This window comes from Luteimonas sp. gir (genome assembly GCF_037198055.1).
Classification (GTDB): Bacteria; Pseudomonadota; Gammaproteobacteria; order Xanthomonadales; family Xanthomonadaceae; genus Luteimonas; species Luteimonas citri_A.
In genome coordinates this window covers 1-98840 of the sequence record NZ_JBBAXQ010000015.1, presented here as the reverse complement: position 1 = coordinate 98840, position 98840 = coordinate 1, and the positions used below count along the sequence as shown (strand labels likewise).

The following is a 98840-nucleotide window of genomic DNA, read 5'->3' as shown; positions in this document are numbered from 1 at the left end:
TCCAGCGAGCGTGCATCCTGACCCAGGGCCTTTTCGCGGGCACTGCGATCGTTGAACTTCGCATCCAGCCCTTTGACCGCGTCGGCGCGCTTGCTGCGATCGGCCTCGACCTGCGCCAGCCGTGCCCGCTGTTCGGCATGCGCGGCCTCGAGCGCGGCGCGGCGATCCTGGATCGCCGCCTCCATGCCGTCGAGCTCGGTCATTTCGGCCCGCAGCTCTGCGATGCGCTCGCTGCGCTGCTGCTGCAGGTAGCGGTGGTAGACCAGTAGGCGGCCGGCGTCGGCGACCCGGTCCTGCGCCAGCATCAGCTTGAGCGCGGCCTCGTCGCCGATGGTGTAGGCCGCCCGCAGCAACGTCGCCAACTCGGCGCGACGCTGCTCGACGGTGGCGATGAGGGTCTGGCGGCGCGCCTGCAGGCGCTCGAGCTCGGCCTGCTCGGCCGCGAGCTTGATCCGGGTTTCGCGCAGCGCGGTGGTCGACGCCGCAACCTGTTCGTCGGCCTGGCGCAGTTCGCGTGCGGCGGCGCCGCGCTGGCCCTCGAGGCGACGGCGCTCGGCGGCGACGTCACGCAGCTCCTTGCGCACCCGCTCCAGGCGGCGTTCGGTCTCGCGGCTGTTCTGGGCCGCGACCTCGAGCACCGGCAGCGCCGCGGCCAGCAGCGCGGTCAGCAGCAGCGCGGCGCCGGTCGCAGTCGCCCTGCCGGTCATGCTCAGCCGTCGGCCTGCAGCAGGCTGCGGCCGGTCATCTCGGCCGGCACCGGCAGGCCGAGCAGGTCGAGGATCGTCGGCGCCAGGTCGCGCAGCGCTCCACCCCGGCGCAGCGGGCCGGGCCGGCTGCCGACGTAGACCAGATCGACCGGGCCGACCGTGTGCGCGGTATGCGGCTCGCCGGTCTCGGGGTCGCGCATCATCTCGACGTTGCCGTGGTCGGCCGTGACCAGCAGCTCGCCACCCTTCGCACGCACGATCTCGACGATCTCGCCGACCGCGCGGTCGACGGTCTCCACCGCCTTGATCGCCGCCTCGAGCACGCCGGTGTGCCCGACCATGTCGGGGTTGGCGAAGTTGCAGATCACGACATCGAAGCGCTCGTCGCGCACCGCCTGCACCAGTTGCGCGCAGACCTCGGGCGCGCTCATCTCCGGCTGCAGATCGTAGGTCGCGACCTTGGGGCTGGGCACCAGGATGCGCTCCTCGCCCGGGAACGGCGCCTCGCGGCCGCCGCTGAGGAAGAACGTGACGTGCGCGTACTTCTCGGTCTCGGCGATGCGCAGCTGGGTCAGCGCTTGGGCGCCAAGCACTTCGCCCAGCGTGTTGGGCAGATCGTCGGGCGCGAAGGCCAGCGGTGCGGGCAGCCGCGCGTCGTACTCGGTCAGGCAGACGAAGCGCGACAACGCCGGACGCCGCGCCTGGAACCCGGCGAAGGCCGGGTCGACGAACGCCGCGGTGAGCTGGCGGGCGCGGTCGGCGCGGAAGTTCATGAACACCACGGCGTCGCCGTCGGCCATCGGCACCGCGCCGTCGATGACGGTCGGACGCACGAATTCGTCGTTCTCGTCGCGCGCATAGGCAGCCTGCAGGGCTGCGACTGCGTCGGGCGCGCGGTACGGCGAGGCGGCTTCGACGATCGCGTCCCAGGCCTGGCGCACGCGCTCCCAGCGCTGGTCGCGGTCCATCGCGTAGTAGCGGCCCGACACGCTGGCCACGTGCGCGTTGCCCAGCGCCGCGCAGCGGTCTTGCAGCGCGCGCAGGCTCGGTTCGGCCGAACGTGGCGGCATGTCGCGGCCATCGGTGAACGCGTGCACGGCCACGCGCGCCACGCCGCGGCGATGCGCCAGTTCGAGCATTGCGAACAGGTGCGCCTCGTGGCTGTGGACGCCGCCGGGCGAGAGCAGGCCCATCACGTGCAGCGTGCCGTCGTTGGCGCGCACCGCGTCGCAGGCCGCGCCCAACTCGGCGTTGGCGAAGAAGCTGCCGTCCTCGATCGCGGCATCGATGCGGGTCAGGTCCTGATAGACGACCCGGCCGGCGCCGATGTTCATGTGGCCGACCTCCGAGTTGCCCATCTGCCCGTCCGGCAGGCCGACGTGGCGACCCTCGGTATGGATCAGCGTGCTCGGATGCGCGGCGAGCAGACCGCGCCAGGTCGGAATGTTCGCGAGCGCGAGCGCGTTGTCGCGCGGGTCGTCGCGGTGTCCCCAGCCGTCGAGGATCAGCAGGACGACGGGGCGCGGACGGGAGGCGGGAGTGGCATGCGGCACGACGAACGGCCCAGTGACCAAAGACAGATGCGATTGTACCGACACGACGGCAAGCTACGGTCGACGGCGGGCTCCGCCCGCTCCGCCCTTCCTCGAGGTTCGCCATGTCCGCTGCCCGTCCGCACCGCCCCGTCCGCGCATTGCTCGCGTTCGCCCTCGCCCTGTCTGCCGGCGCCGTCTGCGCCCAGGCCGACGTCTCGAAGGTCAACGGCGGGATCACCGCCGAGGCCGGCCAGTCCTACGGCGACCTGTCGACAGTCAACGGCGGCATCCGCATCGGCGACGGCGTCCGCGCCAAGGACGTGGAGACCGTCAATGGCGGCATCCGCGGCGACGATGACATCCAGGCCGGCACCGTGGAGACCGTCAACGGTGGCATCACCCTGGGCGCGCGGGCGCGCACCCGCAGCCTGACCACCGTCAACGGCGGCGTTCGGCTGGGCCAGGACGCGCAGATCGCCGGCAGTATCGAGAGCGTCAGCGGCGGCGTGTTCGTCGATCGCGGCGGACGGGTCGACGGCAACGTGGTCACCGTCAACGGCGCGATCGGCCTGGTCGGCACCGAGGTAACCGGCGACGTGAAGACGGTCAATGGCGATGTCACCATCGGCGCCGCCTCGAAGGTGCGCGGCGGCCTGACGGTCGACAAGCCGTCCTCGAACTGGTTCCCGGTCACGATCAACCGCCGCAGCCCGCGGGTGATCATCGGCCCCAATGCGGTGATCGAAGGCCCGCTGACGTTCAAGCGCGAAGTCACGCTGTACGTCCACAGCAGTGCGCGCACCGGTCCGATCAGCGGCGCCACCGCGATCGCTTACGACGGCGCGCAGGCCCCGAAGGACTGAACGGGCCGGCGCGCATCGGCAGCTGAACGACCGTATAGTGCGGCGTCCACAGCTTGCAGGAGTGATCACCGGATGCGCAGACCCCACTTGATGCTGGCCCTGCCGGCCGCGCTCGTACTCGCGGCATGCGGCGCCCAGGACAAGGCGGCCGACACCGCAGCGACGTCCCCCACGCCCGACGCCGCGCACACGTTCTCGCCGGAGATCACCGGTGCGGACTTCGGCGAACTGGTCAAGACGCTGGCCTCCGATGAATTCGAGGGCCGCGCGCCGGGCACCGTCGGTGAAGACCGCACGGTCGAGTACATCAGCGCCCAGTTCCAGCGCATCGGCCTGCAGCCGGGCGGCGACAACGACAGCTGGTACCAGACCGTGCCGATGGTCGAGACCACGGCCGACGAGTCGACCGTGCTCAAGCTCACCACCGCCAAGGGCTCGCGCGACCTGGCGTTCGGCCGCGACATGGTGCTGGGCACGCGCACCGGCAAGCCGCAGATCGAAGTCGCCGACAGCGAACTGGTCTTTGTCGGCTACGGCGTCGACGCGCCCGAGCAGAACTGGAACGACTATGCCGGCCTCGACGTCAAGGGCAAGACTGTCGTCATCCTGGTCAACGATCCGGGCTTCCACGCCCAGGATGCGTCGCTGTTCGAAGGTGAGCGCATGACCTACTACGGCCGTTGGACCTACAAGTTCGAGGAAGCCGCGCGCAAGGGCGCGGCCGCGGCGCTGATCGTGCACGACACCGCCGGTGCGTCCTACGGCTGGGACGTGGTCAAGAACTCGTGGTCGGGCGCGCAGTTCGACCTGCGCCCGCAGGACGATCCCGAGCCGCGCCTGCCCGCGCAGGGCTGGATCACCGGCGACGTCGCCCGCGCCCTGTTCGCCGACGCCGGCCTCGACCTCGATGCGCAGATCCAGGCCGCCAACCAGCGCGGCTTCAAGCCGGTGCCGCTGAACGCCAAGGTGTCGTTCGACCTCAAGAGCACGGTGGCCGAAAAGAGCTCGCGCAACGTCGTGGGCATCCTGCCTGGCACGCAAGCGCCGGACGAGGCGATCCTCTACCTCGCCCACTGGGACCACCTGGGCAAGCATGAGGGCGGGCAATCCGATAACGGCGAGGACACGATCTACAACGGTGCGATCGACAACGCCACCGGCGTGGCCGGCATCATCGAGATCGCCGAGAAATTCGCCACTGCCGAGCCCAAGCCGAAGCGTTCGCTGGTGTTTCTGGCGGTCACGCTCGAGGAATCGGGCCTGCTGGGCAGCAAGTACTACGTCGCCCAGCCGAGCATCGACCTGGCGCAGACGGTCGGCGTGATCAACCTCGACGCAATGAGCGTCGCCGGCCCCTCGCGCGACTTCGTGGTCACCGGCAAGGGCAGCTCGGAGCTGGAGGACATCCTGCAGACCTACGCCGGCCAGCAGAACCGCACGCTGGTCGAGGAAGGCAACCCGGCCGGCGGCTACTACTTCCGCTCCGACCATTTCAACTTCGCCAAGGCCGGCGTGCCCGCGCTGTACGCCAAGGGCGGCAACGATCTGGTCGAGGGTGGCACCGCCGCGGGCAAGGCAGCGAGCGACGACTACGCCACGCGCTATCACCAGCCCGGCGATGAGTACAACCCCGACTGGAACCTGGATGGCGTGGTGCAGGATCTCGAGGCGCTGTACGGCGTCGGCCGCACGCTTGCCGATGGCGACCGCTGGCCGAACTGGTACGACGGCAATCCGTTCAAGGCCGCACGCGACGCGGCGCGCGGCCAGGCCGGCACGCCGTAACCATGGACGCCGGCCGGTCAGGCCGGCCGTCGCGACACCTTGCGAAGGGCGGCGGCGAGGCCGCCCTTCGTGTTGGCGAGGACCGCCCGATGCCCGCACCCATCGACCCGCACGCCGACCTGCCAACCGCCCGGATGGGGCCAGCGGACACGTCCGATCCCGCCGGTGATGCCGCTGCGCTGCCCGATCTCGCGCTGTTCGACTTCGACGGCACGATCACGACCCGCGATACCTTTCCTGACCTGCTCGTCGCCGCGACGCCGCGTTGGCGACTGATCGCCGGGCGCGTGCTGATGGCGCCGATCGTGATCGCCTACCGCCTGGGCCTGCTGTCGGGCATCCGTACACGCGCGGCACTCGTGCGCTACGCCTTCTCCGGATTGCCGGCCGCGCGTGTCGCCGCGGCGGGCGCGATGCTGGCGGCCACGCGATTGCCTGCGCTGGTGCGTCCGCAGATGCAGGCACGGATCGACTGGCATCGCGCGCGCGGCGACACCGTGGTCGTGGTCTCGGGCAATCTCGACGACCTGCTCGCACCCTGGTGCGCGGCGCAGGGCGTGGCCCTGCTGTGCTCGAGGCTCGAGCAGGCCGACGGCCGCCTCACCGGCCGCTACGCCGGCGCGCAATGCGCCGGCGACGAAAAGGCCCGGCGCGTCCGCGCCGCGTATCCGCGCGAGGCGTTCGCACAGGTGCACGCCTATGGCGACACCGACGAGGATCTCGCGCTGCTGCGCTTCGCCGACCATGCGACCTGGCGCGGCGCGCCTTGGCCGGCGGCGACCTAAAAGGCGGCAGGCATTGGAAAGGCCTGGGTGCCGGCCCTATAGTCCCGTTCGTAAACGCATTCCCCAGCCCGTTTCCGTTCAGGTCTCGGGCTTTGAGACTGTCGTCAGATAGCGTGCCTCCATCCCATTCGATCGCGAGCTTTCTTCATGGCCGGACATAACAAGCACAGGCGCATGGCGGAGTTCATTGCCAACTTCGAATCCTTTGCGGCGAAGGAGCTGAGCAGCCAACAATCCACCCAGAGCTTCGACGGCACGCTTCGGATCGATCTGGATCGCGTGTTCGTCAGCCGATCGGAAGGCGATCGCATCGTCGAGCGATTGCGTACGCTCGACCCCACTCGCTTGATGCAGGCCGGATAGCCTGATCGCACAGGGAGCGTGGTATGGCCATGGGAGGCGCCGCACTGATCCTTCTGCCGCTGCTGATCAGCGGATACCTGTTCAACCTGATCTTCTATCCGCTGCGCTACTTCAGCGGCAAGGCAGAAGGGCAGAAGCTCTTCTTCATGGCAGCGGGGTCTGGCCTGGCCCTGACCTTCATCGTGTTCGGGCTGTCGAGCCTGGGGGCGAGCGACATCGTCAGAGGACTTGCCGACAGCTTCCACCGTGCGATTCCCCTACCCCACTCCTTTCGCGCGGCATTGACGCTGGTCGCGTCGGTGGGCGCCGCTTTCTTCTTGAACGCGGTCCTGTGGGCCATCCACCAGGGAAAGCGCCAGTCCACAGCCAAGTGGGTCTATAGCTGGATGACCGAAAGCTTCGGCAGCAGCATCGCCCAGTTGCTGCGCCGCGCAGCGGAAGAACAACGCTTTGTGATGCTGACGCTCAAGTCGAGGAAGATCTATTGCGGGCGCATACGCGAGGCGCCCACAGACACCGAGCGCGACGACGTGTGCGTCGAGATCGTGCCCCTGTTCTCCAGCTATCGCGACAAGGACAGCTTGCGCATGGGCGAGCGGACCGAGTATCCGCTCATTGAGCTTTGGGCGGCAAAGCGGAATCTGGAATCACGTCGAGGCGAGCGCACGTTGTTCGAGGCAAGAATCAAGGAACTCGGCTTCGACATCGAAGACGCCATGCTCCAGAAGGAGCGGAGCAAGCTCGACGCTATGATCAGGGACGCGGAATGCGCATTGGCAAAATTCGGCAACGTGGGCGAGATCCATGCAGAGGACTGGATCAAGGTGATCCCGCTCAGGGAGATCGAATCCGCTTCGTTCTACGACGCCGATGCCTATCGCGCATGGTTTTCGGCGCGGACTGCCGAATCCCCGGCGGCGACCACACCTGCATCGGAAGCCACCGGTTCGGGACAATGACGAACCGACGCGTATGCGTCGCCTTCTCCTGACACGCGACCTGCCACGGATATCGCTTTCCAGGTCGTACAGGGCGCCAACCAGGCAGTGCCCCGCAAGACTGCGCGATCAGCCGACCAGCCGCACCCGCGCGAAGTTGCGCTTGCCGACCTGCAGCACGCCTTCGAATCCAGGCGAAAACACCAGACCGGCGTCTTCGACGACGGCGCCGTCGACCTTGACCGCGCGCTCCTTGAGCTTGCGGTTGGCCTCTGAATTGCTCGAGGTGATGCCGGCGGCGGTCAGCAGCGCGGCGATACGCAGGCCCTCAGTGGGCACCGCCACGTCCTGCAACGGCAGTGCGGTCACATCGCCCTCGCCGGTCACCGCGGCATGCCAGCCGGCGATCGCGGTCTGCGCCGCGTCGGCGTCGTGAAAGCGCGTCGCGAGCTCGCGGGCCAAGCGCAGCTTCACATCGCGCGGGTTCAGCGCGCCGGCCTCGACCTCGGCGCGGAGCCGCACGGCTTCGTCGATGCCGATCTCCAGGCTCAACAGCTCGATCCAGTTCCACATCAGCGCGTCGCCGATCTTCATCGTCTTGTTGACGATGTCGATCGCCGGGTCGGTCACACCGATGTAGTTGCCCAGCGACTTGGACATCTTGGCCACGCCGTCCAGACCGACGAGCAGTGGCATCGTCAACACGACCTGCGGCGCCTGACCATGATGTTCCTGCAGCGCGCGTCCCATCAGCAGGTTGAACTTCTGGTCGGTACCGCCGCATTCGACATCGGCGCGCAGCGCGACCGAGTCGTAACCCTGCACCAGCGGATAGAGAAACTCGTGGATCGCGATCGGCTGCTGGCCGGCGTAACGCTTGGCGAAGTCGTCGCGCTCGAGCATGCGCGCAACCGTATGGGTGGACGCCAGTCGGATCATGTCCGCCGCGCCCATTGCCCCGAACCATTCGGAGTTGAAGCGCACTTCGGTACGCTCGGCATCGAGCACCTTGAACACCTGCGCCTTGTAGGTCTCGGCATTCGCGAGCACGTCCTCGCGCGAGAGGGCCTTGCGTGTGGCGCTCTTGCCCGACGGATCACCGATCATTCCGGTGAAGTCGCCGATCAGGAAGATCACCGTATGGCCCAGGTCCTGGAACTGGCGCATCTTGTTGAGCAGCACCGTGTGACCCAGATGCAGGTCGGGCGCGGTCGGGTCGAAACCGGCCTTGATGCGCAACGGGCGACCGAGGGCGAGCCGGGCCTGCAGGTCATCGCGCTTGAGGATTTCGTCGCTGCCGCGTGCGATCAGGTCGAGGGCGGAAGTCTGGGACATCTGGGGAGGCGTCTCTGGGAAGACACGCCGCGTATTCACGATGTGAATACGCACGCTACAGGCGTTAACGTGTCGTTATCTGGTGAATGGAAGAAAAATTCCTGCGCCGTCAGTCATTTGACGCATGGAGCTCACATCTCTATGTTACCGCGCTGACACGTCTTTCACGCACCGGGATCCGCCACGATGACGACACCCGTCCCGCCGCAGGCCGACGCCCACCACCAGCGCGTGCTTCATGAGAACCTGCAGGCGGCAGCGCGGAATACGGCGCAGGAAGGCAATGCGCGCGGGATCCGGCTGTATCCGGGCCGCTGGACGCGACGCGATTGGGCGCATGCCAGTCTATTCGCGACGCTCGGCGCACTGGTCGTCGCGTTAGTCCCCGGGTTCTCGCACGCGATGCGCGACGGTGACGACGACGGCCATCAGCTGGTCACGATGTCGTTGGCACTGCCGCCACTGACCGCGCAGCAGCGCAGTGCGCAGCAACAGCACGACAATTGGCAGTTGGTCACTGTTGCCCAGGGCCAGACGCTCGGCTCGATCTTCTCCGATCTCGACCTGCCGGCGGCGACGATGCACCGCATCCTCGAGCTGCCCGATGCCAAGGCCAAGCTCACGCGCATGCGCCCAGGCACTGAATTGGGCTTCGACATCGCCGCCGACGGCAGTCTTCAGAAGCTGCGTTATGACCGCAGCGAAACCGAGCGCGTCGAACTGACGCTCGCCGGCGACGCGGTCCAGGAACAGGTCATCGAGCGCCCGGTCGAGATCCGCAACGTCGTCATCAGTGGCCAGGTCGGCCGCTCGCTGTTCCACTCGGCACGCCGGCTGGGCCTGTCGGGCGCGAACATCAACACGCTGACCGACGAAGTCTTCAAGTACGACATCGACTTCAACACCGACGTCACCCAGAACGATCGTTTCAGCGTGGTCGTCGAGCAGGTCTGGCGCGAGGGCGAGCTGATCCGCAGCGGCCCGGTGCAGGCGGCGGTGTTCACCGCCAAGGGCAAGCCGTTCTCGGCGTTCCGCTTCGAGCACGACGGCAAGGCCGAGTACTACAACGCCGAAGGCCGCCCGCTGAAGAAGAGCTTCATCCGCATGCCGATCCAGTACGCGCGGCTGAGCTCGCGCTTCGGCAGCCGGCGCCACCCGGTGCTGGGCACGATGCGCATGCACAAGGGCGTGGACTACGCCGCCGCCACGGGCACCCCGATCATGGCCGCCGGCGATGCCCGCGTGCAGTTCAAGGGCACCCAGCGCGGCTACGGCAACGTCGTGATCCTCGACCACGGCCGCGGCCACACCACGCTCTATGCCCACATGTCGCGCTTTGGCAATGTCCGCCAGGGCCAGCGCGTCTCGCAGGGCACGGTGATCGGCTATGTGGGCTCCACGGGCCTGGCGACCGGTCCGCACCTGCACTACGAGTTCCGCGTCAACGGCCAGCACCGCAACCCGCTGCAGCACACGATGCCCGAGCCCGACCCGCTGAGCGGCACGGCGCTGGCGCAGTTCCGCCAGCAGACCGGCCCGGCGCTCGCCCGCATCCGCGAAGTCGAGGACATCATCTACGCCGACGTGCCGGCGCGTCCCGCCCCCGAACGCGCCGACCGCCAGGTCGCCAGCGCCGACGCGGGTCGCACCACCCGCGGTTGATCCCACGCCCGGCTCCGGCCGGGCGTTTCGCATGTCCCGAGCCCTGCGCGCGCCCATGCCCGACCTGTTCCTCGGCCTGATCTCGGGCACCAGCGCCGACGGCATCGATGCGGCGATCGTGCGCTTCGAGGACGGCGCCGGCCGCTTGCGGGCCGACCTGCGCCTGGGCCGCACCTATCCCTGGCCCGAAGACCTGCGCACGCAGCTGGTGGCGCTGGGCCAGCAGGCCGCGCCGCTGACCCTCGACGACCTGGGCGAGCTCGACAGCCGGATCGCCGAGGGCTTCGCGCAGGCGGCCAACCGGGTGCTGGCCGAGGCCGGGCTGACGGCTGCGGACATCGCGGCGATCGGCTCGCACGGCCAGACCCTGCGCCACCGCCCGCAGGGGCGCCACGGCGACGGGCGGCACGGGTTCACGCTGCAGCTTGGCGATCCCTCCCGCATCGCCGAGCGCACCGGCATCCGCACCGTGGCCGATTTCCGCCGCCGCGATGTCGCCGCCGGCGGCCACGGCGCTCCGTTGCTGCCGGCACTGCACGCCGCGCTGCTGCACGCGCCCGGCGAGGACCGGGCGGTGCTCAACCTGGGCGGCATCGCCAATCTCACCCTGCTGCCGGCCGATGGCGCCGCGGTGCGCGGCTTCGACACCGGTCCGGCCAACGGGCTGATGGATGCCTGGTGCCTGCGCCACACCGGCCAGCCGTTCGATCGCGGCGGCGCGCTGGCGTCCAGTGGCCGGATCGACCCGACGTTGCTGGCGCGACTGCGTGCGGCGCCCTGGTTCGCGCTGCCGCCACCCAAGTCCTCGGGCCGCGATCAGTTCCATCTGGACTGGGTCGAGACCGCGCTGACCGGTCACGAGGCGCCGGCCGACGTGCAGGCGACGTTGCTGGCGCTGAGCGCGACGACGATCGCCGATGCGCTGCGCGCCACCCAGCCGAGCACCGTTCGCCTGATCGCCTGCGGCGGCGGTGTGCACAACCCCGCGCTGATGGCGGCGGTGGCCGATGCCCTGCCCGGCATCGCCGTGGTGTCGAGCGCGGCGCACGGGCTCGACCCCGATCATGTCGAGGCCATGGGCTTTGCGTGGCTGGCCCGACAGACCGTGCTCGGATTGCCGGGGAATCTACCGTCGGTGACCGGCGCCGCCGGTCCCCGGGTGCTCGGCGGCATCTACCCGGCCTGAGCGGCCGGGCGCGCGCCTCAGGCGGACACGTCGGGCGAGGCGCCCAGCACCGCGAACGCGGCCTGCCGCTCGGCCTCGGTCAGGTCGATGCGCTGCAGCCCGGCATCGAGCAGCAGGGCCGGCCCGCCGGACGCAGGACGCAGCGCCAGCGCCTGGGTCTCGCCGTCCGGGGTATCGACCAGCAACGGTGCCTCACGCTTGCCGAAGCGGACGTTCTGCTTGCCTGCGGCGCGGCCGGGGAGCTTGCCGTAGGCGTAGGTGACGACCGTGCCGCCGAACGAGGACTGCGCCGTCTTGACTTCGACCGGCTCGGGAACCCAGCGCTGCGGCTGCTGCGCGGCGCGGTTGAGGCGGCCATTGCGCACCCAGGTGACGATCGCCACGACGCCCAGGCCGGCGAAGATCCCGAACAGCACCAGGAAGAACGCCACGCGGTTCCAGATGCGCTCAAGGCCAATGCTCAGCGCCGCCTTCGACGGGTCGTCGGCCGCAACCACCAGGCTGGCCGCATAGTCGCCGCGCGAGAACGACAGGAACATCAGCGAGATGTGCTTCTCGTAGTCGACGCCATCGACGCGATAGGCGACATCGGCCTCGCAATCGGTGAACACCGCCTTGCGCGTCGTGCAACGGCCATCGCGCAGGTCGTAGTCCTCGAGCTCGTGCGGATTGGCGCGGATCTGCATGTCCTGCAGCAGGCCGGGCGCCTGCCACCACGCGATCGCACCGGCGACCAGGAACATCAACAGGGCAAGCAGCGGGCCGCCGCCCACGCCAACGGCCTTGCGGGTGAAGCGCAGATCGCGCTGCGGCAGCAGCGCCTGGAGATTCGACATGAGGGTGTCCTGGGGGGAGCAGGGAAGGGTGCGATCCGCGCGGCCGCAGGACTGGCGCCGGCCGGCACTGACGGACGGCCACAGGCAGGCGGCGGGTACACGCGCGCGGGCGGCGCTATGTTGCCGCATTCATGAAAACGTTTCCAGCGCCCTTTGGACAGGCGGATTTCGGGAAGGCCTCGTCAGCCCACGCGCTGCCAGTCCATACCGCCGCCGGTCAGTCCGCCCGCCCCCGGCAGCCACGGCAGCAGCCAGTGGTCGACCAGCAGGAACGCGAACAGCGCCATCAGGTACACCACCGAGTAATTGAACATCCGCATCGCGAAGAACTCGTCCGGCGGATCGAGCAGCCGCCAGGCGTACCAGAGGAACACCAGGCCGAGCACGACCGCCCCGCCCAGGTAGAACAGTCCGCTCATGCCGATCGCCACCGGCAGCAGTGTGACCACCACCAGCAGCACCGTGTAGATCAGGATCTGCCAGCGTGTGTAGGCCACGCCGTGGGTCACCGGCAGCATCGGCACCAGCGCGCGGGCGTAATCCTCGCGGCGGAAGATCGCCAGCGCCCAGAAGTGCGGCGGCGTCCACACGAACACGATCAGCACCAGCAGCAGCGCGTGCGCCCAGTCCCACTGTCCGGTCATGCCGGTCACCGCGGCCCAGCCCAGCAGCGGTGGTGCAGCGCCGGCGATGCCGCCGATCACGATGTTCTGCGGCGTCGCGCGCTTGAGCCAGCCGGTGTAAACGACCGCGTAGCCGATCAGCGAGGCGAAGGTCAGCACCGCGGTCAGCGTGTTGACCAGCAGAATCAGGATCGCCATCGACAGCGCGCCGAGCACCAGCGCGAATGCCAGCACCTGTCCCGGCCGCAGCGCCCCAGTCGCCAGCGGGCGATGCGCGGTGCGCGCCATGACCTTGTCGATGCGCTGGTCGATCAGGTGGTTGATCGCCGCCGCCGAGGCGGCCGCCAGCCAGATGCCGAGCAGGCCGAACACGCTCTCACGCGCCGGCGGCAGGCCCGGGACGGCAAGAAACATGCCCACCAGGGCAGTGAACACGATCAGCGCGACCACCCGCGGCTTGGTCAGCGTCCAGTATTCGCGTGCCTTGCTGCCGGCCATGTCAGTCGGGCCGCCGCAGCCGCGCCAGCAACGAGACCAGCACGAACAGCAGCAGCGCGGCGCCGCCGTTGTGCAGCACCGCGACCCACAGCGGCAGCGCGAGCTTGACGTTGAGGATGCCCAGCAGCACCTGCGCCAGCGTCAGCGTGCCCAGCGCCGCCGCCCAGCCACGCAGACCGGGCGTGCGCGACAGACGTACGACGAAGGCCAGCAGCGTGACGAACACGACCACCGCCATCGCGCGGTGCGCCAACTGGATCGCGATGCGCGCCGCGCCGTCGAGCACGCCGCCCTCGTAGTCGACGCCGACACCGCGCCACAGCACGAAGCCTTCGCCAAAATCGCCCTGCGGCCACCACTGGCCGACGCACTTGGGGAAATCCCCGTAGTGATGGACCGCGGTCGTCCACCCACCAGCGCCGCAGGCGAGCGCGGCATAGTTGGCGCTGACCCAGCCACCGAGTGCGATCTGCACGCCGACCACCGCGATCGCCACGAGCGTCCAGCGCCGCAACGTGTGCGCCTGCGCCAGCACGATCGGCTGCATCGTCGCCCGCCAGGCCATCCACAGCAGCAGCGAGAACGTCAGCATGCCGCCGAGCAGGTGGCCCATGACGATCACCGGCTTGAGCAGCAAGGTCACCGTCCACTTGCCCAGCAGCGCCTGGAAGATCACCACCGCCAGTGTCAGCACCGCCGCGCGCGCGAGGTCGACGTTTGACCAGCGCAGCGCCGCGAACAGCAGCAGCGCCTCGCCGAGCCCGGCGACCGCAAGCGCGGCCATCGTCTCGCCGCGCATGTACAGCGGGATCGCCAGCGCGACCAGCAGCGCCGCGCCGATCACCTGCACCAGCCCCAGACGCCGACGGCGCACCGCCAGCAACGCCAGGCCGAGCACGAACACGCCCAGCGTCGCCGCCAGGTGGCGGTGGACCTGCTCGCGCCAGGCCTTGTGGGTCTCGAACGGCCGGATCGCGCTCGCGGCGTGGTCGCTGACATCGGTGGCGGCCTGCGGCCAGGTCGCGCGCCCGTAGCAGGTCGGCCAATCCGGGCAGCTGAGCCCGGCATCGGACAGCCGCACGAATGCGCCGAACACGATCACGCACAGCGTCAGCGCCGCCGCGAACCAGGCGATGCGGTGGAAGTGGCGGTGGACGGCCGGGCGGTAGGGCGTGGCGTTCGAGGGCGGGCTGTGGGTCATCAGCGGAGTCTGAGCAGCTTGGCCATATCCGCACGCAGATGCCCCGGATCGAAGCCGGGAGCGTAGCGCAGGATCACGAACCCGTTGGGGTCCACGACATAGGCCGGGACGCCATTGTCCGCTTCGCCGGCGCCGCCGTCGACGCGGGGCAATGTCGCACGCAGGCCAGGGTCGGCCTGCAGCTCGCGCCACGCCGAGTTGCGCACCGCACCCTCAGGCACCGGGCCCAGCCACAGGATGTCGACATGATCGGCGTTGCGGCCGAACAGCTGCCACACCAGATCGAGCTCACGCGACAGCGCGACACAGGCCTCCCCGCAGTCCGCCGGCGGCGCGACCAGGATCCGCCAGCGGCGCTCCACTGGCTGCCAGGCATAGGCGCTGCCATCGACCAGCCGCGGGGTGCGTGCACGCAGATCGGCCGGCGGATCGAGCAATTCGCCATGATTCTGCATGCCAGCCGGTCGCCAGCCCGAGAAGCGCAGCGCGCCGGCGACGACCGCGCTGCCCAGAAACAGCACCACGATCAGCACCAGCAGCAGGCGATTGCGGTCGCGCTGCGCGCGCGGGACGGACGATGTCATCGGCGAGACTTCCGGAAGGTGAGCACCAGGGCGGTGACCAGCACAGTCAACGCCAGGCCGAACCATTGAACGGCGTAGCCCAGGTGTTTTTCGGGCGGCAAGGTGTTGGGCAGGATCTCCAGATCGCGACCATAGCCGACCGGCAGCGCAGGATCGAGCCGCAACACCCGCGGCGGCAGCGTCGGCAGACCGGCGGCCGAGGCGATCGCCTGGGCATCGAAGCGCGTCATCAGCCAGGCCGGGCCCGGCCCGATCGCAGGTCCCAGCGCCAGACCGGAAGACGGCGGCGGCGCCAGCAGGCCCTGCAGGTCCATCGACGGCCCGACCAGCCCGTCACCGGCCAGCACTTCGGCCGACGGCATCCGCGCCGTGCGGTCGGCGATCGGCACCCAACCCAGATCGACCAGCAGCGGCGGCGCGCCAGCGTCAGGGGCGAACAGGCGATAGACGCGCAAGCCAGGACGGCCCGCATGGATCTGATTGTCGAGCACGAATGCCGGCGTATCGAGGAAGCGCCCACGCCCGGCCGCCCAATCGTAGTCGCGCTGGCGATGCGGGTCCGCGGCCTGCGCCAACGGCACCGCCTGGCGTTCGGTCAAGGTCTGCTCGACGGCATCGAGCATCGCCCGCTTGTCGTGCATCCGGCCCAGCTGCCACTGACCGAGCCCGGCGAACGCCAGCGCCAATAGCACCGCCGCCGTCCATCCGACGATGCGTCCGCTACGCCGACTCACGCACCGCCGCCCGCGGACTGCAATAATCCGCTCATACCCCTGGTGCCACGGAGTCCGTGATGGTCATGAACGAGTCGCTCAAGCTGCTGCTGATCATCGGCTTCGTCCTGCTGATCCTGTGGAACCTCGGCGCCGGCCTGTACTACATGCTCAACGACAAGGGCCGCAGCAACCGGACCGTGAATGCCCTCACCCGCCGCATCGGACTGTCGGTGGCCCTGATCGCGCTGGTGCTGCTGGCGATCTGGATGGGGTGGATCAAGCCGCACGGCGTCTACGGCTGATACCGAGCGCGATCATCGGTCATTGCCGATGGCAGATGGGTGATCGGCCAACGGCGGACGGGCATGCCGCCCGCTCTCTCCGATCACGATTCGCCCATCTCCCTCGTCCGCGCCGTCCTCAGACGACGTAGACGAACAGGAACAGAATCAGCCACACCACGTCGACGAAGTGCCAGTACCAGGCCACCGCCTCGAAAGCGAAATGGTTCTCGCTGGTGAAGTGGCCGCGGAAGCAACGCAGCCAGATCACGATCAGCATGATCGTACCGAGCGTGACGTGGGCCCCGTGGAAGCCGGTGAGCATGAAGAACGTCGAGCCGTAGATCCCCGAGCCCAGCGTCAGGTTGAGGTCGCGGTAGGCGTGGACGTATTCCTCGATCTGGAAGAACAGAAACACGCAGCCCAGCGCAATCGTCGCGCCCAGGAACACCAGCAACCGGGTGCGGTGCGCGGCGCGCAGCGCGTGGTGGGCGATCGTGATCGTGACGCCCGAGGCCAGCAGGATCAGCGTGTTGATCAACGGCAGGCCCCAGGCCGGGATGGTCTGGAACACCCCGCCCACGCCGCCCGGGCCGGCAGTCGGCCACGCCGCGCTGTAGCCGTCCCACAGCACCGAGTTGGTCATCGCACCCGAGCCCTCGCCGCCCAGCCACGGCAACGCCAGCGTGCGGGCGTAGAACAGCGCGCCGAAGAACGCGGCGAAGAACATGATCTCCGAGAAGATGAACCACACCATCCCCATCCGGAACGACACGTCGACCTGCTTGTTGTAGTAGCCCGACACCGACTCGAGCACGACGTCGGCGAACCACTTGAACAGGATCAGCGCCAGGCCGGCGATGCCGACGAAGAACGTCGTGCGGCCCCAGCTGGCCTCGTTGAACCAGCTGGCCAGGCCCAGCATCGTCACGAACAGCGCCACCGACGCAAACAGCGGCCACTTGCTGTCGTGGGGCACGAAGTAGACGTTGGGATCCTGGTGTTCGGTCTTCACGTGGGCCATGGCGGTATCCGGGTGGCGGCGCGGTATCGAAAAGTGGAGCGGAACGCTTACGGCGATGCAGCCAGACGCGCGTCGCGCGGCGGAGCAGCATTGGCGACCAGCCGCGAGGTCAGCACATCGTTCTTGAAGAACGTGTACGACAGCGTGACCGTGTTGACGTCCCGCGGCAGCGAGGGATCGATGATGAAGCGGACCGGCATGTCGCGGGTTTCGCCGGCCTGGAGCGTCTGTGCGGTGAAGCAGAAGCATTCGGTTTTCTGGAAGAAACCCGAGGCCCGCGCCGGTGCGACCGATGGCGTCGCGCTGCCGACGATCGGATGCGTGCTGTCGTTGTGCGCGTAGTACGTGGTCTCGTACTGCTCGCCGACACGCACGCGCATGCGGGTCTGGTTGGGCCGGAACGACCAGGGCAGGTGCGAGTTGACGCTGGCGTCGAACTCCACCGTCACCCAGCGGTCTTCCACGCCCGCAGCCGACTGCGCGGGCGCTGCGACCGCGCTGTTCTCCAGGCGGATGCCGAACACCTTCTCGCAGGCGATACGGTAGAGCGGCACCAGCGAGAAGGTGAACGCGAACGCGGCGACCGAGACCGCCACCAGCTTGCCGATGCCCAGCGAACGGCGCGCGCTCATGCCAGCAACACGCCGCGCAGGATGAAGCCGGCATAGATGCACAGCGCGACCACCGCGATCGTCAGCGCCGTGCGACGCGCGCGGCGGCGGCGAGCGGCCAGGTCATCGTGGGCATCGGGCGTGGGCATTGCGGCGCGCAGCTCCATGGCCTCAGTGGCTGATGTCGTCGTGCGCCAGGTCGCCGGGCTTGAGCACCGGCGGCTTGGCGAAGGTGTGGTGCGGCGCCGGCGACGGCACGGTCCACTCCAGGCCCTTGGCGCCTTCCCACGACCGCGCGGCCGCGGGTGCGCCGCGCAGCTTGGAGTGCAGCAGGATCGCGAACATCAGGAACGGCGTGGCGAACATGCCGAACGCGCCGATCGAGCTGATCAGGTTCCAGTCCGCGAACACGACGTTGTAGTCGGGGATGCGGCGCGGCATGCCGGCCAGGCCCAGGAAGTGCTGCGGGAAGAACAGCAGATTCACGAACACGATGGTCCACCAGAAGTGCACCTTCGCCCAGAACTCGCTGTACATCCGCCCGGTCCACTTCGGCCACCAGTAATAGGTCGCCGCGATGATCGAGAACAACGCGCCGGTGACCAGCACGTAGTGGAAGTGCGCGACCACGAAATAGGTGTCGTGGTACTGGAAGTCGGCCGGCACGATCGCCAGCATCAGGCCCGAGAACCCGCCGATGGTGAACAGGATGACGAACGCGACCGCCCACAGCATCGGCGCCTCGAACGTCAGCGAGCCGCGCCACATCGTCGAGACCCAGTTGAACACCTTCACGCCGGTCGGGATCGAGATCAGCATCGTGGCGAACATGAAGTAGATCTCGCCGCCCAGCGGCATGCCCACGGTGAACATGTGGTGGGCCCAGACGATGAAGCTCAGGAACGCGATCGCGGCCGTGGCGTAGACCATCGCCTGGTAGCCGAACAGCGGCTTGCGGCTGAAGGTCGGGATGATCTCGCTGACGATGCCGAACGCCGGCAGGATCATGATGTAGACCTCGGGATGCCCGAAGAACCAGAAGATGTGCTGGTACATCACCGGGTCACCGCCACCGGCGGCGTTGAAGAACGAGGTCATGAAGAACTTGTCGGTCAACAGCATCGTGACCGCGCCGGCGAGCACCGGCATCACCGCGATCAGCAGGAACGCGGTGATCAGCCAGGCCCAGCAGAAGATCGGCATCTTCAGCAGATCCACGCCCGGCGCGCGCATGTTGAGGATCGTGGCGATGACGTTGATCGCGCCCATGATCGAGCTGATGCCCATCATGTGGATCGCGAAGATCGTCAGCGACACGCTGTTGCCACCCTGCAGCGACAGCGGCGGATAGAGCGTCCAGCCGCCGGCCGGGCCACCGCCGGGCATGAACAGCGTCATCAGCAGCAGGGTGAACGCGAACGGCAGGATCCAGAACGACCAGTTGTTCATGCGCGGCAGCGCCATGTCCGGCGCACCGATCTGCAGCGGGATCATCCAGTTCGCCAGGCCGACGAACGCGGGCATGACGCCACCGAAGATCATCACCAGCGCATGCATGGTGGTCATCTGGTTGAAGAACACCGGGCTGACGTGCTGCAGGCCCGGCGAGGCGAGCTCGGTGCGGATGATCACGCTCATGCCCGCGCCGATGATGAACATCACAAAGGAGAACAGCAGGTACAGCGTGCCGATGTCCTTGTGGTTGGTGGAGAAGAACCAGCGCTGGACGAAGCCCTGTCGATGGGCGTGATCGTCGTGGTGCGCGTCGGCAGTGGCGGTATGCGTCGTCGACATGGCATTGAACCTCGAGCGATCAGCCGGCCGCGGGTGCGGCGGGGGCGGAAGGGGTCTGCGCGGCGGCCGCGTCGACGGCCTCCGCATCGGCCTGGGCCGGCGCGGGCTCAGGATCGGCGGCGGGCGGCGCGTTGCGCGCCTTCTCGGCGGCCAGCCAGCTGTCGAACTCGGCGCGCGGCACTGCGCGCACGACGATCGGCATGAAGGCGTGGTCCTTGCCGCACAGTTCGGCGCACTGGCCGCGATAGATGCCCGGCTCGAGGATCTCGGTCCAGGCCTCGTTGACGATGCCCGGGATCGCGTCCTGCTTCCAGCCCAGCGCCGGCACCCACCACGAATGGATCACGTCGTCGGCAGTGACCACGAAGCGGACCTTGGTGTCGGTCGGCAGCACCAGCGCATTGTCGACGTCGAGCAGGTAATGGCCGTGGGCATCGAGCTCGGCGCGCGTGGTGTCGCGGTTCTGCCGCAGCCGGTCGCTCTCGCGGTCCAGGCGGCTGGTGAGGGTCACGTCCTCGCCCATGTACTCGTACTTCCACATCCACTGCACGCCGGTGACCTTGACCGTCATCTCGGCATCGCGGGTGTCGTACATGGCGATGAGCTTGCGCGTGGCCGGCACCGCCATGATGACCAGCAGCACGATCGGCACCACCGTCCAGATGATCTCGGCGGTGGTGTTGTGGGTGAACTGCGCCGCGACTGCGCCGCGCGACTTGCGGAAACGGAACATCGCGACCGCCATCGCGCCGAACACCAGCACGCCGATGCCCACGCAGATCCACAGCGCGAGCATGTGGGCGTCGTAGGCGTGCTGGGACGAGGCGGTGACGCCGCGCCCCATGTTCAGCTGCCACGGCTTGGGATCGGCGGACTGCGCCAATGCACTTGCGGACAGCGCCATCGTGGCGAGCCCGCACATCCACAGCTTGAAACGACCGGCTTGCTTCACATCGAACCCCAATGCCTGAGCTGGCGTTGTCTGGCGGGAACGCGTCCGTCCTCGCCCGGCCCAAGGGGCACCGGAACGACTGCGCAGGAGCGGCGGCGTACTGCGATAACGAATGAATGTTAGCTGTCCGCGCTCTGCTGCGGCAACCTGTCGCAGTCTGCGCGCTTCAGCCGCGCCGCAGCGCCGTTCTCGCGGCCGCTTCATGCTGCGACGCAGCATTCGCGTCCCCCGACACCGATGCCGACGGGCCGCACCTCGCAGGGCACCAAGCGTCGCGACCTGCACGCCGTCGGCATCGCATTATTATGAATACGCAAGGGCGCCACCTCCCCCGCCCGCGGGGGAGGTCGGCACGCGTAGCGGGCCGGGTGGGGGCATGGGCCGTCACGCAGCAGCGCCACCATCCCTGCCTTCCACCCGCGAAGGTGCAATGTCCCGTAAACGGAAAGGTGCGAAGCCCCCACCGCGCGCACTTACCTCCCCCCGCACGCGGAAGGATCGCGCTACCGATTACACGTGGATAACTGCTCCTGTCACCTCCCCGCGCGCGCGGGGAGGATCGGTAACGTCGCGCCCGACGAGGCCGAACGCGCCCTCACCTCCCCCGCCCGCGGGGGAGGTCGATGCCGCAGGCATCGGGTGGGGGCTTGGGCTTGCCGAGAGCAGCGCCCCCTCCCCAGCCCTCCCCCGCGATGCGGGGGAAGGAGACAAGCGTGCCTGCTGCATCATCTCTTCCGCAGCGCGGGGAGGTCGATGCCGCAAGCATCGGTGGGGGCTTGGGCTTGCCGAGAGCAGCGCCCCCTCCCCAGCCCTCCCCCGCGATGCGGGGGAGGGAGACAAGCGTGCGTGCTCCCCCACGATGCGGGGGAGGGAGACAAGCGTGCGTGGCGCATCACCTCCCCCGCCCGCGGGGGAGGTCGATGCCGCAGGCATCGGGTGGGGGCACGGCCGCCCCGGACGTTTCCCAACCGCCATCGCACTCCGCCCCACCCGGCCTATCATGCGACGGGCGCGCGCCCTAGAATTCAGCTTCTGTTCCCGCCGGTGCGCCTCTTGAACGCCAGCCCGTCCCCCGCCTTCGCGGCGGTTCCTCTCCCGCCGCTGCGCGCGGCGATCACCGACGCCTGGACGCGCGATGAGACCCTGCATGTGCGCGAACTGCTCGCGCAGGCGCGGCAGCCGGACGCCGACCGTGCCGCGATCCAGGCCACCGCCGCCGACCTGGTCCGCCGGGTGCGCCTGCGCGCCCAGGACCGCGGCGCGATCGAAGCCTTCATGCAGCAGTACGACCTCGGCAGCGAGGAAGGCGTGCTGCTGATGTGTGTGGCCGAGGCACTGCTGCGCATTCCCGACCAGGACACCGCCGACAAGCTGATCCGCGACAAGCTCGGCGAAGCGGACTGGAAGAAGCACATGGGCCAGTCGGACTCGGTGCTGGTCAACGCCTCGACCTGGGGGCTGATGCTGACCGGCCGGCTGGTCGACCTGGCCGACGAGACCAAGCGCAACGTCCACGGCGCGTTCAAGCGGCTGGTCGGGCGCGTCGGCGAGCCGGTGATCCGGCTGGCGGTGCGCCAGGCGATGCGGATCATGGGCCACCAGTTCGTCATGGGGCGCACCATCGGCGAAGCGCTGACGCGCTCGCGCAAGGGTGCTAACGCCGCCTACCGCTATTCGTTCGACATGCTCGGCGAGGCCGCACTGACCCAGCGCGATGCCGACCGTTATCTGAAGGCCTATCAGGACGCGATCGACGCGATCGGGAAGAGCCATGCCTCCAGCCATCGCCAAGGCGATGGCGCGGGCAGCGTCAGCGACGAGATCGCCGCGCCGTCGATCTCGGTCAAGCTCTCGGCCCTGCATCCGCGCTACGAGCACGCCAAACACGCGCGCGTGCTGGCCGAGCTGGCACCGCGGCTGGCTGAACTGGCCCAGCGCGCGAAGGGTTATCGCATCGGCCTGACCGTCGACGCGGAAGAAAGCGACCGCCTGGAGTTGTCGCTGGACGTCATCGAGGCCGCGCTGCGCACACCGTCGCTGGCCGGCTGGGAAGGCTTTGGCATCGTCGTGCAGGCCTACCAGAAGCGCGCGCCGTTCGTGATCGATTGGATCGCCGCGCTCGCCCGCGATCTGGGCCGGCGCATCCCGGTGCGCCTGGTCAAGGGCGCGTACTGGGACAGCGAGGTCAAGCGCGCCCAGGTCGAGGGCCATCCGGGCTACCCGGTGTTCACACGCAAGCCCAACACCGACGTCAGCTATCAGGCCAACGCACGCCGCCTGCTGTCGGCGACCGACGCGATCTACCCGATGTTCGCCACCCACAACGCGCAGACCATCGCCGCGGTGCACCGCTTGGCCGGCACACTACTGGGGCCGCGCACCGCCGGCACGCCGCACCGCTTCGAGTTCCAGAAGCTGCACGGCATGGGCGACGACCTCTACGCCGAGGTCATTCCGGCCGACCGCCTCGACGTGCCATGCCGGGTGTATGCACCGGTCGGCTCGCACGAGGACCTGCTGCCGTACCTGGTGCGCCGCCTGCTCGAGAACGGCGCCAACTCCAGCTTCGTCAACCGCATCAGCGACGAGGACGTCGCGATCGACGACCTGATCCGCGATCCGGTCGAGGTCGTCGCCGGCTTTTCGTCCATTCCCCATCCCCGCATTCCGCTGCCGGTCGACCTCTACCGCAGCCAGTCCTTCGACAGGAGCAACTCCATGGGCGTCAACCTCGCCAACGACGCGCAGCTCGCCACGCTCGCCGAGCAGATCCGCAGCGCGCCGACGACGTGGACGGCGACGCCGCTGGTGCCCGGCGCCACAGCGACGGGTGCCAAGACCGAGGTCACCAATCCCGCCGACCGCCGCGTACGCGTGGGCGAGTGGACCGCCGCCGACACCGCCACGGTCGAGCGCGCGCTGGCCAACGCGGTCGCCGCGCAACCGGGCTGGGATGCCACGCCGGTCGCCTCGCGCGCGGCGATCCTCGAGCATGCCGCCGACCTGCTCGAGCAGCGCATGCCGCAGTTCATCGCGCTGTGTACCCGCGAGGCCGGCAAGACGATCCCCGACGGCGTCGCCGAAGTCCGCGAAGCGGTCGACTTCCTGCGCTACTACGCCGGCCAGGCGCGCACGGCGTTCGTGCCCGAGGCGCTGCCCGGCCCGACCGGGGAGTCGAACGCGCTGCAGCTGTCGGGCCGCGGCGTGTTTGTGTGCATCAGCCCCTGGAACTTCCCGCTGGCGATCTTCGCCGGCCAGATCGCGGCGGCGCTTGCGGCCGGCAACAGCGTGATCGCCAAGCCCGCCGAACAGACCACGCTGGTCGGCTTCGAGGCGGTGAAGCTGCTGCACGAAGCCGGCATTCCGAAGGACGTGTTGCAATACCTGCCCGGCGACGGTGCGACGGTCGGCGCGGCGCTGACCTCCGACCCGCGCGTGGCCGGCGTCGCCTTCACCGGCTCGACCGACACCGCGCGCGCGATCAACCGCGCGCTGGCCGCGCGCGATGCCGCGATCGGCGTGCTGATCGCCGAGACCGGCGGCCAGAACGCGCTGATCGCCGACTCCTCGGCGCTGCCCGAGCAGTTGGTCAAGGACGCGCTGGCCTCGGCCTTCACCTCCGCTGGCCAGCGCTGCTCGGCCGCGCGCGTGCTGTACGTGCAGGACGACATCGCCGACAAGGTGATCGGCATGATCGCCGGCGCGATGAAGGAACTGACCGTCGGCGACCCGGCGCTGCTGTCGACCGACGTCGGCCCGGTGATCGATCCCGACGCGAAGGCGCTGCTCGACGAGCACGCTGCGCGGATGCAGGGCGCGGCCAAGCCGATCGCCGAGGCCCGACTCGGATCCGGCACCGAGCACGGCACGTTCTTCGCCCCGCGCGCCTGGGAACTGCAATCACTGTCGCAGCTCACGCGCGAGAACTTCGGCCCTGCGCTGCACGTGATCCGCTGGAAGGGCGACCAGCTCGACGCGGTCGTCGACGCGATCAACGCCACCGGCTTCGGCCTGACGCTGGGCATCCACTCGCGCATCGATGAAACCGTGGAGCGGATCATCCAGCGCGCGAAGGTCGGCAACATCTACGTCAACCGCAACCAGATCGGCGCCGTCGTCGGCGTGCAGCCGTTCGGCGGCCAGGGCCAGTCCGGCACCGGCCCCAAGGCCGGCGGCCCGCACTACCTGCCGCGCTTCGCGACCGAGAAGACCGTCACCATCAACACCACCGCCGCCGGCGGCAACGCCTCCCTGCTGACGTTGGGTGAGTAGCCGCGGCTTGCGCGGCATGCCGCGCGCGGCTGCGAACGCCCGCCATGCTTTGGCGGGCCGGAACGAGTGAGCGCGTTGACGAAGCATTGCTTCGTGCGCGAACGAACGCCCGCCGTGCTACAGCGGGCCGGATGAGTAGCCGCTGCTTGCGCGGCATGCCGCGCGCGGCGACGAACGCCCGCCATGCTTTGGCGGGCCGGAACGAGTAACTGCTAACCATCCCCGCGCAACTCACCTCCCCCGCCCGCGGGGGAGGTCGGCACGCATAGCGGGCCGGGTGGGGGCACGGGCCGTCACGCACAAGCGCCCCCATCCCAACCTTCCCCCGTAACACGGGGGAAGGAGCAAAAGCACAGCGCACGCATCACCTTCCCAATAACGCGGGAAAGGGCCCCAGCACCTTCACCACACAGCTCACCTCCCCCGCTCGCGGGGGAGGTCGGCACGCGTCGCGGGCCGGGTGGGGGCACGGGCCGTCGTGCAGAAGCGCCCCCATCCCAACCTTCCACCCGTAAAGGGCGCAATGCCCCGTAAACGGGGGAAGGAGCAAAGCAGCACAGCGCACGCGCCACCTTCCCCACCACGGAACGCACCAGGCATCCTCACCGCGCGAGGTCGTCGGCTCCTTCCGTCGGCGCAGTCGGCAGCACGGTCCGCAGCCCGCGGGCCTGCAACCGCGCGAGCACCCCGGCGACCATCTCGACGTTGCGGCCGTGGCGCGCGCCCTCGTGCAGCAACACGATCGCGCCCGGCGCCAGATCCGCGTCGATGCGCGCGACGACCTTCGCTGCGTCGCTCTCTACCGCGTCGAAGCCGCGCGCGCTCCAGCCCACGCGCGCCAGGCCGGCGTCGCGCAATGGCGCGTGCACAAACGGATTGCTGTGGCCGACCACCGACCGAAACCACACCGGCGCCCGCCCGGCGATCGTCGTCAACGTGCGCTGGCAATCCGCGATTTCGCGGCGCATCTGCCTCGGCCCGAGTGCCCAGAACATGGCCTGCGGATGCCGATGGCTGTGGTTGCCGATGTCGTGCCCACGCGCGACGATCTCGCGCACCAACGCCGGACGCGCGGCCGCGCGTTCGCCCACGAGGAAGAACGTCGCCCGCGCCGCGTGCGCATCGAGCAGGTCGAGCAGCGGCCGGGTGTCGTCCGATGGGCCATCGTCGATGGTCAGCCAGACCCCGGCCTCGCCTTCGGGCAGGCGCCGGAGCACCGGCCCGTACAGCCGCGAGCCGGGCGCCAGCACGCCCCACAGGCACAGCGCATGGCTGGCCAGCAGCAGCGGCAACCCGACCTGCCAGCCCCATTGCCACCATACCCACGCGATCACGGCCTGGGAGGCGAGCACCAGCGGCAGCCACAGGTGCGGGCAACGGGGCGGACGATGCGGCGACATGGCGCGCATCATGCCATCGCGCCCGCCGCGCACCGCAGCATTCCGCCGGCGCGACCACCGGTCGCGGGCTTGCGTGGGCGGCCCCGCGCTACCATGTCGGTCTTCCCGCCTGTTCCAGGATGTTCTGCCATGTCCCTCGATCCCGCCCTCCGCACCCGCATCGAGACCCTGCTGCAGGGCAACCGCGCCGTGCTGTTCATGAAGGGCTCGCCGATGGCGCCGCAGTGCGGCTTCTCGGCCAAGGCCGTGTCCGCGCTCGACGCGGTCGGCGTCGACTACGCCCATGTCAACGTGCTGGAAGACGGCGAGATCCGCGAAGGCATCAAGGTTTACGGCGAATGGCCGACCATCCCGCAGCTTTACGTCGACGGCGAACTGGTCGGCGGCAGCGACATCATCGAGCAGATGGCCGGCAGCGGCGAGCTGCACGGGCTATTCGGCGTCGAGGCCCCGGACCGCACGCCGCCGACGATCGCGATCACGCAGCCCGCGCGCGAGATGATCACCAAGGCATTGGCCGATGCCGGCGGCGACTACGCGCTGCAGATCGACATCGACCGCAATTTCCGGGCCCGCCTGCAGCTGGCGCCGCGCAACCCGTCGGCGATCGTCAGCGACGTCGCCGGCCTGCTGGTGCAGTTCGACCTGGCCAGCGCGCGCCGCGCCGAAGGCCTGACGATCGATTTCGCCGACGACATCCGCGGCCGCGGCCTGGTCATCGACAACCCGAATGCGCCCAAGACGGTCCAGGAGATCGCGCCGACCGAAGCGGATGACCGGATCGCCGCCGGCAAGCTCACGCTGGTCGATGTCCGGCCGCCGGAGGAGCGGGCTACCGCCTCGGTCTCGCGTCCGTTCGAAGTCCTCGACGGCGACGGTATCCAGCGCCTGCAGGCGCTCCCCAAGGACACCCCGCTGGCGTTCCTGTGCCACCACGGCGGTCGCAGCCTCCAGGCCGCCGAGCACTTCCGCAACCAGGGCTTCACCCACGTCTACAACGTCACCGGCGGCATCGACGCCTGGAGCGACAGCGTCGACGGCGGCGTGCCGAAGTACTGATCCTGCGGCACCGCGCGCGCAGCACCTCCTCCGCATCGCGGGGGAGGTCGGCGCGCATCGCGTGCCGGGTGGGGGGCATGGGCTGTCGCGCAGAAGCACCCCCATCCCAACCTTCCACCCGTAAAGGGCGCAATGCCCCGCGTTGCGGGGGAAGGAGCCAAACACACCGCGAGAGCTGGTACCTCCTCCGCGTTGCGGGGGAAGGCGCCAGGGCAGCCGGGCGTTACCTCCTCCGCATCGCGGGGGAGGTCGGCGCGCATTGCGCGCCGGGTGGGGGCATGGGCTGTCGCGCACAAGCGCCCCCATCCCAACCTTCCCCCGCGTTGCGGGGGAAGGAGCCAAACACACCGGAGAGCTGGTGCCTCCTCCGCATGGCGGGGGAAGGAGTCAAAGCTGGCATCTCCCCCACGTTGCAGGGGAAGGCGCAAGTCGCATCGCGTGGGGCACGCACTCAAGTTCGTCGCCGCACGGCCGATATCGCTTGCGATCAGTCGCAGTCCGCCGCGCCCTCGGGCGCGTGACGCCCCCGGTTGCCTTTCGATGACGTGGCCTCCATGCGGAAACCGTCCAATCCGTCCGATTCCCTCGTGCGTCCGACCGGCGCGCGCGGGCGTGAGGGCGCGATCGGCTCGGAGGCGCTGGTGGCGCTGTTCGCCCAGGCCCACGAGCCGCATGCGCTGCTGATCGCCTTCGCCGATGGCGTTGCCGGACTCCACGACGAACTCGGCAGCCTCGGCCAGTACCTGCAATCGGCCTGCGCCAATGGCGACTGGCCGGCCTATGGCCGCGCGATGCGGCAGCTGATCGACAAGTACATCCGCTTCGTCGATCTCGATACGCCGGCGCTGTCGGCCACCGACCCGTCGGTCCGCCTGCGCGACCTGCTGCGCCAGACGCTCGGGATCGCCCTCGCGGCGCTGCTGCGCAACGAACCGGCGCTGTCGGAAGAAGCACTCGCGCTGGCCAGGGCCTTCCGCGCCGCCGAAGCCGGCGCAGCCGATCTCGATCGCCTGTCGCTGCGGCTCACCGACCTGTGCCGCCGTATCGATGTGCATGCCGAGGCCGCCGAGGAACAGGTCGCGCTGCTGATCGGCCTGTTCGATCTGTTGCTCGAGAACATCGGCGAACTGCTCGACGAGAAGAGCTGGCTGCACGGACAGCTGGCGCAGATCCGCGGCCTGCTCGCCGGGCCGCTGGACCGCGGCGCGATCGAGGAGGCGCGCGCGGAACTGCGCGAGGTGATCTATCGGCAGGGCGTGCTCAAACAGGGCATCGAGGCGTCCAAGGTCGCGATGAAGACGATGATGTCGACCTTCGTCGAGCGCCTGGACGGCATGGCGATGCATACCGGCGAGTACCAGGACCGGCTGGCCGGGCACGCGCAACGGATCCGCGAGGCGCGCAGCATCGCCGGCCTCAACACGGTGCTCGACCAGGTGCTCGACGACACCGGCCGGATCCAAGCGCAGGCGCTGCGCGCACGCGACGACCTGATCGCCGCGCGGCGGGAGGTCGAGCAAAGTGAAAGACGCATCCACCAGTTGGAGCAGAAGCTGCGCGACGCCGCCGGCCTGGCGCGCGAGGACGAGCTCACCTCCTGCCTGAACCGGCGCGGCTTCGATGAGGCGTTCGAGCGCGAGGCGCTGCGCGCACGCGAAGACCGGCCGCTGTGCATGGCGCTGGTGGACCTGGATGACTTCCGCCGCCTCAACGCCACCCACGGGCATCTCGGTGGCGACGCCGCGCTGCGCCACTTCGTCGATGTCGCCCGCCTCACCCTGCGCGACAGCGACGTGCTCGGCCGCTTCGGCGGCGAAGAGTTCGTGATCCTGATGCCGGCCACGACACTCGCCCACGCCCTCGCCGCACTCGCGCGCCTGCGTACCGTGCTCGCGCACCGGCCGGTCGTCCACGACGAGACCCGCATCGTGATCACCTTCAGCGCCGGCGTCGCCCTGCGCCGCCCGGGCGAAACGCTGGAGTCGCTGCTCAAGCGCGCCGATCTGGCGATGTACAGCGCCAAGCGCGCCGGCAAGGACCGCGCGATGGCCGCACAGGCCTGAGCCGCGCCCGCCGCGACAGGCGGGGAGGCTACACTCCCGCGGTCGCGTCGAAGGATGTCGCATGCTGCCGGGCTGGATCCTGCTGCTGGTGTCGCTGGGCTACGCCGCGCTGCTGTTCGCGGTGGCGTGGTATGGCGACCGGCGGCCGCTGTATCCGCAGCGGCCCTGGCTGCGCCCGCTGGTCTACAGCCTGGCGCTGGCGGTGTACTGCTCGTCGTGGACCTTCTACGGCGCGGTCGGCACCGCCGCGCGTCAGGGCATCGGCTACCTGCCGATCTATCTCGGCCCGCTGCTCGTGCTGCTGTTCGGCTGGCGCATCCTCGAGCGCCTGGCGCTGATCGCGCAGTCGCAGAACACCGTCTCGATCGCCGACTTCATCGCCTCGCGCTACGGCCGCTCGCAGCGCCTGGCGGCGATGGTCGCGGGCATCGCGCTGGTGGCGGCGGTCCCGTACCTGGCCTTGCAGTACAAGGCCGTGGCGATCAGCCTGGGCGTGCTCGGTGGCCCGGATGAGGCGGTCACGCCGTTCGGCGACCCCGCGTTCTACGTCGCCGTGCTGATGGCGCTGTTCGCGATCCTGTTCGGCACCCGCAAGGTCGATGCCACCGAGCACCGGCCCGGCCTGATGCTGGCGGTGGCACTCGAATCGCTGATCAAGCTGCTGGCGCTGGTCGCAGTCGGTCTGTTCGCGACGCTGTGGCTGGGCGCACGCGACCTGCCCATGGTCGAGGCCACGCGTGCGCTGATCGACAACGCGCCACCTACCGGCTTCGTGGCCCAGAGCCTGCTCGCGTTCGCGGCGCTAATCTGCCTGCCGCGCCAGTTCCATGTGGCGGTGGTCGAATGCGGCGACGTGCGCGACATCCGCCGTGCCCGCTGGCTGTTCGGCGGCTATCTGGTGATCGTCTGCCTGATGGTGCTGCCCATCGCCAGCGCCGGCGTCGCGCTGTTCGGCCGCGACGGCCCGGTCGCGCCCGACAGCTTCGTGCTGGCGCTGCCGATGGCCGAGAACGCCGACGTGATCGCGCTGTTCGCCTACATCGGCGGGTTCTCGGCGGCGACCGGGATGGTGATCGTCTCCTCGGTCGCGCTGGCGACGATGCTCAGCAACGACTTGGTGATGCCGCTGCTGCTGCGCCGTGGCTACGCCGAACGCCACGGCGGCAATGTCGGCTCGACCGTGCTGTGGATCCGCCGGGTGGCGATCGTCGCGCTCGCCGCGCTGGCCTACGGCTACTACCGGGTCAGTGGCTCGGACACCACGCTGGCCGCCTACGGGCTGATGTCGTTCGCCGCGGTCGCGCAGTTCGCGCCGGCGCTGATCGGGGGACTGTACTGGCGCGGTGCCAGCCGCCGCGGGGTCGAGGCCGGGCTGCTGCTGGGCTTCGCGATCTGGAGCTACACGCTGATGCTGCCGGCGCTGACCGAGTCGGGCTGGATCCAGCCGCAATGGCTCGACGCTGGCCCGTTCGGCATCGCCTGGCTGCGGCCGCGTGCCTTGTTCGGGCTCGCCGGCTGGGACCCGCTGACCCATGGCACGTTCTGGTCGCTGCTGGGCAACGTCGGCGCGCTGCTGCTGGTGTCGGCGCGTTGGCGGCCCTCGCTCGACGAGCGCCTGCGCGCCGCGCCCTTCCTCGACCCGTATGCCGAGCGACGCGCACTGGCCTCGGAGGACTGGAGCGGCAACATCAGCGTCGGCGACCTGCTGACGCTGATCGGGCGCATCGTCGGCGACCGTACCGCGCGGCGCGCCTTCGACGAGCACGCGCAGACGCAGGCACGCCCATTGGTGCTCAACGCCTCGGCCGACCGGACCTGGCTGCAGTTCACCGAGCGCCAGCTCGCCGCCGCGGTCGGCGCTTCGTCGGCGCGCCTGCTGATGACCAGCGCGCTCAAGGGCTCGGGCATGGAGGTCGACGAAGTCGTCGCGATGCTCGACGAGGCCGGCCAGGAACTGCGCTTCAATCGGGAGGTGCTGTCCTCGACGCTGGAGAACATCGACCACGGCGTGAGCGTGGTCGACCGCACCATGCGCTTGGTGGCGTGGAACCGGAGCTACCAGCGCCTGTTCGGCTATCCCGACAACATGCTCTACGTCGGCCGCCCGGTCGCCGACCTGATCCGCTACAACGCCGAACGCGGCGAACTGGGTCCGCGCGACGCGATCGACATCCAGACCGAGGTCGACAAGCGCATCGCCTACATGCGCGCCGGCTCGCCGCACGTCTCCGAGCGCGTCCTCGGCAACGGCCAGGTCATCGAGTTGCGTGGCCAGCCACTGCCCGGCGGCGGCTATGCGACCAGCTACAGCGACGTCACCGACTACAAGCGCGCCGAACGTGAACTGCGTGAGATCAACGAGACGCTCGAACAGCGCGTGGCCGAGCGCACTCGCGAGGCCGAGGCTGCGCAGGAATCGCGCTCTCGCTTCCTGACCGCAGTCAGCCATGACGTGCTGCAACCGCTCAATGCCGCACGGCTGTTCACCTCCGCGCTGCGCGAGACGCCCGATCCCGGCGAGCAGCGCCACCTGGCCGAGCGCATCGACACCTCGCTGCGCGCGGCCGAGGAACTGCTCGACGGCCTGCTCGATGTCTCCCGGCTCGACGCCGGCGCGCTCAAGCCGGAGATCGTCGACTTCGACGTCGCCGAACTGCTGCGCCAACTCGCCGGCCAGTACGCACCGATGGCCAAGGCGCGCGGCCTGGACATCCGTCTGCACGCCCCGCCCACGCCGGTGCGCAGCGACCGCCGCCTGCTGCGCCGGGTGCTGCAGAACTTCCTGGCCAATGCGCTGCGCTACACACGCAGCGGCCGCATCGTGCTGGCGGCGCGGCGGCGCGGCGACGAGGTCGCGCTGCAGGTCTGGGACACGGGGCCGGGCATCCCCGAACACCACATGAGCCAGATCTACGACGAGTTCCACCGCTACGAGCACAGCTTCGACTGGGACGGCCGCGGGCTCGGCCTGGGTTTGTCGATCTGCCAGCGCATTTCGCGGCTGCTGGGTCACACGCTGGATGCGCGCGCGATGGTCGGCCGCGGCAGCATGTTCTCGATCACCGTCCCGCGCAGCGCATCGGCGGCGATTGTCGCAGCGCCGCCACCCACGCCACTGCGCGACGAATCGCTGCGCGGCCTGCGCGTGCTGTGCGTGGACAACGACGACGACATCCTCGCTGGCATGCGCGCCCTGCTGCGGCGCTGGGATGCGGTGCCGTTGTGCGCCAAGACCATCGACGAGGCGATCGCGGCGATGGACGAGGAGCCCGACGTGCTGCTCGTCGACTTCCACCTGCACGACCGGCTCGACGGCCTCGATACCCTCGACGCACTGCGCGGCATGGCACCCGAAACGCCCGGCGCCCTGCTGACCGCCGACGGCAGCGATGCGCTCAAACAAACCGCCCGCATCCGTGGCTACCGGGTACTCACCAAGCCGGTCAAGCCGGCGTCGATGCGCGCCTTCCTCGCCGCCCAGCGCAGCGCGATGACCGCCCGCCGCGCCCGCGCCGAAGGCCGGCTCGTGTAGGACAGCCGCGCACCTGCGCCGGGCCAGATCGCGCCGACTGGTCGATGCGTTGCGTGCCACCTGGACCGCCTGACGCCCGCTGCTCGGGCCCACTGCCGGCGGTCGTTGCCCGCCCTGTGCGGCGGAGACCCGCGCATGACGATTCCCTAACGCCCCCCGTTGCTAGGCTGCAGCCTTTCGCAACGCAGACGCCGCATGAGCACACGCTATCTGATCCGTATCCCCGACGCCGGCAAGGCCCGCGCCTCGGGCGCCTACGCCCTGCAGTCGCAAGGCCCCGAAGGCATCGCCGCCGAGCTCCAGGACGCCCTGCGCGGCGACGCCCTCTTCGCCCGCTGGCGCGCCGACCAGCCCGACCCCGACGAGGTCGACCCGTCGCTGGGCATCACCGACCCCACCGCGCGCGTGGTCGGCGAACAACGCGACCTGGACATCGACCTGACCGTCGACACCTCGATCTCGAGCACCGTCCTCAAGCACCGCCTGCGCCTGCTCGCGGGCAGCGCCTGGGAACTGCGCGACGTCCGCGCGGCCTGAAGCCTGCCCCCACCCGGCGCGCACACGCGCCGACCTCCCCCGCGGGCGGGGGAGGTGCCTCATGCGCAGTGTGCCTTGAACGCGAGGCACCTCTCTTCTTTCGCGCGCGGCACAGTGTCGGCAGCACGCCGTCACTTCAACTGCGCGCAGCTCGTCGATCAGTTCCAGTTCGCCTAGGACCGACTGACCCCTCAGGCGAGGTGGTGGCTAATCTCGCACTCGCGGGAGCGGGAGCGTGCCCCCTCCCCCGCCTGCGGGGGAGGGCTGGGGTGGGGCCGCCGCTCACACCGACGCATCCGTTCTGGAACCCGCTACACCTTCTCCCCGCCGTCACCGACGCCATTGGCCTGCCCGCCTCCTTCCTCACGCAGCGCCTTGCAGATCCGAAGCCACACACCTTCAGGGTTTCCAAGCACCTCGTGGTTCCAGAACCGCAGCACCCGGTACCCGTGCGTCCGCAGGAAGGCATCGCGCGCAGCATCGGACATCGAGTCGGCATGCTGCCCACCGTCGACCTCGATCACCAACCGATGGGCCAGGCAGACAAAATCGACGACGTACGGGCCGATCGGATGCTGCCGGCGAAAGCGTGCGTCGGCGATCTGACGCATGCGCAGATGACGCCACAGCGCACGCTCGGCATCGGTCATGGCCCGCCGAAGTCGACGCGCCAGTTCCCGTTTCGCCCCCTGCCGCATCGCTGCACTCCCAACTGCAGAAATGCGAGCTTGGCGGTTGTCACGGCCGTTGATGATCGGGACTGTCCGCAAGGGCGAGTCGGGTCATACCTCGTCGCCCCCACCCGGCGCGCTGTGCGCGCCGACCTCCCCCGCAAGCGGGGGAGGTGACCGGATCGAAGGCGCCTGCGCAATCACCTCATCCGTTCCGGCATGGCGCCTAGTGTTCGCTGCGCACGCCGTTGTCCACGCCCGGCACGCCTGGAGACAGCACCCACTTCCTGTCTTTTCAGCGCCGACTTTCAGCCCGCCAACCGGGTCAGCGGCGGCAGTGCGTAGTGCGCGGCGATGCCGATGAAGACCGTCATGCCGACCCAGTGGTTGTGCAGGAATGCGCGGAAGCACGGGGCACGCTCGCGACTGCGTGCGATCGAGAACTCCCACAGCACCAACGCCACCGCGACGACCAGCGCCAGCCAATAGTTCGGGCCAAGCCCTGCCAGGTGACCAGCGATTGCGAGTGCGGCGAACGTCGCCGTGTAGAGCAAGGCCTGCGCCAGCAGATCGAAGCGCCCGAACAGGATCGCGGTCGAACGCGCGCCCGCACGGATATCGTCCTCGCGATCGACCATCGCGTACCAGGTGTCGTACGCGGTCGCCCAGAAGATATTGGCGACGAACAGCACCCAGCCCAACACCGGCACCGTGCCTTGCACGGCTGCGAAGGCCATCGGGATCGCCCAGCCGAACGACAGGCCCAAGTACACCTGCGGCAGGTGCGTGTAACGCTTGAGGTAGGGGTAGCTGGCGGCGAGCACGACACCGACGAAGCTCATCATTACCGTCAGCCGGTTCATCGTCAGCACCAGCGCGAACGCGACCAGCATCAGCCCCGCGAACAGCCACAGCGCCTCGCGCCCTCGCACAGCGCCGCTCGCCAGCGGACGATCCTTGGTGCGCTCGACGTGGGGGTCGAGCCAGCGGTCGGCATAGTCGTTGATCACGCAGCCAGCCGAACGCGTCAGCCAGACCCCGGCGCTGAAGACAGCGAGCGTCCAGAGTGGCGGCACCCCCTCTGCAGCGATCCACAACGCCCACCAGGTCGGCCACAGCAACAGCAACCACCCGATCGGACGGTCGCCACGGACCAGCTTCCAGTACAGCGCCAGTCGCTGGCGCCAGGCAGGCGTGCTCGGAGAGGGGGAAAGCGATGCGGGCATGACGGGCGACAGATTAGCGGCGGGACACCAGCAGGGCCAAGTGTTTCGGCGCGTGTCGCGCTGCTGACACCGTGCGCCCCAATCCCACCCTTCCACCCGTGAAGGGCGCAATGCCCCGCGATGCGAGCAAAGCCGCAGCTCGCGCACGTCACCTCCCCCGCCTGCGGGGGAGGTCGATGCCGCAGGCATCGAGTGGAGGCACGGGGGCCTGGCGAACTTTACCCCCATCCCAGCCTTCCCCCGCACGCGGGGGAAGGAGCAAAAAACGGCAGTCCGTGAAGGGCGCAATGCCCTGCGATGCGAGAAAGGAGCGAAAGCGGCGCAGCGCACACGTCACCTCCCCCGCCTGCGGGGGAGGTCGATGCCGTCAGGCATCGGGTGGGGGCATGGGCCTGGCGCATTTTTGCCCCCATTCCAGCCTTCCACCCGTGAAGGGCGCAATGCCCCGCACGCGGGGGAAGGAGCAGAAAACGGCAGTCCGTGAAGGGCGCAATGCCCCGCGGTGCGGGGGAAGGAGCAGAAGCGGGGCAGCGCATAAGTCACCTCCCCCGCTCGCGGGGGAGGTCGATGCCGTCAGGCATCGGGTGGGGGCATGGCCTGGCGCATTTTTGCCCCCATCCCAGCCTTCCCCCGCACGCGGGGGAAGGAGCAGAAAACGGCAGTCCGTGAAGGGCGCAATGCCCCGCACGCGGGGGAAGGGGCAAAAGCGCGAGCGCCGCGCGAGATCAGGCCTTGTCAGCCTTGTACTCGTAGTAGCCGTAGCTGTAGTAGCCCGTGGCGCGCTTCTCGACTGCGTTGAAGATCACGCCCTTGACCTGCACACCGTTCTGTTCGAAGCGCTTCTTGGTCAGCAGGATCTCCTTGGGCTGGTTCACGCCGAAGCGCGTCACCAGCAGGCTCGAGCCGGCGTGACGGGCGATCAGGGCTGCGTCGGTGACGGCCAGGATCGGCGGGGTGTCGACGATCACCAGGTCGTACTGCTTCGACAACGCCTCGAGCAACTGGCCGAAGCGCGGGTGCATCAGCAGTTCCGACGGATTCGGCGGAATATCGCCGCGCACCATGTAGTGCATGTTCTCCACGCCATCGGTCGTGTGGATCGCATCGGCCGCTTCGAGCTTGCCGCCGAGGACGTCGGACAGACCGCCGGTTTGCGTCACGCCCAGCACCTTGTGCAGCGTGCCCTTGCGCATGTCCGCGTCGATCACCAGCACGCGCTGACCGGCCTGGGCGATCACCGCGGCCAGGTTCGCCGAGACGAAGGTCTTGCCCACTGCCGGGCGCGGACCCGAGATCGCCAGGATGTTGTTCTTGGCCTCGAGCATCGCGAAATGCAGGCTGGTGCGCAGGCTGCGGATCGCTTCGATCGCCAGGTCCGCGGGCGCGTTGACCGCGAGCAGGTGCTGGCGCTTGTCGAACCCCGGATCGCGGCGCACGCGTCCCTTGCGGTTGCGCAGTCGATCCATGATCAGCAGATCGCGCGACTCGCTGAGCGGGATGGAGGCGTAGACCGGCAGCCCGAGTTCCTCGATCTGCGCGGGATCCTCGATGCCGGCGTGCAGCGCACGCTGTAGGAACACCAGGCCCACGGCGAGGAAGCCGCCCAGGAACGTGCCGATCAGCACGATCAGCGGCTTGCGCGGCTTCACCGGCCGCTGCGTGTCGACAACCGCGGGATCCACGATCCGCACGTTGCCCACGGTGCCGGCACGCGCGACATCGAGCTGCTGCGCCTGATTGAGCAGGCCGGTATAGAGCTCGTTGCTGACCTGCAGGTCGCGCGTCAGCGTCAGCAGTTCCTGCTGGGTGTCGGGCAACTGGCCGACCTGACGGCGAAACTCTGCCTTGCGGCCTTCCAGTTCACCGATCTGCTTGAGCAGCGCACGGTAGGCAGGATGCTCCCGCGTAAAACTGCGATCCATTTCCGCCTGACGCAAGCGCAGTTGCTGAATGCTGGTCTCGACCGCGACCTCCTGATCCAGCAGGCCCTTGGTCTGCATCGTGATGTCGACCGAGTTGGCACGAGTTTGGTACGCGTTCATCGCGTTCTGCGCCGCTTCGACCTGCTGGCGCACCGTCGGCAGTTGTTCGCGGACGAAGGTCAGCTGTGCAGCGGCTTCGGCGGAATTGCGCTCGACGTTCTGACGCACGTACGCTGTCGCCACCTCCTGCAGGAACTCTTCTGCGAATTGCGGGTTCGAATGCTCAAACGCCAACTGGAGGATGCCGGATTCTCGCCCCTGCTCGCTGGCAAGGATGCCGTCCTGGTACCGCGAGACGATATCGAGCCGCCGGAGTTTGGTCAGGTGGAAGCGCGTGCCGGGATTGGCGTGGATCGAGGCGATCTGCAGTTTAACGCCGGCACCTTCGGCCTCGGTGCCGACGGAGCCTTGGAGAAGGACGGCACCATTGTCATCGAGCAGCGTGAAGCGAGACGCGTCGTCTCCAACGCGCAGCGTCAGCTGCTGGTTTTCCAGCGATGCAGGCACCTGCAGCCCCACAACCTCCAGGCGCTCGCCGCCCCATCCGTAACGCGACAACCCGAGCCAGGGCGGAGCGACCGCGTCAGCCGTTTCAGGCCGATACCGGCGAGCGAGGAAATCACCGATCACCGGGAACCTCGCCGGCTCGACGGCCAAGTCCGCTTGCGTCCGCTCGACCGCGTCGCCGATGACCGACCGTGATGTAATCAGCGCGACTTCGGTGGCCGCCACCGTGGACGTCACCGATCCGCCTCCCAGCGACGACAGGTCTGGCAACCCCGGGATCGAAGGCGCTTTCGATTCCACCTGCACCATCGAGCGCGCCTGGTAGATCGGCGTCGCCAGCAGCGCGTAAGCCGCACTGACCACGAAGAACGCCGCCGTGATACCGATGATCCACCACTTGCGGTCGATCAACAGGCCCACGAGTTCGCGCAGATCGATCTCGTCCTCGTCCTTTGGGGACACTCCGGTTTCCTTGCTCATGCAGTGGCTCTGATTTCTATAGATGGGGGCGCGATGCGCGGGATGCGGGTAGCCGGGAGGGCCAAGGCGCTAGCGGAGGTAGCGCTGCCAGGCGGCGACCGATTCGTCGACCAGGCGCAACACGTGTTCGAAGGCGGGGCGTTGCTGTCGATAGGGATCCGGAATCTCACGTTCGCCGATCCACTTGCCCAGCAGCATCACCTTGCCACTGGCCTGTGGCACCTCACGCGCGATGCGCGCCTGATGGGCTCGCTCCATCACCAGCACTAGGTCGGCGTCGGCAAGCAACGCGGGGGTCAGCTGACGGGCACGGTGTTGTTCGGTTTCAAGGCCCCGTTCCTGCAGCAACAGGCCCGCCGTCGGATCGATCGGACGCTCGACGAGCGCCTGCAACCCCGCGGACGAGACGGCGATGCCGGAGGTCCCGAGCACCGATCGCAACACGATCTCCGCGGTGGGGCTGCGGCAGATGTTGCCGATGCACACGAACAGGACCTTCCGAAACACCTGGACGTACTCCACTCCCGGACGCCGCCGGGGCGGACACAAGCGCTTAGTCTAGCAAGCTCACTCTTCGTGAGCTGTGATGGACCCATTCAGTATTGTCGAAACCGCGTCAGCACACTATCCAATGGTGAGAATTCGCCTTGACATGCACGGTTCTCGACCTATAGCCTCGCAACAGCCTGGACGCACGCCGTCCTTCAACACGCTTGGAGCTCCCCCATGAACACGACCCTTCGCCTGATCGGCACCATCGCTCTGGCCGGCCTGTCCGGCATCGCCTTTGCTGCACCGCAGGCCCAGGGCACGGCGGCCTCCAACAATGACGCTTCGCAGGAAAGCGGCATTCCCGGCGGCACCGGCGGCGCGGTCGGCACCGGCCTGAGCACCGGCGCCACCGTCGGCATCGTGGCCGGCGTGGTGGCTCTGGCCGCAGTGGCAATGGACAACAACGGCGACAGCGAAGGCGAATTCACCGGCGGTGACGGCGGTGGCGACGGCGGCGGCGGCACCGGCGGTACGGGTGGCACCGGCGGCACGGGCGGCACCGGCGGCTGATCGAGCTTCCGCACCTCGCGGTCATACCGATAGATCGACCCCGCCGGTGAACACCGGCGGGGTTTTTTATGGACGGCACCTCCCTGGCCGCCCACTGATGTCAGGAGAGTTTCGTCCATGCGCGTATCGCTGCGCCCGCTCATCGCCCTTGTCGCTGTCTCCGCCCTCTCGGGCTGCATCTGGAGTCCGGGTCAGCACCTGCGTCCGGGCAGCGCCAACGAGGAAGGCATCCGCACGGTCGGCAACGACCAGCTCGACCTGATTCCGATCACGCCCAAGCTGATTGCGATGGAGCGGGCGATGCAGCAGACCGCTGGTGGCCTACCGACCACGCTTGTGGAGTACAGGCCACCGGCCTACACCATCGGCGCTGGCGACGTGCTTTACATTACGGTGTGGGAACATCCGGAGCTGACGGTTCCCGCGGGCTCCCAACAGCAACTCAATGCGGCGGGCCGCGTGGTCCAAGCCGACGGAACGCTGTTCTATCCCTATATCGGAACGATCAAGGCCGCGGGGCAGACGCCCTCCCAGCTTCGCCAGGAAATCTCGACCAAGCTCGCACGTTACGTCGAATCACCCCAAGTCGATGTTTCGGTGATCAACCACGCTAGCCAACGCGCATGGGTCACGGGGGCGGCGGCGAACTCGACCGCCGTGCCGCTGACCATGGTGCCGATGACGCTCAACGACGCGATCAGCCAGGCCGGCATCAACCCGACGGTCGCCGACCTTTCGGGCGTGCGCCTGACGCGCGACGGCATCAGCTACACCATCGACCTGGATCGCCAGTCGGGCGACGCGATCTATCTCAAGGCGGGCGACCATCTGTACATCCCGTTCCTCGACGCGAAGGAAGTCTTCGTCGTCGGCGAGGTGACACAGCCCGGCGCGCAGAGCTTCCGCACTGGCAGCATCAGTCTCAGCCAGGCGCTGGGCCGTGCGCGCGGCCTGCTGCAGACCACGTCCAATGGCAACGCGGTCTATGTGATCCGTGGCGCACGCGGTCTTGAGGCCGACGCCCCGCCGTCGGTGGTCTATCAGCTCGAAGCCAAATCCCCGGCGGCATTCGCGGTGGCCAGCCAGTTCCAGTTGCAACCCGGCGACGTGGTCTTTGTGGGTGCCGCTGGCATCACCCGCTGGAACCGCTTCATCGCGCAGTTGCTGCCGTTCTCGGGTTTGATCCGCACGGCTGCCAGCGTCAACAACGACCTGGAGTGATGGCGTCGAAATGATCGCCCGACCCTATGCAGCGTCCGCCATGCGGGCGTTGGCTGCGCTTTGCCTCGTTCTGCTGCTGCCGGTACTGACTGGTTGCAGCGGCCTGAGCCGCGGCAGTTTGGACGCCGCCCGCCTTGCGGTCTTCGGCGCCAAGCTCGAGATCACGCCTGAGCAGGTGGCGGCCAATCCCTATGCCCAGATGCTGGTGCAGGGGGACGACTTCGAAGCGCTGATGGTGCTGGGCAACGACGATGCCGGCCGCAGCGCCTGGTACAGCCCCGACCGCAGAATCGTGTTCCTGCGCGACGGCTTGGTGGCCGGGACGGCCGGCCTGCCGCAGGATGCCCGCGACATCCGTCTGGTGGGCGACAGTCCGTTCTCCCGGCTGGCGACCTTGCAGAGCACCGCCCCCACATTGCGGCGCTACGACTGGATGCCGGGCTATCGCCATGGCGCGATGGTGGAGGGCGAACTGCGACGAATTGGCCTCGAGCAGGTGGAGATCCTCGGCTCCACGCACACGCTGGTGCGTTTCGATGAAGTGCTGCACGGCGCCGGCGTCGATGCGACAAATCGGTATTGGGTGGAGCCGCAGACGGGCTTCATCCGCAAGAGCCGGCAGCTCGTCGCGCCCGGCCACAGCGTGGACCTGGTGCAACTCAAGCCGTACAGGCCAGGAGGTACGCGATGAAGCGGCTACCGCTATGCCTGGCCTTGCTCGCGGCAAGCATCGCGCAGGCCGACTCAGGAACGTTGCACGTCCGCGTCGAGGGCGCCGTGCAACGGCCGGCCGAATACCAGGTCCCAGCAGGCACTCGTCTGGCGGACGTCCTGCTGACCGCGATGCCGACCGAGGCGGCCTACACCACCGGCGCCGCATTGCTGCGCCCGTCGGCGCTCGAAGCACAGACCCGGCTCAAGGCCGGTGTGCTACACGACCTGCAGGCCTTGCAAGCGGCCGCCAATGTGCAGCCGTCCGCGGCCGCCACGGCAGCGCGGCTGGAAGCCGAACTCGCTGAACTGCCGGTCACGGGGCGCGTCCGCAACGAACTCGACGCCCGCGTCGTTGAGGTTCGGCCTGAGGCCAATCTGGTCCTGCGGCCCGGCGACCGGATCACGTATCCAACGCGCCCCGCAGACGTGCGCGTCACAGGCGCCGTCGTCGCCTCTTGCACCCTGCCGCACGTGCCACTGCGCGATGCCGTCGACTATCTGCGCGATTGCCAGGTGGCAGATGCCGACCGCGACCTGCTGTTCGCCATACAGCCAGACGGCACGGTGCAGATGCTCGGCATCGCGGCCTGGAACCGCAGCCCCAGACAGGCGCTTGCACCGGGCGCGACGCTCTACGTGCCGCTGCCCGAGCGCGACGTGCGTCGCGCCGGGGCGCCAGACCTCAACCGCGAACTCGCGGCGTTCCTGGCCACGCAATCACTGCCCGCCTCGCCTGCCCACGCGCCGGACACTTCGAATACGGACCCCGCACCATGACCGCCCGCCATCGCCGCCGCCCCGTCCACCTGGCACCGGGGCTGCTGGCCCTGGCGATCGCCGGCAGCCTGCACGCGCAGGAATCCGCGCACGACTTGGTGACCCAGAGCGACTGGGGCGGCGCCGGCCTGCTGCAGACCCCCACCGCCCGCATGGAAGCCGAGGGCCAGCTGAGCCTGACGGGCAGCTACACCTCTCCGTATGCGCGCTATAACGTGTCGATGCAGCCGTTCCCTTGGTTCGAGGGGACGTTCCGCTACATGAACATCAACAACCGTCGTTATGGCCGGCAGGACCTAAGCGGCGACCAGAACTTCAAAGACAAGTCGATCGACATCAAGGTGCGGCTCTGGGAGGAAAGCCGCTACTGGCCCGAAATCGCCTTCGGCATGCGCGACGTCGGCGGCACCGGCCTGTTCTCGAGTGAGTATCTCGTTGCGAACAAGCGGTTCGGCCGCATCGATGCCAGCCTGGGCTTTGCGACCGGCTATATCGGCAATCGCGGGGACATAGCCAACCCCCTTCGACTGATCAACGATCGCTTCGAAACACGGCCGATCCCCGATCCAGATATCACGCGTGCCGGCCAGGCAGGCCGAGACCTTTTCCGCGGCCCGATCGGCGTGTTCGGCGGTATCACTTGGCAAACACCGCTCGATCAGTTGCTGCTCAAGGTCGAACTGGACGGCAACGACTATGAGCGCGAGCCGCAATCGAACAATCAACGTCAGAGCTCCCCGTTTAATGTCGGCTTGGTCTATCGTCCCAGCCCCAACCTACAGCTGACCGCGGGCCTGGAACGCGGCAACACGGCGGTGATCGGCCTGACGCTGACCACCAATCTCGCGACGGGCCGCAGCAACGCGCCGATCCTGGACCGGCCTGTCGTGCCGCTGCGGCGGCACGCCGATCCGGATGCCGGCGCACCCACGGCGACCATGCCGCGAGCGCTCAGCCCGGATGAAGCGACCAGTGCCGCCCCCGACTGGGCAGCGATCGCCGAAAACCTCAACCAGGAAGCCGGCATCCGCGTCTCGCGCATCACGCGCCGAGACCACGAGGTCATCATCCACGGCAGCCACAACCGCTATTTCTATCCGGCCCAAGGCATCGGCCGCGGCGCCCGTGTACTCGACAACGTACTTGGTGATGACGTCACCTGGTTCACCTTCGCGCACGAGCGTGCCGGCACGCCCATTGCCGAGACCAGCGTCGAACGGCAGGCGTTCTCCGACTATGTCGACCGGCGGATCGACCTGCCCGCATTCGCCCGCAAAGTGGAGCTGGCACCACCCGCGCAGCAACGTCGCGACGAGGTCTATGAAGCGCCGTTCCGACGCCTGCGCGGCAGCGTCGCCCCTGGCTACAAGCAGATCCTGGGCGGCCCCGACGGCTTCATCCTGTATCAACTCTCCGCCGACTTCAGCGGCAGCTACTGGTTTTCGCGCAATACGTGGCTATCGGGCATGGTCAGCGTGGACATCGCCAACAACTTCGACAAGTTTCGCTACGACGCCCCGACGCGCCTACCGCGCGTACGCACCTGGCAGCGGCAGTACATGACCACGTCTGACGTAACCGTGCCCAACCTGCAGCTGACAACGGTGCGCCAGCTGGGACGCGACTGGTACGGCATGGCCTACGCCGGCTACCTGGAGTCGATGTACGGCGGCGTCGGCGGCGAAGTGCTGTACCGCCCGTTCGGCGAGCAGTGGGCGATAGGCGCGGACGTCAACCAGGTGCGCCAGCGCGACTTCGACCAACACGCAGGTTTCCGCGACTACGAGATCACCACCGGCCACATCACGGGCTACTACACCTTTGGGCGCACACGTCGGCTGCAGGCCAATGTCAGCGTTGGCAAGTACCTGGCCGGCGATATCGGCACGACGGTCAACCTGACCCGTCGGTTCAATAATGGCGTGACCATGGGCGCGTACGCCACGAAGACCAACATCTCCTCGCGCACCTTCGGCGAGGGCAGCTTCGACAAGGGCATCTACTTCTCGATCCCGATGGACTTCGTGCTGCCCCGCCCAAGCCGCGCACGTGCCGAGATCATGTGGCAGCCGCTGTTCCGCGACGGCGGCGCCAAGCTGTTCCGAGCCTACGGCCTCCACCCAATGACGGGTGAGCGGAGCGGCGAGCTGCTGTTCGACAATCTGGAGTGGATCGACCGCTGATCCCGCGTTCTACCGACGAAACAGTTATCGTATTCAGCATTGTCTTCAGGGAGCAGAGTGGCGTCCTCACAAGACGCGAACCCGCAATGGCGTATTTTCGACGGCTGCCAAAAGGTCACTCCTGCCAAGAATTGTCACTTTTTGACGCAGGGCAGCAAATTTTCATTGCCGCGGGGCACCATCTATGAGAAATTTCTCACAGGTGGTGAGCCCGCGTGAGTTCCATGCGTGCGCCTGCTACTGCGTAACAGGACAGCGGCGTCCGGCCGCGACTGGATTGATGATCACCGTACACAGGGTGAAGCCGGGGGTGCCTTCAGGGAGGGGCCCGGTCCGGCTCTGTGCTCGATGAAGGAGTCGGGCATGTTCTTCGCACCCAGCCGACCGCAAGCCGAAGGGGATTGGCGTATCGCCAGCAAGCTCACCGCCCTCTTGTCCTGGGGATTGCGGGCCCTGGATCTGGTGGCGCTCGTGGCTGCTGGTTTTTTGGCGTACTGGCTTCGATTCGAGACCTTCGCGATGCCGCTGGACTACGTGCGCAACCTGGCGCGCGTGCTCCTGTTTGCCATTCTGGTGCTCAACGGCTCCACGCTTTACCGCAGTTGGCGGGGGCGCGGTGTTGTGCGTGAAGGCAGCCAGCTCCTGGGACTCTGGACGCTGGTGTTCGCCGCCAGCATTCTTTATACCGTCGCCTTCAAACTGAGCGACGATTTCTCTCGCCTGTGGTGGGCAACCTGGTTCGCCCTGACGATCGCTTCGACCGCGGCGTTGCGTGTCGGGGTACGCACACTGGCGGACAGGCTGCGCGCACGTGGTGTCGACCGTCGAACCGCGGTCATCGTGGGCGGCGGGCGGGACGCGCGGCGCCTGGCCGATCAACTCTCGGCACAACCCTGGCTGGGCCTGCAAGTGCGGGGCTGGTTCGCGCCTTCGACATCCCGGCAACGGCTCGATGGGCTGCCCCTGCTCGGTAGCGTGGATGCGCTGGAGCAGTACGTGCGGCGCCTGCATATCGACCAGGTGTGGATCGCACTGCCGATGAGCGCTGAATCCGAGATCCAGGATGTGTTGTATCGCCTGCGACACTCGACGGCGGACATCAAACTCGTCCCCGACCTATTCGGCATGCAGATGCTCAACCATTCGGTGGAGCAGATGGCGGGCGTGCCGATCATCAATTTGCGCAGCAGCCCGCTGCGTGGCGATGCCTATGTGCTGAAGGCCGTTGAAGACCACGTGCTGGCGTTGCTGATTCTGCTGCTGATCTCGCCGCTGATGCTGGCCATCGCGCTCGGGGTGAAGCTCTCCTCGCCCGGCCCGGTGTTCTTCCGCCAGCGGCGCCACGGCCTCAATGGCCGCGCGATCAAGGTGCTGAAGTTCCGCAGCATGCGGGTCCACGCCGAAGCCTCTGGCAAGGTGACCCAGGCGCGCAAAGGCGACCCACGGGTCACGCCCTTCGGCGCCTTCTTGCGCCGCACCAGCCTGGATGAATTGCCACAGTTCATCAATGTGCTGATGGGCGACATGTCCATCGTGGGCCCACGGCCGCACGCCATCGCCCACAACCATGAGTTCATGGACCAGGTGGACGATTATATGCAGCGCCACCGGGTCAAGCCCGGCATCACAGGCTGGGCTCAGGTCAACGGCCTGCGCGGCGAAACCGACACCCTCGATAAAATGGCCCGCCGCGTCGAACACGACCTGTACTACTTGCAAAATTGGTCGCTGGCTTTTGATTTGAGAATCATCGTGATGACCATCTTCAAAGGCTTCATCGGCCGCAACGCCTACTGAGCTCTCCCGTCCTCGCGGTCTCGTCGCTCCCCCAGCCCGCGGCCGCTCCTTCCCCGCCTGCGGATCCCCCTTCCCCCGCCTGCGGGGGAAGTCGGCCCAAAGGGCCGGATGGGGCGCTCTTTGCTTCCTTCGCTCTTCGCACCGCTCTCCCAATCCCACATCGCCCAAACCAGCCCCCGCCCATGAAAATCGCCATCGCCGGCACCGGCTACGTCGGCCTCTCCAACGCTCTCCTCCTGGCCCAGCACCACACCGTGGTCGCGCTGGACATCGACGCCGCCAAGGTCGAAATGCTCAACCGCCGCGAGTCGCCCTTGGACGACACCGAGATCCGCGAGTACCTGGCCAAGTCGGAACTGGACTTCACCGCGACCACCGACCCCCAGCAGGCGTATATGGGCGCCGACTACGTGGTCATCGCGACCCCGACCGACTACGACACGACCTCCAATTACTTCAACACCAGTTCGGTCGAGAGCGTCATTGCCCAGGTAAAGCAGATCAACCCCACTGCGGTGATGGTGGTCAAATCCACCGTACCCGTCGGCTTCACCGCCAAGGCCCGCGCCCAGTTCGGGACCGACAACATCCTGTTTTCGCCTGAGTTCCTGCGCGAGGGCCGCGCCCTGTACGACAACCTGCACCCCAGCCGGATCATCGTGGGCGAGCGCTCCGAACGCGCTGGTGTCTTCGCCCGCCTTCTGCAGGAGGGCGCAATCAAGCAGGACGTGCCGGTGCTGTTTACCGACGCCACCGAGGCTGAGGCAATCAAGCTGTTCGCCAACACTTATCTCGCGATGCGCGTGGCGTACTTCAACGAGTTGGATACTTACGCCTGCACCCATGGCCTGGATACCCGGCAGATCATCGAAGGCGTGAGCCTCGATCCGCGTATCGGCAGCCACTACAACAATCCTTCGTTCGGCTACGGCGGCTACTGCCTGCCCAAGGACACGAAGCAGTTGCTCGCCAACTACAGCGACGTGCCGCAGAACATGATTCACGCCATCGTGGAGGCGAATCGGACGCGGAAGGACTTCATCGCGGACGACGTGATCCGGCGAAACCCGAAGGTGGTCGGCATCTACCGCCTCGTCATGAAGTCCGGCTCCGACAACTTCCGCGCTTCGGCGATCCAAGGCGTCATGAAGCGCATCAAGGCCAAGGGCATCGAAGTCGTCGTGCACGAGCCTGTGCTGGACGCGCCGGAGTTCTACCATTCACGCGTGGTCAACGACGTCTCCGCCTTCAAGGCGACGGCCGACGTCATCATCGCGAACCGGTTGACTCAGGACCTCGAAGACGTCAGGGCGAAGGTCTACACCCGCGACCTGTTCGGATCGGATTGAGCCAGGGAACACTTGAATCGATGAAGATCCTTGTCACCGGCGCCGCCGGATTCGTCGGATTCCACACCTCGTCCCGCCTTCTCCAGGCGGGGCATGAGATCGTGGGGATCGACAATTTGAACAGCTACTACGACCCTGCCTTGAAGGCGGCGCGGCTCGACATGTTGGGCATCCGTCAAGGCTTCGCCTTCGAGCGGCTCGATCTCTCCGACAGAGCAGCCGTCGCGGAGATCTTCAGCAAGCACGATTTCGACGTGGTTATTCATCTGGGCGCGCAAGCGGGCGTGCGCTATTCGATCGATAATCCGTTCGCATACGCAGACAGCAACCTCGCCGGCACTCTTACTGTGCTCGAAGGTTGTCGGACACACCGCATCAAGCACTTGGTGTATGCGTCCTCGTCCTCCGTTTACGGCGCGAATCGCAAGCAGCCCTTCTCGGTCAAAGATCCCGTCGACCACCCCGTCTCCCTGTATGCGGCGACGAAGAGATCCAACGAGATGATGTGCCAGTCGTATGCGCATCTCTACGGAATCCCGATCACAGGCCTTCGCTTCTTCACGGTGTATGGCCCGTGGGGCCGTCCCGACATGGCGTACTTCAAGTTCGCCAAGGCGATCGTGGAAGGGGCGGTCATCGACGTCTACAACCATGGCGACATGTTGCGTGACTTCACGTACATCGACGACATCGTCGATGGCATCGAAGCCATCCTGGAGAAGGGCCCCTTGCCGCCGAACGAAGGGGAAGCGCCGCACCGGCTCTACAATCTCGGCAACAACCGGCCGGAACGTCTTCTCGACCTGATCGAGAACCTGGAGCGGTTGCTGGAGCGGCCAGCGAAGAAGCGCTTTCTGCCGATGCAGGCCGGCGACGTGCTGGCGACGTACGCCGACATCACCGAAACCTCGGTTGACTATGGCTTCATGCCGAAGACGGACCTCAAGACCGGCCTCGCGCATTTCTCCGCCTGGTTCCGGGACTTCTACAAAGCAAGCTGAAATGACCTCATATCCGTTCCCTATCGTGACAGTAGGCGGCTTCGCCACCGCCTCGGTCACACGCGACCAGCTCGCCGAGTGCATGGTGTCGGACTGCATGCAGGCACGGGCGAATCCCGAGTCGTGGGTTCCGCGCGTCGTCCTTTCTTCCAATGGTCAGGGCATCGCGCTGGCGGGCCGTGACGAGGCGTTCGCTTCCGCCATGTCGCAGGCCGACATCATTCATGCCGACGGCATGCCGGTGGTATTCGCCAGCCGGATGACGCGCCATCCGCTTCCCGAAAGAATCGCCACCACCGACTTCTTTCACGACGCAGCCCGCGCGGCCGTCCGGAGCAAGCTGCGCTTCTACATGCTCGGCGCCAGTGAGGCGCAGAACGAAGCTGCCGTCGAGTCCATCAGAGGGATGTATCCGGGTATCGAGATCGCAGGACGACACGACGGCTACTTCGACGCAGCCCGGGACGACGAGATCTGCGAAGAGATCCGGAACAGCCGCGCCGACGTTCTCTGGGTCGCGCTCGGAAAGCCCCGGCAGGAGTTTTGGGCGATCCGGAACAGGCACAAGCTCAAGGGCGTCGGTTGGATCAAGACCTGCGGCGGCCTTTACGCGTTTCTGACCGGCGACGCGCCGCGAGCACCCGCCTGGATGCAGTCGCTGGGCCTGGAGTGGCTCTACAGGACGTATCGTGAGCCGCAGCGGCTGGGCTGGCGCTACCTGACAACGAACCCGTACTCGCTGTATCGCTTGGTCACCCGCACTCGCAAGTAAGGGATTTCATCCCGATCCCCATCCATCCCAGCCTTCGCCGCAACGCACCCGCACGACGCTGCAGTTCGACCGAACGGCGAAGCTTCCATCAGGACACCCCCCATGTTCGCATTGATTCAAGGCGGCACCGTTCCCCAAGGGAGAGTCCGCGTCAGCGGCGCCAAGAACTCGGCGACGCGGCTGCTTTCCGCAGCACTGCTGAGCGACGACCTTGTCGAAATCTCCAACTTCCCGACCCACCTCGTGGATGTCGGGCACAAGATCGCGTTCTGCCAACGTCTCGGGGCCGTCATCACGGTGGATCACGAGAACGAGCACATCACGGTCGCGGCGTCCGGGCTCAGCGTCAAGCAGCTGACCCGGGAAGAGTTCGACGTGCCGATCCGGACGACTTACCTGCTCGCGGCGTCGCAGATCATCCGGTCGGGGGTTGCGCGGATTCCGTATCCCGGCGGTTGCCCGATCGGCGGAGGCAGCGGCGGGGGTCGCGGCTACGACCTGCACATGATGGTGTGGAAGGACCTGGGATGCGAAGTCGTCGAATGCGACGACCACATCCAGATCACAGCGCAGGACGGATTCAAGGGCGGCACGATCAACTTTCCCATCAGCACAGTGGGCGGTACGGAGAATGCCCTGCTCTGCGGAAGCGTGGCCCACGGGCGTACGCAGATCTTCAATGCTTATATTACGCCGGAAGTGGAAGATCTCATCGCGTTCCTCCGCAGGATGGGCGCGGACATCTCGGTGTTCGGGACGAGCCACATCGTGATTGATGGAAGGGGCGGGAAGCTGGCGGGTGCACGCATGCCGGTCATGGCGGACCGGATCGAAGCCCTGACCTGGGTCGTGTACGGAATTCTCTCCGGTGGCGAGATCACGATCGATCGCGTTCCCTTCGACTCGATGCGGGTGCCGTTGATCCATATCCAGCAGGCGGGCGTCGACCTGCTGCGCAATTCGAGCTCCATCCACGTCACGCCGGACTGCCTGGTGTCGGGTCGCGTCCAGCCGTTCGAACTCGCGTGCGGTGCGCACCCCGGCGTCATCTCAGACATGCAGGCCTTCTATGTGATGCTGGGCCTCGTCGCATCCGGCACCTCGCGTGTGTTCGACTACCGCTACCCGGAGAGGATCGCATTCGTCGCGGAACTCGCGAAGCTCGTGGAAGGGGATCACCTGGCGGCCGAGCGCGGCAAGATCACGATCAACGGGCCGGCCAGGTTCAAATCGGGCGTCGCCAATTCGACCGATCTCCGCGGCAGCATGGCCGCGGTCATCGCAGCGCTTTGCGCGCAAGGGGAGTCGAAGATCCTCAACGTGCACATGGCTCTTCGCGGCTACAACAATCTTCGCGGCAAGCTCGAGCGGCTCGGCGTCGGCATCGAGATATTCGATGAGGACCAGGGTTGATGACGACCGGTCCCGACCGCGCGCTCATCGCTGCATTGGCGGACGCCACGGGCGGCCACGTCGCCACGGACGTGCCGCTCGCTCCACTGTCACGGTGGCGCATCGGCGGTCTTGCACGCATCTACGTCGAGCCGTCCAGCGCCGAGGAAGCGGCTGCCGTCATGGCCATCATGCACGGCCGTCCGGAGCCGCTGTTCCTGATGGGCGACTCGTCCAACACGTTGTTCGACAGCGCGGGCTTCGATGGCGTGGTCGTGCGTATCGGACGCAGGATGGCGAACATGCGCCTGGAAGGCGCCCAGGCCTGGGCCCAGGCGGGAATCTGGGTTCCGCGATTCGCGCGCCGGATCGGTTGCAGCGGTCTGACCGGCATCGAACACACGATCGGAATCCCCGGAACGCTGGGCGGCCTGATCCTCATGAACGGAGGAAGCCAGCGGAAGGGGATCGGACTGAACGTGGTCAGTGTCCGGTGCGCCGACAGCGAAGGGCGACTGTTCGAACTCACGCATTCCGAATGTGGCTTCGCCTATCGCAGTTCCACGTTGCAGGGGCAGCGCACGGCGATACTCGAAGCCAGGCTCGAGTTCGAGCGTGGCGACTCGGCGGCCATACGCAGGGAGATGCTCGGTATTCTGCGCTCGCGGCGCCTGAAGTTCCCGCAGAAGCTCCCCAACTGCGGCTCGACCTTCCTGTCCGACCCGAAAATGTACAGTTCCGTCGGCCCGCCCGGCCAAGCACTGGAGTCGGCCGGTCTCAAAGGCCTGCGCCGCGGGGACGCCCAGATCTCGCCCATGCATGCGAACTTCATCGTGAATCACGGAAACGCCAGTTCCTCGGATGTGCTTTGGCTCATCGCGCATGCACGCAATCTCGTCGAGCAGCGCACTGGCTACGCAATGGACTGCGAGGTCCGCCATCTCGCCCCCGACGGTGCGCTGCGTCCGGCCCACGAGCCGGCGCTGCACCTGTTCGCGAACCAGTGATCGCCTGCCCGCCCGCCTCTCGGGAAGAGTAGCGGGGAGTCCATAAGATGCTCTTCGAAAAAGTCAAAAGAGTCCTTGGCAGGCTCGCCGAAGGCGACGCCAGCCAGGTATTCAAGGGAATGCTGACCCTCGTCGCGGGCGCGGGCGCCGCGCGGCTGATCGGGCTCGCGTCGATCCCGTTGTTAAGCCGGATCTACAGCCCCGAGGATTTCGGCGTGCTGTCCATCTATGCGGCACTGATCGCCATACTCGCACCGACGTTGACGCTGCGCTATGCGCTGGCCATCCCGCTCCCGCGCCACGACAGCACGGCGTTGAACATCTTTCGTCTCTCCCTCGCCCTCATCTTCGTCAACGCATCGCTGCTCACCTGCGTGCTCTGTTTGTTCGCACCCGAGCTTCTCCGACTTCTGTCGATGGAGAGCTTGGTTCCATGGTGGTGGATGATCGCGCTCGGCGCCGCAGGATCGGCCACATACGAACTCCTCACGATGTGGGCCGCCAGACGCCGGAGCTACCGCATCATCGCAAGGACCCAGTTCGTCCAGTCCGCGATCGGGGAAACGGTCAAGATCACACTGGGTCTGATGGGAGCGAAGCCGCTCGGACTGCTTTTCGGGCACATGTTCGCGCAGGCGGGAGGAATCACCTCGCTGGCGAGGAGCTTCAGGCAGGACATACCGCTGGGCAGGCTGCTCGCTCCGCGCAAGGGCCAGCTTCGCAAGGTCGCGGCACTCTATTCCGATTACCCGTCGTTCCGCCTGGCATCCCAGGTCCTGATGATCTTCGCGGTCCAGGCGCCCGTCATGCTCATGGCTGCTTTCTACGACGCGGGCAGCGCAGGACAGCTGGGGCTGGCGACGATGGCGGTGACTCTGCCTGCCAACCTGCTCGGCGAGAGCATGGCGAAGGCCTACTACGCCGAGATCTCCGCGATCGGAAGCAAGAATCCCGGCCGGATCAGGAAGCTCACCTTCCAGGTCATCAAGCGACTCCTGGTGCTGTCCGCACCTCCCACGCTCGTGCTTTTTTTCAGTGGCCCGTACCTGTTCCCGTGGATCCTCGGCCCGGAGTGGGAAACCGCCGGCACCTTCATCTCCATCCTGTCCATCTATCTGGTGTTCCAGTTCATCCAGAAGCCGGTGTCCTATCTGATGTTCGTGTTCAAGGAACAGCGGAGCCTGCTGTACCTGAACATCCAGCGCGCGATCGTCACTGTGCTCTGCTTCTGGGCAGGCCATGCGATGGGGCTCGCTGCCACGGAGACGCTGCTGATCTACGCCATCGCCATGTCCTGCCACTACGCGCTGAGCGTGCTCGTCGCCGTCCGCAAGATTCCCGCGTCCGATTGACCACGACTTCGTGTCCATGAGGTACCCCTTCCATGACATCCCCCGAATCCCAAGCGCCTCTCGTGTCGGTGGTATGCGCCTGGTACAACCGTGCCGACTATCTGCACGACACCTTGTCCGGCCTTCTCGGACAGGAGGGCGTCGAGTACGAGGTCATCGTCGTCAACGACGGAAGTTCCGACGGCCGCGTTGCCGAGATCCTCGACGCGTACCGCCACCCCCGGCTCCGGGTCATCCACCAGGCGAACCAGGGATTCGTCGCTGCCATACGGACTGCGATCGATGCCGCCAGGGGTCGCTACATCGCGATTCAGGGCGCAGGAGACGTTTCCCTGGCCAACCGATTGTCGAGGCAGGCCGACGTTCTCGATGCCGACAGCCAGATCGGCATCGTCGGATGCCTTCGCCAGGAGAAGGTCATTGGGGGAGTCGCTGACGGCAAGACGGTCCAGGCGGGATGTGGCAGGACGTCGCCGACACTGGATGATCTGCTGCACCGTTCGAATCCCTTCAGTCATGGCGAGGTGATGTTCCGCCGCACGGTCTACGACACCGTCGGCGGCTATCGCGCCTACTTCAAGTTCGCCCAGGACAGGGACCTCTGGATCAGGATGGCGGTGCATTGCCGGATGCACGTGGTACAGGAGGTTCTTTACGAAAGAAGAACCTTCACCCAGGACGGCGTTTCTGCGAGCAAGGAGAAGATCCTGCTCCAGCAGGCACTGTCCAACTTCGCACGGCAGTGCCACCACGACCGCATCCGCTATGGCTTCGACTTCATCGAGAAGTACGGCACCCATGCAGGCCTGTTTCGCAGGCCCAGCGCCGCTTACGCGAAGACGATCAGCAAGCTCGCCCTGCAGTCCCTCTACCTGGGCGAGACGTCGCAGGCCCTGGATTTTGGCGCCCGCGCCCTCGATGAAAAGCGCACTGCAGTATCATCGGCGACCTATCTGCTGGCATGGTTGGCATCAAGGAACGGGACGATGAGACGACTCATCGTCCGAGCGCTCGGACGGCATCCCAATTCTTCGATCTGGGCAGGCAAGTCTTGACCGGCTTGACGCCCGCAGATGCGATCTAGAGCACGACATCCAATGACCGATTCAATCATTCCAGATGGGCCGCATGGATCGCCGTTGGTCTCGGTGGTGATCCCGTCCTACAACCGTGCGCACATCGTCTGCGCCGCAGTGCGTTCCGCGCTGGATCAGGCACCCGTGGACCTGGAGGTCATCGTCGTCGACGATGGCTCGAACGACGATACCGAGCGTCAGCTCGAGGAACTCGCGGATCCTCGGGTCAGATACATCCGCCAGCCGAACGCGGGGGCCTGCGTAGCGCGCAACACCGGCATGCTCGCCGCGAGAGGGCATTACATCGCGCTTCTCGATTCGGACGACGTCTTCCTGCCGGGGCATCTCGCGTCTGCGGTCGAACTGCTGTCGCGCTCGACGGAGAAGACGGTGGTCTACGGGCGAATCACCGTCGATCGGGGAAACGGCGTTTCGTTCGAAAAACCGCCGCGGGCGATCCGGCCGGGCGAGCCCGTCTCCGAGTATCTGCTGTGCGATACGGGTTTCGTCCAGACCTCGACCGTGGTCCTGCGGCGCGACCTTGCGCAACGCGTGCTGTACACGCCCGGCCTGCCATTCGGGCAGGACACGGATTTCGCGATCCGCCTGGGGCACGAGGGTGCGACGTTCCACATGCTCAAGTCTCCGCAAGCCGTGTGGCTCGATGTCGCCGACGAAGGCCGGGTATCGTCCAAGCTCGATCCGATCGCACGCGAGCGTTGGCTCGCGTCTGTCCAGGACGCGATCACGCCCCGTGCATTGGCCGGCGATCGAGGGTGGTTCGTCGCCAAGGGGCACGCGGCGAGGAACCGGCATGCCAAGGCAGCCGTCCTCTTCCTCGGGGCAGTCGTCCGTGGCTGCTATCGTCCGAAGGTGGCGGCACGGATTTTCCTTCAGATCTTCCTGCCCAAGAATGTGTACCGCGTCGTGGCCGACAGGGTCATCGCGAAGCAACAGAGACCCTGAATGCGTATCTCCAAGCTCAATCTCCCGGTCTACGCACTCTTGCTGACCCCGCTATGGTGGCTGCTGGGTTTCGGATTCTTCATCTTCCATTTCGCGGCGCTCTATATGGCGCTCGTGAAGCCGGCCTGTCTTCGCCCGCGGGATGCGTTCCAGTACACGATCCTGATCCTGATCAGCGTGCTGATTCTCTCGCTCCTGCTGAACTCCCTGTCCGGCGACACGGACATATCGAGAATGCTCGCCGCCACAAACAATGCCTCCATCCTGGGTATCGGGTACATCGTCTACGGGTTCTTTCTCGAGATGTTCCGGCAGGACGAGCGCTATCTCGATGTGGTCGCTAGAAACGTGGGCAAGGTGAGTCTCGTGTCCATCGTGCTGGGAACGTCGCTTCTCTACTTCGTTCTCTCCGGGCGCATCGCCGAGCTCAGCTTCCCCACGCTGATCGGGGCGGTGACGCCGCCGACCGACAATCTCATCGGCCTGTATCAACGGGTCCACATCATATCCACGGACTGGTTCGACCAGAATCCGACGCCTCGTCTAACCATCCTGTCGACGAACGCGACCTCGAGCGCGGCGCTCATCGCGATCTGCGGATTCATCAGCCTGGGATGGTTTCATCGCGGCTCGCGCTTCATCCGTCTGGCGTTCGTGTTCTTGCTGATGTGCACCGTCGCGGCGACACTGACGCGCGGGGCGTTCTTCGGATTGTTGGCTGGCCTGGGGATCTTCATGTCAATGGCACTGTCGAACAAGTCGAAGACCCTGCTGCTGCCTGCGATTCCACTGCTGCTCGTCGCGGCGGTGATGTTCCTGCCGGCCGCCATCGAGCGAGCGAACAGCGCTCGTGAATCTTCATCGTCGACCCGCTTTGCATCATACACGGCGTCGATCGACGTCACGATGCAGGGCAACCCGCTGTTCGGGTTGGGCATCAAGCCCCGCTCCGACGACAACTTCATCCCGATCGGCTCCCATTCCACGGTGCTCTCGACGCTCGTACGCGGCGGACTCATAGGGTCCTCGCTGGCCGTCATCGCGTTCATCGTCATGCCGCTGGCCTGGTTCGTGAAGATCGGGCGTCGCCTGCTCTCTTCCAGGCAGGCGGGCAGCAGGTTGCATTGGTTCTCCGTGATCGCAATCGCAGGCGTCCCTTCCTTCATCGCTTTCTGCCTGCTGCAGGACATCGACGCCTATGCGCCGCTGTCCACGTTCCTCTTCTGCTTCCTCGCCATGCTGTCCTACTGCGCCAAGCGCAGTTCGGAGCTGGCGGGCAACGCTCCCAGGTCGATCGACGGCAGCCCGGCGTAGGTGACCTGCCCTGACGCCGGGTCGCATGACCCGGCCATCGTTCGGACAACCCGGCAGCCTCCGTTACAGCTTACTCCTCTGCTTTTTGCACGACCTACCTCGTGCGGAGACGACTCCAGATGGCATCACAGAAGTATCGGCCCGACATCGACGGCCTGCGCTCGCTGGCAATCCTGCCGGTCCTGCTGTATCACGCAGGCTTCCCCGGGTTTTCCGGCGGATTCGTCGGCGTGGATGTCTTCTTCGTGATCAGCGGGTACCTGATCACGTCGATTCTCATCCGCGAGTTCGCCGAAGAGACCTACAGCGTCTTCTCCTTCTACGAGCGCAGAATCCGGCGCATCTTCCCGGCTCTGCTGACGGTCCTCGCCTTCGTGCTGGCCGCATCGCCGATCTTCCTGCTGCCCAGCGAGTTCCTCAGCCTCGGGCGCGACACAGTCTCGGCGCTCTTCTTCGTCGCGAACATCAACTTCTGGCGACAGTCAGGCTACTTCGCTGCGGACGCGGAAGCCAAGCCGCTGCTTCACATGTGGTCGCTCGGCGTAGAGGAGCAGTTCTATCTCATCGCGCCGCTGCTGCTTTTCCTGGTCCTGCGATACGCACCGAGATACGGACTCCTGCTGGTCGGCGCTGGACTTCTGGCCTCATGGGCGCTTTGTGTCTACCTGACGCCATCCAAGCCGAGTGGCTCCTTCTACCTGCTGCCCACACGAGCATGGGAGCTCCTGGCAGGCGCCTGGCTCGCCTTGCTGATGATCGGACGTACGTCATCCCCCAACGCGATGCCGTGGCGCGATAATGCGCTGGGCCTGATCGGCCTGTTCCTGATCCTGTTTCCGGTATTCACCTATTCGAAGAACACCGTGTTTCCGGGGTATGCGGCGACCGTCCCCGTGCTAGGCGCCGCTCTGCTAATCTTCAGCGGCCAGCACAGCTGGACCGGCCGGTTCCTCTCGTTGCGCCCGCTGGTGCTCATCGGCTTGATCTCGTACTCGCTCTATCTCTGGCACTGGCCGCTGATCGTCATGTTCCGCAACCTCGGTTGGCTGGGGTCCAGCCTGGGCAAGGTCGCGGTGGTCGTCCTGTCGTGTGCCGCCGCGTGGGCGACCTGGCGTTGGATCGAGACACCGACTCGTAACCGCACCGCCTTTACGCCGCACCGACTCGGCCTGCTTGTCGGCGCATGTTCGGCTCTGGTAGTTGCATCGTCTTTGTTCTACACAACGCTGGATGGCTGGCCTTCCCGCTTGCCCGCGAATGTGCTCGCATTCGACATGTCCAGGAACGACGTCAGTCCTGCTCGGACGCGGTGCCATTTCGACGGAGGTGCGCCGGATCTGAGCCGCGCCTGCGTTCTCGGCGATGGTGCCCCTCAAGTGGCGGTCTGGGGCGACAGCCACGGGGTTGAACTCGCGCAGGCAATCAGCGAGCAGGGAATACCTGTGCGGGAGATCACGTACTCGGCGTGCCCGCCCGCGCTGGGACGGACTGCGAGAAGCGATCGCCCCTTGTGCCCAAAGCACAACGAGCGAGTCTTTGATTTTCTTGTGTCGGACGCGTCGATTCGGACCGTGGTCCTGGCCTCCTACTACGGCATTCCGTTCTCGGCATCTCGTGAACTGCAGGAGCAACTTGCATACACAGCCGCCGAACTTAATGCCGCAGGTAAGCGAGTGGTCATTATAGGACCCTATCCCTCCATCGACGGGCACGTCGATGTACCTACCTATCTCGCGAGGGGTGGTCGTCGAGACGTCGTGTTCGACACCACGGGAATCGCCTCATTCCGGGGACTGGTCAGGACCAATGCCAACCTGGTACTACCTACCGAGGCGTTCTGCCGAAACGGGCACTGCGACTTGGTGATCGATGACACCGCCTTGCTATTCGATGCGCATCACCCGAGCATGCATGCCGCCAGAGAGATTGCGAAGCGCCTTGCACCGATTCTTCGAGACAACCGCGACGAGTGACGGAAGACCACCCTAGTCAAAATCGGAATTTCCCTACGCAAAGCGACGGGCTTTTCTGACACAGACGACCTTGACTCACGATGCCGCCTCATCGCAGACTCCGCGGCAAGGAGCGTAGAAACTCCTCGAACAGCGGTCCCCACCTCCGTCAAACCGGTGGGTTTTTTGTGTCCGTGCACGTGCGGGCGCAGACCGACGCGATGCCTGCGTCGGGAGGGCGGCTAATACAACACCCTTCGGGGAAATACGCCCGCCGACTGTTCGCGGTTTCTAACCTCCCGACTTCCCGTCCGCCGTCTCGCGGTGGGCGGGCCCCTTCGATGGAGTGAGGAGGTTGAGATGTCGGACCAAGCAGCGAATGACCGCGCCCTGCCGGGCTATTTCCTGACCGAGCCGGGGCAAGTGCGGCTCAAGCAACTGCACGACCATATGGTGTTCCTGTCACGGCTGGCGCAGCCGCGCACGCAGGATGAGGAACGGGACGGCGTGCCCGATGTGCGCATGGCGGAGCTGGCGACTTGCCTGGGCTTGTTGGCCGAGCAGGCGGAGCGGGTGCTGGAGGCGATTTCGGATGTGGCGCGACGGTCGGCGGCGGTGGGCGCTTCGGCGTTGGATGAGGCTGAGGAGCACCCCCTCCCCAGCCCTCCCCCGCATGCGGGGGAGGGAGTAGGTCATGCCACCGGGGAGGGAGTGGGTCATGCCGCCGGGGAAGGCGCGGGGCATGGCGACGGGGAGTGCGCGGGTCATAGTGAGAGTGGGTGCGCGGATCATGGCGACGGAGAGGACGCGGATCATGACGCGTGGGAGGCAGACGGTCCTAACGGGGATGATGGGGACGGCGACGATGAGGACGTCGGGCACGGCGAGCGGTTTGTGTATGGCGTGACGCTCGACCAGATGGATGCCTTGGACCGGTTGGTGCAGACGCTCACGGCGCATGGCGACGTGATTGCTTCCGGAAATGATGACTTGGCCGACGACACGCTGCCGGCGTTGGGGATGGCGATCGTCGATGGCACGGACGCATTGCGGGCGATCCTGGAGCAGTTGGATGACCAGCGGCTCGCGCAGGGACGTCATCCTCGACGCGGGGTGCGGGAAGCGCGGCCGGCGTATGGGGCGGTCTCGGCACGGCCTTTGGGCACTTCCCTGCACTGAGCGGCGGCGCGGCCGGGCATGCGCATCACGCCGTGCCCGGCCTTCGCAGGCTCGCGATCGGTCTGGTGTGTTTGCGGATCGTTCGCATGCCGTTGCTCGCGTCCACGGAGCTCATTGCCGGTTCTTCGTCCTGGGCGCCACGCGCTTGGCGCGCGGTGCTCGCCTGTCACGGAGCATTGCCATGTCCTGTCTTGCGTTGGTTGTTGTGTGTTGCCTTCTTGCCTGGTGGGAGCCCTTGTCATGAGCGAAGACCTGCTGCCCTATGGGCCGTTCGTGCGCCGCGCTGGCTCTCTCCATGAGGCCCCATTGCCTGATACCGCCCCTGCGTTGGCGGGTTGGAGGTGTCGGGAGCGCTCGGAGCCCACGCTGTATCCGGTGTTGCGTGCTGTCCCCGATTACGCCGATCCGGTGAGGCCGCGTCGTGCGCGCCGCCCCCGGCGCTGCACGATCGGGTCGGTCTACTACGCGACGCGCGATCGTTATCGGGGGGATGATGAAGTCCCGATGTTGCGCCTGCGAGGTCTGTGGCTGGAGGCCTTGGGCTTCACGGTCGGTCGCCGGGTGCGGATCACGACCGGGGCGGGTGTGGTGCTGTTGTCGGTGGAGGGGGCGGAGGGGTCGTAGAGAGCGTTGTGACCGTCCGGTGCTGTGTGCGCCGGCCTCCCTCCGCGGACGGGGAGGCCGGCGAAGAGGACAGAACGGATAGCGATGTCGGTACCACGCGCCGTTGGCGGTGAAGCGTGTGGTGCGCGACGTCAGCTCAGTCGCGCCAATGTCGGCGCGACTGCGGCTTCTCCGCTCCCGACAGCGCAACGCCGGCCTTCGCGAACCAGCGCTCGGTGTCGGGCCGGGGCATCGCCTGCGTGCTGCCGACTACGAGCGTCCCCGCCAGTCCTGCCGCGACGGCAACGCCTGGCAGATCGAGCGCCAATCGGCGCAGCAGATACAACGTAAAGACGCACGCGCATACACCCAATGCCATGCCGGCGATTACTTCGCTGGGCGGATGCGCGCCGATCGGCACGCGCGACCAGGCGACCATGATGGCGAGTGCAGCGCCGGCGAGCGTTGCCGTGACACGCAGGGCGCGACGCTGGGGCGGCACGAGCAGCGCGAACAGCACCGGCCAAAGCAACCAGGCAAGGACGGCGTGGCCGCTGAAGCAGGTGAGGTCCCAGCGCCGGATGCCGGTGCCCCAGCCGTAGAACGCGATCTTGCTGCCTGCCACCAGGGCCAGGCTGGCGGCGGCGATGCCGGCCCATCGCAGCAGCTCGGTGTTCGACAGCCGCGGGGCCGCCGGTCGTACGCGCAACCACACCGCCAGACCGGCCAGCAGCGGCACGACGAGCACGGCGTCGCCGAGCAGGGTCAGGGCTTTCCAGGGCATGGGGATCCGGGTGGGGGGGCCGGGCGCTGGTAGCGCAGCGTGGGTCGATTGTAGTGAGCCGGGATGGCGGGGGGCTGAAGGCGGGGTGGTGCCTGGGGAGAAGGCATGCCCCCTCCCCAACCCTCCCCCGCTCGCGGGTGAGGGAGCAAGGCGCCGACGCCGGGCGTGGCATGAGGACCAACCGCTTCGCCCACGTCGACGCGGGCGGTATCGGTAGCCGGGTGCATTGCGAGTGCCTGTTTGAGCTACAATCCCCGGCCGCCCTCCTCCGTTTCGCGGTGGTCGGCCGGACAACGCGCCTGTAGCTCAGCCGGATAGAGTAGTGGCTTCCGAAGCCATTGGTCGGGGGTTCGAATCCCTCCAGGCGCGCCATCTTTCGAACGGGACGATCCCGTTCGCCGCGTTGCGCAGCGATCTTCCTGGCACCGCTTCGAGTATCTGATCTCCTGCCGCTTGGCATGCGCATGCCTCCACGGCTCGCGTCGATCCGCGGTCATGCTGCCGGGGCGCGTAGAGTAGACGCGCGCACGGGGGCGCCTTCGGGGAATCGACGATGGACTTGAAGCACAAGCTGCTGCTGGGGTTCATGGCGGCCTTCGGGTTCGTCCTGCTCGTGCACGAGCTTCAGCCCAAGCCGGTGTCGAGCACCCGGACGCCGCAGATGTTCGAGGTACTGTCGTCGAATTTCGAATCGCGTTTGTACGTGGACCTGCGCAACCTCGATACCGGCCGAGTCCACCGTCTTGTCTATGCCGGCAAGCGCTGCTACGGGTCGTCGGTCCGCGTGGGCAGCCGCTGGGAGCTTCCGGCGGTCACCGACCAGTACAAGGACGGCTCGCTGCGTTACAGGGTCGACGCGCGCTCGCTGTGTCGCCGCTGAGACGGCGCGCTGATCCTGTCCGGGCATACGCTTCGACAACGCTAGGTGGCGCTGCATGACGTCGCCCTCTGGTGATCGGCGAACGCCTGCGCACGCAGCGGCGGCTGACACGGGCGTTGCCGCCTGCGCCGCTGGAGGGACTCAGCGGGTCGCCGGGGTTGCCGCCGGGGTCTCGGGCGGTGGGACCGTCGGGGTCCAGGGCTTCTTGAGCTCGGCCAACGCTGCGGCGATCGGGGCATCGCCCGGCAGGGCTTCGCCACCGGTGCTGCCGTCCTCTTCGTCGCCGCGCAGGTGACCGGGCAGTGCGGCCTCGGTGTACGCGCTGGCAGCGCGCGGGGCGTCGGCGTCGGTGCTGGCGTTCTCGGGACGCAGCACGACATCAGGGTCGATGCCACGGGCCTGGATCGAGCGGCCGCTGGGCGTGAAGTAGCGCGCGGTGGTGAGCTTGACCGAGTCGCCGTTGTCGAGCGGCAGCACGGTCTGCACGGAGCCCTTGCCGAAGGTGCGGCTGCCGACGACACGCGCGCGGCCGTTGTCGCGCAGTGCGCCGGCCAGCACTTCCGAGGCGCTGGCCGATCCGACATCGACGAGCACGACGACCGGGGCCCCGTTGAGGATGTCGCCGGGGGTGGCGCTGAACTGTGCGTCGCTGATCGGGATGCGGCCGCGGGTGCTGACGATGTCGCCGCTGTCGAGCAGGTCGTCGGCAATCTGCACCGCCGAGGTCAGCAGGCCGCCCGGGTTGCTGCGCAGGTCGATGACCAGGCCGCGCAGGCGCCCGCCGCTCTGGCTGGCGAGTTCGCCGACGGTGCGGCTGAAGGCGGCTGCGGTATCGACCTGGAACTGGCTCACGCGCACGTAGCCATAGCCCGGTTCGAGCATCCGGCCGCGGACACTGACCACGCGAATGGTCTCGCGCTGGACGCGGATCTCCAGCGGCGTGCGCTCGCCATCGCGCAGTACGCCGAGCACCACGGCGGTGCCCGATGCGCCGCGCAGCGGGCCATGGCCTTCGTTGTCGGCCGGCGTCAGGGTTCGGCCATCGACGCTGACGATGACGTCGCCGGCGCGGATGCCGGCCTTCTCGGCCGGCGTGCCGTCGATCGGGGCGATCACGCGCATGCTGCCGTCGGGCAGGTACATCACTTCCACGCCGATGCCTTCATAGGCGCCCGTCGTGCCTTCGTCGAAGGCTTCCGCCGCGTCCTTTTCCATGTAGACGCTGTGCGGATCGAGGTCGAGCAGCAGGCCGCGGATGGCCGAGGCCATCAGCTTGCGGTCCTCGACCGGCTCGACATAGGCCTGGCGCACGGCGTTGAAGACGCCGACGTAGCGGCGGATTTCTTCGAGCGGCACGCGATTGGAGGCGTGTTCGATCGCGTCCGGGTCGTCACTGGCGGCGACCTCGCGGGCCGCCTGAGCGTCGTCGGGGGCGTCATCGTCCGAGGCCGGCGTCGCGTCCTGGGCCTCGTCCTGTGGCGCGGGCTGCTCGGCGGGCGCGTCCTGGGCCGGGGCCGCATCTGCGGGGGACGGCGCGGTCTCCTGCGCGAACGCCGCGGGCGACAGCAGCAACGACAGGGCCAGCGTCAGGGAACGAACGCGCATGCAGAACTCCGGGCAACGAAACAGGCTGCGCGCAGGCCGCGCGCGGCCAATGATTATGCGGCGCGGTCGCGTGAATGGGGTGCCTGCCCGGCCGGCGATTCAGGTCCATGCGGCTTCGTGCCGACGGGGCCTAGCGGGCCGGGTGCTCGGCAAACGGGCGATGGGTGCCGTCGTTGGCGACCAATTCGACAGTGTAGGCCTGGCTGCGGCCATCGGGCATCTCCATGCCGGGCGAGCCCATCGGCATGCCCGGCGCCGCGATCCCGCGCGCGTCGGGGCGCTCGGCCAGCAGGCGGCGGACGTCGGCCGCAGGCACGTGGCCTTCGACGAAGTAGCCGTCGATCTCGGCAGTGTGGCAGGACGCCATCGCGTCGGGCACGCCCAGGCGTGTCTTGACTGCAGCGAGGTCGTCGACATCGATGGTCTCGACCTCGAAACCATCGCGCTGCATGTGCTCGACCCACTTGCCGCAGCAGCCGCAGGTCGCGGTCTTGTGCACGCGCATGCGCGGCAGGACCTGGGTGTCGGCGGCCTGCGCGACCGGCGTCGCGCCTGCCTCCACAGCCGGCGCGGCGGCGGTGTCGGCCGCTGCGGGTGTCGCGGCGCCAGTGCAGGCGGCGACGGGCAGCAGCAACAGCGTCAGGGCGAGAGGATGGATGCGCATGTTCGGGACTCCGGGAATCGATCGCAGGACACGCTGATTATGCGCGAGCGCCCCCACCCCAGCCCTCCCCCGCAATGCGGGGGAGGGAGATGAGTGGTGCGACCTGCGCGAGCGATGCGAGTCACGCGTGCGGCGCGGTCGGTCACCTCCTCCGCTTCGCGGGGGAGGTCGAGGCCGCAGGCATCGGGTGGGGGCTGGGGCTTTTCGCGAACGGCGCCCTCTCCCAGCCCTCCCCCGCAATGCGGGGGAGGGAGACAAGCGGTGCGACCTGCGCGAGCGATGCGAGTCGCGCGTGCGGCGCGGTCGGTCACCTCCTCCGCTTCGCGGGGGAGGTCGATGCCGCAGGCATCGGGTGGGGGCTGGGGCTTTTCGCGAACGGCGCCCCCACCCCAGCCCTCCCCCGCGATGCGGGGGACGGAGACAAGTGGTGCGACCTGCGCGAGCGATGCGACCCGCGCGCGTAGCGCGGACGGTCACCTCCTCCGCTTCGCGGGGGAGGTCGATGCCGTAGGCATCGGGTGGGGGCTGGGGCTTTTCGCGAACAGCGCCCCCACCCCAGCCCTCCCCCGCGATGCGGGGGAGGGAGACAAGTGGTGCGACCTGCGCGAGCGATGCGGCTCGCGCGTGCGGCGCGGTCGGTCACCTCCTCCGCTTCGCGGGGGAGGTCGATGCCGCAGGCATCGGGTGGGGGCTGGGGCTTTTCGCGAACGGCGCCCCCTCCCCGGCCCTCCCCCGCGATGCGGGGGAGGGAGACAAGCGGTGCGACCTGCGCGAGCGATGCGAGTCGCGCGTGCGGCGCGGTCGGTCACCTCCTCCGCTTCGCGGGGGAGGTCGAGGCCGCAGGCATCGGGTGGGGGCTGGGGCTTTTCGCGAACGGCGCCCCCACCCCAGCCCTCCCCCGCGATGCGGGGGAGGGAGATGAGTGGTGCGACCTGCGCGAGCGATGCGACCCGTGCGCGTAGCGCGACCGGTCACCTCCTCCGCTTCGCGGGGGAGGTCGATGCCGTAGGCATCGGGTGGGGGCTGGGGCTTTTCGCGAACAGCACCCCCACCCCAGCCCTCCCCCGCAATGCGGGGGAGGGAGATGAGTGGTGCGACCTGAGTGAGCGATGCGAGTCGCGCGTGCGGCGCGGTCGGTCGCCTCCTCCGCTTCGCGGGGGAGGTCGAGGCCGCAGGCATCGGGTGGGGGCTGGGGCTTTTCGCGAACGGCGCCCCCTCCCCGGCCCTCCCCCGCGATGCGGGGGAGGGAGTGAGTGGTGCGACCTGAGCGAGCGATGCGGCTCGCGCGTGCGGCGCGGTCGGTCGCCTCCTCCGCTTCGCGGGGGAGGTCGATGCCGCAGGCATCGGGTGGGGGCTGGGGCTTTTCGCGAACGGCACCTCCACCCCAGCCCTCCCCCGCGATGCGGGGGAGGGAGACAAGCGATGCGTATCGCAGGTGCGGTGCGGACCGTTATCCCCGCGATGCGGGGAGGGAGACGGGTCAGCGGCCCTTGCGGGCGTTGTCGTTGGCCTTGCCGACGGCGCTCTGTACCTTGCCTACGGTCTTCTGCGCCTTGCCGGCGACTTCCTTGGCGGTGTTACCGGTGGCCTTGCCTGCCAGTTCCTTCGCGGTGCCTTTGACTTGGTTCTTCATGCCTTCGCTGCGGTTCTTGTCCACGACAGCCTCCTCGCGCCTGCTGGATTGCAGGCTGCGAGGGGATATGCGCCTGTCGCCGCCACGCGGAGGTGAAGAAACGCAGCCTCGCTACAGAATCGGCATGCCGCCGGTGACTGCATAACGGCCGCCGGTCATGTAGCTGGCTTCGTCGGACGCCAGAAGCACATAGATCGGGGCACACTCGGCGGGTTGCCCGGGTCGCTTGAGCGGGGCCTGGCTGCCGAACTCGGCGACGGCATCGGGTGGCAATGTCGAGGGGATCAGTGGGGTCCAGATCGGGCCGGGTGCGACGGAGTTGACGCGGATGCCCTTGTCAGCAAGCAGTTGCGCCAGGCCTGCGGTGAAGTTGGCGATCGCGCCCTTGGTCGTCGCATACGGCAGCAACGTCGGGTTGGGCTTGTCGGAGTTGATCGAGCTGGTGTTGATGATCGACGCGCCGGGCTTCATGTGCGGCACTGCGGCCTTGCACAGGTGGAACATCGCGCTGACGTTGACCTGGAAGGTGTAGTCCCACTTGTCGTCGGGGATCTCGTCGAGCGATTCGTAGGTCATCTGGTAGGCGGCATTGTTGACCAGGACATCGATGCGGCCGAAGGCGTCGACCGCCTTGCGTACGATCGCTCGGCAGTGCGCGGGATCGGCAATGTCGCCAGGCACCAGTTCGCAGCGCCGGCCTGCGGCTTCGACCAGACGCTGGGTCTCCTGCGCATCTTCGTCCTCGCTCAGGTAGCTCACCAGCACGTCCGCTCCTTCGCGTGCGTAGGCCAGCGCGACCGCACGGCCGATGCCGCTGTCGCCGCCGGTGATGATCGCGATCTTGTCCTGCAGCCGCCCACTGCCGCGATAGCTGTTCTCGCCGTGGTCTGCAGGCGGATCGAGTTTGCGCTCGACGCCGGGCACGGACTGCTGCTGTGCGGGCTGGTTCATCGTCTGGTCTCCATGTCGGGGGAAGGCGCCACGCTAGGCGCGTGCACGTGGCGCGCCGGTGATTGCAACGGCATCTGGGCGCATGGGCTTGCAGGGATTGCAGGCCGAATCGCGACATCGCGCTTACGACTTCTCGACACGATCCTAAGATTTGCATTGGTCTAATCCGCGCCCGTTCCCGGATGTGATGGGGACGCGAAGGGCGAGGTGGCGTGGCTGCCGGCACTGTCCGGCGGCGCGGCATTGCGCCTGCGGTCAGGCGGACATGCGCACCTCGACGATCCACGATCACAGAGGGCTCCGCAGCACGATGACGTTTGCCGTTCACTTCCACCGCCGCCGCCTGGCCTTGGCCACGCTGGCCACCGCCATCCTTGCCACGCCTGTCTTCGCCCAGACCGCAGCGCCCGATGCCGAGCCGCCGGCAGACGAGGTGGAGAACCTCGACGCGGTCCAGGTGCGCGGCGTGCGCGCCAGTGTCGCCGGCGCACTCGACGCCAAGCGCGGCGCGGCGCAGATCACCGATTCGATCGTCGCCGAAGACATCGGCAAGCTGCCTGACAACAGTGTCGCGGCAGCGATGCAGCGCATCACCGGCGTGCAGGTCCAGCGCGGCGGCGCGGAGGTGGGCACGGTGCTGGTGCGCGGGCTGCCGAATGTGGTCACCACGCTCAATGGCCGCAACATCTTCACCACCACCGGGCGCGGCGTTGCGCTGGCCGACATTCCGGCCGACCAGTTGCAACAGGTCGATGTCTACAAGACCAGCGGTGCCGAGCAGATCGAAGGGGGCATCGCCGGTGCGGTCGACATCCGGCTGCGCCGCCCGTTCGACCTCGACGAGGACAGCACGCTCGCCGGCAGCGTCTCCACGCTGTATGCCGACCAGGCGCGCGAGACCGCGACCAACGGCAGCCTGACCGGCAGCCGCCAGTGGGAGACCGGGGCCGGCCGCGTGGGCGTGCTCGGTGCGGTGTCGTACCAGGAGACGCCGTATCTGGAGTCCAACACCTTCCACGGCACCTACGACCGCGTCGACGACCCGCGGGATCCGTCGCGGCAGTTGCTGGTGCCGTTCAACGCCGGCAACCTGCAGGCGCAGGGCTTCCGTCGGCGCAAGGCCGCGAACGTGGCGTTCCAGTGGGCGCCCAATGACAACACCGAGCTATGGGCCGACGGTTTCTACGTCGGCTATCGCAACACGCCGCGGGTCAACTACTGGATGCCGTTCCCCGGGTCGCTGACGCCGGAGAACACCGACTCGCTGGCCACCCAGCCCGGCAACGACATCCTGCAGCGCGTGGAACTGCGCGATAGCGACGTGCTGTCGAGCACGCAGGCGCACCAGAACAGTTCCGATACCTGGCAAGCGGCGATCGGCGGTAGCTGGAAGGGCGAGCGGCTGAAGTTGTCGAGCGAGCTGGCCTACACCTACAGCGAATCGGACAACCGCTCGATGGTGCTCGACATCATGACCACCGTGCCGCGGCTGACCATCGACAGCAGTCGCGGCGTGCCGTTCACCTCGGCCACGCACGCCGACGGGACCGCCTACGACGTCACCGATCCCAACGCCTGGCGGCTGAGCCAGTACTACGACAGCTGGAGCCGGCAGGAGGGCGACGAGTGGGCGTGGCGCGCCGATGCCAACTTCGCCTTCGACGGTGGCATCGTCAGTTCGCTCGACGCGGGCGTACGCCTGGCACGGCGCAACGCCTCCAACATCGGCGGCGATCCGGGCGCGCGCGACAACCTCAGTGGCGCGCCGATCCGGATGTCCGACATCCCGGGCCTGGCGCAGGTCACGCCCGGCAACATCCTCGACGGCGACCGCGATGTCGGCGTCGATCGCTGGCTGGGTGCCAACCGCGACGTCCTGCTCGGCCGCACCGCGCAGATCCGCCAGGCGATGGGCCACGGCCCCGACCGGCCGCCTGCGAACCCGGCGGTGCAGTTCGACAACCGCGAGGACAACCACGCCGCATACCTGCAGGCCAACTACGGGTTCGCGATCGGCGCAATCCCGGTCGACGGCAGGATCGGCGTGCGCCATGTGCGGCTGGAGAGCCAGCTCAACGGCACCTCGTTGGTCGACGGCGTCGAGACACCGGTACAGACCACGCGCGCACGCAACGAATGGCTGCCGAGCTTCAGCGCGAACCTGTCGTTGCGCGAGGATCTGATGCTGCGTCTGTCGCACAGTCAGTCGATCACCCTGCCCCACTTCGCCGACCTCAACCCGCAGTTGGCGCTGTTCGAGTCCACCGACACGCTGCCTGCGCGCGGCAGCGGCGGCAACCCGGACTTGGCGCCGGTGGAATCGAAGAACCTCGACGCCTCTTTAGAGTGGTATTTCCAAGACAACGCGCTGCTGTCGTTGGCTGCGTTCCACCGCGATGTCGACGGTTATGTGCAGATCTACGCCGAGGACGAGACGATCGACGGCACGACCTACCAGATCACCCGCCCGCGCAATACCGGCAGCGGCACGCTGCGCGGTGTGGAGATCGGCTACACGCAGTTCTACGACTTCCTGCCCGGCGCCTGGTCCGGCCTGGGCACCCAGTTGAACGCGACGTGGATCGATGCGGAGGCCGAGTCGCCCGACGGCGTGATGCAGCCGCTGGCGAACGTGTCCAAGCGGGCCTGGAATGCAGTGCTGATGTACGAGTACGACGCGTTCTCCGCGCGGCTGGCCTACAACTGGCGCGACGATTACGCGGTGAGCTTCAGCGCCTCGGGCGACCAGCCCAACGAGGTCTTCCACGGCCCGGAAGAATGGCTGGATCTCGCGCTCAACTATGCGATGGACGAGAACGTCACGGTGTTCCTGGAGGCGACCAACCTGCTGGGCAGCAAAACCCAGAACTACTTCGGCAGTCCCGAATTCCTGCGCGACCGTGCCTCGCCCGAACGCAGCTACATGCTCGGCATCCGCTTCCGGCTGTGATGCGTCCGCCGCGCCGTCCCGCTATCCGCGGGATGGCGCGGTGCAGCGTTCGCATGCCGAACATCGATATCACGCGGCGCCCCAAGCGGGATCGCCGGCAGAAACGCTGCTTGATCCGCTGGCTCTGACTGCTCATGCCCTTGACCTGCCGGGATTCTCAGGATCGACGATTCATTGCCGACGGCTCGGCGGTTGATGCTGGGCAGCGCTGCCTCCCACTTGCACACACTTAGAGATATTTCGACACCTCGGCCATTCCGATGTCACTTGCACGGCGGAATGCGGTCGCCACGTCGTCGCAGTCCTTGGCGGACACTTCGAACGCCTCGAACACGGTTCGCCACGTCCTCACGATCCCCACCACGGTGTCGATCAACTGGGCTGCCCGTACCCGGGTCAGCCCGAAGTCCCCATAGCCGGCAATTGCATTGTCCAGGGTCGCCTTTCGGCCGTTCGGGCCCACCCCAAGGTGCAAGGTACGCGCCGTTCCGACCTGCGGTTTGGGCACCACGTCGTACAGGGGGCTCAGATTCCACGCCCCGTCGTCATGCACAAATGCGTGGTTTCGCAGGTGGTCATCATCGTTGGTGACCAGAATATTGAAGACCATCCGCGAGAACAGCTCTTCGCGCTGGGCGGTCACTTGGCCCTCGGCCCCCCATTGCTCGATCACCCTGACGATCTGGGCGTAGCTGGCATCCGGGGAGTCCTGTTCCGTCAGGCCCAGCATCGTGAGCGCACTGACCATATGTTTGCGGCTCATTCCATCAGCAACCGGGATGCGGTCGAAGCGCTCGATCAGCATCACCTGCCGGCCATCGGCCAGAGTCTGCAGTTCGGTCCTGGGCACAGACAGTCCCGCCCGACGTGCCAGCTCCAGCGTGGCGCGCTCGACGCTGGGCACGTTGAAGCGGTCCCGGATGGACGGGAACTTGGCAATCCACTCGATGCCTTGGTGGAGCACAGTGGCCTTGGGACGTGCGCCACCCAGCGACGGCGCACCGGCAAAATAGTTCGCAAGGTGAGCCGGTACCGGCAGACCTTCCTCAACCCGTTCCGATGCATCGACCAGATACTGCAGGTCGATGGTTGACGGCAGGCGCGGGTGATGTGGCGGGCTGTCCACTGCCACGCGCACATCCAACGCACCCACCCGGTTGCTGCCGGCCTCCAGCATGTAGACCGACTCGGGCAGGCTGTTGGCGGGGACTTCCAGACGGTTCTCAATCACGCGCCGCCCCCAGTCGTCGGGGGTGGCATCGCGCAATGCCCCGAACATTGCCAAGCCATTCACAGGCAGCAGGCGCTCGCCGGCGCGCTCCAGTGGTAACGAAACCGGATCCACAGCAATCGCATGCGGCTGACGACGCGCCACGTAGCGTGTGCCGTACTGGAACTGAGACGCTTGCAACTCCGGCCCCAGCTCGGTCAGATCGAGCAGGCCGGCCGGCACCGCAGTCACCTCACCGGGGAGGTACGCAAACACATAGGGCATGGTCGACCTCGGCTCAGAAGTCCAGGTCAGAAGGCTTGCTACGGATCGGCCGCTTGGTCTTTGTGCCCTCCAAGATGGCCTCGGACACGGGGTCCCGCAGTTGGTCGAGCTTCGACAGCAGCCCCAGACGTTCGAAGGCGGAAAGCCACGTGCCCAGGGCGATGTTGACGCCACCCTGCTCGAGCCGGTTCATGGTGGCAGGGCTCACTCTGGCGCGTTCGGCCAGACTTTCCTGGGTCCATCCGCGTGCCAGACGGGCATTCTTGACCATCTGTCCCAGATGCTTGGCAGTCTTCTGGGCCGCAAGCGTGGCGTAGTCGGTCGTGCTCCGGCGCATATCTGTCATAAATTATAGGAAACAAGCCAATCCTATCATTTATGACAGGATGGAGTGGGTGCCAGGGCGTTGTACCGCACTCATTAGTCACTCTCGAGACTCGGAACAGAAGAACGCCGCCATAGCGCCAGGCCGCGGACAGGCCCAGAATTTGGGCAACAGGTCGATATCTCATCCCCGCAGAAGGCGACGCGACCCACCCAGAATGGCGAAGCGCCACTTGTCCGGCCATGACGATCCAGATCTCCAACGTAGCGGCAAGGCGGCTGTTTCTCGCGCGGCAAGGGCTTGCCGCGCCGCCGGGTCGGGCGTTGTCCAAGTCGGGCCTGCTGCAGCTCATCACCGATCTGGGCTTCGTGCAGGTGGACAGCATCGGCACGGTGGAGCGTGCCCACCACCAGATCCTGTTCTCGCGCAACCAGACCTACCGGCGCGAGCATCTGACCACGCTGCTGGAGCAGGACCGGGCGCTGTTCGAGCACTGGACGCATGACGCCTCGATCCTGCCGACCGCGTTCTATCCGTACTGGAAGCATCGTTTCCGCCGCCGCGCGCCGATCCTCCGCGAGCGCTGGCGCAAGTGGCATGGGGACGGCTTCGACGCGGCATTCGAAGACACGCTGGCGCACATCGAGGCCCATGGCCCAGTGCTGGCGCGGGACTTGAAAGCGGCCGGGCACGCGTCCGGCGGTTGGTGGAACTGGCACCCGTCCAAGACCGCGCTCGAGTATCTCTGGCATACCGGCAAGCTCGCGATCGCCGGCCGTGTGAACTTCCAGAAGATCTACGACCTGGCCGTGCGGGTGATTCCCGCCGAGTTCCACGAACGCGAGGTCGGCCCTGACCAGTTCGTCGACTGGGCGTGCCGGGAGGCCTTGACGCGGCTGGGCTTCGCGACGCCCGGCGAGATCTCCGCGTTCTTCGACCTGGTGTCGCCGCAGGAGGCCCGGGACTGGGTCGCGCGTCATCGCGACGCACTGTGCGAGGTCTCGCTCGTGTCCATCGATGGCGAACGCGCGCGGCCGTCCTATGCCTTCGCCGACTTCGCCGCCGAGTTGCAGGATGTGCCCGAGCCGCCCGCCCGCGTCCGGGTATTGAGCCCGTTCGATCCGCTGCTGCGCGACCGCAAGCGCACCGAACGGCTGTTCGGCTTCCACTACCGCATCGAGGTCTTCGTGCCGGAGCCCAAGCGGCAGTACGGCTACTACGTCTTCCCGCTCCTGGAGGGCGACCGCCTGATCGGCCGGATCGATATGAAGGCCGAACGCAAGGGCGGCACGCTGGATGTGCGTCGGCTGTGGCTCGAGCCCGGCGTCCGGGCCTCGGCTGGCCGCCTCGACAAGCTCGACGCGGAACTGGCGCGACTGGCGAGGTTCACCGGCGTGGAGCACGTGCGTTACCTCAAAGGCTGGCGCAAGGCGCGCTGAGGCTTTTGCGTGGCGGCGCTGGCATGGCCGGGACGCCGCCACGCGCGCTGCACGCCTGCCGGGCTAGCGTGGCGCTTTGAAGACGGGATGCCGCGCATGCGTCTGCTGGCCGGTTGCGAGATCGTGGTCGAGGCCGAAGACGACTGCGCGGTGGTCGCGATGCTGCGGCCGCGCAGCGGTGATGCCCAGTGGCTGGTCAGCGAAAGCTACACCTTCGAGCCGGATGTCCGGCCGACCGAGCACGTCGATCCGTTCGGCAACCTGTGCCAGCGCCTGATCGTTCCCCGGGGCCGGATGCGGCTGCGGACCGAGCTCGAAGTCGAGACCGAGCGCACGCTTGCCGTCGCGCCCTGGGCGCTGCCCACGCCGGCCTCGCTGCTGGCCGATGCGACCCTGCAGTACCTGCTGCCCAGCCGCTATTGCCCCTCCGACCGCGCGTTCGAGCAGGCCCAGGCCATTGTCGATGCCGCACCGCCGGGCGCCGGACCTGTCGGCGCGATCGTGGCGTGGATCCGCCGCCACATCGTCTATCGCTACGGCGTCAGCGATGCCTGCACCGATGCGCTCGACACCATGGCGCACGGCGCGGGGGTGTGCCGGGACTTCGCCCATGTCGGGATCATGCTGTGCCGCAGCCTGCGGATTCCGGCACGCATGGTCGTGGGCTATCTGCATGGGCTTGAACCGATGGATCTGCATGCCTGGTTCGAGGCCTACCTGGACGGACGCTGGTACACCTTCGACGCCACCCAGGACGCGCCGCGTGGCGGCCGCATCGTGGTTGCGTATGGCCGCGACGCGGCCGATGTCGCTTTCCTGACCAACTACGGCTGGCTGCGGACGGTCGAGATGCAGGTCTGGGTCGGCGAGAAGACCTGAGCGCGATGGCGATGCGACACTGCCCGCAGTCCCTGTCGCGGAAGACCGCCATGTCGCGCGTTCCTCTTGCAACTCGCACCGCCGCCTGTCTGCTGTCCGCATTGCTGGCCGCCTGCACGTCCATCGGCCCCATGACGGCTGCGGAGCCTGCGCAGTCCCCGGGCGCCCATCCCGCACCGGTCACGCCGGATGTCGGCTGGCCGAAGACCTTCGCCGCGGTGCAGGCCGCCTGGCTGTTCGAGGACCAGAAGACCTTCGCCGACGCGGTGCCGCGGCGCGACCCGGCGCAGATCGAGGCGGCCCTCATCGCCGCCCGCGCCCGCCCGGGCTTCGACCTGCGCACGTTCGTGGACACCCACTTCGTGCTGCCCGCACCGCCGCCCGGCACGCCGGTCGACTGGCAGCCGACGCTGCGCGCGCATATCGATGCGCTGTGGCCGCTGCTCACCCGGCCGCGCCCCGCGCCTGTGCCACACGACAGTCTGCTGCCGCTGCCGCATGCCTATGTGGTGCCGGGCGGGCGCTTCCGCGAGATCTACTATTGGGACTCGTACTTCACGATGCGTGGTCTGGTCGAGAGCGGCCAGAGCACGGCGTCGCGGGCCATGCTCGACAACTTCGCCCAGTTGATCGACGACTGGGGCCATGTGCCCAATGGCAACCGCAGCTATTACCTCAGTCGTTCGCAGCCGCCGTTCTTCTCGCACATGGTCGCGCTCGAGGCACGCGACGATCCTGCGTTGGCGGTGCGCTACCTGCCGCAACTGCGCCGCGAGCATGCGTACTGGATGGACGGCGCCGAGCGGCTCGCGCCTGGCGAGACGGCGCGGCGTGTCGTGCGCCTGGCCGATGGGCGCCTGCTCAATCGTTACTGGGACGACCGCGAGGTGCCGCGGCCCGAATCGTTCGAGCAGGACCGCCAAACCGCGGCCGCGGCCACGTCACGACCTGCCGCCGAGGTCTGGCGCGACCTGCGCGCCGGCGCCGAGAGCGGCTGGGACTACTCCAGCCGCTGGCTCGACGATCCGATGCGGCTGGACACGATCCGCACCACGACGGTCGTGCCGGTGGATCTCAACAGTCTGCTGCATCACCTGGAGTCGACGATCGCCAAAGCCTGCGAACAAGTGCGGGACGCGGACTGTGCGCAGCGCTATTCGACGATGGCCGACGCGCGCGCCGAGGCGATCGCGAGGCATCTGTGGCATGCCGACGGCTACTACGCCGACTACGATCTGCGCGCGAAGCAGCCGCGTGCGCAACTGACCGCGGCGGCGCTGTTTCCGCTGCATGCCGGCATCGCCTCGCCCGAGCGCGCACGCCGGACCGCCGAGGCGGTGCGGCGGCAATTGCTGCGCCCGGGCGGCCTGGTCACCACCGCAGTCGACACCGGCCAGCAGTGGGATGCGCCCAATGTCTGGGCACCGCTGCAATGGATCGCGGTCGACGGCTTGCGCCGGTATGGCGAGCACGCGCTCGCACACGACATCGCGCGCGGCTTCATCGGCAATGTGCAGACGGTGTTCGACCGCGAGCGCAAACTGGTGGAAAAGTACGACGCCGACGGCGCGCTGCAGGGCGGGGGCGGCGGCGAGTACCCGCTGCAGGACGGCTTTGGCTGGTCGAACGGCGTCACGCTCGCACTGCTGGCGCTGTATCCGGAACTCGAGCGCATCCCCGCCCAGACCGATTGACGCTTTGCGTCAGCGGTCAGCCGCGCGTGCCGCCACGAACGGGCAACCGGGATGCAGGGTGACGCCATTCTTGCGGGCGCGGAAAGCCTGCGAGGCGGCGTAGGCCGAGCGCCGCAGGCGCATCAACTCGCCCAGCGGGCGATGGGCTTCCAGCCCGTGCCACGGACTGAAGCCCACCCCGGTGTCGATGGCCGCGCTGCGCTCGGGCGTCCACGCCGGCTGCGGCGGTGCGATGACGCGGGCCACGGTGCGGAACGGGCTGCGCGCCTCGTCCCAGCGCGCAGTGGCATCGTCGACCGGCATCTCCTTGAGCGAGGTGCACAGCTGCGCGCGCAGTTCCCATTCGCCGCCCTGTGCGGCGAAGAACGCGATCACAGCCTCGCGCAAGGCGTCGTCGTCCGACAGGTCGAGACGGGTATCGGTGAGTGCGCGCAGCGAGGTCGAGACTGGAACCAACTGCAGCTTGGCGATGTGATCGCCGTGGCGCAGCGGCAGTTGGGTGAAGAACGACTCGCCGAGGATGTGATGCGGTGGCTCGCCGCCCATCGCCTTGAGCGTGGCGCTCTCTCCACCCATCGCCTCCAGGCCGCGCTCGGTGCCGCGCAGGATCGCCGAGATGAGCTTCTTGGTGCGGTCCATGCGGTCGGTGGTCTTGGCCAGCAGCTTGAGGCTGCGCAGGAAGGCGCGTCCATTGGGGGCGTTGAACTGCGGGCCGTTGACCAGGATGAAGTCCTGCGCGCCCGGGCCATCGCTGCCGTCGAGACGGGCGCCGGGCACGTCGCAGATCCGAAGCGCGATGCCGCGTGGCGTGGAGACGCGGTCGGCGAGCAGGTCGCCGGGCGTGGTCGACAGCCGCATCACGGCAGGGTGGCGTCCCGGACGCGCGAACAGGCCCTGTGCCAGTTCGGGCGACAACCCCGCCGGCACCTCGACGACGGCAGACAGCAAGCCGTGGCTCTTGGCATGCACCGCGCGCAGGCCCTGGCCTTCGTCTTCCCAGGTCTTGCGCGAGATCGACAGCAAGACCTCGTCGAGTTCGGCGGCCAGCGCCGCTTCGTCGGGCCCGGGCTGCGCGAGCGCTGGGTCGTAGCGTTGGAACGCCGCTGGACGGGGGATGGACATCTGGGCTCCTGGCGATCGAAACGAGGCTCGCGTCGCGTGGACACTGTCAGCGCGCAAGGAAATCCAGCAGCACGCGGTTGAAGGCGTCGGCGTGACTGACGTTGAGACCGTGCGGCGCGTCGGGCACTACGACCAGCGCACTGTCCGGGATCGCCGCGTGGGTCCGCTGGCCGGAGCCTTCGAACGGCACGGTCGCATCGCCATCGCCGTGCAACACGAGCACCGGCACGGTGATCGCCTTCAGGTCGCTGCGGAAATCGGTCGTCGCAAACGCCTCCATGCATCCCAGCGCCGCGGTCTGGTCGGATTGACGCGCCAGCGCGATCGCTTCCTGGCGCTGCGCCTCATCGACCTTGAGCGTGCCGTCGACACTGAAAAACTGGGTTGTGAACTCGTCGAAGAACGCGTCGCGATCGCGTTCCAGACCGGCCCGCATATCGTCGGCCTGCTCCTGGGGCAGCGGGCCCTCGGGGTTGTCCTCGGTCTTGAGCAGATACGGCGGCACCGCGGCCGCGAACACGGCACTGTGGATGCGCGCCTCGCCATGGCGGGCGAGGTAGCGGGCCACTTCGCCGCCGCCCATCGAGAAGCCGACGAGCGTGACCTCGCGCAGATCCAGATCCTCGAGCACGCCGGCCAGGTCGTCGGCGAGGGTGTCGTAGGTGTAGCCGTCGTCCGGTTTTTCGGAGCGCCCAAAGCCGCGACGATCGTAGGCGATCACGCGATAGCCCGCCGCCTGCAGCGGACCGACCTGCGCCTGCCACGAGGCGGCCGACAACGGCCAGCCATGGATCAGCACGACCGGGCGACCGTGACCGCCCGAGTCCTCAACATGGAGACGTACACGGGATGAAGACGGCGCACTGGTCATGGCGAGACTCGACATCGAGGAAGAGGACGCCATGCTGCGCAGGCGCACCCGACGCGGACGTGAAGCCGCGGCGCCAGTTGCACATCACGTGCGGGCGTGCAGATCGCGTCATCGCCCTGCATGCAAGTCACGGCGCTTTGATCGGCGCGCTCCTAGCCTGCGGATGTCTTCCCTCTCGGAGTCCGTCCCATGAGTACGATGTCTCCGGTGACCGGCGAGGTATCCGACAGCAAGGTCGCCGCAATCTTCGACAGCGAGCACACCGCCCGGCGCGTCGCCCAGCAACTGCAGGCCGAACGCGGTTTCAAGGCCTCACAGGTCAAGGTGGTCACCCGCCACGACCGCCAGCCAGGCCGCAAGCTCGAGCCCGAGAACCGCGGCATTCTGCGCACCTTGATCATCGCGCACTACAAGCTGGGCCTGGCGGGCCTGGCGATCGGCGCAGTCCTGTTCGGCGTGCTGTATGCGGCCAGTGTGCCGGCGGTGATCAATTCGCCATGGTTCGCCGGCGGCCTGATCATCGGCTACGGCGGCGTGTTCGGGTTGATGGTCGGTGGCCTGGTGACCTTGCGCCCCGACCATGATCCCTACCTGTTCAAGGTGCGCGAGGCATTGGCCGAAGGCCGTGCGGCGGTCGTGGTCCACGCATTCGATGCCGCCGAGCGCGACCGTGCCAGCGAGGCACTGTCGAGCGCCAGCGGCGAGACCATCCGCACGCTGTGACGCATGGCCGCACCGGCGGCTGCGATCAGGCCCCGACCGGAACGCCCTGCGTTTCGGCGAGGTCGCTCGCCAGCCGACGCGCGATCTGCGGATGCTCGTTGTAGAAGGCAGCATTGCCCGCAAGTTCGCGCCAGATCTCGGCATCGGTGATCAGCCGCGCCGCGTGTTGCGTGACCTCCGCGATCTGACGCGGTGCGGGCGCAGTCCGCGCCATCGCCAGTTCGAGCAGATGCAGCAGCGCGCGCGACTGCGCCACGCAGATCTCCGCCTCACGCAAGGCGAGTTGGCCCAGCATCTGCATGCGGCCTGCATCGAGCGTGGCCACGCGGGCGTCGGCAAGGACCGCGTCGGGCGTGCCTGCGACGAGATCGAGAAGCTGTCGCAACGGCCCCTGGGTGGATGCGCAGCGCGCGATGTCGTCGAGGCGCGTTCCGCGACGCGCGGGATGGCGGGCTTCGTCCATGGTCGCTCTCCTTGAGATCGCCGCCGGCAAGCGGCGCGCCGTGCCCGCATGCCGCGCGTGGGCGCAGCGACATGCGAGCAGTCACGCCCAAACTACGTTTAACGTAGTATCGGAGTCAAGCGACGTTTCGGAAGCTTCCCGACGCCGAAGTCCGGGATGCACGACAAGCGTGGCTGCCAAGGAACCCCTGCCTGTCTTCAGCCGTCGGTTGCGCGAGGCGCGCACCGCGGTGGGCCTCTCGCAGCGCACGCTGGGGATCGAGGCCGGGCTCGACGATTTCGTCGCCAGCACCCGGGTCAACCGCTACGAGACCGGCGTGCACCAACCCGATCTGCAGACCTTTCGCCGCATGGCCGAGGTGCTCGACCTGCCGGTGGCGTACTTCTATGCCGACGACGATGCACTCGCCGGCTTGATCGCCGACCACCATCGCCGTGGTCGCACGTCGACGCGCTGAACGCGCGTCACGCCGCAGGACAGCCTGACGTCTGCACGTGCGGTCTGCGCCCCCAGGCTGCAGGCCTTGCAGACGGATCGCTGCATGGTTCACGCATCGCCGATGTGTGCATTCGCACAATCGCCTGCATCCCCCTACCTCCCTGCGCTCGCGCGCACGGACGCCTGTTCGAGGACGCAATCGATGAACAACAGTTTCACTCTGGAGTACGACATGAGCCTGCGCCTGTGGGTGCTGCGGCAGGATGGCTCGGGGCGCCTGGTGGCCTCGTTCCTCAGCCGCCAGAGCGCCACCGAAGGCTCGACGTTGCGCGATCTCATCGGCCCGAACGCGCGTCTGCGGATCCGCAACGCCGACGGCAGCTATCAGGACGGTCTCGCTGACAGGCTCGACCCCGCGCTGTCGACATCGCCGACCACGCGTACCGCATCATCGCTGCACCTGGCGCGCTGAGTCGCGCGCACGACGCACGCAAGCGCCGCAACGCACATGGGCGCCCAAGGGCGCCCATGTGTCACACCCATCGATGCGGACCGGGCAACGCCCGGTCCGCTATCCGACCTTAGAACGCGTATTCGGCCGTCAGACCCAGCAGCGCGGTCGAGCGCTTGGGACCTTCGAACTTCACACCGGTGACCGGATCGCGCAAGTCGCCGGACTTGGCGCGGAAGTAGTCGTAGTGCAGACCGACGCTGAAGTTCTCGGTGGCGTTCCAGCCCGTGCCGACACCGGCATACCAGCTGTTGCGACCATCGCGGCCGCCGCTTTCCAGACCCAGATCCTGACCGACGTCGTTGTAGTAGCGCGAGTTGTTGTCCGAGGCGCGGAAGAAGCCGCCACGCGCACCCACATACCACTCCGGGGTGATGTTCAGACGCGCGTTACCACCGGCGATCCAGCCGCGCAGTGCATTGGTGTCTTCGCGCTGGTTGACGCTGTCGTCGCGGAACGCGTTCTTGACCACCAGGTTGCCCAGGTCGGTATAGCCGCCTTCCACGCCCAGGCCGAAGTTCTGCGCCAGCTTCCAGCGATAGCCACCGACCAGGCCGTAACCGGTCTTGCGGCCGTCGCGGCTCTCGAACACGTTGAAATCGCCGGTACCGAAACGACCGGCCGTGCCACCGTCCGTACGACCGACGTTACCGGCGATAAAGGCATTGCCCTGGCCGACCTGCAGGTCGGGGCGATAGGTGTCGCCCCCCATGCTCTGGGCGAATGCGGACGGGGCACACAGGGCGGCAGCGATTGCGGCGGAGATCAGGACAGTTTTCATTGGGGGGCATTTCCTTTTTTCTTGGACACGCAGCGCGCGTATCCGTGGACATACGGGGTTGGGGGTGGCCCCGCGGGGCGCAGTAGAGACTTGTTTGCCTGAAGCGCGTGCAAACGTTCACGCCGATTCGACGCAATTGCGCAGTTCGCATTCAAGTCGGGTTTACGCGAATGAGGAACCTGCGAGCGCGGGCACGAACGCACACCGATTGCAAGCTGCGGTGAACCCCATCCGTGCGTGGTGTCGGCTACGATGCCTGCCCGTTCTTTCGATTCTTCTCGTGGCTCACCTCGCCGGCCCCTTGTTGACTCGCGACACCGCCAATGCACTCACTGCGGCGCGCGAGGCCGGCATGGCAACGTGGACCGGTTCGCTGGACCTGGACCGCAGCACCGGCACCGCGACGCTGCACGCGACGCACTGGACGTGGCAGGGCGCGGACTACCCTTGGCCCGGACCGCTGCGCGAGCGCACCGTGTACCGCTACGACGGCGATGCCTGGGTCGCGATCTCGCGCTATGGCCGTGCCTTGATCAAGCTCGTGCCCACGCCGTGGGGGCCACCGACGTTCGAGATCGACGGCATCAAGATGCTGCCCACCGCGCAGGCATCGCCACTGGACGATGCCCGCCGCAAGGTCGCCCTGGTCGCCCCGCAAGGGGCGCGCGTGCTCGACACCTGCGGTGGCCTGGGTTACTTCGCCGCGTGCTGCCTGGACGCGGGCGCGGCGCATGTGCATTCGTTCGAGAAGAACGCCGACGTGCTATGGCTGCGCACCTGCAATCCGTGGTCGCCCGATCCCGATGCCGCGCCATGGCAGGGGCGCCTGTCGCTGGTCCATGCCGATGTCGTGACGGCCATCGCCGACCTTGCCGATGCGTCGGTGGATGCCATCCTGCACGACCCACCTCGCTTCGGGATCGCCGGCGAGCTGTACGCGCGGACGTTCTACGATCAGCTGGCCCGCGTGCTGCGCCGTGGTGGCCGGCTGTTTCACTACACCGGCAGCCCGAATCGCCTCACCAGCGGACGCGATGTGCCGCGCGAGGTCACGCGCCGGCTCGAAGCGGCAGGCTTTCGCGCGGCCCCCGCGCTCGACGGCGTGCTCGCGACGCGACGCTAAGTGGCCGCTGTGCGATGGTCGTATACCGGCGCGGGCGCGCGGCGGCTTCGCTAATCGCGCCACCAGGCGGTCGTGGCCTGCGGCGCGCTCAGGTCCACGCGCTCGCCCATGCGCGGCGTCGCCAGCGTGACCCCGCGCTCGGCGGCGATCGCCACCACACGCTCGAACGGCTCGTCCCAGTCGTGCATTGCCAGGTCGAAGGTGCCGTTGTGCACCGGCAGCAGCACGCGCGCGCCCAGGTCGAGATGCGCCTGCACCGTCTGCTCGGGCTGCATGTGCACGAAGGCCCAGCGCCGGTCGTAGGCGCCGGTTTCGACCATCGCCACGTCGAACGGTCCGAAACGCTGGCCGATCTGCGCGAATCCGTCGAAGTAGCCGGTGTCGCCGCTGAAGAACAGCCGCAGGCCGGGGTCGCCGTCGGCCGCGCGGTCCTCGATCACCCATGAGGCCCACAACGTGCGGTCGCTGTCGAACGGCCCGCGACCGGAGAAGTGCTGGGCCGGCGTGGCGGTGAAGCGCAGATCGCCGATCGTGGTGCCCTGCCACCAGTCGAACTGCTGCACCTTGGCTGCCGGCACGCCCCACGCGATCAGACGGTCGCCCACGCCCAGGGGCGTCAGGAACACCGCCGCACGGTCGGCCAATGCGCGCACGGTGTCGCGGTCTAGATGGTCGTAGTGATCGTGCGACAGCAGCACGCCGCGCAGCGGCGGCAGCGCATCGAGCGCGATCGGTGGGGCGTGGAAGCGTTTGGGCCCCATCCATTGCACCGGCGAGGCACGCTCGGAGAACACCGGGTCGGTCAGCCAGAAGCCGCCGCGGAGCTTGAGCAGCACGGTCGAGTGGCCCAGCCGCCAGGCGCTGCGGTCGGGCGCGGCCTCGAGGTCAGCCGGAGTCAGCGACGAGACCGCAGGCGCATGGGCCGGCACGGTGGTGGCCGGCTTCTCGAACAGCATCTCCCACATCAACCGAACGGTCTTGGCCGCCCCGATCGGCGGTCGCGGCAGCGGATTGCGGAAGCGGCCGGCCTCCGCCTGCGGCGATGTCGCGTAGTCGGCGATGGGACGCGTGGTCCGGAAGTACGACAGCAGGCAGGCGCTCACGATGCAGGCTCCAAGGACGGAGAGGGCGATGCCAGCGGTGCGCCGTCGACGACGCGCGGGGCGTGCAGGCAAAGACGTCGGGGCGGCGGGCATTGCAGGATTCCCCAGGAACTACACGGTGCAGTGTAGTTATCGCAGACTGAATGTAAACCCTTCGGTGTAGAATTGCGTGATGGACCGCGACCCGCCCCTCGCCCGGCTCACCGATCGCAAGCACGCGGCGATCCTGGAGGCGGCGGTGGCCGAGTTCCGCGCCGCCGGCTACGAGGCGACCAGCATGGACCGCATCGCCAGTCGCGCCGGCGTCTCCAAACGCACCGTCTACAACCATTTTCCCGGCAAGGACGCGCTGTTCCTGCGCATTCTCGAGTCGATGCTCGAGCGCGGCGTCTGCGGGCCGGACCTCGCCTACCGCGCCGATCGCCCGCTGCGCCCACAGCTGCTCGAGCTGGTGCGCCAGAAGCTGCGGCTGCTCCACGACCCAGAGTTCGTGGACCTGGCACGCGTGGCCATTGCCGCGGGCATCCACTCGCCTGCGCTGGCGCGCGACCTGCTCTCCCGCCTGGGCGATCGCGAGGAAGGGGTGTCGGTCTGGATCCGGGCCGCGGCCGCCGACGGCCGGCTGCGGACGGACGACCCGGCATTCGCGTCGATGCAGCTGCAGGGCCTGGTCAAGAGCTTCGCGCTGTGGCCGCAGTTGTCGATGGGCCAGCCGCCGCTGTCGGCGGCGCAACGCACGCGCGTGGCCGAATCGGCGGTCGACATGTTCCTGGCCTACTACGGCTGAGCGACGCCGGCGCGCGCCCCCGCGCGCCGGATCAGGCCGTGGATGTATGCCATCTTCTCCAGCACCGGCGGCGCGATCGCGAACGGGTACAGGTCGGGCTGGCCCATGGCGCGATTGAGGCTGTTGACTGCATAGGTCAGCGGCAACCAGGCGTCGATCAGCCGCTGCAGGTCGGCCACGTAATGCGGGTCGAAGGTGATCTCGGTCTCCATCGTCGCACTCTCGGCAATGTCGGGCGCGATGCGGATGCCGAACGCGGCGGCCATCTCCAGCGTGTCGACGATGTGCAGGTAGTGCGCCCAGGTCTCGGCCCAGTCCTCCCAGGGGTGCATCGTCGCGTAGCAGCTGACATGGCTGTCCTGCCAGTTCGCGGGTGCACCGTTCGCGTAGTAGCGCTGCAGCGCCTGGCCGTAGTCCTGCCGATCATCGCCGAACAGCGCGCGGCAGCGGGCGAGCTCGGCCTGCCCGGCGTCGCGCACCAGCCGGTCCCAGTAGTAGTGGCCGATCTCGTGACGGAAATGTCCCAGCAGCGTGCGATAGAGCTCGCCCATCGAGACCCGCGCCGCCTCCCGGCGGGCGTCGTCGGCCTCCGACAGCGCGATGGTGATGTGGCCATTGTCGTGCCCGGTCATCACCCGCGGCCCGTCTGGCGGGTCGGCCAGGAAATCGAACGACAGCGGCTCGGGATCGCCGCTGCCGACGGTCGGTGTGGGCAGGCGCAAGCGCAGCAGGCTGTAGAACAGCCGGCGCTTGGCGACCTCGATCCGCCGCCAAGCCTGCAGCCGGTCGTCATCGGACAGGTCCGGGATGGTGCGATTGTGGCGACAGGCACGGCAGTAGTTGTCGGCATCGTCGGCAGGCAGCAGCCAGTTGCAGGCCGAATGCGAGGCGTTGGCGCAGAATCGGTAGCGCGGTCCCGACGGCGCGGCCTGCAGCCGCCAGGCCGCGCCGTCGGGGATCAGCGCGCCCAGCGTCACCTGCTCGGGTACGAACCCCAGCCGCGCGCCGCAGCGCAGGCACGCGGTGTTCTCGAAGTACAGCACCTGCTCGCAACGGTCGCACTTGAACAACTGCATGGACGGGGTTCCAGTGGGCTCAGGCCACTGCGTCGAGTTCGGTCCAGACCTGGATCGACACCGTGCGCAGCGGCCGGTAGCTGGTGAGAAAGGCGACGTCGGCGGCGTCGCGTCCGTGCGCGATTACCACCCGGCCGCCGCGCGGTGCCGCCTGGGTGGCATCGAAGGTATGCCAGGCGTCGCCCACGTAGGCCTCGAACCAGGCGTGCATGTCCATCGGCTTGAGGTCGTGCAGCCAGCCCACGACCATCCGCGCCGGAATGTCGAGCGCCCGGCACAAGGTCATGCCGACATGCGCAAAGTCGCGGCAGACACCCGCGCCTTGCGCCAGCGTGTCCTGGGCATCGGTGCTGGCGTCGCTGACGCCATAGCGATAGGCCAGATGCGTGTGGATCCAGCGCCGGATCGCCTCGACCTGGGCATGGCCGGGCGCGGCGTCGCCGACGATCTCCAACGCGCGCGCGTACATGGCCGCGCGATCGGACGGACAGTAGCGGCTGGGCAGCAGGAACTGCAGTGTCGAGGCCGGCAGGTCGGCCGGCGCGACCGCCGGCGCCTCGGGCATCGCATCGGGATCGGGCGCGGCGACCGCGCGCGTCTGCAAACGGATGCGGGTCAGTCCAGGCGGCAGCGTGAAACGCTGGCAGCGATTGCCGAAGCCGTCGAGATACTCGTCGAAGCCCAAGGCCGGATCGAAGCCTGCGCGGTCGTTGACGTGCCAGCGCGCGCGGCCGGTCCTGGGCCGCAGCATCGCGATGACGGGGGCGGCGACATCGGTCTCGATCGCGAGTTCGCAGCCTGCTCGGACGTGCATGCGGGGGAACTCGTTTCGACGGTGCGCCAGCCTAGGGGCGTGGATGTGCAGTGGCCGTGCAGGCCCGCGGCTCGCTAACGGCACGTTGCTATGGGTTGGATAGGATGCGCGCTCCACCCCCGGACCTCGCCCGCATGCAACGACGTTCGTTCCTGCACGGCGGCCTGGCGGCCCTGTGCGCGGCCGCTCTGCCGACCTCGGTTTTGGCCGCCCTGCGCATGGGCGCACCGGCCCCGTTCGACTTCGCCGCGCTCAAGGGGCGCGCCCGCGCGTTGGCCGGCCAGGCCTACACCGCGCGGCCGGCCGCACTGCCCCAGGCGGTCGCGGCGCTCGACTGGGACGCCTACCAGGCACTGCAGTTCCGCCAGGACCATGCGCTGTGGCACGAGGACGACACCCGCTACTTGGCCCAGTTCTTCCACCTGGGCCTGTTCTTCAAGCGGCCGGTCCGCATGCACGCGCTGACCGACGGCCGGGCGCGCGAGATCGCCTACGACCCGGCGATGTTCGACTACGGCGCTTCGGGCTTGGATGGCGCCACGTTGCCGACCGATCTGGGCTTCGCCGGCTTCCGGCTCAATCGGCGCAGCGATCCCAAGCGCGACTTCGCCGCGTTCCTGGGCGCAAGCTACTTCCGCGCGGTCGGCGCGAGCGGTCAGTACGGCCTGTCGGCGCGTGGCCTGGCCGTGGATACGGGCCTGCCGCGGCCGGAAGAGTTTCCCGACTTCACCGACTTCTGGCTCGAGCGCCCGGCGCCCGACAGCGACACCGTGGTCGTCTACGCCCTGCTCGATTCGCCTTCGGTCGCCGGCGCCTACCGGTTCGCAATCACCCCGGGCGAGCCGCTGGTGATGGAGGTCGACTGCGCACTGTACCCGCGCACCGCGATCGAGCGCCTGGGCATCGCGCCGGCAACCAGCATGTACCAGACCGGCGAGAACGACCGCCGCATGGCCTGGGACTGGCGCCCGGAGATCCACGACAGCGACGGCCTCGCCCTGCACACCGGCAGCGGCGAATGGCTGTGGCGCCCGCTGGGCAATCCGCGCGCGCTGCGCTTCAACGCCTTCGCCGACGACAACCCGCGCGGCTTTGGCCTGCTGCAGCGCGATCGCAACTTCGACCACTACCAGGACGACGGCGTCTTCTACGAGCGCCGGCCCTCGCTGTGGGTGGAGCCACGTGCGGGCTGGGGACGCGGCGAGGTGCAACTGGTCGAGATCCCGACTGTCGATGAGACCTTCGACAACGTGGTCGCGTTCTGGCATCCGGCGCAGCCGATCGAGCCCGGTCGCGAGCTGCTGTTCGGCTACCGGCTGTTCTGGGGCGAGGCGATGCCCGCGCGTCCGCCGTTGGCGACCTGCATCGCTACGCGCACAGGTCTGGGCGGCCGCATCGGCTTCGCGCGCAAGGCCTGGTCGCAGCGCTTCGCGGTCGACTTCGCCGGCGGCGCGCTCGCGGCGCTGGCCGGGCGCAATGCCACGGTCGAGCCGGTGCTGCAGACCACCGCCGGCCAGTTGGAAACGGTCTCGGCCCGTCCGCTGCACGCGGTCGAAGGCTATCGGGTGATGTTCGACATCGTCCCGCCGGGGCCGGGCACCGAACAGTTGGACCTGCGCCTGTTCCTGCGCGATCCAAGCACCGGCGCTGCGCTGAGCGAGACTTGGTTGTATCAGTGGAACCCGCCCCCGCCGGACGCGCGGCAGGTCTACTAGAGCATTGCGCTTGCCTCGCCGTCACCGCGACGGCACGGCACGCGAATGACGGCGGGCGGACCGGGTCCGCCCGCCGCAGCCCTCAGGGGCAAGGATAGAGCGTGAAGCCGTGCGCCCCGCCGGCATCGCCCCAGGTCTGGACCGAGCCGTCGCATTCGATCCGGCCGCCACCGACCGCGTTGCCGGCCGCGTCGTAACGCGTCCATTCCGCCCACTCCACGCCGAGGATCGGCCAGCGCGCGGCGGCGCTGCCCACCACCACGATCCCCAGCACCAGCGACACCATCGCCGCGATCACGCGTCCACGTCTGCTCATCGTGCTTGTCTCCAGTCCGTCGGAAGGATCCCCCGGCGCCAGCCTAGTGGCCTGCGAGGCCGGCGAATGAGCCGCCGGTCACAGCCCGCGATGGGGCCGCGTTCAGCCCTCGGCATCCTGCGGCAACGCCAGACGCCGCAAGCGGGGCGAACGGCTCAGCGGCGTCGGCAGCAGATAGTCGCCCTGCATCAGCGGCAGGGCGAGCCGGGTGAAACGCACCTCCAGATCGACGCCGGCGCGGCGCCAGGCTTCCCAGACCAGCCGGGTGCAGTAGGTTCCGGCCGGATCGGCCATGCGGAAGCGGGTGCCGCGCTGGCCCAGCGCCTCGCCGACCGCAGCGGCGCGCAGGGCATCGGGGGCATCGACGCGATAGACCGCATAGCCGCGGCTGCGCACCGGGTCGAGGAAGAAGCTCAGGGCATCGACGACCACGCCGTCGGCGCGCCCAGGCACTTCGGAGGGCGTCGCATGCACGACCTGCCAGGCGCCAGGACGCCCGACCAGCATGCCGACGTGGCTGAATGGCCCGCCGTCGATCGCCAGCACCATCGCGCTGACCGATTCGGTCCCGCGCCGGAATATCAGATCGCCAGCCTGCGCCTCGGCCGGCAGCGTCGGACTGCCGGCCAGACAGACGCTGGCCGCGCACAACGCCAGCAGCGCGCACCACCAGCGCCGCATCGTCTCGTCCTCAGCGCAGACGGATCTTCCACTTGCCGTCGTCGCGGACCATGTGGTGCGTCTCGGTCAGGTCCTTGCCGTTGTCGAAGACCACCCGGACCTGCACGCGCGCGGTTTCACCCTCGTCGTCGATGCTCGACTCGATCACCTCGACCTTGTCGAGGCCGTCGTTGGCATCGATCCGCGACTGCATCTCACCGACGATCATCTGCACCTTGCCCTTGGCCTGCACCATGCCGTTGGCGGGCACGTCGGCGAACGACACCTGCGCGGTGGCCTTCTCGACATCGCCCTTGGCCGCCGCCTCATAGAACGCCTGGACCGTCGCTTCGGGCTTGGCGGACGAACACGCCGCCAGCGCCAGCGTGGCGAGCACCAGGAAACAGACGGCGGACAGACGGAATCGATGCATGACGCGCTCCTCGCGTTCAGGGGATCGGGAGTGTACCGCCCGCGCCACACCGCGGGTCGTCGGCCTGCCGTGCAGGAACGACACGGTGCGGGGCGCGGCCTTGGCACCGGGCCGACACCGGCGCAGTCACAGTCGCCGGCCCCTCCCCTGTCGCCATGGCCCGAAGGAGCTTGCCGTGCTGCAAACGCTGCTCGACTACGCCCCGCTGATCGCCGCGGGCATGAGCGGTCTGACCGCGCTGATCTGGATCGTCTATCTCAATGTGTTCCTGTCGAGCTACCGGCGGCAGCACCGCCCGTCGATCCTGATCACCTCGGGTGCCGGTCGCGGCATGCACGCGCATTGCTTTGTGACCAATCTGGGCCTGGAGCCGGTCTATCTGCTCGACATCATGCTCGAGCTCACCGGCCCCGACGGCCACAGCGTGCGTGCGGTCATCCCCGAGCGCACCGAACGCTGGCAGGACCCGAGCGTGATCGAGGCCGAGGACGCACGCAGCGCGACCAATGTCGGCCCGCTGGGCAGCGGCGAAGAAAAGGACATCGGGCGATTCGGTACGATGCTCGAGCGCGCCTGCGCGGCGAACCCGCATATCCGGGCCGACATGCCGGTGCAGTGCCTGGAGATCACCGTGGTCACGATCACCGCCAGCCACGCCGAACTGTGCGGGGCGTCGCGGCGCTATCGCGTCGAGACCGGGCCCGACGGCAGCACCGAGCTGCGCCCCACCACGATCAAGGCCCGCCAACTGCAGGGCTACATGGCACGGCGCCGACTGACGCGAGAGATGGCCCGGCAGTTGGGACGCGAGCGCTGATTGCGACACCTTTTCGGGGGCTATGCGCGCGCAGGGGGCGCGGCGAGCAGGCCCCGGCGCCGGTACCACCGCTCCAGCGGTAGGGTCGCCAGCGGCGGCACTGCAGCCAGGATCGCGAGCAGCCAGGCCCACCAGGGCCAGCGCAGGCGCAGCGCCGCGACGAGTGCGACGGCGAGATAGGCGAGGAACGCCGCGCCGTGCAGGCGCCCGAACCACCACACCCCCAGGGTCGTGGTGCCGGTGCCGTACTTGAGGGCCATGCCAATCAGCAGGCCGGCCCAGGTGAACGCTTCGATCAAGGCCACCACCGCAAAGACGCGGCCGATGGGCGACAGGGCGTGCGATCTCGTCATCCGGGGCACGGTCGCAGGCCGGGTGCCAGGATGCAAGCCGCCCATCGCCGGGCCCGGCGTGGAGGCGATGGGGTCGCCGGAGTCACACCCGGATCACCGGCGCACTTCCACGCTGTCGCATCGACCGAGGCGCACCCCCTTCGCGCCTCGGCGTGCCCCAACCGATGGAGACGCCCCATGGATTCGATCAACCGCAACCAGCCCGAGGACAACCGCCAGGATCTGGCGGCTACGGCGGCGACCGCCCGCATCCGCGACATGTCCAAGGATGCCGGCGCCTGCTTCTTCTGCACCACGCCGCTGTCGAACAGCGACACCGGCGGCACCCGTCCGATGTCGATCGAACAGGCCGACGACGATGGCGTGCTGTGGTTCCTCAGCGCTGCCGACAGCCACAAGAACGCCGAGATCCAGGCCGACCCGAACGTGCGGCTGTATCTGCAGGCGTCCAAGCACTCCGGTTTCCTGGTGCTCGACGGCCAGGCCACGGTGAGCCGGGACCGCGACCGGATCGAGGCCTTGTGGAGCCCGATCATGAAAACCTGGTTCACCGAGGGCAAGGACGACCCCAGGATCACCGTGATCCGGGTGCAGCCGCAGGCGGGCTATTACTGGGACAACAAGCACGGCGACTTCGTCGCGGCGACGAAGATGGCGCTCGGCGCCGCGATCGGCAAGACGCTCGACGATTCGATCGAAGGCCACGTCGCACCGTGATCGCGCACTGGTGGCGGGAGGGTCCCGCCACCAGTGCGGCCGCGCAGATGCTGCGCAGCAGATTGAATGGAATGACCGGAAACTGGATCAGGCCGCGTCGCCGCTCATGGCCCGCATTGCCACATCCCCTCGAAGCTGCGGCTCGCGCCATCGCCGCGCTGGTAGGTCAAGGTCGCCGGGCGCGGAGGCGACTCGCCGCCACTGGGCGCCGTGCCGGTTTCGACGATATGGATCGTCGTGCCGCGTCCTGTGAATGTGGGGTTCTTGAGCATGCCGTCGAAGCCACCGGGCGCGCGCACCATCTCCACGACGTCGCCCACCTTCACCACGCCCTGCGCGGGCTCGGCGGCGCCGACCACGCCCTTGGCAAACAACAATGGCGCCTGGCCGTCTTGCGCGAAGCTGCATGCGAGCTCGCCGGCCAACGCCGCGTCGGCGATGTCGCGTTCGCTCAAGGTGCCGAGCTCGATCTGCGAGCCGTCGCCGCCCTCGGTGCCGCCCGCTGCACTGGGCGCGGCCGCGTCGGTGGCAGGCGCCTGCGCCGGTGCCGGCGTGGGCGCTTCGGGCTGCGCGGCCGTTGGCGCATCATCAGTGGGCGCGCAAGCCGCGAGCAGCATGCCGGACATCAGGCCCAGGACGGTGGCCTGAGCCGCACTACGCACGCGCGACCGGGCGAAGGGGGATGTGGACATCGAGACCTCCTGTTGGGCGGCCGCGCCTGCACGCAGCCGGGACCCTGGATGCTCGCCAACCTGGTCTTGGCATTGCGTGAAACAGATGTCATGCGATCGTGTGCATTGCGCGACCGCCATGGCGCGAACACCGCGATGATCTGCCGGCCGCAGACCGCATGACCCGCGCAGCGCCGCCGCTGAAGACCCCCGACGGCCGTTATCTGGTGGTGCGCGGGCGCCTGTGGCGCAGCACCAATCCGCACCTGGACGAGCCCGCGCGCCAGCGGCTGGTGTCAGCGCTGATGGACGCGCGCCGCGCGGTCAAGGCGGCGCTTGCGGCGGACGATGCGAAGGCGCTCGCCCACGCACGCCAACAGGTGGATGCCGCCAAACGCGGTCTGGGCGAACGCGGCCCGGTGTGGTGGACCGATGGCGCACCCGACTACAACCGGCACCTGGTCGGCAATTCGCCGTACGCGGCGTGGTTCGCGGCGCTCGCAGACGCACCACCGATGACGTAAGCGCCCTGCGTGGGCGCAACGCGTCGGCGCGTCCCCCACGCCGGCCGCGATAGCATCCCCGCATGCACGACCCCCACGCGCCGCTGCCGTTCGTTCCCCAGCGCGTGCTCGTCGCTGGTGTCACCGGCAGCGGCAAGACCACGCTGGCCCGACGTCTGGCCACACGCTGGGGTCTGCGCCACATCGAGATCGACGGCCTGTATCACGGTCCCGACTGGACGCCGCGGCCGACGTTTCTCGACGATGTCCGCGCCTTCGCCGCCGAGCCACGCTGGGTCACCGAGTTCCAGTACATCAGCCATGGCACCGACCGCATCCTGGGGCCGCGTGCGCAGCTGTTGCTTTGGCTCGATTACCCGGCGGCGCTGGTGCGTCGCCGGCTGCTGCGCCGCACGCTGATGCGCAGCGTGATGCGCACGCGGCTGTGGAATGGCAACGTCGAGCGTCCGCCGTGGCGGCTGCTGTCGCGCGATCCAAACGTCAGCCTCCTGCGCTGGCAGGCCGTGACCCTGCACAAATGGGCCGAACGCATGCCCAGTATCGAGGCGGCCTATCCGCAGCTGACAGTCGTGCGGCTGCACACTCCGGCCCAGACCGAGGCCTGGCTGCAGGCGCAGTAGCGCCAGCGACGCCGACAGCGCGCGTCCATTGAAGCGCGTCCGCTCAGAGCGCCAGCAACTGGCCGAACCGGTCGATGACGGCGCGCGCGCCGCAGCCATGCAGGTCGAAGTCGCGCCGGTAGCCGTAGGTCACCAGCACCAGCGGCGCCCCCGCGGCGATCGCCGCACCGGCATCGGCCGACGAATCGCCGACCATCAGGCACTGCCCGATGTCGACGCCGAAATGCGCGGCCAGATGCAGCAGCGGCAACGGATGTGGCTTGCGCTCGGGCAACTCGCCGGCGCCGAGCACCGCGTCGAAGTACTGCGCCAGATCCAGCGCCTCCAGCAGCGGGCCGACGAACGGCGCAGGCTTGTTGGTGCACACCGCCATCCGCACGCCGGCCGCGCGCAGCGCCTGCAGGGTCTCGGGCACCTCGGGATAGATCTGCGGATCGAGCAACAGGCAGTCGCGATAGTGCTGCATGAAGCGCGGCATCACCGTCTCGACATCGCGTCCGTCGCCGGCGTGCCGCAACGCCTTGGTGATGAGCTGGCGCGCGCCATCGCCGATCCAGCTGCGTACGGTGGCCTCGTCGACCTGGGCATGGCCGAGCTCGGCCAACAAGCGATTCACCGATGCGGCGATGTCCGATGCACTGTCGACCAGGGTGCCGTCGAGATCGAACAGCGCCACCGGCCAGGGAAAGCCTGTCGCCTTCGCGGATGCATCGTTCACGCCTGTGCCTCGTCTCGTCGTGCGGGGAAGCTGCCTAGTGTGGGCCATCGCGCGGCCCACGAGCGGCCTGCAACGCTGCGTTCGCCTCGATACGCGTGCACACGCCGCCTCGCGGGCCTATGCTCGCCCGGCGGCGTTGTTGCCTGCTCCGGAGTCCTGCGATGTCGATCACCACAACCGCCACCTCCCGGTCCAACGATGCCCCGCGCCTGCTGCGCACGTTGTGCAACCACTGGCGGCACAAGTTCGAGATCCGCCGCGACCACGACGCGCACGCCTTCATCCCGTTCGCCGGCGACGCCGCGGGCGCGGACTTCGTCGTCGAGGGCGATGCGCTGCGGATCGTGCTCACCCAGCCCGATGCCGACGCGATCACGCGCTATCAGCAGGTCATCGAGAACCACCTGCAGCGCTTTGCACGCGACGAGACGCTGAGCTTCGACTGGCAGCCGGCCTGACAACCAGCTAGATCTCCGCCTCGCCGAACAGGCCGGCCTGCTGCGGCAGGTCTTCGGGCTCGCGAAAGCCACCCAGGCCGACACCGACGAGCCGGTAGCGGGTCGAGGCCGGCAGATCCACGCGTTCGCGCAATGCCAACGCGATCCGCGTGAGCTCGGCCTGGGAAGCCGGGGGCGCATCGGGCGTGAAGCTGCGCGTGAGGATGCGGAACTGCGCGGTCTTGAGCTTGAGCACGACGGTCCGGCCCACGCGTGCGGTCTTGCGCGTGGCCGCCCAGGTCTTCTCCGCCAGCCGTTCGATCATCGGCGCCAGCGCTTCGAGCGGCAGGTCGGTCTCGAACGTGTCCTCCGAGGAGATCGACTGCACCGGCTGGTCCGGCTCGACCGGACGCTCATCGATGCCGCGCGCGCGCTGGTAGAGCCGCGCGCCAAAGGTGCCGAAACGCCGCTCGAGCGCGTCGAGCGACAGCCCGCGCAGTTCGCCGACCGTGGTCACGCCGAGCTCGGCGAGTTTCTTCTCCATCACCTTGCCCACGCCCGGGATCAGGCCGACCTTCAATGGCGTCAGGAAGGCTTCGACCTGACCCGGCTTGACCACGAACAGGCCGTCAGGCTTGCGCCAGTCCGAGGCGATCTTGGCCAGGAACTTGTTGGGCGCCACGCCCGCCGACGCCGTCAGCTGGGTCGCCTCGCGGATCTGTGCACGGATCGCCTGCGCGGTCGCGGTCGCGCTGGGTGAGGCAATCTTGGGGGCGGTCACGTCGAGATAGGCTTCGTCGAGCGACAGCGGCTGCACCAGGTCGGTGTGCTGCAGGAAGATCTCGCGGACCTGCCGCGAGACGGCCTTGTAGCGCGGGAAATCCGGCGGCACGAACACCGCATCCGGGCATAGCCGCTCGGCGGTCACCGCCGGCATCGCCGAGCGCACGCCGTAGGGTCGGGCCTCGTAGGAGGCCGCGCAGACCACCGAGCGAGCCCCGCGCCAGGCCACGACGACCGGCCGCCCGCGCAGCGACGGATCGTCGCGCTGCTCCACCGACGCGTAGAACGCATCCATGTCGATGTGGAGGATCTTGCGCACGCGCCATTATCGCCGGCGCGGCGGGCGCCGGCGCGAGGCCGACGGCCGGCGTTCAGATCGCCGGCGGCGGCTCGGCCACGATCGGCAGGCGCACGATCGCCACGGTCGCATCGTCGGGGTCTGCGGTGATCGCAAACCCCAGTTGGCGGCACATCGCCAGCATCGTGGTGTTCTCCCGCAGCACCTGCCCCTCGACCATCCGCAGCCCCTGCCAGCGGGCGTACTCGATCATGATCCGCATCAGCCGCCAGCCCAGGCCCGCGCCCTTGAGATCGGAGCGCACCATGATCCCGTACTCACCGGTGTCGTAGTTGGCATCGGCCAGCAGGCGCACCGCGCCGAGCATCTCGCCGCTGGCCGGGTCGATCGCCGCCAGCGCGATCGAGCGCGCATAGTCGAGCTGGGTGAGCCTGGCGATGAATTCGTGGCTGAAGTGACGCACCGCGCTGAAGAAGCGCAGCCGCAGGTCGTCGGTGCTGACCCGTTCGAAGAAGCGCAGGAACATCGCCTCATCCTCCGGGCGCACCGGGCGCACGAACACATCGCTGCCATTGCCAAGCGCGATCGTGCGCTCCCACTCCTTCGGATACGGGAACACCGCAAAACGCGGGTGTCCTCGGCCGGGATGCAGCCGCTGCACCGGACCCACTGCGACCCGCGCATCGACCGCAATCACGCCATCGCGATCGGCGAGCAGCGGATTGACGTCGACCTCCTGGATCTCGGGAATGTCGGCGGCCATCTGCGCCAGTTTCACCAGCAGCAGCGCGACCGCCCGTTCGTCGGCCGCCGGCACATCGCGGTAGGCCTTGAGGATGCGCGCCACGCGCGTGCGTCCGATCAACTCGTGCGCCAGACGCAAGTCCAGCGGCGGCAACGCCAGCGCCTTGTCGTCGATGATCTCGACCGCGGTGCCGCCACGGCCGAAGACCACGACCGGGCCGAAGGTCGGATCGTCGGCGATGCCGGCGATCAGTTCGCGCGCCTTGGGCCGCACGACCATCGGATGCACGGTCACGCCTTCGATCCGCGCCTGCGGGCGGGCGGCGCGCGCGCAGCGCAGCAGCTCGTCCGCGGCTTCGCGCACCGCCTCCACGCTCGCCAGGTTCAGTCGCACGCCGTCGATGTCGGACTTGTGCGGGATGTCGCGCGACCAGATCTTCACCGCCACCGCGCCGCCGCGCTCGAGCAGGGTCGCCGCCGCCTCGGCCGCCGCGTCGGCATCGGACGCCGGGATCGCCTCGGCGAGCGGGATGTCATAGGCGGCGAACAGCCGGGCGATCGCCGGCGGATCGAGCCAGCGCTGGCCATCGGCGATCGCCGCCTCGACGAGCGCGCGCGCACCGGCGGCGTCGACGTTGAAGTCGTCGGGGAGGCTCGGCGGCGTCTCCATCAACGCGCGCTGCGCCTGCTGGTGCCGCACCAGGTACATGAACCCGCGCACGGCGCCGGCCTCGCTGGTGAAGGCATGCACGCCGGCGTCGGCCAGGATCCGCCGCGCCTCGGGATGCTCGCCCACCAGTACGCCGAACACCGGCTTGCGCGCGGCCTCACGCGGATGCGCGCGCAGCGTCTCGACGACGGCGCGCGCGACCTCGGGCGGTGAGGACAGCACGGTGGGCACGTTCATGACCAGGATCGCGTCGTTGTCCCGGTCCTGCAGCAGCGCGGCGAGGGTCGCGGCGTAGCGCGGGCCGTCGGCGTCGCCGAGCATGTCGACCGCATTGCGGCGCGACCAGCCACGCGGCAACGCGGCATCGAGCGTCTCGAGCGTGGTATCCGACAGTGCGGCGCGCTCGCCGCCCAGATCGACCAAGCGGTCGAGTGCGAGCATGCCCACACCGATGCCGTTGGTCATCACCGCCAGACGGTTGCCGGGCGGCATCCGCAGCCGCGACAGCGTCGCCGCGGCGGCGAACAGCTCGTCGAGCGCATGCACGCGCAGCAAGCCGGCGCGCCGGAACGCCGCGTCGTAGACCGCGTCCGGGCTGGCCAGCGCGGCAGTGTGCGTCTGCGGCGGCTCGGCGCTGCGCGCATGCCGGCCAGGCTTGACCACCACCACGGGCTTTGCGCGTGCGGCGGCACGCGCGGCCGACAGGAACTTGCGGGCATCGCGTACGCGCTCGACGTAGAGCAGGATCGCGCGGGTGTGGCGGTCGGTGGCGAAGTAGTCGAGCAGGTCGGCAAAGTCGACATCCAAGCCGTCGCCGAGCGAGGCCACGGCCGAGAATCCGATTCCGCGCGAGCGGCCCCACTCGATCATGCCGGCGGCCACGGCGCCCGACTGCGAGATCAGCGCCAGTTCGCCCGGTGCCGGCGCATGCGCGGCGAAGCTGGCGAACAGCCGCGCATGCGGCGCGATGACGCCCAGACAGTTCGGCCCGACAATGCGCAGGCCACGGCTGCGCGCGATCTCGGCCAGCGCCGCGTTGTGCGAGCCCGGCCCGCTGCCCATGTCGCGCGTGAGCACGATCGCGGCCTTGGCGCCCCGATCGGCGGCGGCGCGGGCCACGCCGGCGACGTCGGCCGGCGGCACGGCGATGATCACCAGTTCGGGCGCAAACGGCAGCGCCTCGAGCGAGGTCACCGCCTCCACGCCGTCGATCTGCGCATGACGCGGATTGACCAGCCCGATCGGTCCGGCAAACCCGCCGTCGCGCAACTGCTGCAGCACCAGCCGCCCGAGCGAACGCGGTCGCGGGCTGGCGCCGACGACGGCGACCGACGCCGGGCGGAACACCGATTCCAGTGCATAGATGCTCATCGGCGCGCGTCTGGCCTCCCGCTGGACGAGGCCCCGACGATACACGAGGCCGGGCGCACACTGCCTGAGGCGAACCGACGCAGGCGCCGCGCCGCGCGCGATCGCGCGTCAACGCGTCAGGTGATCGGCGACGCGGGCCAGGTCCTGCGCGAACTGGCGTTCGGCCTGCACCCGGTCGGGCGCGCGGATGCGCAGCAGCGCGGACGGATGCCAGGTCGCGAGCGCGGGCCGGCCGTTGGGCAGCGTCTGCCAGGCGCCGCGTTGGGTCGAGACGCGGAAGGCATTGCCGAACAAGGTCTGCGCGGCCATTGCCCCCAGCGCGACCACCACCTCGGGCGCGATGCGCACCAACTCGCCTGCAAGCCAGGGACGGCAGGCGGCCTGCTCGCTGGCATTGGCGCGCTGGTGCAGTCGACGCTTGCCGCGCGGTACGAACTTGAAATGCTTGACGGCGTTGGTGAGGTAGACCGACGCGGTATCGATGCCGACCTGCGCCAGGGTCTCGCGCAGCAATTGCCCCGCGGGACCGACGAAGGGCTGCCCGGCGAGATCCTCGCGGTCGCCGGGTTGCTCGCCGACCAGCACCAGCCGGGCGGACACTGGCCCGCGGCCGAACACGGTCTGGGTGGCCGGTCGCCACAGCGGGCACGCGCGGCACTGTGCCGCCTCGGCGCGAAGCCGGGACAGCGCACCGTTCGGAATCGCATCGACGGGCTTGGCCATCCACGTGGAGCTGGCGGGTGCTGTCGGCTTGACGGCCATGGCGACACGCTCGCAATCGAGGTGTCTGCAGGCGGTGAGGGCGAGGGCGTGCCGGCCTGTATCGCGCTTCTCGGGCGTGACGGCGTCCACTAAGCTGGACGCATGTGCACGCCTTCCGATTTCCAGCTGCGGATCCGCCTCGACAGCATCATGCTCGGGCCGGGCAAGGCGGATCTGTTGGTAAGCATTCGCGAGACGGGATCGATCTCGGCGGCCGGTCGCCGCATGGCGATGAGCTATCGGCGCGCCTGGCAGCTGGTCGAGGAGATGAACCTCTACTTCGGCGCGCCGGTGGTGGCGACGCTGACCGGCGGCAAGGGCGGCGGCGGGGCGGCGTTGACGCCATTGGGTGACCAAGTCCTGGCGCTCTATCGCAGCATGGAAGCGAGCTGCCGCAACGCAATCGCCGACGATCTGGCACAACTGCGCCGCCTCCGCCGCTGACCCAAGACCTCCTCTGCTCTCGTCTTTCGTGCCCAGCGAGCTGGGCGCCTTGCAGCCGTATCCAGGTAGCGCCCGGAAAGCCCCATCTTCACGACCGCCCAGCGAGTCCTGCGCAAGCCTCTTCTGCAACCTACTTTGTAGCACTGTAGGACGCGAATGAAGTCGCAGCTCGAATCTCGAGCGTGAATTCGGGGGAGCGAGTGGTGGCTGCAATTCGTTGCGATGGGGTTTGGCTTCGGACGGGCAACAGCCTGGCGGCCGGAAGCCGCTCTCCCCTCGGTCAGGACATCCTGTCCTGACTCGGGCGCGCACCATCCATGGCGCGCTTGACGCGGCCACCGGCCGCCAGTCTGCTGCTCTGGGCGTTTGCAACTCGTCTTCTGGAAGGCCAGCGCCGTTCCTTCAAACAAAGCTGCGGACCTTCAATCTCATGTTCGGCGACTGCGAGGGCGGAATAGGCGAGCGAAGGTCGTTTGTGCTGCACTGCCTCACGACTTCAGCAATGCCCGGCAGCGGCGCGAGGCTGCAAAGCACGCACGGTGCTCTACCTCAGGCGCGCGCCTGCTGCGCGTCGCGGACCGATCCAGCCCATGGCAAAACCGGGGTCAGAGTGCAATTTCGCGGCTCGAAATTGCACTCTGACCCCGGTTTTCGATTCAACTTTGATCGACGGGCCACGCATCTTCGCCGAAGTCACGCGGCCAACGTCCGCAGCAGCGGACTGGCGGCCGGTGGCTGCGTCAAGCGCGCCATGGATGGCGCGCGCCCGAGTCAAGGCAGGATGCCTTGCCGAGGGAAGAGCAGCTACCGGGCGGCGGGCCGCTGGCCTACCGAAGTAAGCAGACGGCCGTCCCTTCTGAAGCCTTCCGTCGAAGTAACGCAGACCATAGCCTACTTGAAGTCGCCCTGATCGCCCTGGCGAAGCCACAAAAAAAAACCCCCGCCGGATGC

General features: G+C 68.0%; 88 protein-coding genes, 1 tRNA gene and 1 pseudogene. 49 read left to right on the top strand and 41 right to left on the bottom strand.

All coding sequences use genetic code 11. The features are described 5' to 3' along the window. Positions 1-707 (bottom strand): annotated as a pseudogene (locus WAF18_RS16080) (peptidase M23); the annotation flags it as partial. A 2-nt stretch (positions 708-709) separates the two neighbouring features. Beyond that, complete coding sequence (gpmI, locus tag WAF18_RS16075; protein ID WP_345786514.1) at positions 710-2260, bottom strand: 2,3-bisphosphoglycerate-independent phosphoglycerate mutase; 1551 nt, start codon at positions 2258-2260, stop codon at positions 710-712. A 104-nt stretch (positions 2261-2364) separates the two neighbouring features. On the opposite strand from gpmI, the gene WAF18_RS16070 reads away from it, so the two are divergent. The 5 genes from WAF18_RS16070 to WAF18_RS16050 all read left to right on the top strand — a co-directional run bounded on the left by WAF18_RS16070 (position 2365) and on the right by WAF18_RS16050 (position 6997). Next, positions 2365-3105, top strand: a complete 741-nt coding sequence (locus WAF18_RS16070; protein WP_337246004.1) for a hypothetical protein — start codon at positions 2365-2367, stop codon at positions 3103-3105. A gap of 72 nt (positions 3106-3177) precedes the next feature. Next, positions 3178-4890 (top strand): M28 family metallopeptidase, encoded by a 1713-nt coding sequence (locus WAF18_RS16065; protein WP_337246003.1) that lies wholly within the window; start codon positions 3178-3180, stop codon positions 4888-4890. 89 nt (positions 4891-4979) lie between these two features. Further along, entirely contained in the window at positions 4980-5675 is a 696-nt protein-coding gene (locus WAF18_RS16060) for an HAD-IB family hydrolase (protein ID WP_337246002.1), read from the top strand. A 174-nt stretch (positions 5676-5849) separates the two neighbouring features. After that, a complete protein-coding gene (locus tag WAF18_RS16055) occupies positions 5850-6038 on the top strand; it encodes a hypothetical protein (RefSeq protein ID WP_337246001.1) in 189 nt (62 codons plus the stop codon). A gap of 23 nt (positions 6039-6061) precedes the next feature. Then, entirely contained in the window at positions 6062-6997 is a 936-nt protein-coding gene (locus WAF18_RS16050) for a hypothetical protein (protein WP_337246000.1), read from the top strand. 108 nt (positions 6998-7105) lie between these two features. Here the strand turns inward: WAF18_RS16050 and tyrS are convergent, their stop codons facing one another. Then, positions 7106-8311 carry a tyrosine--tRNA ligase gene (gene tyrS / locus WAF18_RS16045; RefSeq protein ID WP_337245999.1) on the bottom strand — a complete coding sequence of 402 codons (1206 nt, stop codon included), beginning with the start codon at positions 8309-8311 and terminating at the stop codon, positions 7106-7108. Between the two features lie 186 nt (positions 8312-8497). On the opposite strand from tyrS, the gene WAF18_RS16040 reads away from it, so the two are divergent. Continuing rightward, positions 8498-9973, top strand: a complete 1476-nt coding sequence (locus WAF18_RS16040) for a peptidoglycan DD-metalloendopeptidase family protein (protein ID WP_337245998.1) — start codon at positions 8498-8500, stop codon at positions 9971-9973. 31 nt (positions 9974-10004) lie between these two features. Continuing rightward, positions 10005-11159 carry an anhydro-N-acetylmuramic acid kinase gene (locus WAF18_RS16035; protein ID WP_337245997.1) on the top strand — a complete coding sequence of 385 codons (1155 nt, stop codon included), beginning with the start codon at positions 10005-10007 and terminating at the stop codon, positions 11157-11159. A 17-nt stretch (positions 11160-11176) separates the two neighbouring features. On the opposite strand, the gene WAF18_RS16030 is transcribed toward WAF18_RS16035, so the two are convergent. The 5 genes from WAF18_RS16030 to WAF18_RS16010 form a co-directional block, all read right to left on the bottom strand. Further along, a complete protein-coding gene (locus WAF18_RS16030; RefSeq protein ID WP_337245996.1) occupies positions 11177-11995 on the bottom strand; it encodes a hypothetical protein in 819 nt (272 codons plus the stop codon). Positions 11996-12177: 182 nt separating this feature from the next. Next, positions 12178-13116 (bottom strand): heme o synthase, encoded by a 939-nt coding sequence (gene cyoE / locus WAF18_RS16025; RefSeq protein WP_337245995.1) that lies wholly within the window; start codon positions 13114-13116, stop codon positions 12178-12180. Position 13117: 1 nt separating this feature from the next. Beyond that, on the bottom strand, positions 13118-14317 hold the full coding sequence (locus WAF18_RS16020) for a COX15/CtaA family protein (protein WP_337245994.1): 1200 nt from the start codon (positions 14315-14317) through the stop codon (positions 13118-13120). Further along, positions 14317-14901, bottom strand: coding sequence for a hypothetical protein (locus WAF18_RS16015; RefSeq protein ID WP_337245993.1), 585 nt, complete (start codon positions 14899-14901; stop codon positions 14317-14319). The genes WAF18_RS16020 and WAF18_RS16015 overlap by 1 nt, the downstream gene beginning before the upstream one ends. Continuing rightward, positions 14898-15635 carry an SURF1 family protein gene (locus WAF18_RS16010; protein WP_337245992.1) on the bottom strand — a complete coding sequence of 246 codons (738 nt, stop codon included), beginning with the start codon at positions 15633-15635 and terminating at the stop codon, positions 14898-14900. The genes WAF18_RS16015 and WAF18_RS16010 overlap by 4 nt, the downstream gene beginning before the upstream one ends. 65 nt (positions 15636-15700) lie before the next feature. Between WAF18_RS16010 and WAF18_RS16005 the strand changes: the two genes are divergently transcribed. Continuing rightward, the gene (locus WAF18_RS16005) at positions 15701-15919 is read left to right on the top strand and encodes a twin transmembrane helix small protein (RefSeq protein ID WP_183427272.1); all 219 of its coding nucleotides are present in this window, start codon (positions 15701-15703) and stop codon (positions 15917-15919) included. A 118-nt stretch (positions 15920-16037) separates the two neighbouring features. On the opposite strand, the gene WAF18_RS16000 is transcribed toward WAF18_RS16005, so the two are convergent. From WAF18_RS16000 to coxB, 5 genes are read right to left on the bottom strand one after another with little or no spacing between them, the layout of a single operon-like run. Further along, positions 16038-16922 (bottom strand): cytochrome c oxidase subunit 3, encoded by an 885-nt coding sequence (locus WAF18_RS16000; RefSeq protein ID WP_183427273.1) that lies wholly within the window; start codon positions 16920-16922, stop codon positions 16038-16040. A gap of 47 nt (positions 16923-16969) precedes the next feature. Beyond that, on the bottom strand, positions 16970-17554 hold the full coding sequence (locus WAF18_RS15995; protein ID WP_337245991.1) for a cytochrome c oxidase assembly protein: 585 nt from the start codon (positions 17552-17554) through the stop codon (positions 16970-16972). Beyond that, positions 17551-17700 (bottom strand): hypothetical protein, encoded by a 150-nt coding sequence (locus WAF18_RS15990; RefSeq protein WP_183427366.1) that lies wholly within the window; start codon positions 17698-17700, stop codon positions 17551-17553. The genes WAF18_RS15995 and WAF18_RS15990 overlap by 4 nt, the downstream gene beginning before the upstream one ends. A 4-nt stretch (positions 17701-17704) precedes the next feature. Further along, the gene (gene ctaD / locus WAF18_RS15985) at positions 17705-19327 is read right to left on the bottom strand and encodes a cytochrome c oxidase subunit I (RefSeq protein ID WP_183427275.1); all 1623 of its coding nucleotides are present in this window, start codon (positions 19325-19327) and stop codon (positions 17705-17707) included. A gap of 19 nt (positions 19328-19346) precedes the next feature. Further along, entirely contained in the window at positions 19347-20231 is an 885-nt protein-coding gene (coxB, locus tag WAF18_RS15980; protein WP_337245990.1) for a cytochrome c oxidase subunit II, read from the bottom strand. 1092 nt (positions 20232-21323) lie between these two features. Here coxB and putA point away from each other — a divergent pair. Beyond that, positions 21324-24551 carry a bifunctional proline dehydrogenase/L-glutamate gamma-semialdehyde dehydrogenase PutA gene (gene putA, locus WAF18_RS15975; RefSeq protein ID WP_337245989.1) on the top strand — a complete coding sequence of 1076 codons (3228 nt, stop codon included), beginning with the start codon at positions 21324-21326 and terminating at the stop codon, positions 24549-24551. 602 nt (positions 24552-25153) lie between these two features. On the opposite strand, the gene WAF18_RS15970 is transcribed toward putA, so the two are convergent. Beyond that, positions 25154-25951, bottom strand: a complete 798-nt coding sequence (locus WAF18_RS15970) for a polysaccharide deacetylase family protein (RefSeq protein ID WP_337245988.1) — start codon at positions 25949-25951, stop codon at positions 25154-25156. A 129-nt stretch (positions 25952-26080) separates the two neighbouring features. On the opposite strand from WAF18_RS15970, the gene grxD reads away from it, so the two are divergent. The 4 genes from grxD to WAF18_RS15950 all read left to right on the top strand — a co-directional run bounded on the left by grxD (position 26081) and on the right by WAF18_RS15950 (position 33142). Then, the gene (grxD, locus tag WAF18_RS15965) at positions 26081-27010 is read left to right on the top strand and encodes a Grx4 family monothiol glutaredoxin (RefSeq protein ID WP_337245987.1); all 930 of its coding nucleotides are present in this window, start codon (positions 26081-26083) and stop codon (positions 27008-27010) included. 587 nt (positions 27011-27597) lie between these two features. Next, the gene (locus WAF18_RS15960) at positions 27598-29073 is read left to right on the top strand and encodes a diguanylate cyclase (RefSeq protein WP_337245986.1); all 1476 of its coding nucleotides are present in this window, start codon (positions 27598-27600) and stop codon (positions 29071-29073) included. A gap of 61 nt (positions 29074-29134) precedes the next feature. Then, on the top strand, positions 29135-32605 hold the full coding sequence (locus WAF18_RS15955) for a PAS domain-containing hybrid sensor histidine kinase/response regulator (RefSeq protein WP_337245985.1): 3471 nt from the start codon (positions 29135-29137) through the stop codon (positions 32603-32605). A 195-nt stretch (positions 32606-32800) separates the two neighbouring features. Next, a complete protein-coding gene (locus WAF18_RS15950) occupies positions 32801-33142 on the top strand; it encodes a hypothetical protein (protein WP_337245984.1) in 342 nt (113 codons plus the stop codon). Between the two features lie 311 nt (positions 33143-33453). Here WAF18_RS15950 and WAF18_RS15945 read toward each other — a convergent pair whose 3' ends face one another. The 4 genes from WAF18_RS15945 to WAF18_RS15930 form a co-directional block, all read right to left on the bottom strand. Beyond that, complete coding sequence (locus tag WAF18_RS15945; protein WP_337245983.1) at positions 33454-33840, bottom strand: endonuclease domain-containing protein; 387 nt, start codon at positions 33838-33840, stop codon at positions 33454-33456. A gap of 281 nt (positions 33841-34121) precedes the next feature. Next, a complete protein-coding gene (ubiA, locus tag WAF18_RS15940) occupies positions 34122-35039 on the bottom strand; it encodes a 4-hydroxybenzoate octaprenyltransferase (RefSeq protein WP_337245982.1) in 918 nt (305 codons plus the stop codon). 725 nt (positions 35040-35764) lie between these two features. Next, positions 35765-38008, bottom strand: coding sequence for a polysaccharide biosynthesis tyrosine autokinase (locus WAF18_RS15935; RefSeq protein WP_337245981.1), 2244 nt, complete (start codon positions 38006-38008; stop codon positions 35765-35767). Positions 38009-38077: 69 nt separating this feature from the next. Then, the gene (locus WAF18_RS15930) at positions 38078-38530 is read right to left on the bottom strand and encodes a low molecular weight protein-tyrosine-phosphatase (protein WP_337245980.1); all 453 of its coding nucleotides are present in this window, start codon (positions 38528-38530) and stop codon (positions 38078-38080) included. Positions 38531-38734: 204 nt separating this feature from the next. On the opposite strand from WAF18_RS15930, the gene WAF18_RS15925 reads away from it, so the two are divergent. The 18 genes from WAF18_RS15925 to WAF18_RS15840 all read left to right on the top strand — a co-directional run bounded on the left by WAF18_RS15925 (position 38735) and on the right by WAF18_RS15840 (position 59746). After that, a complete protein-coding gene (locus WAF18_RS15925) occupies positions 38735-39070 on the top strand; it encodes a hypothetical protein (protein ID WP_337245979.1) in 336 nt (111 codons plus the stop codon). A 117-nt stretch (positions 39071-39187) separates the two neighbouring features. Then, on the top strand, positions 39188-40291 hold the full coding sequence (locus WAF18_RS15920; RefSeq protein WP_337245978.1) for a polysaccharide biosynthesis/export family protein: 1104 nt from the start codon (positions 39188-39190) through the stop codon (positions 40289-40291). A gap of 40 nt (positions 40292-40331) precedes the next feature. Next, positions 40332-40982, top strand: coding sequence for a YjbF family lipoprotein (locus WAF18_RS15915; RefSeq protein ID WP_337245977.1), 651 nt, complete (start codon positions 40332-40334; stop codon positions 40980-40982). Continuing rightward, on the top strand, positions 40979-41782 hold the full coding sequence (locus tag WAF18_RS15910; protein ID WP_337245976.1) for a capsule biosynthesis GfcC family protein: 804 nt from the start codon (positions 40979-40981) through the stop codon (positions 41780-41782). The genes WAF18_RS15915 and WAF18_RS15910 overlap by 4 nt, the downstream gene beginning before the upstream one ends. A gap of 98 nt (positions 41783-41880) precedes the next feature. Beyond that, positions 41881-43965, top strand: coding sequence for a YjbH domain-containing protein (locus WAF18_RS15905; RefSeq protein WP_337245975.1), 2085 nt, complete (start codon positions 41881-41883; stop codon positions 43963-43965). Between the two features lie 363 nt (positions 43966-44328). Then, positions 44329-45762, top strand: coding sequence for an undecaprenyl-phosphate glucose phosphotransferase (locus WAF18_RS15900; RefSeq protein ID WP_337245974.1), 1434 nt, complete (start codon positions 44329-44331; stop codon positions 45760-45762). A gap of 182 nt (positions 45763-45944) precedes the next feature. Further along, the gene (locus WAF18_RS15895; protein WP_337245973.1) at positions 45945-47111 is read left to right on the top strand and encodes a nucleotide sugar dehydrogenase; all 1167 of its coding nucleotides are present in this window, start codon (positions 45945-45947) and stop codon (positions 47109-47111) included. A 20-nt stretch (positions 47112-47131) separates the two neighbouring features. Beyond that, the gene (locus WAF18_RS15890) at positions 47132-48112 is read left to right on the top strand and encodes an NAD-dependent epimerase/dehydratase family protein (protein WP_337245972.1); all 981 of its coding nucleotides are present in this window, start codon (positions 47132-47134) and stop codon (positions 48110-48112) included. A 1-nt stretch (position 48113) separates the two neighbouring features. Next, positions 48114-48884, top strand: a complete 771-nt coding sequence (locus WAF18_RS15885) for a WecB/TagA/CpsF family glycosyltransferase (RefSeq protein ID WP_337245971.1) — start codon at positions 48114-48116, stop codon at positions 48882-48884. Positions 48885-48986: 102 nt separating this feature from the next. Next, positions 48987-50297, top strand: coding sequence for a UDP-N-acetylglucosamine 1-carboxyvinyltransferase (locus WAF18_RS15880; protein ID WP_337245970.1), 1311 nt, complete (start codon positions 48987-48989; stop codon positions 50295-50297). Then, the gene (murB, locus tag WAF18_RS15875) at positions 50297-51283 is read left to right on the top strand and encodes a UDP-N-acetylmuramate dehydrogenase (protein ID WP_337245969.1); all 987 of its coding nucleotides are present in this window, start codon (positions 50297-50299) and stop codon (positions 51281-51283) included. Before WAF18_RS15880 ends, murB begins: the two co-directional genes overlap by 1 nt. 47 nt (positions 51284-51330) lie before the next feature. Further along, the gene (locus WAF18_RS15870; protein ID WP_337245968.1) at positions 51331-52635 is read left to right on the top strand and encodes an oligosaccharide flippase family protein; all 1305 of its coding nucleotides are present in this window, start codon (positions 51331-51333) and stop codon (positions 52633-52635) included. Positions 52636-52667: 32 nt separating this feature from the next. After that, on the top strand, positions 52668-53690 hold the full coding sequence (locus WAF18_RS15865) for a glycosyltransferase (RefSeq protein ID WP_337245967.1): 1023 nt from the start codon (positions 52668-52670) through the stop codon (positions 53688-53690). A 42-nt stretch (positions 53691-53732) separates the two neighbouring features. Then, positions 53733-54677, top strand: coding sequence for a glycosyltransferase family 2 protein (locus WAF18_RS15860; protein WP_337245966.1), 945 nt, complete (start codon positions 53733-53735; stop codon positions 54675-54677). Beyond that, complete coding sequence (locus WAF18_RS15855) at positions 54678-55991, top strand: O-antigen ligase family protein (protein ID WP_337245965.1); 1314 nt, start codon at positions 54678-54680, stop codon at positions 55989-55991. It abuts the gene before it with no gap. 119 nt (positions 55992-56110) lie between these two features. Further along, positions 56111-57964 carry an acyltransferase family protein gene (locus WAF18_RS15850; RefSeq protein WP_337245964.1) on the top strand — a complete coding sequence of 618 codons (1854 nt, stop codon included), beginning with the start codon at positions 56111-56113 and terminating at the stop codon, positions 57962-57964. Between the two features lie 339 nt (positions 57965-58303). Next, on the top strand, positions 58304-59122 hold the full coding sequence (locus tag WAF18_RS15845) for a hypothetical protein (protein ID WP_337245963.1): 819 nt from the start codon (positions 58304-58306) through the stop codon (positions 59120-59122). Between the two features lie 240 nt (positions 59123-59362). Continuing rightward, on the top strand, positions 59363-59746 hold the full coding sequence (locus WAF18_RS15840) for a SymE family type I addiction module toxin (protein ID WP_337245962.1): 384 nt from the start codon (positions 59363-59365) through the stop codon (positions 59744-59746). 136 nt (positions 59747-59882) lie between these two features. On the opposite strand, the gene WAF18_RS15835 is transcribed toward WAF18_RS15840, so the two are convergent. Beyond that, positions 59883-60509: a phosphatase PAP2 family protein gene (locus WAF18_RS15835; protein ID WP_337245961.1), complete on the bottom strand. Its 627-nt coding sequence runs from the start codon at positions 60507-60509 to the stop codon at positions 59883-59885. Between the two features lie 295 nt (positions 60510-60804). Between WAF18_RS15835 and WAF18_RS15830 the strand changes: the two genes are divergently transcribed. Next, positions 60805-60881 (top strand) — tRNA-Arg (locus WAF18_RS15830). Between the two features lie 181 nt (positions 60882-61062). Beyond that, positions 61063-61389 (top strand): hypothetical protein, encoded by a 327-nt coding sequence (locus tag WAF18_RS15825; RefSeq protein WP_337245960.1) that lies wholly within the window; start codon positions 61063-61065, stop codon positions 61387-61389. 141 nt (positions 61390-61530) lie between these two features. Here WAF18_RS15825 and WAF18_RS15820 read toward each other — a convergent pair whose 3' ends face one another. The 4 genes from WAF18_RS15820 to WAF18_RS15805 all read right to left on the bottom strand — a co-directional run bounded on the left by WAF18_RS15820 (position 61531) and on the right by WAF18_RS15805 (position 66242). Continuing rightward, on the bottom strand, positions 61531-62994 hold the full coding sequence (locus WAF18_RS15820; protein WP_337245959.1) for a S41 family peptidase: 1464 nt from the start codon (positions 62992-62994) through the stop codon (positions 61531-61533). A 130-nt stretch (positions 62995-63124) separates the two neighbouring features. After that, on the bottom strand, positions 63125-63658 hold the full coding sequence (locus WAF18_RS15815) for a DUF411 domain-containing protein (RefSeq protein ID WP_337245958.1): 534 nt from the start codon (positions 63656-63658) through the stop codon (positions 63125-63127). Between the two features lie 1480 nt (positions 63659-65138). Continuing rightward, positions 65139-65315 carry a CsbD family protein gene (locus tag WAF18_RS15810; protein ID WP_337245957.1) on the bottom strand — a complete coding sequence of 59 codons (177 nt, stop codon included), beginning with the start codon at positions 65313-65315 and terminating at the stop codon, positions 65139-65141. Positions 65316-65402: 87 nt separating this feature from the next. Continuing rightward, a complete protein-coding gene (locus WAF18_RS15805) occupies positions 65403-66242 on the bottom strand; it encodes an SDR family oxidoreductase (RefSeq protein WP_337245956.1) in 840 nt (279 codons plus the stop codon). 310 nt (positions 66243-66552) lie between these two features. Here WAF18_RS15805 and WAF18_RS15800 point away from each other — a divergent pair, with 310 nt between their 5' ends. Continuing rightward, positions 66553-69192 (top strand): TonB-dependent receptor, encoded by a 2640-nt coding sequence (locus WAF18_RS15800; RefSeq protein ID WP_337245955.1) that lies wholly within the window; start codon positions 66553-66555, stop codon positions 69190-69192. A gap of 229 nt (positions 69193-69421) precedes the next feature. Here the strand turns inward: WAF18_RS15800 and WAF18_RS15795 are convergent, their stop codons facing one another. Together WAF18_RS15795 and WAF18_RS15790 are read right to left on the bottom strand one after the other, a co-directional pair. Next, positions 69422-70687 carry a HipA domain-containing protein gene (locus WAF18_RS15795; RefSeq protein WP_337245954.1) on the bottom strand — a complete coding sequence of 422 codons (1266 nt, stop codon included), beginning with the start codon at positions 70685-70687 and terminating at the stop codon, positions 69422-69424. A gap of 13 nt (positions 70688-70700) precedes the next feature. Then, positions 70701-71024, bottom strand: a complete 324-nt coding sequence (locus tag WAF18_RS15790; RefSeq protein ID WP_337245953.1) for a helix-turn-helix transcriptional regulator — start codon at positions 71022-71024, stop codon at positions 70701-70703. A gap of 230 nt (positions 71025-71254) precedes the next feature. Between WAF18_RS15790 and WAF18_RS15785 the strand changes: the two genes are divergently transcribed. The 3 genes from WAF18_RS15785 to treA all read left to right on the top strand — a co-directional run bounded on the left by WAF18_RS15785 (position 71255) and on the right by treA (position 75024). Beyond that, positions 71255-72451: a winged helix-turn-helix domain-containing protein gene (locus tag WAF18_RS15785; protein ID WP_337245952.1), complete on the top strand. Its 1197-nt coding sequence runs from the start codon at positions 71255-71257 to the stop codon at positions 72449-72451. A gap of 87 nt (positions 72452-72538) precedes the next feature. Then, positions 72539-73330, top strand: a complete 792-nt coding sequence (locus tag WAF18_RS15780) for a transglutaminase family protein (protein ID WP_337245951.1) — start codon at positions 72539-72541, stop codon at positions 73328-73330. Positions 73331-73380: 50 nt separating this feature from the next. Beyond that, positions 73381-75024 carry an alpha,alpha-trehalase TreA gene (treA, locus tag WAF18_RS15775; protein WP_337245950.1) on the top strand — a complete coding sequence of 548 codons (1644 nt, stop codon included), beginning with the start codon at positions 73381-73383 and terminating at the stop codon, positions 75022-75024. Between the two features lie 9 nt (positions 75025-75033). Here treA and WAF18_RS15770 read toward each other — a convergent pair whose 3' ends face one another. Together WAF18_RS15770 and WAF18_RS15765 are read right to left on the bottom strand one after the other, a co-directional pair. After that, entirely contained in the window at positions 75034-76146 is a 1113-nt protein-coding gene (locus WAF18_RS15770; RefSeq protein ID WP_337245949.1) for a catalase family protein, read from the bottom strand. Positions 76147-76192: 46 nt separating this feature from the next. Continuing rightward, entirely contained in the window at positions 76193-77017 is an 825-nt protein-coding gene (locus tag WAF18_RS15765) for an alpha/beta hydrolase (RefSeq protein WP_337245948.1), read from the bottom strand. 189 nt (positions 77018-77206) lie between these two features. Here WAF18_RS15765 and WAF18_RS15760 point away from each other — a divergent pair, with 189 nt between their 5' ends. Continuing rightward, complete coding sequence (locus tag WAF18_RS15760; protein WP_337245947.1) at positions 77207-77740, top strand: hypothetical protein; 534 nt, start codon at positions 77207-77209, stop codon at positions 77738-77740. 25 nt (positions 77741-77765) lie between these two features. Here WAF18_RS15760 and WAF18_RS15755 read toward each other — a convergent pair whose 3' ends face one another. Beyond that, positions 77766-78203 (bottom strand): hypothetical protein, encoded by a 438-nt coding sequence (locus WAF18_RS15755; protein WP_337245946.1) that lies wholly within the window; start codon positions 78201-78203, stop codon positions 77766-77768. 169 nt (positions 78204-78372) lie between these two features. Between WAF18_RS15755 and WAF18_RS15750 the strand changes: the two genes are divergently transcribed. Both WAF18_RS15750 and WAF18_RS15745 read left to right on the top strand, forming a co-directional pair. Then, positions 78373-78660 carry a helix-turn-helix transcriptional regulator gene (locus tag WAF18_RS15750; RefSeq protein WP_337245945.1) on the top strand — a complete coding sequence of 96 codons (288 nt, stop codon included), beginning with the start codon at positions 78373-78375 and terminating at the stop codon, positions 78658-78660. A 183-nt stretch (positions 78661-78843) separates the two neighbouring features. Beyond that, positions 78844-79113, top strand: a complete 270-nt coding sequence (locus WAF18_RS15745; protein WP_337245944.1) for a hypothetical protein — start codon at positions 78844-78846, stop codon at positions 79111-79113. Between the two features lie 109 nt (positions 79114-79222). Here the strand turns inward: WAF18_RS15745 and WAF18_RS15740 are convergent, their stop codons facing one another. Continuing rightward, the gene (locus tag WAF18_RS15740) at positions 79223-79933 is read right to left on the bottom strand and encodes an outer membrane beta-barrel protein (protein ID WP_337245943.1); all 711 of its coding nucleotides are present in this window, start codon (positions 79931-79933) and stop codon (positions 79223-79225) included. A 280-nt stretch (positions 79934-80213) separates the two neighbouring features. On the opposite strand from WAF18_RS15740, the gene WAF18_RS15735 reads away from it, so the two are divergent. Further along, positions 80214-81056, top strand: coding sequence for an SAM-dependent methyltransferase (locus tag WAF18_RS15735; RefSeq protein WP_337245942.1), 843 nt, complete (start codon positions 80214-80216; stop codon positions 81054-81056). 50 nt (positions 81057-81106) lie between these two features. Here the strand turns inward: WAF18_RS15735 and WAF18_RS15730 are convergent, their stop codons facing one another. Continuing rightward, on the bottom strand, positions 81107-82159 hold the full coding sequence (locus tag WAF18_RS15730) for an MBL fold metallo-hydrolase (protein WP_337245941.1): 1053 nt from the start codon (positions 82157-82159) through the stop codon (positions 81107-81109). A 172-nt stretch (positions 82160-82331) separates the two neighbouring features. Here WAF18_RS15730 and WAF18_RS15725 point away from each other — a divergent pair, with 172 nt between their 5' ends. Then, the gene (locus tag WAF18_RS15725) at positions 82332-82946 is read left to right on the top strand and encodes a TetR/AcrR family transcriptional regulator (protein WP_337245940.1); all 615 of its coding nucleotides are present in this window, start codon (positions 82332-82334) and stop codon (positions 82944-82946) included. Here WAF18_RS15725 and WAF18_RS15720 read toward each other — a convergent pair. Both WAF18_RS15720 and WAF18_RS15715 read right to left on the bottom strand, forming a co-directional pair. Continuing rightward, a complete protein-coding gene (locus WAF18_RS15720) occupies positions 82937-84022 on the bottom strand; it encodes a putative zinc-binding peptidase (protein ID WP_337245939.1) in 1086 nt (361 codons plus the stop codon). The genes WAF18_RS15725 and WAF18_RS15720 overlap by 10 nt on opposite strands. A gap of 19 nt (positions 84023-84041) precedes the next feature. Continuing rightward, positions 84042-84836: a transglutaminase family protein gene (locus WAF18_RS15715; RefSeq protein WP_337245938.1), complete on the bottom strand. Its 795-nt coding sequence runs from the start codon at positions 84834-84836 to the stop codon at positions 84042-84044. 134 nt (positions 84837-84970) lie between these two features. Between WAF18_RS15715 and WAF18_RS15710 the strand changes: the two genes are divergently transcribed. Then, complete coding sequence (locus tag WAF18_RS15710) at positions 84971-86551, top strand: glucan biosynthesis protein D (protein WP_337245937.1); 1581 nt, start codon at positions 84971-84973, stop codon at positions 86549-86551. An 82-nt stretch (positions 86552-86633) separates the two neighbouring features. On the opposite strand, the gene WAF18_RS15705 is transcribed toward WAF18_RS15710, so the two are convergent. The 3 genes from WAF18_RS15705 to WAF18_RS15695 form a co-directional block, all read right to left on the bottom strand. Beyond that, positions 86634-86867 carry a DUF6289 family protein gene (locus WAF18_RS15705; protein ID WP_337245936.1) on the bottom strand — a complete coding sequence of 78 codons (234 nt, stop codon included), beginning with the start codon at positions 86865-86867 and terminating at the stop codon, positions 86634-86636. Between the two features lie 102 nt (positions 86868-86969). Then, positions 86970-87548: a YiiX/YebB-like N1pC/P60 family cysteine hydrolase gene (locus WAF18_RS15700; RefSeq protein WP_337245935.1), complete on the bottom strand. Its 579-nt coding sequence runs from the start codon at positions 87546-87548 to the stop codon at positions 86970-86972. A 10-nt stretch (positions 87549-87558) separates the two neighbouring features. Beyond that, positions 87559-87960 (bottom strand): DUF4878 domain-containing protein, encoded by a 402-nt coding sequence (locus WAF18_RS15695; protein WP_337245934.1) that lies wholly within the window; start codon positions 87958-87960, stop codon positions 87559-87561. Between the two features lie 175 nt (positions 87961-88135). Here WAF18_RS15695 and WAF18_RS15690 point away from each other — a divergent pair, with 175 nt between their 5' ends. Then, the gene (locus tag WAF18_RS15690; protein WP_337245933.1) at positions 88136-88777 is read left to right on the top strand and encodes a hypothetical protein; all 642 of its coding nucleotides are present in this window, start codon (positions 88136-88138) and stop codon (positions 88775-88777) included. A gap of 20 nt (positions 88778-88797) precedes the next feature. On the opposite strand, the gene WAF18_RS15685 is transcribed toward WAF18_RS15690, so the two are convergent. After that, a complete protein-coding gene (locus WAF18_RS15685) occupies positions 88798-89130 on the bottom strand; it encodes a DUF3817 domain-containing protein (RefSeq protein ID WP_337245932.1) in 333 nt (110 codons plus the stop codon). A 177-nt stretch (positions 89131-89307) separates the two neighbouring features. Here WAF18_RS15685 and WAF18_RS15680 point away from each other — a divergent pair, with 177 nt between their 5' ends. Beyond that, positions 89308-89847: a pyridoxamine 5'-phosphate oxidase family protein gene (locus WAF18_RS15680; RefSeq protein WP_337245931.1), complete on the top strand. Its 540-nt coding sequence runs from the start codon at positions 89308-89310 to the stop codon at positions 89845-89847. 104 nt (positions 89848-89951) lie between these two features. Here WAF18_RS15680 and WAF18_RS15675 read toward each other — a convergent pair whose 3' ends face one another. After that, positions 89952-90539: a hypothetical protein gene (locus WAF18_RS15675; RefSeq protein WP_337245930.1), complete on the bottom strand. Its 588-nt coding sequence runs from the start codon at positions 90537-90539 to the stop codon at positions 89952-89954. 158 nt (positions 90540-90697) lie between these two features. Here WAF18_RS15675 and WAF18_RS15670 point away from each other — a divergent pair, with 158 nt between their 5' ends. After that, complete coding sequence (locus WAF18_RS15670) at positions 90698-91042, top strand: hypothetical protein (RefSeq protein ID WP_337245929.1); 345 nt, start codon at positions 90698-90700, stop codon at positions 91040-91042. A 62-nt stretch (positions 91043-91104) separates the two neighbouring features. Then, positions 91105-91662: a hypothetical protein gene (locus WAF18_RS15665; protein ID WP_337245928.1), complete on the top strand. Its 558-nt coding sequence runs from the start codon at positions 91105-91107 to the stop codon at positions 91660-91662. A 43-nt stretch (positions 91663-91705) separates the two neighbouring features. Here the strand turns inward: WAF18_RS15665 and gph are convergent, their stop codons facing one another. After that, a complete protein-coding gene (gph, locus tag WAF18_RS15660) occupies positions 91706-92380 on the bottom strand; it encodes a phosphoglycolate phosphatase (RefSeq protein ID WP_337245927.1) in 675 nt (224 codons plus the stop codon). Between the two features lie 161 nt (positions 92381-92541). On the opposite strand from gph, the gene WAF18_RS15655 reads away from it, so the two are divergent. Then, on the top strand, positions 92542-92838 hold the full coding sequence (locus tag WAF18_RS15655; protein WP_337245926.1) for a DUF2218 domain-containing protein: 297 nt from the start codon (positions 92542-92544) through the stop codon (positions 92836-92838). 7 nt (positions 92839-92845) lie between these two features. Here the strand turns inward: WAF18_RS15655 and dinB are convergent, their stop codons facing one another. The 3 genes from dinB to WAF18_RS15640 all read right to left on the bottom strand — a co-directional run bounded on the left by dinB (position 92846) and on the right by WAF18_RS15640 (position 97406). After that, complete coding sequence (dinB, locus tag WAF18_RS15650) at positions 92846-93919, bottom strand: DNA polymerase IV (RefSeq protein WP_337245925.1); 1074 nt, start codon at positions 93917-93919, stop codon at positions 92846-92848. A gap of 52 nt (positions 93920-93971) precedes the next feature. Further along, complete coding sequence (locus tag WAF18_RS15645) at positions 93972-96683, bottom strand: bifunctional acetate--CoA ligase family protein/GNAT family N-acetyltransferase (RefSeq protein ID WP_337245924.1); 2712 nt, start codon at positions 96681-96683, stop codon at positions 93972-93974. Positions 96684-96791: 108 nt separating this feature from the next. Beyond that, positions 96792-97406: a UdgX family uracil-DNA binding protein gene (locus tag WAF18_RS15640; protein WP_337245923.1), complete on the bottom strand. Its 615-nt coding sequence runs from the start codon at positions 97404-97406 to the stop codon at positions 96792-96794. Between the two features lie 141 nt (positions 97407-97547). Between WAF18_RS15640 and WAF18_RS15635 the strand changes: the two genes are divergently transcribed. After that, the gene (locus WAF18_RS15635; RefSeq protein ID WP_337245922.1) at positions 97548-97889 is read left to right on the top strand and encodes a LysR family transcriptional regulator; all 342 of its coding nucleotides are present in this window, start codon (positions 97548-97550) and stop codon (positions 97887-97889) included. Positions 97890-98840: the final 951 nt, after the last annotated feature.

Bases quoted from the DNA above. Each gene is read 5' to 3' on its own strand.
- WAF18_RS15885 (WP_337245971.1), top strand. From the start codon at position 48,114: ATGACCTCATATCCGTTCCCTATCGTGACAGTAGGCGGCTTCGCCACC.
- WAF18_RS15645 (WP_337245924.1), bottom strand. From the start codon at position 96,683: ATGAGCATCTATGCACTGGAATCGGTGTTCCGCCCGGCGTCGGTCGCC.
- WAF18_RS15790 (WP_337245953.1), bottom strand. From the start codon at position 71,024: ATGCGCCGGAGCACGACCGACTACGCCACGCTTGCGGCCCAGAAGACT.
- WAF18_RS15740 (WP_337245943.1), bottom strand. From the start codon at position 79,933: ATGAAAACTGTCCTGATCTCCGCCGCAATCGCTGCCGCCCTGTGTGCC.
- WAF18_RS15970 (WP_337245988.1), bottom strand. From the start codon at position 25,951: ATGTCGCCGCATCGTCCGCCCCGTTGCCCGCACCTGTGGCTGCCGCTG.
- WAF18_RS16020 (WP_337245994.1), bottom strand. From the start codon at position 14,317: ATGACCCACAGCCCGCCCTCGAACGCCACGCCCTACCGCCCGGCCGTC.
- WAF18_RS16065 (WP_337246003.1), top strand. From the start codon at position 3,178: ATGCGCAGACCCCACTTGATGCTGGCCCTGCCGGCCGCGCTCGTACTC.
- treA (WP_337245950.1), top strand. From the start codon at position 73,381: ATGTCGCGCGTTCCTCTTGCAACTCGCACCGCCGCCTGTCTGCTGTCC.
- WAF18_RS15760 (WP_337245947.1), top strand. From the start codon at position 77,207: ATGAGTACGATGTCTCCGGTGACCGGCGAGGTATCCGACAGCAAGGTC.
- WAF18_RS15950 (WP_337245984.1), top strand. From the start codon at position 32,801: ATGAGCACACGCTATCTGATCCGTATCCCCGACGCCGGCAAGGCCCGC.
- WAF18_RS15880 (WP_337245970.1), top strand. From the start codon at position 48,987: ATGTTCGCATTGATTCAAGGCGGCACCGTTCCCCAAGGGAGAGTCCGC.
- WAF18_RS16015 (WP_337245993.1), bottom strand. From the start codon at position 14,901: ATGACATCGTCCGTCCCGCGCGCGCAGCGCGACCGCAATCGCCTGCTG.
- WAF18_RS15700 (WP_337245935.1), bottom strand. From the start codon at position 87,548: ATGCGGCGCTGGTGGTGCGCGCTGCTGGCGTTGTGCGCGGCCAGCGTC.
- WAF18_RS15825 (WP_337245960.1), top strand. From the start codon at position 61,063: ATGGACTTGAAGCACAAGCTGCTGCTGGGGTTCATGGCGGCCTTCGGG.
- WAF18_RS15695 (WP_337245934.1), bottom strand. From the start codon at position 87,960: ATGCATCGATTCCGTCTGTCCGCCGTCTGTTTCCTGGTGCTCGCCACG.
- WAF18_RS15755 (WP_337245946.1), bottom strand. From the start codon at position 78,203: ATGGACGAAGCCCGCCATCCCGCGCGTCGCGGAACGCGCCTCGACGAC.
- WAF18_RS15805 (WP_337245956.1), bottom strand. From the start codon at position 66,242: ATGAACCAGCCCGCACAGCAGCAGTCCGTGCCCGGCGTCGAGCGCAAA.
- WAF18_RS15850 (WP_337245964.1), top strand. From the start codon at position 56,111: ATGGCATCACAGAAGTATCGGCCCGACATCGACGGCCTGCGCTCGCTG.
- ctaD (WP_183427275.1), bottom strand. From the start codon at position 19,327: ATGTCGACGACGCATACCGCCACTGCCGACGCGCACCACGACGATCAC.
- WAF18_RS15925 (WP_337245979.1), top strand. From the start codon at position 38,735: ATGAACACGACCCTTCGCCTGATCGGCACCATCGCTCTGGCCGGCCTG.
- WAF18_RS15840 (WP_337245962.1), top strand. From the start codon at position 59,363: ATGAGCGAAGACCTGCTGCCCTATGGGCCGTTCGTGCGCCGCGCTGGC.
- WAF18_RS16005 (WP_183427272.1), top strand. From the start codon at position 15,701: ATGAACGAGTCGCTCAAGCTGCTGCTGATCATCGGCTTCGTCCTGCTG.
- WAF18_RS15705 (WP_337245936.1), bottom strand. From the start codon at position 86,867: ATGAGCAGACGTGGACGCGTGATCGCGGCGATGGTGTCGCTGGTGCTG.
- WAF18_RS15895 (WP_337245973.1), top strand. From the start codon at position 45,945: ATGAAAATCGCCATCGCCGGCACCGGCTACGTCGGCCTCTCCAACGCT.
- WAF18_RS15835 (WP_337245961.1), bottom strand. From the start codon at position 60,509: ATGCCCTGGAAAGCCCTGACCCTGCTCGGCGACGCCGTGCTCGTCGTG.
- ubiA (WP_337245982.1), bottom strand. From the start codon at position 35,039: ATGCCCGCATCGCTTTCCCCCTCTCCGAGCACGCCTGCCTGGCGCCAG.
- WAF18_RS15745 (WP_337245944.1), top strand. From the start codon at position 78,844: ATGAACAACAGTTTCACTCTGGAGTACGACATGAGCCTGCGCCTGTGG.
- WAF18_RS15800 (WP_337245955.1), top strand. From the start codon at position 66,553: ATGACGTTTGCCGTTCACTTCCACCGCCGCCGCCTGGCCTTGGCCACG.
- WAF18_RS15655 (WP_337245926.1), top strand. From the start codon at position 92,542: ATGTCGATCACCACAACCGCCACCTCCCGGTCCAACGATGCCCCGCGC.
- WAF18_RS15860 (WP_337245966.1), top strand. From the start codon at position 53,733: ATGACCGATTCAATCATTCCAGATGGGCCGCATGGATCGCCGTTGGTC.
- WAF18_RS15710 (WP_337245937.1), top strand. From the start codon at position 84,971: ATGCAACGACGTTCGTTCCTGCACGGCGGCCTGGCGGCCCTGTGCGCG.
- WAF18_RS15780 (WP_337245951.1), top strand. From the start codon at position 72,539: ATGCCGCGCATGCGTCTGCTGGCCGGTTGCGAGATCGTGGTCGAGGCC.
- WAF18_RS15820 (WP_337245959.1), bottom strand. From the start codon at position 62,994: ATGCGCGTTCGTTCCCTGACGCTGGCCCTGTCGTTGCTGCTGTCGCCC.
- WAF18_RS15995 (WP_337245991.1), bottom strand. From the start codon at position 17,554: ATGAGCGCGCGCCGTTCGCTGGGCATCGGCAAGCTGGTGGCGGTCTCG.
- murB (WP_337245969.1), top strand. From the start codon at position 50,297: ATGACGACCGGTCCCGACCGCGCGCTCATCGCTGCATTGGCGGACGCC.
- WAF18_RS15670 (WP_337245929.1), top strand. From the start codon at position 90,698: ATGACCCGCGCAGCGCCGCCGCTGAAGACCCCCGACGGCCGTTATCTG.
- cyoE (WP_337245995.1), bottom strand. From the start codon at position 13,116: ATGGCCGGCAGCAAGGCACGCGAATACTGGACGCTGACCAAGCCGCGG.
- WAF18_RS15725 (WP_337245940.1), top strand. From the start codon at position 82,332: ATGGACCGCGACCCGCCCCTCGCCCGGCTCACCGATCGCAAGCACGCG.
- WAF18_RS16035 (WP_337245997.1), top strand. From the start codon at position 10,005: ATGTCCCGAGCCCTGCGCGCGCCCATGCCCGACCTGTTCCTCGGCCTG.
- WAF18_RS15865 (WP_337245967.1), top strand. From the start codon at position 52,668: ATGACATCCCCCGAATCCCAAGCGCCTCTCGTGTCGGTGGTATGCGCC.
- WAF18_RS16000 (WP_183427273.1), bottom strand. From the start codon at position 16,922: ATGGCCCACGTGAAGACCGAACACCAGGATCCCAACGTCTACTTCGTG.
- WAF18_RS15855 (WP_337245965.1), top strand. From the start codon at position 54,678: ATGCGTATCTCCAAGCTCAATCTCCCGGTCTACGCACTCTTGCTGACC.
- WAF18_RS15870 (WP_337245968.1), top strand. From the start codon at position 51,331: ATGCTCTTCGAAAAAGTCAAAAGAGTCCTTGGCAGGCTCGCCGAAGGC.
- WAF18_RS15635 (WP_337245922.1), top strand. From the start codon at position 97,548: ATGTGCACGCCTTCCGATTTCCAGCTGCGGATCCGCCTCGACAGCATC.
- WAF18_RS16030 (WP_337245996.1), bottom strand. From the start codon at position 11,995: ATGTCGAATCTCCAGGCGCTGCTGCCGCAGCGCGATCTGCGCTTCACC.
- WAF18_RS15945 (WP_337245983.1), bottom strand. From the start codon at position 33,840: ATGCGGCAGGGGGCGAAACGGGAACTGGCGCGTCGACTTCGGCGGGCC.
- WAF18_RS15785 (WP_337245952.1), top strand. From the start codon at position 71,255: ATGACGATCCAGATCTCCAACGTAGCGGCAAGGCGGCTGTTTCTCGCG.
- WAF18_RS15715 (WP_337245938.1), bottom strand. From the start codon at position 84,836: ATGCACGTCCGAGCAGGCTGCGAACTCGCGATCGAGACCGATGTCGCC.
- WAF18_RS15815 (WP_337245958.1), bottom strand. From the start codon at position 63,658: ATGCGCATCCATCCTCTCGCCCTGACGCTGTTGCTGCTGCCCGTCGCC.
- WAF18_RS15990 (WP_183427366.1), bottom strand. From the start codon at position 17,700: ATGGAGCTGCGCGCCGCAATGCCCACGCCCGATGCCCACGATGACCTG.
- WAF18_RS15920 (WP_337245978.1), top strand. From the start codon at position 39,188: ATGCGCGTATCGCTGCGCCCGCTCATCGCCCTTGTCGCTGTCTCCGCC.
- WAF18_RS15640 (WP_337245923.1), bottom strand. From the start codon at position 97,406: ATGGCCAAGCCCGTCGATGCGATTCCGAACGGTGCGCTGTCCCGGCTT.
- WAF18_RS15915 (WP_337245977.1), top strand. From the start codon at position 40,332: ATGCGGGCGTTGGCTGCGCTTTGCCTCGTTCTGCTGCTGCCGGTACTG.
- WAF18_RS16055 (WP_337246001.1), top strand. From the start codon at position 5,850: ATGGCGGAGTTCATTGCCAACTTCGAATCCTTTGCGGCGAAGGAGCTG.
- WAF18_RS15935 (WP_337245981.1), bottom strand. From the start codon at position 38,008: ATGAGCAAGGAAACCGGAGTGTCCCCAAAGGACGAGGACGAGATCGAT.
- WAF18_RS15685 (WP_337245932.1), bottom strand. From the start codon at position 89,130: ATGACGAGATCGCACGCCCTGTCGCCCATCGGCCGCGTCTTTGCGGTG.
- coxB (WP_337245990.1), bottom strand. From the start codon at position 20,231: ATGGCGCTGTCCGCAAGTGCATTGGCGCAGTCCGCCGATCCCAAGCCG.
- WAF18_RS16070 (WP_337246004.1), top strand. From the start codon at position 2,365: ATGTCCGCTGCCCGTCCGCACCGCCCCGTCCGCGCATTGCTCGCGTTC.
- WAF18_RS15900 (WP_337245974.1), top strand. From the start codon at position 44,329: ATGTTCTTCGCACCCAGCCGACCGCAAGCCGAAGGGGATTGGCGTATC.
- WAF18_RS16040 (WP_337245998.1), top strand. From the start codon at position 8,498: ATGACGACACCCGTCCCGCCGCAGGCCGACGCCCACCACCAGCGCGTG.
- WAF18_RS15680 (WP_337245931.1), top strand. From the start codon at position 89,308: ATGGATTCGATCAACCGCAACCAGCCCGAGGACAACCGCCAGGATCTG.
- WAF18_RS16050 (WP_337246000.1), top strand. From the start codon at position 6,062: ATGGCCATGGGAGGCGCCGCACTGATCCTTCTGCCGCTGCTGATCAGC.
- tyrS (WP_337245999.1), bottom strand. From the start codon at position 8,311: ATGTCCCAGACTTCCGCCCTCGACCTGATCGCACGCGGCAGCGACGAA.
- WAF18_RS15675 (WP_337245930.1), bottom strand. From the start codon at position 90,539: ATGTCCACATCCCCCTTCGCCCGGTCGCGCGTGCGTAGTGCGGCTCAG.
- WAF18_RS15665 (WP_337245928.1), top strand. From the start codon at position 91,105: ATGCACGACCCCCACGCGCCGCTGCCGTTCGTTCCCCAGCGCGTGCTC.
- WAF18_RS15910 (WP_337245976.1), top strand. From the start codon at position 40,979: ATGAAGCGGCTACCGCTATGCCTGGCCTTGCTCGCGGCAAGCATCGCG.
- WAF18_RS15890 (WP_337245972.1), top strand. From the start codon at position 47,132: ATGAAGATCCTTGTCACCGGCGCCGCCGGATTCGTCGGATTCCACACC.
- WAF18_RS16060 (WP_337246002.1), top strand. From the start codon at position 4,980: ATGCCCGCACCCATCGACCCGCACGCCGACCTGCCAACCGCCCGGATG.
- grxD (WP_337245987.1), top strand. From the start codon at position 26,081: ATGTCCCTCGATCCCGCCCTCCGCACCCGCATCGAGACCCTGCTGCAG.
- WAF18_RS15955 (WP_337245985.1), top strand. From the start codon at position 29,135: ATGCTGCCGGGCTGGATCCTGCTGCTGGTGTCGCTGGGCTACGCCGCG.
- WAF18_RS15770 (WP_337245949.1), bottom strand. From the start codon at position 76,146: ATGTCCATCCCCCGTCCAGCGGCGTTCCAACGCTACGACCCAGCGCTC.
- WAF18_RS15765 (WP_337245948.1), bottom strand. From the start codon at position 77,017: ATGACCAGTGCGCCGTCTTCATCCCGTGTACGTCTCCATGTTGAGGAC.
- WAF18_RS15845 (WP_337245963.1), top strand. From the start codon at position 58,304: ATGTCGGACCAAGCAGCGAATGACCGCGCCCTGCCGGGCTATTTCCTG.
- WAF18_RS15720 (WP_337245939.1), bottom strand. From the start codon at position 84,022: ATGCAGTTGTTCAAGTGCGACCGTTGCGAGCAGGTGCTGTACTTCGAG.
- WAF18_RS15795 (WP_337245954.1), bottom strand. From the start codon at position 70,687: ATGCCCTATGTGTTTGCGTACCTCCCCGGTGAGGTGACTGCGGTGCCG.